The organism is Rahnella victoriana (assembly GCF_004330295.1).
Taxonomy (GTDB): Bacteria; Pseudomonadota; Gammaproteobacteria; order Enterobacterales; family Enterobacteriaceae; genus Rahnella; species Rahnella victoriana.
Map to the genome: position 1 here is coordinate 1 of NZ_SJOJ01000024.1, position 83,287 is coordinate 83,287.

General features: G+C 52.6%; 72 protein-coding genes and 1 other RNA gene. 40 read left to right on the plus strand and 33 right to left on the minus strand.

The window, feature by feature from the left end; all coding sequences use genetic code 11:
• Nucleotides 1–605 (minus strand): Mal regulon transcriptional regulator MalI (gene malI / locus EYY67_RS18505; RefSeq protein WP_131694094.1); only part of this gene is annotated, 605 nt, incomplete at its 3' end.
• A gap of 253 nt (nt 606–858) precedes the next feature.
• Here malI and malX point away from each other — a divergent pair.
• The 3 genes from malX (at nt 859) to add (ending at nt 4,913) form a co-directional block, all read left to right on the plus strand.
• A complete protein-coding gene (gene malX, locus EYY67_RS18510) occupies nt 859–2,472 on the plus strand; it encodes a maltose/glucose-specific PTS transporter subunit IIBC (RefSeq protein WP_095922077.1) in 1,614 nt (537 codons plus the stop codon).
• A 59-nt stretch (nt 2,473–2,531) separates the two neighbouring features.
• Nucleotides 2,532–3,707, plus strand: a complete 1,176-nt coding sequence (locus tag EYY67_RS18515) for a MalY/PatB family protein (RefSeq protein WP_131694095.1) — start codon at nt 2,532–2,534, stop codon at nt 3,705–3,707.
• A gap of 207 nt (nt 3,708–3,914) precedes the next feature.
• The gene (gene add / locus EYY67_RS18520) at nt 3,915–4,913 is read left to right on the plus strand and encodes an adenosine deaminase (RefSeq protein ID WP_095922079.1); all 999 of its coding nucleotides are present in this window, start codon (nt 3,915–3,917) and stop codon (nt 4,911–4,913) included.
• A 64-nt stretch (nt 4,914–4,977) separates the two neighbouring features.
• Here the strand turns inward: add and EYY67_RS18525 are convergent, their stop codons facing one another.
• The 9 genes from EYY67_RS18525 to EYY67_RS18565 all read right to left on the minus strand — a co-directional run bounded on the left by EYY67_RS18525 (nt 4,978) and on the right by EYY67_RS18565 (nt 16,845).
• Nucleotides 4,978–5,997, minus strand: a complete 1,020-nt coding sequence (locus EYY67_RS18525; protein ID WP_119826100.1) for a bile acid:sodium symporter family protein — start codon at nt 5,995–5,997, stop codon at nt 4,978–4,980.
• A 79-nt stretch (nt 5,998–6,076) separates the two neighbouring features.
• On the minus strand, nt 6,077–7,123 hold the full coding sequence (locus tag EYY67_RS18530; RefSeq protein ID WP_119826102.1) for an oxidoreductase: 1,047 nt from the start codon (nt 7,121–7,123) through the stop codon (nt 6,077–6,079).
• A 546-nt stretch (nt 7,124–7,669) separates the two neighbouring features.
• On the minus strand, nt 7,670–10,543 hold the full coding sequence (gcvP, locus tag EYY67_RS18535) for an aminomethyl-transferring glycine dehydrogenase (protein WP_095924842.1): 2,874 nt from the start codon (nt 10,541–10,543) through the stop codon (nt 7,670–7,672).
• A 109-nt stretch (nt 10,544–10,652) separates the two neighbouring features.
• Nucleotides 10,653–11,039 carry a glycine cleavage system protein GcvH gene (gcvH, locus tag EYY67_RS18540; RefSeq protein WP_119826873.1) on the minus strand — a complete coding sequence of 129 codons (387 nt, stop codon included), beginning with the start codon at nt 11,037–11,039 and terminating at the stop codon, nt 10,653–10,655.
• Between the two features lie 61 nt (nt 11,040–11,100).
• Nucleotides 11,101–12,198 carry a glycine cleavage system aminomethyltransferase GcvT gene (gene gcvT / locus EYY67_RS18545; protein WP_131694096.1) on the minus strand — a complete coding sequence of 366 codons (1,098 nt, stop codon included), beginning with the start codon at nt 12,196–12,198 and terminating at the stop codon, nt 11,101–11,103.
• A gap of 309 nt (nt 12,199–12,507) precedes the next feature.
• Nucleotides 12,508–13,734 carry an FAD-dependent 2-octaprenylphenol hydroxylase gene (gene ubiI / locus EYY67_RS18550; RefSeq protein ID WP_119826877.1) on the minus strand — a complete coding sequence of 409 codons (1,227 nt, stop codon included), beginning with the start codon at nt 13,732–13,734 and terminating at the stop codon, nt 12,508–12,510.
• A gap of 17 nt (nt 13,735–13,751) precedes the next feature.
• Nucleotides 13,752–14,930 (minus strand): 2-octaprenyl-6-methoxyphenyl hydroxylase, encoded by a 1,179-nt coding sequence (gene ubiH, locus EYY67_RS18555; protein ID WP_131694097.1) that lies wholly within the window; start codon nt 14,928–14,930, stop codon nt 13,752–13,754.
• A gap of 1 nt (nt 14,931) precedes the next feature.
• Nucleotides 14,932–16,248, minus strand: a complete 1,317-nt coding sequence (gene pepP, locus EYY67_RS18560; RefSeq protein ID WP_131694098.1) for a Xaa-Pro aminopeptidase — start codon at nt 16,246–16,248, stop codon at nt 14,932–14,934.
• Between the two features lie 24 nt (nt 16,249–16,272).
• Nucleotides 16,273–16,845, minus strand: coding sequence for a YecA/YgfB family protein (locus EYY67_RS18565; protein ID WP_095924836.1), 573 nt, complete (start codon nt 16,843–16,845; stop codon nt 16,273–16,275).
• Nucleotides 16,846–17,098: 253 nt separating this feature from the next.
• Between EYY67_RS18565 and zapA the strand changes: the two genes are divergently transcribed.
• The 3 genes from zapA (at nt 17,099) to EYY67_RS18580 (ending at nt 18,295) form a co-directional block, all read left to right on the plus strand.
• Nucleotides 17,099–17,428, plus strand: a complete 330-nt coding sequence (gene zapA, locus EYY67_RS18570; protein WP_013576788.1) for a cell division protein ZapA — start codon at nt 17,099–17,101, stop codon at nt 17,426–17,428.
• Between the two features lie 47 nt (nt 17,429–17,475).
• Nucleotides 17,476–17,659, plus strand: a non-coding RNA gene (ssrS, locus tag EYY67_RS18575) — 6S RNA.
• Nucleotides 17,660–17,698: 39 nt separating this feature from the next.
• Nucleotides 17,699–18,295 carry a 5-formyltetrahydrofolate cyclo-ligase gene (locus EYY67_RS18580; RefSeq protein ID WP_131694099.1) on the plus strand — a complete coding sequence of 199 codons (597 nt, stop codon included), beginning with the start codon at nt 17,699–17,701 and terminating at the stop codon, nt 18,293–18,295.
• 66 nt (nt 18,296–18,361) lie between these two features.
• On the opposite strand, the gene serA is transcribed toward EYY67_RS18580, so the two are convergent.
• Complete coding sequence (serA, locus tag EYY67_RS18585; protein WP_095924834.1) at nt 18,362–19,600, minus strand: phosphoglycerate dehydrogenase; 1,239 nt, start codon at nt 19,598–19,600, stop codon at nt 18,362–18,364.
• Nucleotides 19,601–19,937: 337 nt separating this feature from the next.
• On the minus strand, nt 19,938–20,600 hold the full coding sequence (rpiA, locus tag EYY67_RS18590; protein WP_095924833.1) for a ribose-5-phosphate isomerase RpiA: 663 nt from the start codon (nt 20,598–20,600) through the stop codon (nt 19,938–19,940).
• A 227-nt stretch (nt 20,601–20,827) separates the two neighbouring features.
• On the opposite strand from rpiA, the gene EYY67_RS18595 reads away from it, so the two are divergent.
• The gene (locus EYY67_RS18595; RefSeq protein ID WP_013576793.1) at nt 20,828–21,730 is read left to right on the plus strand and encodes a LysR family transcriptional regulator ArgP; all 903 of its coding nucleotides are present in this window, start codon (nt 20,828–20,830) and stop codon (nt 21,728–21,730) included.
• Nucleotides 21,731–21,758: 28 nt separating this feature from the next.
• Here the strand turns inward: EYY67_RS18595 and EYY67_RS18600 are convergent, their stop codons facing one another.
• Nucleotides 21,759–22,652, minus strand: coding sequence for a LysR family transcriptional regulator (locus EYY67_RS18600; protein WP_095924832.1), 894 nt, complete (start codon nt 22,650–22,652; stop codon nt 21,759–21,761).
• A 107-nt stretch (nt 22,653–22,759) separates the two neighbouring features.
• Between EYY67_RS18600 and EYY67_RS18605 the strand changes: the two genes are divergently transcribed.
• Nucleotides 22,760–23,590, plus strand: coding sequence for an SDR family oxidoreductase (locus EYY67_RS18605; RefSeq protein WP_131694100.1), 831 nt, complete (start codon nt 22,760–22,762; stop codon nt 23,588–23,590).
• A gap of 65 nt (nt 23,591–23,655) precedes the next feature.
• Here the strand turns inward: EYY67_RS18605 and EYY67_RS18610 are convergent, their stop codons facing one another.
• The 11 genes from EYY67_RS18610 to tkt form a co-directional block, all read right to left on the minus strand.
• A complete protein-coding gene (locus EYY67_RS18610) occupies nt 23,656–26,439 on the minus strand; it encodes a M66 family metalloprotease (protein WP_131694101.1) in 2,784 nt (927 codons plus the stop codon).
• A gap of 250 nt (nt 26,440–26,689) precedes the next feature.
• Nucleotides 26,690–27,424 carry an oxidative stress defense protein gene (locus EYY67_RS18615; RefSeq protein ID WP_095924829.1) on the minus strand — a complete coding sequence of 245 codons (735 nt, stop codon included), beginning with the start codon at nt 27,422–27,424 and terminating at the stop codon, nt 26,690–26,692.
• A 103-nt stretch (nt 27,425–27,527) separates the two neighbouring features.
• Nucleotides 27,528–28,145, minus strand: coding sequence for an arginine exporter ArgO (gene argO, locus EYY67_RS18620; RefSeq protein ID WP_131694102.1), 618 nt, complete (start codon nt 28,143–28,145; stop codon nt 27,528–27,530).
• Between the two features lie 182 nt (nt 28,146–28,327).
• A complete protein-coding gene (gene mscS / locus EYY67_RS18625) occupies nt 28,328–29,215 on the minus strand; it encodes a small-conductance mechanosensitive channel MscS (protein WP_095924827.1) in 888 nt (295 codons plus the stop codon).
• Nucleotides 29,216–29,350: 135 nt separating this feature from the next.
• On the minus strand, nt 29,351–30,619 hold the full coding sequence (locus EYY67_RS18630; protein WP_095924826.1) for an MFS transporter: 1,269 nt from the start codon (nt 30,617–30,619) through the stop codon (nt 29,351–29,353).
• A 60-nt stretch (nt 30,620–30,679) separates the two neighbouring features.
• Nucleotides 30,680–33,778, minus strand: coding sequence for a beta-galactosidase (locus EYY67_RS18635; RefSeq protein WP_131694103.1), 3,099 nt, complete (start codon nt 33,776–33,778; stop codon nt 30,680–30,682).
• Between the two features lie 134 nt (nt 33,779–33,912).
• Nucleotides 33,913–34,995, minus strand: a complete 1,083-nt coding sequence (locus EYY67_RS18640; protein ID WP_131694104.1) for a LacI family DNA-binding transcriptional regulator — start codon at nt 34,993–34,995, stop codon at nt 33,913–33,915.
• 136 nt (nt 34,996–35,131) lie between these two features.
• A complete protein-coding gene (gene fbaA / locus EYY67_RS18645) occupies nt 35,132–36,211 on the minus strand; it encodes a class II fructose-bisphosphate aldolase (protein WP_013576802.1) in 1,080 nt (359 codons plus the stop codon).
• Between the two features lie 129 nt (nt 36,212–36,340).
• Nucleotides 36,341–37,504 carry a phosphoglycerate kinase gene (pgk, locus tag EYY67_RS18650; protein WP_095924823.1) on the minus strand — a complete coding sequence of 388 codons (1,164 nt, stop codon included), beginning with the start codon at nt 37,502–37,504 and terminating at the stop codon, nt 36,341–36,343.
• 72 nt (nt 37,505–37,576) lie between these two features.
• Entirely contained in the window at nt 37,577–38,593 is a 1,017-nt protein-coding gene (gene epd, locus EYY67_RS18655; RefSeq protein ID WP_131694105.1) for an erythrose-4-phosphate dehydrogenase, read from the minus strand.
• A gap of 500 nt (nt 38,594–39,093) precedes the next feature.
• The gene (tkt, locus tag EYY67_RS18660) at nt 39,094–41,088 is read right to left on the minus strand and encodes a transketolase (protein ID WP_095924820.1); all 1,995 of its coding nucleotides are present in this window, start codon (nt 41,086–41,088) and stop codon (nt 39,094–39,096) included.
• A gap of 248 nt (nt 41,089–41,336) precedes the next feature.
• On the opposite strand from tkt, the gene loiP (EYY67_RS18665) reads away from it, so the two are divergent.
• From loiP (EYY67_RS18665) to EYY67_RS18705, 9 genes are all read left to right on the plus strand, one after another.
• Complete coding sequence (gene loiP / locus EYY67_RS18665) at nt 41,337–42,089, plus strand: metalloprotease LoiP (protein ID WP_095924819.1); 753 nt, start codon at nt 41,337–41,339, stop codon at nt 42,087–42,089.
• Nucleotides 42,090–42,284: 195 nt separating this feature from the next.
• Nucleotides 42,285–43,043, plus strand: coding sequence for a metalloprotease LoiP (gene loiP, locus EYY67_RS18670; protein WP_095924818.1), 759 nt, complete (start codon nt 42,285–42,287; stop codon nt 43,041–43,043).
• Nucleotides 43,044–43,576: 533 nt separating this feature from the next.
• Complete coding sequence (locus EYY67_RS18675; protein WP_131694106.1) at nt 43,577–44,164, plus strand: fimbrial protein; 588 nt, start codon at nt 43,577–43,579, stop codon at nt 44,162–44,164.
• An 85-nt stretch (nt 44,165–44,249) separates the two neighbouring features.
• A complete protein-coding gene (locus EYY67_RS18680) occupies nt 44,250–44,984 on the plus strand; it encodes a fimbrial chaperone (protein WP_095924816.1) in 735 nt (244 codons plus the stop codon).
• 46 nt (nt 44,985–45,030) lie between these two features.
• Complete coding sequence (locus tag EYY67_RS18685; protein ID WP_131694122.1) at nt 45,031–47,658, plus strand: outer membrane usher protein; 2,628 nt, start codon at nt 45,031–45,033, stop codon at nt 47,656–47,658.
• A 32-nt stretch (nt 47,659–47,690) separates the two neighbouring features.
• Complete coding sequence (locus tag EYY67_RS18690) at nt 47,691–48,269, plus strand: fimbrial protein (RefSeq protein ID WP_131694107.1); 579 nt, start codon at nt 47,691–47,693, stop codon at nt 48,267–48,269.
• A gap of 31 nt (nt 48,270–48,300) precedes the next feature.
• Nucleotides 48,301–48,885: a fimbrial protein gene (locus tag EYY67_RS18695; protein ID WP_131694108.1), complete on the plus strand. Its 585-nt coding sequence runs from the start codon at nt 48,301–48,303 to the stop codon at nt 48,883–48,885.
• A gap of 29 nt (nt 48,886–48,914) precedes the next feature.
• Complete coding sequence (locus EYY67_RS18700) at nt 48,915–49,517, plus strand: fimbrial-like protein (protein ID WP_131694109.1); 603 nt, start codon at nt 48,915–48,917, stop codon at nt 49,515–49,517.
• Nucleotides 49,510–50,634, plus strand: coding sequence for a fimbrial protein (locus tag EYY67_RS18705; RefSeq protein ID WP_131694110.1), 1,125 nt, complete (start codon nt 49,510–49,512; stop codon nt 50,632–50,634). The genes EYY67_RS18700 and EYY67_RS18705 overlap by 8 nt, the downstream gene beginning before the upstream one ends.
• Nucleotides 50,635–50,705: 71 nt before the next feature.
• On the opposite strand, the gene speA is transcribed toward EYY67_RS18705, so the two are convergent.
• Nucleotides 50,706–52,688 (minus strand): biosynthetic arginine decarboxylase, encoded by a 1,983-nt coding sequence (gene speA, locus EYY67_RS18710; RefSeq protein ID WP_095924812.1) that lies wholly within the window; start codon nt 52,686–52,688, stop codon nt 50,706–50,708.
• A gap of 870 nt (nt 52,689–53,558) precedes the next feature.
• Here speA and metK point away from each other — a divergent pair.
• The 14 genes from metK to ruvX all read left to right on the plus strand — a co-directional run bounded on the left by metK (nt 53,559) and on the right by ruvX (nt 68,286).
• Nucleotides 53,559–54,710, plus strand: coding sequence for a methionine adenosyltransferase (gene metK, locus EYY67_RS18715; RefSeq protein ID WP_095924811.1), 1,152 nt, complete (start codon nt 53,559–53,561; stop codon nt 54,708–54,710).
• Between the two features lie 515 nt (nt 54,711–55,225).
• Entirely contained in the window at nt 55,226–55,969 is a 744-nt protein-coding gene (locus EYY67_RS18720; RefSeq protein WP_095924810.1) for a fimbria/pilus periplasmic chaperone, read from the plus strand.
• A gap of 80 nt (nt 55,970–56,049) precedes the next feature.
• Complete coding sequence (locus EYY67_RS18725; protein ID WP_095924809.1) at nt 56,050–56,553, plus strand: CS1 type fimbrial major subunit; 504 nt, start codon at nt 56,050–56,052, stop codon at nt 56,551–56,553.
• Between the two features lie 88 nt (nt 56,554–56,641).
• Nucleotides 56,642–59,332, plus strand: coding sequence for a TcfC E-set like domain-containing protein (locus EYY67_RS18730; protein WP_131694111.1), 2,691 nt, complete (start codon nt 56,642–56,644; stop codon nt 59,330–59,332).
• Nucleotides 59,329–60,441 carry a CfaE/CblD family pilus tip adhesin gene (locus EYY67_RS18735; RefSeq protein ID WP_095924807.1) on the plus strand — a complete coding sequence of 371 codons (1,113 nt, stop codon included), beginning with the start codon at nt 59,329–59,331 and terminating at the stop codon, nt 60,439–60,441. The genes EYY67_RS18730 and EYY67_RS18735 overlap by 4 nt, the downstream gene beginning before the upstream one ends.
• Nucleotides 60,442–60,454: 13 nt before the next feature.
• Complete coding sequence (locus tag EYY67_RS18740) at nt 60,455–61,558, plus strand: CfaE/CblD family pilus tip adhesin (protein ID WP_095924806.1); 1,104 nt, start codon at nt 60,455–60,457, stop codon at nt 61,556–61,558.
• A 21-nt stretch (nt 61,559–61,579) separates the two neighbouring features.
• Nucleotides 61,580–62,323, plus strand: a complete 744-nt coding sequence (locus EYY67_RS18745; RefSeq protein WP_165497977.1) for a fimbria/pilus periplasmic chaperone — start codon at nt 61,580–61,582, stop codon at nt 62,321–62,323.
• Between the two features lie 307 nt (nt 62,324–62,630).
• Nucleotides 62,631–64,025 (plus strand): sugar porter family MFS transporter, encoded by a 1,395-nt coding sequence (locus EYY67_RS18750; RefSeq protein WP_015698489.1) that lies wholly within the window; start codon nt 62,631–62,633, stop codon nt 64,023–64,025.
• A 90-nt stretch (nt 64,026–64,115) separates the two neighbouring features.
• On the plus strand, nt 64,116–64,637 hold the full coding sequence (locus EYY67_RS18755) for a SprT family zinc-dependent metalloprotease (protein ID WP_131694112.1): 522 nt from the start codon (nt 64,116–64,118) through the stop codon (nt 64,635–64,637).
• 93 nt (nt 64,638–64,730) lie between these two features.
• Nucleotides 64,731–65,444 carry a deoxyribonuclease I gene (endA, locus tag EYY67_RS18760; RefSeq protein ID WP_131694113.1) on the plus strand — a complete coding sequence of 238 codons (714 nt, stop codon included), beginning with the start codon at nt 64,731–64,733 and terminating at the stop codon, nt 65,442–65,444.
• 87 nt (nt 65,445–65,531) lie between these two features.
• Complete coding sequence (gene rsmE / locus EYY67_RS18765; RefSeq protein ID WP_131694114.1) at nt 65,532–66,263, plus strand: 16S rRNA (uracil(1498)-N(3))-methyltransferase; 732 nt, start codon at nt 65,532–65,534, stop codon at nt 66,261–66,263.
• An 11-nt stretch (nt 66,264–66,274) separates the two neighbouring features.
• Nucleotides 66,275–67,225 (plus strand): glutathione synthase, encoded by a 951-nt coding sequence (gshB, locus tag EYY67_RS18770; RefSeq protein WP_095924800.1) that lies wholly within the window; start codon nt 66,275–66,277, stop codon nt 67,223–67,225.
• A 69-nt stretch (nt 67,226–67,294) separates the two neighbouring features.
• Nucleotides 67,295–67,858 (plus strand): YqgE/AlgH family protein, encoded by a 564-nt coding sequence (locus EYY67_RS18775; protein WP_095924799.1) that lies wholly within the window; start codon nt 67,295–67,297, stop codon nt 67,856–67,858.
• Nucleotides 67,858–68,286, plus strand: coding sequence for a Holliday junction resolvase RuvX (gene ruvX / locus EYY67_RS18780; RefSeq protein WP_095924798.1), 429 nt, complete (start codon nt 67,858–67,860; stop codon nt 68,284–68,286). Before EYY67_RS18775 ends, ruvX begins: the two co-directional genes overlap by 1 nt.
• Here ruvX and EYY67_RS18785 read toward each other — a convergent pair.
• Complete coding sequence (locus EYY67_RS18785) at nt 68,277–69,299, minus strand: type IV pilus twitching motility protein PilT (protein ID WP_131694115.1); 1,023 nt, start codon at nt 69,297–69,299, stop codon at nt 68,277–68,279. The genes ruvX and EYY67_RS18785 overlap by 10 nt on opposite strands.
• A 22-nt stretch (nt 69,300–69,321) precedes the next feature.
• On the opposite strand from EYY67_RS18785, the gene EYY67_RS18790 reads away from it, so the two are divergent.
• The 6 genes from EYY67_RS18790 (at nt 69,322) to hemW (ending at nt 73,560) form a co-directional block, all read left to right on the plus strand.
• The gene (locus EYY67_RS18790) at nt 69,322–70,041 is read left to right on the plus strand and encodes a YggS family pyridoxal phosphate-dependent enzyme (protein ID WP_095924796.1); all 720 of its coding nucleotides are present in this window, start codon (nt 69,322–69,324) and stop codon (nt 70,039–70,041) included.
• Nucleotides 70,042–70,112: 71 nt separating this feature from the next.
• Nucleotides 70,113–70,934, plus strand: coding sequence for a pyrroline-5-carboxylate reductase (proC, locus tag EYY67_RS18795; protein WP_131694116.1), 822 nt, complete (start codon nt 70,113–70,115; stop codon nt 70,932–70,934).
• A gap of 22 nt (nt 70,935–70,956) precedes the next feature.
• On the plus strand, nt 70,957–71,511 hold the full coding sequence (locus EYY67_RS18800) for a YggT family protein (protein WP_095924794.1): 555 nt from the start codon (nt 70,957–70,959) through the stop codon (nt 71,509–71,511).
• Entirely contained in the window at nt 71,496–71,801 is a 306-nt protein-coding gene (gene yggU, locus EYY67_RS18805; RefSeq protein ID WP_095924793.1) for a DUF167 family protein YggU, read from the plus strand. The genes EYY67_RS18800 and yggU overlap by 16 nt, the downstream gene beginning before the upstream one ends.
• A gap of 21 nt (nt 71,802–71,822) precedes the next feature.
• Nucleotides 71,823–72,431 carry an XTP/dITP diphosphatase gene (locus EYY67_RS18810; RefSeq protein ID WP_131694117.1) on the plus strand — a complete coding sequence of 203 codons (609 nt, stop codon included), beginning with the start codon at nt 71,823–71,825 and terminating at the stop codon, nt 72,429–72,431.
• On the plus strand, nt 72,424–73,560 hold the full coding sequence (gene hemW / locus EYY67_RS18815) for a radical SAM family heme chaperone HemW (protein ID WP_131694118.1): 1,137 nt from the start codon (nt 72,424–72,426) through the stop codon (nt 73,558–73,560). The genes EYY67_RS18810 and hemW overlap by 8 nt, the downstream gene beginning before the upstream one ends.
• A gap of 60 nt (nt 73,561–73,620) precedes the next feature.
• On the opposite strand, the gene EYY67_RS18820 is transcribed toward hemW, so the two are convergent.
• The 4 genes from EYY67_RS18820 to trmB all read right to left on the minus strand — a co-directional run bounded on the left by EYY67_RS18820 (nt 73,621) and on the right by trmB (nt 76,427).
• Nucleotides 73,621–74,355: a YggN family protein gene (locus EYY67_RS18820; RefSeq protein ID WP_095924790.1), complete on the minus strand. Its 735-nt coding sequence runs from the start codon at nt 74,353–74,355 to the stop codon at nt 73,621–73,623.
• Between the two features lie 24 nt (nt 74,356–74,379).
• A complete protein-coding gene (gene glsB, locus EYY67_RS18825) occupies nt 74,380–75,306 on the minus strand; it encodes a glutaminase B (protein ID WP_095924789.1) in 927 nt (308 codons plus the stop codon).
• 75 nt (nt 75,307–75,381) lie between these two features.
• Nucleotides 75,382–75,708, minus strand: coding sequence for a YggL family protein (locus EYY67_RS18830; RefSeq protein ID WP_095924788.1), 327 nt, complete (start codon nt 75,706–75,708; stop codon nt 75,382–75,384).
• Nucleotides 75,708–76,427, minus strand: coding sequence for a tRNA (guanosine(46)-N7)-methyltransferase TrmB (trmB, locus tag EYY67_RS18835; RefSeq protein WP_095924787.1), 720 nt, complete (start codon nt 76,425–76,427; stop codon nt 75,708–75,710). Before trmB ends, EYY67_RS18830 begins: the two co-directional genes overlap by 1 nt.
• 223 nt (nt 76,428–76,650) lie before the next feature.
• Between trmB and mutY the strand changes: the two genes are divergently transcribed.
• From mutY to mltC, 3 genes are all read left to right on the plus strand, one after another.
• Nucleotides 76,651–77,727, plus strand: coding sequence for an A/G-specific adenine glycosylase (gene mutY / locus EYY67_RS18840; RefSeq protein ID WP_131694119.1), 1,077 nt, complete (start codon nt 76,651–76,653; stop codon nt 77,725–77,727).
• Nucleotides 77,728–77,762: 35 nt separating this feature from the next.
• Nucleotides 77,763–78,035: an oxidative damage protection protein gene (locus EYY67_RS18845; protein ID WP_095924785.1), complete on the plus strand. Its 273-nt coding sequence runs from the start codon at nt 77,763–77,765 to the stop codon at nt 78,033–78,035.
• An 83-nt stretch (nt 78,036–78,118) separates the two neighbouring features.
• A complete protein-coding gene (mltC, locus tag EYY67_RS18850; RefSeq protein ID WP_095924784.1) occupies nt 78,119–79,198 on the plus strand; it encodes a membrane-bound lytic murein transglycosylase MltC in 1,080 nt (359 codons plus the stop codon).
• A gap of 66 nt (nt 79,199–79,264) precedes the next feature.
• Here the strand turns inward: mltC and EYY67_RS18855 are convergent, their stop codons facing one another.
• From EYY67_RS18855 to EYY67_RS18865, 3 genes are read right to left on the minus strand one after another with little or no spacing between them, the layout of a single operon-like run.
• Nucleotides 79,265–81,418: a polysaccharide biosynthesis tyrosine autokinase gene (locus EYY67_RS18855; RefSeq protein WP_131694120.1), complete on the minus strand. Its 2,154-nt coding sequence runs from the start codon at nt 81,416–81,418 to the stop codon at nt 79,265–79,267.
• A complete protein-coding gene (locus EYY67_RS18860) occupies nt 81,408–81,860 on the minus strand; it encodes an arsenate reductase/protein-tyrosine-phosphatase family protein (RefSeq protein WP_119826920.1) in 453 nt (150 codons plus the stop codon). Before EYY67_RS18860 ends, EYY67_RS18855 begins: the two co-directional genes overlap by 11 nt.
• An 11-nt stretch (nt 81,861–81,871) precedes the next feature.
• The gene (locus EYY67_RS18865) at nt 81,872–83,011 is read right to left on the minus strand and encodes a polysaccharide export protein (RefSeq protein WP_131694121.1); all 1,140 of its coding nucleotides are present in this window, start codon (nt 83,009–83,011) and stop codon (nt 81,872–81,874) included.
• Nucleotides 83,012–83,287: the final 276 nt, after the last annotated feature.

The following is an 83,287-nucleotide window of genomic DNA, read 5'->3' on the forward strand; positions in this document are numbered from 1 at the left end:
CCGCCGAGGCGTTCGGCGCGGGTGAGCGAGTTGCTCAGCCCGCCGAGATAGGCAATTTGTTTGTGGCCGCGTTTGATCAGATATTCCGTGGCCATTTTCGCCGCGAGCATATTATCAGGGCGGACAACGTCGACGCCTTCAATGCCGCCGGAACGGGCGGCGCAAATCAGCGGCACGCCCTGCTCCTCTGCTTTTTCCCTTAACCCGGCGATCGTATTTGCCCCCCCGGCGATCACAATGCCGTCCACGCCGTGCGTGAGTAAGGTATCAAAGCAACGCATCAGTCCTTTGCCCGCCGGACCACTTTGCAGCAGGAACAACACCTTGCCCTGCGCTTCAAACATTTCGCTGAGACCGGCGGTCATTTCGGCATAAAAGGGTTCGCAGATATCACGCACAATCAGCCCGACCACGCCGGACTCACCGCCGCGCAGCGTACTGGCCTGACGGTTACGCACAAAACCCAGTTCATCCACGGCGCGGTTAACCCGTTCAGCCGTCGTCTGGGAAATACGCCCTTTTCCGCTGAGCACCAGCGAGACGGTGGTCACCGAAACACCGGCGTGCTGTGCCACATCAATAATGGTGATTTTTTTAGGGTTCATCAGAGGTTGTCGTTCGTATCAGACTGCATAAAACGGGATCCTTTCCCGCCCGCGGTATCCGCTCGTTGGAATACTTAGCGTGGTCAAACAGTTATACCTAATTCCCGCTATTGAGTAAAACGTTTAACCTTGATTTAAGCCACGCAGGACAGGCATTGTTTAATATTGTGAGTTACAACACGTATTAATCAGGTAAAACGTTTTATCTTAGCCGCCGTTATAAGCAGCTATTAAAACAACTCAGGGAGCGGGTATGCCTGCCAACAAAAAACAACGTGTCACACTTTGGGAATTCTTCCAGAGCTTAGGGAAAACTTTCATGCTGCCGGTCGCCTTGCTGTCGTTCTGCGGCATCATGCTGGGCATCGGCAGTTCATTAAGCAGCCACGACGTCGTGACGCTGATCCCCACATTAGGTAATCCGGTTCTTCAGCTGATTTTCGTCTGGATGAGCAAGGTCGGTTCATTCGCGTTCAGTTTCCTGCCGGTGATGTTTGCTATCGCCATCCCGCTGGGTATGGCACGTGAAAACAAAGGCGTCGCGGCGTTCTCCGGCTTCGTCGGTTTCGCGGTGCTGAATCTGGCCATCAACTTCTTCCTGACCGCTAACGGCACGCTGCCGACAGTCGATCCGATGGTGCTGAAAGCCAATAACATCCAGATGATCCTCGGTATCCAGTCCATCGACACCGGTATTCTGGGCGCGGTGATTGTCGGTATCATCGTGTACATTCTGCACGAGCGTTACAACACCATCCGTCTGCCGGATGCACTGGCCTTCTTCGGCGGTACCCGTTTCGTGCCGATCGTCACCACGGTGGTGCTCGGTCTGGTCGGCCTGCTGATCCCGTTGATCTGGCCTTTCTTCGCCGCAGGGATTAACGGCCTGGGCCGTCTGATTCAGGGCGCAGGGGTATTTGGCCCGATGATTTTCGGTTCCGGCGAACGTCTGCTGTTACCGTTCGGTCTGCATCATATTCTGGTGGCGCTGATCCGCTTCACCGAAGCCGGTGGCACGCTGGATGTCTGTGGCCGCGAAGTCAGCGGTGCGCTGACTATCTTCCAGGCGCAGCTCTCCTGCCCGACCACTCACGGTTTCGCGGAAAGCGCGACGCAGTTCCTGTCTCAGGGCAAAATGCCAGCCTTCCTCGGCGGCCTGCCGGGTGCGGCACTGGCAATGTATCACTGTGCGAAACCTGAGAACCGTCATAAAATTAAAGGCCTGCTGATTTCCGGCGTGGTGGCTTGCGTGGTTGGCGGTACAACGGAACCGATCGAATTCCTGTTCCTGTTCGTTGCGCCGGTGCTGTATGTGATCCATGCATTGCTGACCGGTCTGGGCTTCACCATTATGTCCGTACTGGGCGTAACCATCGGCAATACTGACGGCAACATCATCGATTTCGTGGTCTTCGGTATCCTGCACGGTACAGCAACCAAATGGTATCTGGTGCCGTTGGTGGCAGCGATCTGGTTCGCGGCTTACTACGCGATCTTCCGCTTCTCTATCACGCGCTTTAACATTAAAACGCCGGGTCGTGAATCCGAGAATACGCCAGCCGCAGCGGCCGTACCGTCTTCCAGCAAATCAGGTTATAACGTACCGGTTATCCTGAGCGCGTTGGGCGGTGCCGGTAATATCGTTTCACTGGATAACTGCATCACCCGCCTGCGTCTCTCGGTGGCAGATATGTCGCTGGTTGACGATGCAACGCTGAAAGCCAACCGGGCGATTGGGGTCGTGCACCTGAACGAGCACAACCTGCAGGTGGTCATTGGTCCGCAGGTGCAGTCAGTAAAAGATGAACTGGATTATCTGATCCGTACCGCGGCGAGTCAGTCCGCGCCAGAACCGGTCATTGCGTAATAAGATTAACAGGGGCGACATATGTCGCCCTTTTCTGCTTTATTCAGGGAGTGAAACGAATGTCTTTTGATTTCTCCACCGTCACCGACCGTCACGGCACCTGGTGCACACAATGGGATTATGTCGCTGACCGTTTCGGCAGTGCCGACCTGTTGCCGTTCACCATCTCCGACATGGATTTCCCCGCTGCGCCGTGCATTCTCGACGCACTGCAAAAACGTCTGCAACACGGTGTGCTGGGTTACAGCCGCTGGCAGCATGATGATTTTCTCGGCGCGGTGGCGCACTGGTATCAGCAGCGTTTTAACAGCCAGATTGACCGCGACATGGTGGTGTACGGCCCGTCGGTGATTTATATGGTGGCGCAACTGATCCGCCAGTGGAGTCAGCCGGGCGATGGCGTGGTGACGTTCACCCCGGCCTATGATGCGTTCTTTAAAGTGGTAAATGGCAATCTGCGCAACATGCTGGCCTGTCCGCTGATAAAAAACGGCAACGACTGGTCGCTGGATGCGCAACAACTGGAAAGCCTGCTGGCGCAACCGACCTGCTCACTGCTGTTGCTGTGCAGTCCGCACAACCCGACCGGTAAAGTCTGGACGCGCGAAGAACTGACGCTGATCGCCACCCTGTGCGAACGTCATAATGTGCGGGTGATCAGCGATGAAATTCATATGGATATGGTCTGGGGCGACAACCGGCATACGCCATGGAATGAAGTGGCGCGCGGCGAATGGGCATTGCTGACATCCGGTTCGAAAAGCTTCAACATTCCGGCGCTGACCGGCGCTTACGGGTTGATCAGCCATAAAGCGCAGCGCGATGCGTACCTGCATCAGCTCAAAGCCTGCGACGGCTTATCCTCCCCGGCGGTAATGGCCGTTCATGCGCATGTTGCCGCCTATCACCACGGCGAACCCTGGCTGGATGCGCTGCGCGACTATTTGCAGGCCAATCTGCGTTACGTCGCAGACCAGCTAAATGCCGCTTTCCCGCAGCTGAACTGGCAACCGCCGCAATCTACCTATCTGGCATGGATTGATTTGCGTCCGCTCGGACTTGATGACAAACAGCTGCAAAAAACGCTGATCGAACATCAAAAAGTCGCCATCATGCCGGGTTATACCTACGGCGAAGAAGGCAACGGTTTCCTGCGTCTGAATGTCGGCTGCCCGAGATCGAAAGTGGAAGCCGGTGTTGAAAAATTAATCAATGGCATCAGAGAGTTGGTCTGAGCTCCTCCCCCTGCGAAGGGGGAGGTTGGGAGGGGGTTTTAAGGGCAAACACCCGGTCAATGAACACTTCAACCTCCTGATATTTCTTTAATACCCCACCCCAACCCTCCCCTTCGCAGGGGAGGGAGCAAATTCAAAACCCTTCTTGTTGCGCAACTAAATACAGTTATAATGCCCCGCACATTTCAATAATAATGAGTGCACACCATGATCGACACACGCCTTCCCCTGACCGATATTCACCGCCACCTTGATGGCAACATCCGCGCTCAAACCATTCTCGATTTAGGCCGTCAGTTTACTCTGTCCCTGCCTGCTAACGAACTTGAAGCCCTGCGCCCGCACGTGCAGGTGATGCATACCGAACCGGATCTGGTGAGTTTTCTGCAGAAACTCGACTGGGGGGTCAAGGTGCTGGGCGATCTGGATGCCTGCCGCCGTATTGCTAAAGAAAACGTCGAAGATGCGGCGAAGGCCGGTCTGCACTATACCGAACTGCGTTTCTCCCCGTATTACATGGCAATGAACCACAAACTGCCGGTGGCAGGCGTGGTGGAAGCCGTGATCGAAGGGATCCGCGAAGGTCAGCAGAATCATGATATCGATGTGCGCCTGATCGGCATTCTGAGCCGTACCTTTGGGGAAGACGCCTGCCTGCAGGAACTGGAAGGATTGCTGGCGCACCGCGACGGCATTACCGCGCTCGATCTGGCCGGCGATGAACTGGGCTTCCCGGGCAGCCTGTTCCTCAGCCACTTTAACCGTGCGCGTGACGCAGGCTGGCGGATCACCGTCCATGCCGGTGAAGCCGCAGGGCCGGAAAGCATCTGGCAGGCGATCCGTGAACTGGGCGCTGAGCGCATCGGTCATGGCGTGAAAGCCGCGCAGGATCCGGCACTGATGGATTTCCTGGCAAAGCATCAGATTGGTATCGAATCCTGCCTGACCTCCAACATTCAGACCAGCACCGTCGCGTCGTTTGAACAGCATCCGCTGGCGATTTTCCTGCGCCACGGCGTGCTGGCATCAATCAATACCGATGACCCGGCGGTTCAGGGGATTGAGATTGCTAACGAATATCTTGTTGCCGCCCCGGCAGCCGGTCTGACGCAGAACGAAATCCGCAAAGCACAGGAAAACGGCCTGACCATGGCATTCCTGACCGAAGCTGAAAAGCAGGCGATCCGCGACAAAGTGTCCGCATAACCGTTTCTCAGACCATAAAAAAGGGCGGGATAAACTCTCCGCCCTTTTCTTTTTCCGCCGTGGTTTACACGGTTTTGACTTCTTCTTTTTTCACCAGCGCCGCCGCTTCTTCACGCGCCACACGTTTGGCATAACGCGAGGCCAGCACCGCGCAGACCATCAGCTGGATCTGATGGAAAATCATCAGTGGTAACACCATCGCGCCCACAGCCGCCGCCGGGAACAGCACGTTCGCCATCGGAATACCGTTCGCCAGACTTTTCTTCGAACCGCAGAACACGATGGTGATTTCGTCTTTGGTATTAAAACCAAACAGACGCGCCACGTAGGTATTGATTACCAGCACGATGGTCAGCAAAACAATGGAACAACCGAGGATCGCCAGCAGCGACCAGCCGTTGATCTGATGCCAGATCCCCTGCACCACCGCCTCGCTGAATGCGACATACACCACCAGCAGAATCGATGAACGGTCAGTGACGTTAACGATTTTTTTATGACGTTGCACCCATGCGCCGATCAGCGGACGGCAAAGATGCCCGATAATAAATGGCACCATCAGTTGCAATACGATGGAGCCAATCGCGTGCAGGGTGTCGCTGGTGCCGCCCTGCGTGTGCATCAGCAGTCCGACCAGCACCGGCGACAGAAACACGCCCAGAATGCTGGATGCGGACGCGCTGCAAATCGCTGCCGGAATATTGCCGCCCGCCACAGAGGTATAGGCGATCGCCGACTGCACGGTAGCGGGCAGTGCGCAGAGATACAGGAAACCGTAGTACAACGTCGGCGTCAGAATGCCCACCGGCACCAGCCATTTCATGCCCAGCCCCAACAGCGGGAACAGCGCGAAGGTGCTGAGGAACACCACCACGTGCAGCCGCCAGTGGCTGATCCCCGCCATGATCGCTTCACGCGAAAGCTTCGCGCCGTGCATAAAGAACAGCAGCGCAATGGCGGCGGTGGTCAGGTAGCCGAAGAGGGTTTTATAAATCCCTTCACACGGAAAGAATGACGCAATCACCACCACACACACCAGAATCAGCAAAAACTTGTCAATTTTCAGACGTTGTAACCAGGACATGAACCTTCCTTGCAAAGTGAATAACAAACGAAAAGGAAAGATGCCACCGTGGTGACATCTTAAAAGCGTAGACGACGTGTTAGTTCTTGATGACTTTCAATGTCGCCTGTTGTTCCGAGGACTGCATCCCCAGTTCGAGCATTTCCATCACGCGGATCGCATCAGCGGCAGGGACCGGATTGTCGCCCTGTCCGTTAATCGCATCACGCACACCGGCGTAATAAGCCGGATAATCACCCGGAATGGTCAGCAGGGATTTCTCGGCCAGCACGCCGTCATGGCTCAGCGTAATCACACCGTCGCGCTTGTCGAAGCCCCAGTCCGGCTGAGGCAAACGCTCACCGGCTTTCAGACGATCTTCCTGCGGATCCAGCCCAAACTTCACGTAGCTGCCCTTTTCGCCCTGCACGATAAAACGTGCCGTTTCCGCCACCGCATACACGGTGCTGTGCAGCACCACGCGACGGCGCGGATAGGTCAGCACGGCGTTGAAATAATCCACCGCTTTGCCGCCCGGACGCAGCACCGCCAGATCTGCCTGCAACGCATCCGGCGTACCGAACAATTGCAGCGCCTGATCCAACAGATGCGAACCTAAATCGAACCAGATGCCGCTGCCCGGCGCATCACTTTCGCGCCAGCGTTGCATCACCTGCGGCTTGTAACGGTCATAATGAGATTCGAAATAAACGATATCGCCCAGCGCGCCTTCGTTGATCAGCGCCTTTACAGTAAGGAAATCCGAATCCCAGCGACGGTTATGGAAGACCGACAGCACTTTGCCTTTCTCACGCGCCAGCACATCCAGCTCGCGGGCCTCTTCCAGTGTCACGGTGAAGGGCTTATCGACGATAACGTGCTTACCGGCTTCCAGCGCCAGCTTCGCCAGCGGGAAATGGGTGGTGTTCGGGGTCGGGATCACCACCAGATCAATGGACGCATCAGCGAACAGTTTTTCCGGCGAATCAACCACTGCAACATGGGGCCAGTCGGCATGAACTTTGCCCGCATCGCTGCTGGACACGACCGCCAGTTCAAGGCCGGGGGTGCCATCAATCAGGGGAGAATGGAAGGTTTTGCTGGCAAAACCATAGCCAACAAGGCCAACGCGGAGGGTCTGGGTCATATGATTTCCTTTATTTAACGGGCTTACCCGCAGGACGCTAATCATCTGATTTGACACCAGCTTACAAAGCTGGACAAGAGAAATTTTTCGTGGGATTGCCAGCCGAACTGGCCAGATGCTTGGGCTCGCCGCCCAAACGGGCGCAAAGGGTTTTAAACGAAACCCTTTGGAATCCTGCGTTTTTTAACTGCGCGCTATCGCTTGCTGGCCATGTTTCAGGTACCACAGCGACAGGCTGGAAATCTTGCCGCTGCGCGGTTCCTTCTCTCGGTCCTGGAGCCTTAGGTCTCCAGGCCGCTCCGTTCAGCAAGATTTCTGAATCGCCCGCACGATCTTAAAATCAACGGCAGATTGTTTTTCATCTTTGCTCCTCCCCCTGCGAAGGGGGAGGTTGGGAGGGGGTTTTAAGGGCTAACACCTTGTCAAAGCATACTTCAACCTATTGATTTTACTTTAATACCCCACCCCAACCCTCCCCTTCGCAGGGGAGGGAGCAGACCGAATTTTTAACTCCTCACCCTTCTCAGCGAGGAGGAGAACGGAGTCTTACTCGTAATCTGACATCGGTACACATGAACAGAACAAATTCCTGTCCCCGTACACGTCATCCAGACGTTTTACCGTCGGCCAGTATTTGTTGTCGTAACCGGCCGGGAAGACTGCCACTTCGCGGGTGTACGGGTGGTTCCAGTCGCTGACCAGCTCGTTCTGCACGTGCGGTGCATTCACCAGCGGGTTATCTTCCAGCGGCCATTCGCCTTTCGCTACGCGATCAATTTCACTGCGGATTGCCAGCAGCGCATCGATAAAGCGATCCAGTTCCACCTTGCTTTCGGATTCGGTCGGCTCAACCATCAGCGTACCGGCCACCGGGAAGGACATGGTCGGGGCGTGGAATCCGTAATCGATCAGACGCTTGGCGATATCCATTTCACTGATACCGGTGGTTTCTTTCAGCGGACGAATATCCAGAATGCATTCGTGCGCCACGCGACCATCACGGCCGGTATACAGCACCGGATAGGCGTCTTTCAGACGGGTCGCAATGTAGTTGGCATTCAGAATTGCCACCTGGCTGGCTTGCTTCAGGCCTTCCGCGCCCATCATGCGGATATACATCCAGCTGATGGGCAGGATGGAAGCACTGCCGAACGGAGCCGCAGAAACCGCGCCGTTTTGCGTCAGTACGCCGTCAATCTGCACCACGCTGTGACCCGGAACGAATGGAGCCAGATGCGCTTTCACACCGATCGGACCCATGCCCGGGCCGCCGCCGCCGTGCGGGATACAGAAGGTTTTATGCAGGTTAAGGTGCGACACGTCCGCGCCGATGTAACCCGGCGTGGTGATGCCGACCTGGGCGTTCATGTTCGCGCCATCGAGGTAAACCTGACCGCCGTACTGATGCACAATCTGGCACACTTCGCGGATGGTCTCTTCGTAAACGCCGTGCGTTGAAGGGTAAGTCACCATGATACAAGACAGCTCATCGCCCGCTTTCGCCGCTTTCTCACGCAGGTCACTCAGATCGATGTTGCCCTGTTTGTCACACGCGACAACCACTACGGTCATGCTCGCCATCTGCGCGGAAGCTGGATTGGTGCCGTGCGCTGAGCTTGGGATCAGGCAGATGTGACGACCACTTTCGTTACGGCTTTCGTGGTAGCGGCGGATGGCCAACAGACCCGCGTACTCACCCTGCGCACCGGAGTTCGGCTGCATGCACACCGCGTCATAACCGGTGAGCTGAACCAGCCATTGTGACAACTGACCAATCATCTGCTGATAACCGCCAGCCTGTTCTGTCGGGCAGAACGGATGCAGCTCGGCAAATTCCGGCCAGGTAATCGGGATCATTTCTGCTGCGGCATTCAGTTTCATGGTGCAGGAACCCAGCGGGATCATCGCCTGATTCAGCGCCAGATCCTTTTTCTCCAGACGGTGCATATAACGCATCATCTCGGTTTCGCTGTGGTACTGATTGAATACCGGATGGGTCAGGATCGGATCCACACGCAGCATCGCCGCTGGAATGGCATTGCTGTCGGTCGATGCGGCTTTGTCCAGTTTGTCGATATCCAGACCGTTGTCGTCACCCAGCAGGGCAGCAAACAGAATCTGAACGTCTTCGCGGGACGTCGCTTCATCAAGGGTGATACCGACTGCGCCATGAATGTCAGTACGCAGGTTCAGACCGAAACTCAGCGCACGTTCCAGCACAGCGGCTTTGTCTTTCACTTCGACGGTCAGCGTATCGAACCAGGTGTTGTGACGCAGCGTCAGGCCACCCTGTTTCAGGCCAGCGGCCAGAATGTCGGTCAGACGATGAATGCGTGAGGCAATGCGTTTCAGGCCTTCAGGGCCGTGGAATACCGCATACAGGCTGGCAATGTTGGCCAGTAAAACCTGCGAGGTACAAATGTTGGAGTTGGCTTTTTCTCGGCGGATATGTTGCTCGCGGGTCTGCATCGCCATACGCAGTGCCGTTTTGCCGGCAGCATCGCGGGAAACCCCGATGATACGGCCCGGCATGGAACGTTTGAATTCGTCTACGCAGGCAAAGAAGGCCGCGTGCGGACCGCCGTAGCCCATCGGCACACCAAAGCGTTGCGCGGAACCAAAGACCACGTCAGCGCCCTGCTTGCCCGGTGCGGCCAGCAGCACCAGCGCCATAATGTCAGCGGCGACGCTGGTAATAATTTTGCGTTTTTTCAGTTCGCCCAGCAGCGCGGTGTAATCGTGCACTTCACCGGTGGTGCCAACCTGCTGCAACAGCACGCCGAACACGCCTTCCAGCTCGAGCACTTTTTCGGCTTTATCAACAATGATGTCAAAACCGAAGGTTTCCGCACGGGTACGGACCACGTCCAGCGTTTGCGGATGCACGTCGTCAGCCACGAAGAAACGGTTGGCATCTTTCAGTTTGCTGGCGCGTTTTGCCAGTGCCATGGCTTCGGCGGCGGCAGTCGCTTCATCGAGCAAAGAAGCAGACGCCAGATCCAGACCGGTCAGATCCAGGGTCAGTTGCTGGAAGTTCAGCAGCGCTTCAAGACGGCCCTGCGACACTTCCGGCTGATACGGCGTGTACGCGGTATACCAGCCCGGATTTTCCAGCATGTTGCGCAGGATAACCGGCGGCGTCAGCACCGCGCTGTAACCCATACCGATGTAGGATTTATAGCGTTGGTTCTGGCTGGCAATGGCTTTCAGCTCAGCCAGCGCCTGATGTTCCGTCACGGCATCGCCGACGGCCGGTGGCCCCGGCAACTGGATATCGACCGGAACGATCTGCTGGATCAGCGCGTTTAAGGAATCCGCACCGACCGTTTCCAGCATCTGTTGCTGTTGCTGAGAAGACGGACCGATATGGCGGCCGATAAAGGCTTCGCTGTGTTCGAGTTGGCTGAGAGTCTGAGTCATTTGCTACGCATTCCTGAAATCTGCTGGAGGTGTCTTGGGATACTGACAAAAGCTACGGGTCGGGATCTGCCCCGCAAGCGGGTTGCGGGGCGGGTAAAACAATGTGTAATTATTCGTCGATGGAAGCTGAATAGGCTTCTGCATCAAGCAGCTTAGCCAGTTCGCTTTCGTCTGACGCTTTAATCTGGAACAGGAAACCGCTGCCATATGGCTCGCTGTTGACCAGCTCCGGGGAACCTTCCAGTTCGCCGTTCACTGCAACGATTTCGCCGCTAACTGGAGAGTAAATGTCGGAAGCCGCTTTGACGGATTCAGCCACGGCGCAGTCTTCACCGGCAGCCACTTCGCGGCCGACTTCTGGCAGATCAACGAAAACCATGTCGCCCAGTAATTCCTGCGCGTGTTCGGTGATGCCTACGGTGTAAACGCCGTTGCCTTCTGAACGTACCCACTCGTGGGAAGAGGCGTATTTCAAATCTGCTGGAACATTGCTCATGTTATTTTCTCCAAAAAGTGCTTAATTCAGCGTTAACTGGATAATTTTTATCTCGAATTCGTTACTGCGCCAGAGGTTTGCCGTTACGGACAAAACCTGGCTTGGTGACTTTTACCGGCATTTCGCGGTTACGGATTTGCACAATGGCATGTTCGCCAATGCCCGCCGGAACGCGTGCCAGAGCAATACTGTAGCCCAGCGTCGGGGAGAACGAACCGCTGGTGATCACGCCTTCCAGCGTGTTACCCGCGCTGTCGGTGAATCGCACCGGCAGTTCGTTACGCAATACGCCTTTCTCGGTCATCACCAGGCCGACCAGCTGTTCGGTGCCCTGCTCGCGCTGTCTTTCCAGCGCATCACGGCCAATAAAGTCACGGTCTTCCGGTGCCCAGGCGATGGTCCAGCCCATATTGGCCGCCAGCGGCGAAACACCTTCGTCCATTTCCTGCCCGTACAGATTCATGCCTGCTTCCAGACGCAGTGTGTCGCGCGCGCCCAGACCGGCAGGTTTTACCCCTGCGGCCAGCAATTTCTGCCAGAAATCCGCCACCTGTTCTTGCGGCAGTGCGATTTCATAACCCGCTTCGCCGGTATAACCGGTTGTCGCGATAAACAGGTCGCCCGCCTGAACGCCGAAGAACGGCTTCATGCCCGCGACAGCCTGTTTTTGTTCTGCGGTAAACAAGGTTTCCGCTTTTTCTTTCGCCTGCGGCCCCTGCACGGCAACCAGCGCCAGATCATCACGCACTGTCAGTTCAACAGCGTACGGTTCTGCATGCTGCGAAATCCATGCCAGATCTTTCTCGCGGGTCGCGGAGTTAACCACCAGACGGAAATAATTTTCGTTGAGGAAATAGACGATCAGATCGTCAATCACGCCACCGGAGGCATTGAGCATGCCGGTGTACAGGGCTTTGCCGGGAACGGTGAGTTTGGCGACATCGTTCGCCAGAAGATAACGGAGGAATTCACGGGTACGGGCGCCGTGGAGGTCGACGATGGTCATGTGCGAGACGTCAAACATACCGGCATCCTGACGCACAACGTGGTGTTCATCCAGCTGAGAGCCGTAATGCAGAGGCATCATCCAGCCGTGGAAATCGACCATACGCGCGCCGCACGCAACATGTTGTTCATAAAGCTGAGTCTGCTTAACCATCTTATTCCTCATTTAATTAAGTGCATAAACAGCACACCGCGCAAACGATACCCTCGCTCGAACTTACCACTGAATAAGCTCACTAACCATAAGTTAAAATATGCAGAGCAGCGGGAATGTCAGTGATTTCACAAGGGCATTGTGCAGAGTTTTTGACTGGTAAACTGGGGTTTGCGGCGCAAAATCTACAAATAAACCGCAAAAGTATCGATGTTATATAACGACAAGGCCGGATTTCTCACCATTTGCAGAATGAAAAATCCGGACCCGGATTAGAAAATGTAATGGAAAAATTGAGCTGAAATTAGATTATTTCAATCGAAGTGAATCGTCCCGTAACCATTCGGGTAAATCGTTCAGCCCCATGGCCTGACGGACCAGTTTCGGTTTCACACCCGGCAGGGAATCCGCCAGCGTCAGGCCGATGTCGCGCAGCAGTTTTTTGGCTGGATTATCCCCGGCAAACAGTTCGCGGAAGCCCTGCATACCCGCCAGCATCAGCGCCGCGCTGTGTTTACGACGACGCTCGTAACGGCGCAGGTACATGTGCTGGCCGAAATCTTTGCCTTCTTTTTGCAGACGTTTGATTTCAGACGCCAGTTCAGCAGCATCCATAAAGCCTAAGTTCACGCCCTGTCCGGCGAGCGGATGCACGGTGTGTGCCGCATCGCCGACCAGCGCCAGGCGTTGTCCGGCAAAGCTGCGGGCATAACGGCCGGTCAGCGGGAAGGTCAGGCGCTCACTTTCTACGCGACACACGCCCAGTCGCAGGTCAAAAGTGCTGGCGAGGATTTTGTTGAACTCTTCAGGCTCCAGCGCGCTCAGGCGCTGTGCTTCATCCGGTGACACTGACCAGACGATGGAAGACAAATGCGCATCCGCCAGCGGCAGAAATGCCAGAATACCTTCACCGTGAAAGACCTGACGTGCAACAGACTGGTGCGGCTCTTCCGTGCGGATGGTCGCCACCAGTGCATGATGACGGTAATCCCAGAAAGTCAGCGGGATGTCGGCATGCTGGCGCAGCCATGACTGTGCGCCGTCCGCGCCGACCACTAAACGCGCGCTGAGCTGGCGATCATCATTAAGGGTGATAAACGCTTCGTTTTCGCCCCAGGCTACGTTCTTCAATGTGGCCGGTGCGAGCAACGTGATGTCGGAAGATTTTTCCGCACGCTGCCACAGCGCACGGTGGATCACCTGATTCTCAATGATGTGACCCAGATGGCTGAAGCCATATTCTTCGCCACGGAAGGCGATTTTGCCGAAGCTGTCACGATCCCAGACTTCCATCCCCTGATAGGCATTGGCACGCTGAGCAATGATGTTGTCCCAGACGCCGATATATTTCAGCAGACGTTCGCTGGCGGCATTGATTGCCGAAACCCGTAAACCCGGCTGTTCCGGTAACGGCGAATCGAGATCCGGTTGCTGGTTTTCCAGCACCGCAATGCGCAAACCGCTGCCCTGTAATCCGCACGCCAGCGCCAGACCGACCATTCCGCCACCGGCGATAACCACATCAAAAGATTGCATAATTTTTCCTGTAAGGCTTAACGGTCAACCCAGCCTAAAGTTCTTCGGGTAAACGCATCGCGTAATGGCGTAATGCCTTCCATCGCCAGTAAGCCGAGATTACGTCCGACCATTAACGGCAGCCAGCGGTTGGCAAAGAGGTGGATCAGGCCGTCGGTCACGCCGACGGTTGCCTGCTGATCGGGCTGACGGCGCTGCTGATAGTCACTCAGCACGCGGTAACTGCCAACATCCGCGCCTTGTGCCGCGGCATTGGCCAGCGTTTCGGCCAGTGTCATGACATCACGCAGACCGAGGTTAAAACCCTGTCCGGCAATCGGATGCAGTGTTTGCGCCGCATTCCCCACCAGCGCCAGACGGTGGCTGATATGGCTGTTGGCTCGCTGCAATTGCAGCGGATAACTGAACCGTTTACCGGCCTGTTTCATGGTACCCAGCCGCCAGCCGAAGGCTTTTTGCAGCTCACTGAGGAACTGTGCTTCACTCCAGTTATCGATCTCTTCTTTGGCTTCGCGCGGATGACACCAGACCAGCGAACTGCGGCCATCGGACATCGGCAGTAACGCCAGCGGTCCGTGCTTCGTGAAGCGTTCAAACGCCCGGTTGTGGTGTGGCTCACTGGTGGCGATATTCGCGATCACGGCAATCTGACCGTAATCTTCACGCTGCCAGCCAATGTTGCAGGCTTTGGCCAGTGAGGAGTGTGAGCCGTCCGCCGCCACCAGAAGTTGTGCGGTCAGCGTTTCACCGTTGTCGAGTGTCACGCTGGCAGACTCTTGCGAACGTGCGACATCCGTGACCTTGGCCGGACAATGCAGCGTGACGCCGGGGGCATTTTTCAGCATCGCAAACAGGCGCTTACCGACTTCATGCAACTCAACCACCTGCCCCAGCGCCTCAACGCCATAATGCGCGGCATTGAGGTTCACAAAGGCCGCGTGACCGCGATCGCTGACGTGAATATCCCGGATGGGCGTGGCGATATTCGCCAGCGCAGGCCAGATACCCACCCGCGATAATTGCTGGCAGGTGCCTTGTGCCAGCGCAATCGAACGGGCATCAAAACCCGGATGTCCGTGATGTTCAGGCGCAGTGGCTTCCACCAGATGCACCGGCAAGCGCCCCTCGGTCAGCGAGGAAATCGCCAGCGCCAGCGTTGCGCCGGTCATCCCGCCGCCAACAATGACAATGCTCATATTATTTCTGTGCCGCCGCCATCAGGGCTTCAATATCATCGGCTTCTTTCACCACATCGCCGGTCAGAATTTCAATGCCGGTGGCGGTGATCAGAATGTCGTCTTCGATACGGATACCGATGCCACGGTACGCTTCGGGGACGTCGGCGTCCGGCGCGATATACAGGCCCGGTTCAACGGTCAGCACCATGCCCGGTTCCAGCGTACGGCTGCGATCTGCCGAGCCGTAATGGCCGACGTCATGCACGTCCAGCCCCAGCCAGTGCGATAAACCGTGCATGAAGAACTGTTTGTGCGCCTGTTCAGCGTAAAGGGTTTCGACGTCGCCCTTCATCACGCCGAGTTTGATCAGGCCTTCAATCATCACGCGCACTGCGGCTTCGGTCGCGGCCTGAATGCTGCTGCCCGGTCCGAAGACTTCCAGCGCTTTGTATTCTGACGCCAGCACGATGTCGTAGATTTCACGTTGCGCTTTGCTAAATTTGCCGTTCACCGGGAACGTACGGGTAATATCACCGGCATAACCCTGATATTCACAACCGGCGTCGATCAGCACTAAATCGCCGTCACGCAGTTCGCATTCGTTTTCGGTGTAATGCAGAATGCAGCCGTTTACGCCGCCGCCCACAATGGTGTTGTAGGAAGGATAACGGGCGCCGTGACGGTTAAATTCGTGATGAATTTCGCCTTCAAGGTGGTATTCAAACATGCCCGGACGGCATTTTTCCATCGCGCGGGTATGGGCCAGCGCGGTGATCTGTCCGGCGCGGCGCATGATGGCGATTTCTTCCGCTGATTTGAACAGGCGCATATCATGCACCCACGGACGCCAGTCGGTGACCGTGGCCGGAGCAGAGAAATTCTGACGGAAACCTTTACGCAGTTTTTCCATCGCACGGTTCACGATGTCATCGGCATAGGCGTAATCGCCTTGTGCGTGGTACACCACGTCGAGGCCGTTAAGCAGAAGGTGAAGCTGGTCGTTGATATCGTCAAACGGCAACGCTTTGGTCACGCCAAGTTTGGCGGGTGCCGCGTCCTGACCCAGACGACGACCAAACCAGATTTCAGCAGTGAGATCACGAACGCGGTTGAACAGGACACTGTGGTTATGATTTTCATCACTTTTCACCAGGACCAGCACCGCTTCCGGTTCATTGAATCCGGTGAAATACCAGAAATCACTGCTCTGACGATACGGGTATTCACTGTCGGCACTGCGCGGTGCTTCCGGCGCAGAAAAAATGATTGCCGCGCTTCCCGGTGCCATCTTCGCTAACAGCGCCTGACGACGATTCTCGTACTCTTGCTGAGTCATCACCTTCTCCTGAAATCGTTTTAATTAATGCAATGTACGGTGATTTTCTGCAGCCGTCGGGCGGCTGTGACCGAATTCACCAAAGCACAGGATGGCCGCCACGCGGACGTACTCCACCACTTCTTCTAAAGACTGCGCTAATTGTTCCTGATCTTCATCTTCGTCGTAACCGAGTTGCGCGATGCTACGCAAATCGTCGATCGCTTCACCGACTTCGCCTTTCACTTTAGCGAGTTTTGGCTGCATCATGCCCAGCCCCAGCAGGAAATGGTTAACCCAGCCCGCCAGTGCATCAGCACGCTCAAAGACGTTTTTATCGTCATCCGGCATCATCATTTTAAATTCGAAGCTGTCATCTTCCAGCGTATCTGCGGTGACTTTGCGCAGTTGTTGCAGCAAATCCGCCAGCGTGTGCGGGAAGGCGATGCCTTCGTTGGTCAGATCATGAACCAGAGTCAGCCAGCTACCGTCGCGATTACCGCCGCACAGCAAGCCACTGATCAAACCGTGCATTTCTGCTGCGGTCAGAGCAACCGATTGTTGTTTCAGGTTTTGATCCAACGAATCGTAAGTAGGGTAAGTATTCTCAATAGACATGCGCATTCGCCATCGTTGGCAGGTTAAGTTCGTGTTATGCTACCACCAAGGTCTGTCGTAGTACCAGATTAGCAGCCCGCGATTGGGTGGTCTAAGGCATGAATGGCACGCCCTGAACAATCGGGCAGCAGTCAGTCGGTCATGGGGTTGTAACCTGGTATTGAGATAGTTATAGTGGCGCCCGCTTCCAACATCCTGCGCCAGGTCGTAGTGGTCACGTTGGGGCGGACGAATAAATCAGCAGGAAGGTGGCATGTCTGCACAACCGGTAGATATTCAAATTTTTGGTCGCTCTTTACGGGTGAATTGTCCGCCAGAACAACAGGAAGCACTGAATCTGGCAGCTGAAGATCTTAATCAGCGGTTGCAAGATCTGAAAGTTCGCACTAGAGTCACCAATACAGAGCAACTGGTCTTCATCGCGGCATTGAACGTATGTCACGAACTTGCTCAGGAAAGGTTGAAAACGCGCGATTATGCATCCAATATGGAACAACGTATCCGGATGTTGCAACAAACCATCGAGCAGGCATTGCTCGAACAAGGCCGGATCTCTGAACGTGAAGGGGCGCCTTTCGAATAACACACGTTGCTGACTGACTGGTCACAGGTCGTCAGAAACGGTAAAAAATTTCTCTGAGATGTTCGCCAGCGGGCCCGTCCCCTGAGCCGATAATTAGTACCAACAGAATGTGATGATCCGTAATCGGTGCGCATGCTCGGTCCGTCCGAGAAGCCTAAAGATTGCGACAGCACGTTCACCTTGAACCATGGGTTCAAGGGTTACAGCCTGCGACGGCATCTCGGAGATTCCCCTTTCTTTTCGGTACATCCCTTTCTGGTGTTTGTATCTATGCCTTACACACCTTTGTTCGCTTCAGCCCGACACCTCATCCGCAATGAAATACGCCAACGCAGAAACGCGCTGACCACTGAACAGCAAACCACTTTTGCCCTGCAGGCCGCAGAACGTGTCGCCACGCATCCTGAGATTCAATCTGCCATCACCGTTTCCCTGTTTCTGTCCTTTGATGGTGAACTCGATACCGCACCCGTCATCGCCCGTCTGTGGCGTGAAGGCAAACAACTGTGTCTGCCGGTGCTGCACCCTTTCGTCCCCGGTAACCTGCTTTTCCTGCGTTATACCCCTGACACGCCGCTGGTGCGTAATCGTCTCAATATTCTCGAACCGCAACTGGATGTCACGCAGGTCATTCCGCTGTCCCGGCTGGATGTTATTCTGACGCCGCTGGTGGCGTTCGACAGCGTCGGGCAACGTTTAGGCATGGGCGGCGGTTTTTATGACCGCACGCTGGAACGCTGGAAGAATGGCGGACCTTATCCGATTGGTCTGGCGCACGATTGTCAGCATGTCGATGCCCTGCCGGTGGAACACTGGGATGTGCCTTTGCCGCAGGTGATTACCCCCGGCAAAGTATGGACGTGGTAGAAAGAGGCGCTAAACCGCAGACAGCAAAAAGGCGCCCTCCGGCGCCTTTGTCATTTCAGGCTGAGATCAGTAAAGCAGACGGGCGCGGATGGTGCCCGGAATGGCCTTCATCAGCTGCAACGCGGTATTCAGTGTTGCGGTATCTGTTTCTGCATCGATAACCACATAACCGATTTCAGGGCTGGTTTGCAGATACTGTGCAGCAATGTTGATACCTTGCTCCGCGAAAATCTGGTTGATGCTGGTCAGCACGCCCGGACGGTTTTCGTGAATATGCAGCAGACGGCTGGCTTTCTCGGTGTGAGCGGGCAGCGATGCTTCCGGGAAGTTAACCGCTGACAGCGTAGAACCGTTGTCAGAGTATTTCGCCAGTTTGCCTGCCACTTCGAGGCCGATACCTTCCTGCGCTTCCATGGTGGAACCGCCGATGTGTGGCGTCAGCAGCACGTTATCGAATTCACACAGCGGTGAATTAAACGGATCGCTGTTGGTTGCCGGTTCTTCCGGGAAGACGTCGATGGCCGCGCCGGACAAATGTTTGCTGCGCAGTGCATTGCACAGCGCAGGAATGTCGATCACGGTGCCACGTGAGGCGTTGATCAGCAGTGCGCCCGGCTTCATCTGTGCCAGCTGCACTTCAGAAATCATGTCTTTGGTGCTCAGGGTTTCCGGCACATGTAACGTCACGACGTCGCTGGTGTTGAGCAATTCTTCCAGCGAGGCAATCGGCTGCGCATTACCCAATGGCAATTTGCTTTCGATGTCGTAATAGAAGACGCGCATCCCCAGGCTTTCCGCGAGGATCCCCAACTGCGTACCGATGTGGCCGTAACCAATGATGCCCAGACGTTTGCCGCGCGCTTCGAAGGATCCGACTGCCAGCTTGTTCCAGACACCACGGTGTGCTTTGGCGTTGGCTTCCGGAATGCCGCGCATCATCAGCAGCATTTCGCCCAGTACCATTTCCGCCACAGAACGGGTATTGGAGAACGGCGCGTTAAAGACCGGAACACCGCGACGGGTGGCGGCTTTCAGATCCACCTGATTGGTACCGATACAGAAACAGCCAACAGCCACCAGTTTTTCTGCTGCCTGGAACACTTCTTCAGTCAGCTGAGTACGCGATCGGAGTCCAACAAAGTGCGCATCACGGATCGATTCTTTCAGCGATTGCGTGTCTAAAGCACCTTTGTGAAATTCAATATTGGTGTAACCCGCTGCACGGAGTGTATCAACCGCACTTTGGTGGACGCCTTCCACTAACAAAAATTTAATCTTGTCTTTCTCAAGTGATACTTTTGCCATTTCCCGACCCTATATTTTCTGACTGAAATCTGACTGCAAGGTGACTGCTCCCCGTCAACATAACAAAAAATCCGCCATCATCAATACAAACGATTGCCTGCCCGGTAGCAGAAGGCTCACCGCGCGTGATGGTTTTTAGCATTTCATGCTGGTTAGATTTTGCGGAGCCAGACGTTCTGGAGGAGAAACACAGGAATGTGACATAAGTCACCAAATTAAGACTTCTGAAGAAAAGATGATTCAGTCAGAAAATTATCATCTTCATAACATTGCATTATGACAGGAGTGTGTCTGGCTGCTTTTGTCTGAGCAGCCAGATCTTCTGCTTATCGCTGTCTTATTTCAGCTTAACAGTTTTAACGCCTTCAGATGTCCCGACCAGCGCCACGTCCGCGCCACGGTTAGCAAACAGCCCCACCGTCACCACACCGGCAATGCTGTTGATCTTATTTTCCATCGCGACGGCATCGACGATATTCAGATTATGCACATCGAGGATCACGTTACCGTTATCGGTCAGCACATTCTGGCGGTACTCCGGCAGGCCGCCGAGTTTCACCAGTTCACGCGCCACATAAGAACGTGCCATCGGGATCACTTCCACCGGCAGCGGGAATTTGCCCAGTACATCGACCTGTTTGGAAGCATCCACAATGCAGATGAATTTTTTGGCGATCGCGGCAATGATTTTTTCGCGGGTCAGCGCCGCGCCGCCGCCTTTGATCATCTGCATTGAGCCGTTAATTTCATCGGCACCGTCAACGTACACATCCAGAGAATCCACTTCGTTGCTGTCGAAAACATGAATGCCTAAGCTTTTCAGTTTTGCGGTGGAGGCATCGGAGCTGGACACTGCGCCTTCGATCTGGCCTTTGACAGAACCCAGTGCATCAATGAAATGCGCGGCGGTAGATCCGGTGCCGACACCTACAATGGTGCCCGGAGTCACGTAATCCAGCGCGGCCCAGCCGACTGCTTTTTTCAATTCTTCCTGCGTCATAATGGCTTCTCTGTCTGATAACACGAAAGTGCTGTGAATAGTGGGATGAAACGAATTCTGCCGGTGATTATAAAGCATGTCCCGGCAAATTGGGCGACCAGGTGCGTGACCAGATCACACTTATTAAGTGCAATTGTGCTGCCATTCCTCCGATTTTCCTCACCACAAAACCTGACAATCTGTGGCATAGTGTCCGGATAAAATTAAATCCAAGGGACAGAATTCCGATGAAACGCCCGGACTATAGAACGCTACAGGCACTGGACGCGGTGATCCGTGAGCGCGGTTTTGAGCGCGCTGCGCAGAAACTTTGCATCACACAATCGGCGGTCTCTCAGCGTATTAAACAACTGGAAAATTTATTCGGCCAGCCGCTGCTGGTGCGTACCGTTCCGCCTCGCCCGACCGAGCAGGGTCAGAAACTGCTGGCGTTGTTACATCAGGTGGAATTGCTGGAAGAAGAGTGGCTGGGCAGTGACAGCAACAATGAAAGCAATGATACGCCGCTGTTGCTTTCGCTGGCGGTCAACGCCGACAGCCTGGCAACCTGGCTGTTACCGGCACTGAAATCGGTGCTGGTTGATTCCCCTATCCGCCTGAATTTACAGGTGGAAGATGAAACGCGCACTCAGGAACGTCTGCGTCGCGGCGAAGTGGTCGGGGCGGTGAGTATTCAGCCACAACCGTTGCCAAGCTGTCTGGTGGATCAATTGGGTGCGCTGGACTATCTGTTTGTCGGCTCCAAGCCTTTTGCTGACCGCTATTTCCCGAATGGCGTCACCCGTTCGGCCTTACTGAAAGCGCCTGCGGTGGCGTTCGACCATCTGGACGATATGCATCAGGCTTTCCTGCAACAGAATTTCGACTTGTCGCCGGGCAGCGTGCCGTGCCACATCGTTAACTCGTCAGAAGCGTTCGTCCAGCTCGCCCGTCAGGGCACCACCTGCTGCATGATCCCGCATCTGCAAATCGAGAAAGAACTGGAAAGCGGCGAACTGATCGACCTGACACCGGGTCTGTTCCAGCGCCGGATGTTGTACTGGCACCGTTTCGCGCCGGAAAGCCGCATGATGCGTAAAGTGACCGACGCGCTGATCGCCCACGGCCATCAGGTATTGCGTCAGGACTGACGGAATGATCCGGCGTGAAAAGTGGCGTTTAACCGCTTTTCTCCCGGACCAGATCTATCAATGCCCGCAGGCTCGCGGGCACATGCCGGTTGCCCGAGAAGTAAAGAAATAAACCGGGGATCGGCGGGCACCAGTCATCCAGCACCGTCTTTAAACGCCCTTCTTTCAGCGCAACCTGCGCATAATCCTCAGGAACATATGCGATCCCCAGCCCGTTCTGCGCAGCCTCCACCATCAGTTGCGTATTATCCAGTGTCAGACTTCCCGGCACGTCCATCGCCACTTCCTCTGCGCGTTTTTGAAATTCCCAGCGATAGCGTTTGCCACTGGGCAGGCGCTGGCGCAGACACTGATGACGGGCGAGATCATCCGGCGTTTCAGGGGCGGGATGCGCCGCAAGATAATCCGGCGAGGCCACGGCCAGAAAACGCATATCGGGACTGAGTCGTACCGCGATCATGTCCCGGGGAACCGCTTCCCCCAGCCGGATCCCTGCATCAAACCCTTCCCCGACAATATCCACCAGCTTTCCTTCCGCCACCAGATCCAGCGTAATGCCGGGATAACGCGCCATGAATTGCGGCACAATCTCTCGTAACAACAGGCGGATAGCGCCTTCGCTGCCGTTTATCCGCAATTCGCCGGTCAGCCGTCCCTGCTCGCCCGCCACATCTTCCAGCGCAGCATCAAGGCCGCTCATCAGCGGGTCAATCCGTTTAAGCAGGCGTTCCCCCGTGTCGGTCAGCGACACACTGCGCGTCGTGCGGTGTAAAAGTCGTGCACCCAGACGGTCTTCAAGCCCGCGCATAATGTGGCTGAGCGAGGATCGCGTGATGCCGAGAAGATCGGCGGCGCGGCGGAAACTGCGGTGTTCGGCTACGGCCATAAAGGCCCTGAGTTCTGCCAGTGTCGGTTTGCTCATTGGTGTGATTTTATTCACCTGTTCATGCAGTTTATGGGGTATTAACGCAACAATAGTATTGCCCTACCCTGAATGTCTGGCAACTCCTGCAACAGAGGCATTTGAGAATGGCAAAGACATGGTTTATTACAGGCACATCGACCGGCCTGGGACGGCTGCTCACTGAACAGCTACTTGAGCGCGGTGACCGCGTGATCGCCACCTTACGCAAGCCGGGTGCGCTCGACACCTTACAGGCACTCTATGGTGATCAGTTGCATATCATCACGCTTGACGTGACAGAGACGCAGCCAATCAGAACGGCCGTCGCCGGGGCATTCACTAAGATGGGGCGAATTGATGTCGTGGTCAGCAATGCGGGATATGGTTTGTTCGGTGCGGGGGAAGAAATCAGTGACGCACAAATCGACAGACAAATCGCAACCAATCTGGTCGGCTCCATTCAACTGATCCGCGCCGTTTTGCCGCACCTGCGCGCGCAAGGCGGCGGCCGGATTGTGCAGGTTTCATCAGAAGGCGGACAGATCGCCTATCCGAATTTCAGCCTTTATCATGCAACCAAATGGGGAATTGAAGGTTTTATTGAATCCGTTGCGCAGGAGGTGGCACCGTTTGGCATTGATTTCCTGATCATCGAACCCGGCCCGACCCGCACTGAATTCGGCACCGGGCTGGATCATGCAACACCCTTGCCTTGCTATGAAAAAACACCTGCCGGAGAGGTCCGCCGGGCGATAGCTTCCGGTGATTTTGCCATTAAAGGTGACGCGCTGAACACCGTCAGGGCGATGATCGCCGCTGCCGGTGAAGTGAATCCACCGCTGCGTCTGGCGCTGGGCAGTACCGCTTATGCCTCAATCAGCCACGCACTGACGGAAAGATTGCGGGCGCTGGAAGCACAGAAAGGCGTGACGTTTTCGGCGGATAAAGAGTCCTGACCGCGATGTAAATGTTCACAAATAAAAAACCCGCCGGAGCGGGTTTTTCCATTATGTGGGAAAGGTTAATAACTGCCTAAATATTCCCAGTCGTTGTTTGATGTGAGGTTAGTCGGGAAGTACCAATAGGTTGGCGTTTTCAGCATGAAGTAATCCTGGGTTCCCTTATTGGCATTTTTATATAAGTCACCGATCGTATTGTTGGTCGCATTGCTCTGCCACGGCTTGAATTCGGTTTTGCCATACCATGACAATAACTGCTGTTCCATATCAGCCTGAGAGAGTTGCTTCATCGCTTCCAGCGTTTTTTCGTCGCCAATATAATACCAGTCTGCATTCGATTTTTTATTGGTTGGGAAATAATGCCCGGACGTCCTGTTGCGCTGAAGGAAATACTCCTTATCTTTATTGTGAGGGTTCTGATAGACGAATATCTCTCTGTCTTGCGTGGTGGCCTTTCGCTGAGACCAGCTAAAAATATCCTCCCTGGAGAAATATTTTTTCAGCAAGCTTTCTGTTGAAAGAGATTTGTTGATATGTGCAAACAGCGGCGAAACGTCATTATGAACATATTGTGTCGCTGAACCTATATATCCCCAAACCTGAGTAGACTGCTGGCTGGTCGGGAAATACCAGTAGTTCTTTTGCTTAAGAATAAAGTAGTCGCGGGTTTTGGTGTACGGGTTTTCATAGACGTACAGGTCTCCCGGCATACCGCTGTCTTTACCTTTTGAGCTCCAGGTTTTAATGTCGCTTTTCCCATAAGAGGTGCGAACATCCTTTTCGAAAGCCTCAACAGTGGCATAGCTGTGAGGTTTTAGCTGAGCATTTTGTTCAAACCGGATCGTCTGTTCCAGCACCTGAGTGAAACCCTCAGATTTCCCGATGACGACAGCGGGCGCAGGTTCAACGGTGGCGGGTTCAATAGTACGCTGATCGAGTAATTCAACGCCCATACTGTCATAGCTTTGCCCGGCGAGTTCTGCCGCGAAAAGATCGTTCAACGCCTTCTCATTGGTCAGATATTCCCAATCGTTATTACTTTGTGTACCCGCAGGGTAATACCAATAACCCGGATGTTTAAGCTTGAAATAGCGGCCATCGGTGTCGAGGTAAACATCTCCCGCAACACCGTTTTTGTCGGCACTCCAGTTCTTAATTCTTTCCACGCCGAAGTAGTCATTTCTCCAGGTATCGTAAGCCGCACTCATGTCTTCTTGCGGACAATTCACGGAGACGGATTGCGGGTTGCTCGCGGTTTCAACATTGAAATGGAATTTATTCATACGCGCGGTGTTATGACGGGCACCTGCCAGCGGATAACGTTGTTTGTGATTGTCGGCAAAGGTCACTTCCGCCCAGCATTGCCCCCCTTTCACCGGCTGTGGCGCATAGACGTAGCCATAACTGCTGGTCATCGGCGGGTAAATGTAGCCTTTCACGTCCTTAGCAGGGTCGTAAAAACCGACCAGAGTCGTCACAGGAACGCCAAATTTCACCGGCTTAAGTCGGGTTGGATCATTACGTTCAACCATTTCATGCTTATCTTCATCCCAGATCAGATAACCCGAAGAAGCGGCCTCAGAAATGACACCGGTACTTTCCATTCCGGCCTGAATACGTTTTTGGGAATAGCCGGTATACAAGGTATAGGCAGAATAAGGAGAACTGGCTACCCCGCCCCCCATCGCATCGTTGTTGAAGCGATAGATACCCGCGAATGGCGGTGTGGTGTAACCTTCAGAAACTGTATTCCCGCTTTGATTCCAGAAAAAGTTCGCAATAAAACGGTTATTAAAGCTGTCCCAGCCCCAGCCCGAATTCGGATTATGCGTCGACCACATGCCGCCACCAGGGTAATGCCCTAACCCGTAAGCATGCCCCAGTTCATGGCTAAGTTCATTGCCGGTGGTCTGTGTCAGCGTTGCCATGCCGTTACCGCCGCTCATGCCATGCTGGACCACGCCATTCTGATAAAAACCACATGCCTCATGCACAGCATAAATATTAAACCACGCCGGTTGCCATTGCGTTGAACCTGCGGAATCATTAATGCCGAAGTTGGCATTATCAATGCCCATCGAAATCAGGTTCTTGGCGATATCCTCGCGCATATCACCGCTGTACACATCCCCGGTGGTATCGCTTTGATAGTCATAAACCTTGCCATCTGACAGCACAACTTTAGTCAGGTGCAGCGGGGAGTAATTTCCGACAATCAGCCGTGAGACCGGTATTTTCTGGAAATAATCCGCCGCTAAGGTGGAATTACCCTCAAGTTCATTGGTTTTCGCCGGTTCAGTCAGCATTCCGAGCCGGATATTCTGGATCATGACCTCATTTTCAGCGCCCACATCAATATCCGCCAGCAGGCCCGTGTGGCCATTTTCATCGGAAATTGAAATCACCATTCCGGGTTCGATCAGATCCCAGGAAAGTTTCGCGCTGTAGGCATTATCGGAATACACCACGTCGGGATGTGCGCTGTCAGCCGGATCTGCCTTGTCACTGGCTGGCAATGCGGAAGGCGGAGCAAGCGTAAACGGACCATGGCTGACGCCCTTTTTATCCGTCAGCTGTATTGTGTACTTTGTTCCCGTGCTGTCCGAATGCGGGATAAACATAAATAACGTGTCACGCAGACTGACCAGACGCGGCATTTCCTGCGCGCTGTTATTAGCAGGATCAATGGTATGGGTTTGAGCAAACTTCACTTGCCCTTTAAGGGAACCCGTCAGGCTGTTAATGGCGTCATCTTGTTGATGGAAAACTAACGGAGCGATGCTGGCACAGGCAGAAAAACTGCCTGCGCTTATTGCGATTGCCAGAAGTGTTTTATGAATATTCATATTCAGTCCATAGAATCAGAAAAATAATTGAGATGTTATGTCTTCATGTATCCCCATTATTCTCGCTGTTAATATCGCCTTCCCATACTGAATGTTATTTTTAAAACAGTTAATATATTAACGACAATTATCTCTCCTCAAACCATACGAAAAACTAATGAGTTGAAAAATAATAGAACTGACAACTTATTTAAAAGGAATAATAAAAAACCCGCCGGAGCGGGTTTTTCTCATTTTTACAGAATCATTATTACTGAGCAGGTGCCTGTGGCTGCAATTCAAATACCACATCGACCTGATCGTCGAAGTGAATACTCTGCTGTTCGTAGGTCTGCGCAACATCGCTCTGCCCTGCGGCTTCGGCGGTTTTATACATGCGCGCCACCGGCATTGGCTGGTAATTAGCCACGTGATAACGAATGCTGTAAACCGGCCCCAGTTTGGTATTGAAACCTTCAGCCAGTGATTTCGCCTGCTGCGTGGCGTTTTCGATGGCTTTCTGACGTGCTTCATCACGGAATTTATCCGGATTAGCCACGCCCAGTTCCACCGCACGCACTTCATTCAGACCTGATTTCAGTGCGCCATCCAGCAATTCGTTCAGTTTATCCAGCTGACGCAAGGTCACCTGCACCTGACGTACCGCACGATAGCCTTTCAGCTGTGAGGTGCCGTCTTTCAGGTAATTGTATTCCGGCTGAGTACGCAGGTTGGCCGCATTGATGTCTTTTTTCTCAATGCCGTTTTTTTGCAGGAACGCATAATATGCCGCCACGCGCTCATCAGCCTGCTTTTTGGCGCTGGCTGAATCGTTCGCTGACACGCTGACTTCGATTGCCAGCGTCGCGATATCCGGCGTGGCATCCACGCTTGCGGTGCCTGACGTCACGACGTGCGGCCCGGCAGGTAATTCTGCCGCCTGTAACGCCAGCGGTAATGTCCCTAATCCCAACATCGCTGCTACAGCCAATGCTTTCAGTTTCACAGTGCCTCCATTAATCATCAAAGATCTGGCAATAGATAGGTCAAACAATCTGCGAAACCGTAGCATAATCCGTTACAACAGAAACTAAGATTAGTGACAAAACTTAAAATAGCCCGGTCTGACGCGCCAGTTGTATTGCAATTCCCCACATAATTGCACCGACGATAAAGTTGATCACGCGCTGCACTTTACCGGTATTCAGCCAGGGCGCGAGCATGGCGGCGAGGATCGCCAGCCCGAAGAACCACATCACCGACGCACTGACCGCACCGAGTGCAAACCATGAACGCTCATCATGGCTGAGACTGCCGCCCAGACTGCCGAGTACCACGAAAGTATCGAGATATACGTGCGGATTCAGCCAGGTGACCGCCAGCATGCTGACCACGATTTTCCAGCGGCTTTGCTTCGCCACTTCGGCCTGCGCCAGTTCGGGATTTTTGCTGAAGGCAGTACGAAACGCGCCCCAGCCATACCAGAGTAAAAACGCCACGCCGCCCCAGCTCACCAGCATCAGTAAGGTCGGGGATTTGCTCAGCAGCGCGCTGCCGCCAAAGATGCCGCCACAAATGAGCGCAATGTCGCTCAGGGCGCACAACCCGGCAATCATCAGATGATACTGACGGCGGATGCCCTGATTCATCACAAACGCATTTTGCGGGCCAATCGGTAAAATCATTGCGGCGCTCATCGCCAGTCCTTGCAGGAAAATAGCCAGCATGGAGAACTCCTTCAGAGAATAAATAACAGAGATTGCGCGCAGTGTAAGGGCTTTGCTGGCATAAGAGGAAATGGATATTTCTAATCGGTCATTAGGCTGGCTTATCATCGGCGGGCGGGTGTTTCGGGTATGAAAAAGGCGCCCGCAGGCGCCTGAGAAAATCGGAATCTGGCAGGAATGTGTTATTCGAACGAGCGACGTTCTTCCTGCTGGTTGCCTGCCGCATTGGCGACCTGATAGAGATGAACATCCATTTGCGGATAAGCAATATTGATGTTGTTTTTATCCAGCGCGCGTTTGAACGATTCCAGCAGATCCCATTTCACGTTCTGCGCATCACCGTTGTTGGTCCAGGCGTAAACGATGAAATTCAGGGTTGAGGCCGCCATTTCGTTCAGGCGAACCACCACGTCTTTATCTTTCAATACGCGCTGATCGGCAGTGATGATGTCGGTCAGGATCTTCTTCACCAGATCGATATCCGAGTCATAACCCACGCCGATGGTCAGGTCGATACGGCTGGTCGGTTCGCGGGAGTTGTTGATGATGTTACCGGCGATGATTTTGCCGTTCGGCACCACAATGATTTTGTTGTCCGGCGTACGCAGGGTGGTGGAGAAAATCTGCACCTGAGTGACAGTCCCCGCCACACCGCCGAGATCGACATACTCACCGGCACGGAACGGACGGAAGATCACCAGCAAAACGCCTGCTGCAAAGTTAGACAGCGAGCCTTGCAATGCCAGACCGACGGCCAGACCGGCGGCACCGATCACCGCGATCACCGAGGTGGTTTGCACGCCTATCCGTCCCAGCACCGCAATCAGCGTGAACGCGATAATCGCATAACGCACCATGGCGGAAAGGAAGTCGGAAACCGTGACATCGATACCGCGAACTTTTAACACCCGGCTGACCGCGCCGGAAACGATGCGGGCGATGATCATCCCCACAATCAGAATGAAAATAGCGGCCACAATATTCACAGCGTAATGAAGCAGTAACGCCTGGTTTCTTACCAACCAGTTGCCAGCATTGTTAATGCTGCCCACAACGTTCAAATCATCCATTTAAAGTACCTCAAAATTACACCCTGACGGGCTGCAAGAAACCAAAGCTGCCCGACGATGCGGGCAGCAAGTGTGCTTTAAGGTTAACTAACAATGCGATGAAGTGCCAATCTGACGGTCAGGACTTCAGATAAATTAAGAATTTACAGCACTCTTATTCAGCGGCTCAGGGGTTTTGAATGCCTGAAGCGGTCCGCGTCCGGTCAGCGTAAAGGCAGAAATCACCGTGAAGGTCAGCGCGACCAAGCCGAGGATCAGATAGGTGCCGTGGAAGCCGATACGGTCATACATGTTGCCCGCAAACACCGACATAAAGATGATCGCCACCTGTTTGAAGAAGCAGAACGTCACCAGATAAATTGTTGCCGAGAAACGCACCTCAAAGACGGAGGTGATGTATTTGAAACAACCGACAATCAGGAACGGCACTTCAAACATATGCAGGGTTTTCAGTACCACCACTTCCAGCGGCGATGACGCGAAAGAGGAGCCGATGATGCGCACTGACATGATCGTCCCGGCCAGCAACAGCGCATTCTTGCCGCCAATGCGGTTAACGATCAGCGGCGCGAAGAACATGATGCAGGCGTTCAGCAGTTCGCCCATGGTGGTCACATAGCCAAAGACGCGCGTGCCTTCTGAAGAAGATGTGAAGAACGAGGTAAAGAAGTTAGCAAACTGCTGGTCGAACACGTCGTAGGTACAGGAAACGCCGATGACGTACAGCGCCAGGAACCACAGTTTTTTATCTTTCAGCAGTTCAACGGCCAGTTTCAGATTGAAGGGTTTGGTGTTCGCCCCCAGTTCATTAGCCACGCGGGCACTGGAGGTGACTTCCGGTTTGGCGATCAGCAACAGGATGGCGAGGATAACCGCACAGCCGGAGCCGAGCCAGAACACGAATTCATTATCGATGGTAAACATGATGCCAACCACCGACGCACACAGCGCCCAGCCGACACACCCGAACATCCGCGCGCGGCCAAATTCAAAGCTGCTGCGACGGCTGACTTTCTCGATATAGGCTTCAATCGCAGGCGCACCGGCGTTGTAAATCAGGCCGAGATAAATCCCGCCGACCACCGATCCCAGATAAATATTGATTTTAAGCAGCGGGCCAAATACGTAGATAAAGAACGGCGCGAACAGGATCAGCATGCCGGTAATGATCCACAACAGATGTTTTTTCAGCCCCAGTTTATCGGCCAGTAAACCAAACACCGGCTGGAACAACAGCGAGAACAGCGAAATGCTGGCAAAGATAATGCCGGTGTCACTTTTGCTGATCTGATTGATGTCATGCAGCCAGATCGGGAAGAACGGGAAGTAGGCTCCCATGATGAAAAAGTAGAAGAAGAAGAACAGCCCGAACATCCAAAAGTTAGTATTTTTCAGGTAATACATAAGCAGTTTCCTTACGTCTGAATACTGCGCTGCGGCGCGTTAACGCCACAGCGCGGGATGTCAGGCACGTTTCCAGGTGAGTGAATAACGATACTGGCCGGCGGTCAGCAGGAAATCAGGGCTGACGCTCGGACTCCACGAATCATCCCCCCCGACGCCCATATGGAAGCCGTCGATGTTCAGCCAGGTGCCCTCTTCTTCGCGCAACAGGTGGCGATGGCTGGTTTCCATCAGCTGTTGCAGGCTGTAGCGGCTCAGGCCAAAGTGGAAATTGCCGCGCAGCTTCCATCCGGCGTAATCCAGCTCGCGGGTTTCTCCACGCAGGCCGTTTTCGGTCGGGAAAACATAGGGCGTGTAGAGTTCGCCAAGTGGCAACGTCCAGCGCCCGTGTTGCGCAGCCAGACGACGATCCGGATAGTTTTCATGCGGTCCCAGCCCCAGCCAGCTGACATTCTCTGCCGTTTCCGCCAGCTGACAGGTAAGGCCGATACGTCCCGGCGAAGGCACGTTTGACGCCACGCGGACATCGGCGCTGATATGCAGCTCGCCCTGATTATCGATGCGGAAAATCTTGCGGCTCAGCAGGCGCGTTTCGTCCCCCGCCATGTACGCGTGGGTGGTGATGATCACCACGCCGTCCTGCAACTGATCGGCGGAAATGTTTAATAAACGCGATTCCAGCTGATACATCCCGGCGGCTTTCCAGCGTTCAACCCAGGCATTCGGATCGATACGGGTGACTTCGCTGACGCCGATATCGTTATCCACCGGCGCACGGACAAACTGGTCACGCAGCGCAGAAAGCAGACGCGGGTTTTTGCCATCAAACCACTGCTCCAGCAATCCGCTCTGATGGCTGAACTGCCAGCGTTGCGCGCCATGCAATACCGTGATCTGATCGCCCTGCTGATCCAGCACCGGCGCGGCGGCGGAGATTTTTTCGGGAACCGGCAACGTCAGCGGCTGCGGCAGCTGCCATTGATCCCAGGCACTGCGGTGACCGGCCTCTGACCAGGCCGTCGCCTGCGGCTGATGCACGGCGACGTTCAGCCACAGATCGCCTTCGGCCTGCGGGATATCGCCCAGGTTCAGGGTTTGCTTGCCGTTTGGCGCAATATTCAGCGCGGCTTCGCCCTGCGAAATCACCTCGCCGTCACGTTCGATACGCCAGACCAGTTGTTCGTTGTCGCTGTGACGGAACAGATATTCGCTGTGGATTTCCAGCGTCAGCGGCGCGGTGCTGATCAGCGAGAACTGGAAGAATTGCTGGGCGCGCTGCGCTTCAAACAACGACGGGTGCGGCGTGCGGTCAGCAAACACCAGACCGTTCATGCAGAACTGGCGGTCGTTTGGCGTATCGCCAAAATCACCGCCGTAGGCCATATAACGCCCGCCGTCTTCGCCGGTGCGCAGCAGACTCTGATCGACCCAGTCCCAGACAAAACCGCCCTGCAGACGCGGGAACTGGCGGAACGCTTTCCAGTATTTATCGAAGCCGCCAAAGCTGTTGCCCATCGCATGGGCGTATTCGCAGAGGATCAGCGGACGCGTTTCGTCCGGCATGCTGATCCACTTTTTGATTGACCATTTCGGCACTGCCGGGAAGGGCTGATCCTGCTCAACACGGGAATACATCGGGCAGATAATGTCAGTTGCCGCGCTGTTGGCGCCGCCGCCTTCGTACTGCACCGGACGGGTCGGATCGACAGATTTGATCCAGCGGTAAAGCGCATCGTGATTCGCGCCGTGGCCGGATTCGTTGCCCAGTGACCAGATGATGATGCACGGATGGTTGCGGTCGCGCTGAACCATACGGGTAACGCGTTCGCTGAAAGCATTGAACCATACCGGATCATCCGACAGACGGTTCATCGGCTGCATGCCGTGGGTTTCGATATTGGCTTCATCCACGACGTACAGGCCGTATTGGTCACACAGCTTGTACCACAGCGGATGGTTCGGATAATGCGAGCAGCGCACGGCGTTAAAGTTGTGCTGTTTCATCAGCACGATGTCGCGGCGCATCGTTGCTTCGTCCATCACCTGACCGTTTTCAGGATGATGCTCGTGACGGTTGGTGCCGCGGATCAGTACCGGCTGACCGTTCACTTTCAGCAGCCCGTTGCTGATTTCCACCTGACGGAAACCGACGTCGCAGGCTTCGGCTTCAAGAAGCTGCCCCTGCGGCGAAATCAGGGAAACCACCGCGCGGTATAATGCGGGCTGTTCTGCACTCCACAAGGCGGGCTGACTGACCGGCAGACGCAGCGTGGTGCGGTCAAAGGCCGCCCCGCGTTCATCAATGATGTCGCTGCCGAGCGGTTGCTGATGTTCCGCCACCGGTTTATCGCCCTGCCACAACTGGACGCGCACCTGATAATCCGCGGCGTTTTCCTGCGGCACGGCGGCGCTGACCTGCACTTCCAGTTCGGCCTGGGTGAAACCGTGGAACAGATGCGTGCGCACCTGCATGTCAGTAATTTGTTCCGCCGGTTTATGCAGCAAGGTGACATCGCGAAAAATCCCGCTCATGCGCCACATATCCTGATCTTCCAGATAGCTGCCGTCGCTCCAGCGCAGCACCATCACCGCCAGCCGGTTTTCACCCGCATGCAGTACGCCGCTGAGATCGAATTCGGCCGGTAAACGGCTGTCCTGCGAATAGCCGACCCACTGACCGTTACACCATAAGTAGAAAGCAGAATTCACGCCGTTGAACACAATGCGCGTCTGCCCGCAGGTCAGCCAGTCATTATCCACAGAAACTGTGAGCGAGTAACAACCGGTAGGGTTTTCTTCCGGCACAAACGGCGGATTGACCGGGATCGGATACTGAACGTTGGTATAAATCGGCGCGTCGTATCCCGCCAGTTGCCAGTTAGAGGGCACTTGCACAAGATCGGCACCGTCCAGATCCTGTTGCAGCCATTGCTCAGGCACGGCTTCGGGACGGGTGAAATAGCTGAATACCCACTCGCCATTCAGGCTGCGAACTTGCTCTGAAGCCTTACCCTCTCTGGCTTCCTCAGCATTTCGCCAGCTGCTGAATGGCGGATGCGCAGGTAATCTGTTGCACTGCGTCGAGGCCGGTTTTTCCCAGTCACGGCGGGCCAGAACAGTGGCCAGTGATGATAATGTATCTTCCGATGATGACGTCATAATGTTTCCCCGCTAAATTGTTATGCGCTCACAATCATATAAACATGCGTAACCGTGAGGCGTAAGTAAAGCGGAGGGATGCGGGAAAGGGACGCGGATCACAAATTCCGCGTCAGTCTGTTCTGAAAAGGGGGTTACAGCGCGCTGAGCTGGCGGGCGATGCGGATCAGTTCCTGCGACAAGGCTTCCTGTGACACATTGTCTTCGCCGGGTCTGGCGGTTGTGTGGCGTTCCACCAGGGACGTGGGCAGTAACAGCGAGGATTGCTGATGATCGCCATGCGTATGCAGATGCTCAACCAGCCGGTTAATGCTCTCGTGCCCGAGCAGGCGGAAATCCTGTTTGATGGTGGTCAGCGGCGGGAAGAAAAAGGCGCTGTCTTCGGTGTCGTCATAGCCAATCACCGAGATCTGTTCCGGCACCCGCAAACCAAACTCATGGACGGCACGCAGGACACCCAGCGCCATCTGGTCATTCGCCACCAGAATAGCCGTGGGACGTACCGGCTGACTGAGCAACAACAGGGCCTGCTGATAACCCGACGCCGCGCTCCAGTCGCCGTGCTGAACCGCACAGGGCGTAATATCGTGCGTCGCCAGCGTCTTCAGCCAGCCTTCATAGCGCAGACGCGCAGAAATGGATTCCAGCGGGCCGGTCAGCACCGCGATGTGCTGATGGCCAAGCGCCAGCAAATGTTCCACGCCCTGCTCTGCCCCGCAATGCGGATCGAACAAAATCTTGAACACATCCGCCTGCGGATCCACATCCAGAAACAGCGCCGGTAAATTGCCACAAAGCCGGGCGATCGCGTCTGCGTCGTCATTCGACAGCGGCACGTTGATCAGCACGCCATCGACCCGCTGCGACATCAGTTCATTCACCGCCGTCCGGCACGCAGCAAGGCTCAGGTTATCAATCATCGAAATCACGACGTTGAAGCCTAACTGGTTCGCGCGGGTTTTCATCGCCGAGGCAATTTGTGACGGCGCGTGCAGCGCCAGTTCGGTGGTCGCCAGACCCAGCGTGTAACTTTGTTTGCCCGCCAGTTGCTGGGCGACACGGTTCGGAACGTAATTCAGCGCCGCCATCGCCTGTTCGACTTTATTGCGCGTTCTGACCGAGACGTGCGCAGCCTGATTCAGGACGCGCGAAACAGTCTGATAAGACACACCGGCGTGGCGCGCGACATCATCGAGGGTGACAGATTTTGGCTTCATGGCTCTCTCTTCGGGGATTCTGGCGAAACACAGATAACGGGCTATTGTGGCCGGAAAGCAGGCAATAAAAAAGGGGCCGAAGCCCCTTTGACGATTATCCTCACATTCCGGTGGTCAAGCACCGGAAGCGTAAGAATTACAGTACGTCGATCGCGTTCAGTTCTTTGAATGCCAGTTCCAGGCGAGTCACCATGGAAGACTGTGCAGAACGCAGCCATACGCGCGGGTCATAGAATTTCTTGTTAGGTTTGTCCGCGCCTTCCGGGTTACCCAACTGACCTTGCAGGTAAGCTTCGTTTTTCTTGTAGAACTGCAGGATACCGTCCCAGTTAGCCCACTGGGTGTCGGTATCGATGTTCATTTTGATAACACCGTAACCTACAGATTCTTTGATTTCTGCTGCAGTAGAACCGGAACCGCCGTGGAACACGAAGTTCAGGCTGTTGTGTGGCAGGTTGTGTTTCTTGCACACGTATTCCTGAGAATCACGCAGGATCGTTGGGGTCAGTTTAACGTTACCTGGTTTGTAAACACCGTGTACGTTACCGAATGACGCAGCGATAGTGAAACGCGGGCTGATAGCGTTCAGTTTTTCGTATGCGTAATCAACGTCTTGTGGCTGAGTGTACAGTGCAGATGCGTCCATATGGCTGTTGTCCACGCCATCTTCTTCACCGCCGGTGCAACCCAGTTCGATTTCCAGAGTCATGTCGATTTTTGCCATGCGCGCTAAGTACTTGCTGCAAATTTCGATGTTTTCTTCCAGAGATTCTTCAGACAGGTCGATCATGTGTGAAGAGAACAGTGGTTTACCGGTTTTCGCGTAGTGAGCTTCACCCGCGTCCAGCAGACCGTCGATCCATGGCAGCAGTTTTTTCGCGCAGTGGTCGGTGTGCAGGATAACCGGCACGCCGTAATGTTCTGCCATCTGATGCACGTGGTGCGCGCCAGAGATTGCGCCCAGGATTGCCGCGCCTTGTGGCACGTCAGTTTTCAGACCTTTACCCGCGATGAACGCAGCGCCACCGTTGGAGAACTGAACGATAACCGGTGAACGGACTTTCGCAGCAGCTTCGAGAACGGCGTTGATGGAGTCAGTACCTACGCAGTTAACTGCTGGCAGAGCAAATTTGTTTTCTTTAGCAATAGCGAAAACTTTCTGTACATCATCACCAGTGATAACGCCTGGTTTTACGAAATCAAAAATTTTAGACATAGTTCTTTGTCCTGTATTCGTCGGCCGTAGATGGATTGAATCGGTTTGCTATGTCGCGCGGGTTCCACTGTGCAGCCCCCCGCGCGGCAAAGAAGAACGGACAGCGTTATGCTCCCCGTTCAGGGTTCATTACTTCTTAGCACGCTCTTCCAGCATCACAACCGCTGGCAGTGCTTTCCCTTCAACGAATTCCAGGAATGCGCCACCGCCAGTGGAGATATAGGAAATTTTGTCAGCGATACCGAACAGGTCGATAGCTGCCAGAGTGTCGCCGCCGCCTGCGATAGAGAATGCTTCGCTGTCAGCAATGGCCTGCGCCACAATTTCGGTCCCTTTACGGAAGTTAGGGAACTCGAACACGCCTACAGGACCATTCCACAGAATGGTTTTAGCGTTTTTAATGATCTCAGCCAGACGGTTTGCAGACTCATCGCCCATGTCGAGAATTTGTTCGTCATCTTTGATGTCTTTTACAGACTTCACGGTCGCGGTGGCCGTTTCAGAAAACTCGGTCGCCACGCGAACATCGGTAGGAACAGGAATGTCGCAGGTTTCCAGCAATTTGCTTGCGGTACCGACCAGGTCTGCTTCGTACAGAGATTTACCGACGTTGTTGCCCTGAGCCGCCACGAAGGTGTTCGCGATACCACCGCCAACGATCAGCTGGTCAGCGATTTTGGACAGGGAATCCAGAACGGTCAGTTTAGTAGAAACTTTAGAACCACCCACGATAGCGACCATCGGACGCGCCGGGTTACCCAGTGCTTTACCCAGTGCTTCCAGTTCTGCTGACAGCAGCGGACCCGCACAGGCGATTGGCGCAAATTTGCCCACGCCATGAGTAGAAGCTTGCGCGCGGTGCGCAGTACCGAATGCGTCCATCACATAGATGTCACACAGGGCAGCATATTTTTTGGACAGGGCTTCGTCGTCTTTCTTTTCGCCTTTGTTGAAGCGAACGTTTTCCAGAACAACCAGCTCGCCTTCGGCAACTTCAACGCCATCCAGATAGTCTTTAGCCAGACGTACAGGAGAAGACAGTTTGTCTTTCAGGTAGTTAACAACCGGCAGCAGAGAAAACTCTTCGTTATATTCGCCTTCAGTCGGACGACCCAGATGCGAGGTAACCATCACGCGTGCGCCTTGTTTCAGGGCAATTTCGATGGTTGGTAAAGAAGCGCGGATACGTGCATCTGACGTTACTTTGCCATCTTTAACTGGCACGTTCAGATCGGCACGGATCAGTACGCGTTTACCCGCTAAATCCAGATCGCTCATCTTAATAACAGACATGGTGAATCCTCTCGTTGATTCTCTTTAAAGTTGCTTGAAGGCAATTTCGGCCAGAAGGCCGAAACAGCCGTACTAGAAACCGCTGGCGGACATTGCCAATGTTGTATCCAACATTCGGTTGGCAAACCCCCACTCGTTATCGCACCAGACAAGTGTCTTAATCAGGTGCTGTCCACTTACCCGCGTCTGCGTTCCATCTACGATGGCGCTGTGGGGATCGTGGTTAAAATCTGTCGAGACTAATGGTAGTTCGGTATAGTCAACTATACCACGAAAAGCACCTGTTGCGGCCTTTTGCAGCAGCTGGTTCACCTCGTCTACCGTCACAGAACCCCCGACAAATACGCTCAGATCAATGGCTGTGACATTGATTGTCGGCACGCGCACCGAGATCGCTTCAAAGCGATCGCAGAATTTAGGCATGATGCGCGTGATCCCTGCGGCCAGTTTGGTATCGACCGGGATAATGGACTGGCTGGCGGCGCGCGTACGGCGTAAATCCGCATGGTACGCATCAATCACCGGCTGGTCATTCATCGAGGAATGGATGGTCGTTACCGTGCCGGACTCAATACCAAAGGCATCGTCGAGCAGCTTGATCACAGGGATAATACAGTTGGTGGTGCAGGACGCATTGGACACAATGCGGTGCTGACGTTCGAGCAACTCGTGGTTCACACCGTAAACCACCGTGGCGTCAAGATCATGACCGCCCGGATGCGCGAACAGAATTTTTTTGGCACCCGCCGCAAGCTGGGCTTCTCCGTCTTCACGGCTGCCATAAACGCCGGTGCAATCGAGCACCACGTCAATGCTCAGTTCGCCCCATGGCAACTGGCTGGCATCAGGCTGATGAAGTAAACGGATGGAGTCGTCGCCGACGTAAAGATTTTCACCTTCCTGGCGGACATCCCAGGCGAAGCGCCCGTGGCTGGAGTCGTATTTAAGCAGATGGGCCATGCCTTCTGGGCTGGCAATTTCATTGATGGCAATGACGGAGATTTCCGCCCGACGCCCGGATTCGTATAACGCGCGCAATACGCTACGGCCAATGCGACCAAAGCCATTAATTGCAATACGTATTGGCATACATCTCCCTGTTACACGGTTGTTACTCAATTTCAGTAACACCTATAGTAATGCAGCGTGCGTTTACGGTGAATCACCATCATCATCTGTTCGCACAAAGCGTGCGGCAGAAAAGTTTCAGTTTCAGGCACGATAACAACCTGGTGACGATGTTAAGCTCAAATAGCCCGACTGAAACGGTTCAGCTGAGAATAAACCAAACGATGATTAAAAGGAATAATTCCCAGAAAACAGACGCGTTAATCGCACCGATCGCTGAAAAAAACACCAGGCAATTCTGTGTATTCACAGTGATTTTACTTTTTCATCACCTTTTAGACAGTGATTTTTCGCAAAAACTGACTGAATGAAACACTTTCAGAATGCGGTCAGTGTAGCCGAGTCCGCCTTAGCGGGGTTTGACCTGCGTCATTTCGCAGGAAACTGAGAACCCGCGCAGGAAAATCCGGGCGAAAAAAAAGCACCCGAAGGTGCTTTTAAGCAGTTTTAAGAAAACGGAATTACTTCAGTAACGCCTGTGCCTGAGCAACAACGTTATCTACAGTGAAACCGAATTCTTTGAACAGCAGCTCTGCCGGAGCAGATTCGCCGAAGCTGTGCATACCGACGATAGCGCCATTCAGGCCCACGTATTTGAACCAGTAATCCGCGATACCGGCTTCCACTGCAACACGGGCAGAAACCGCTTTCGGCAGGACAGATTCACGGTAAGCCGCGTCCTGTTTGTCGAAGGCATCGGTGGATGGCATGGAAACCACACGGACTTTGGTGCCCGCAGCAGCCAGTTTGTCCGCCGCCTCTACCGTGATACCGACTTCAGAACCGGTCGCGATCAGGATCACTTCTGGTGTGCCGTCGCAATCTTTCAGCACATAACCACCGCGCGCCACGTTGGCTAATTGCTCAGCGGTACGTGGTTGCTGGGTCAGGTTCTGACGGGAGAAGATCAGGGTCACCGGGCCGTCATTACGCTCAATCGCGTATTTCCATGCCACAGCAGATTCAACCTGATCCGCAGGACGCCAGGTGCTCATGTTTGGCGTAACGCGCAGGCTGGCAATTTGCTCAACCGGCTGGTGCGTCGGGCCGTCTTCGCCCAGACCGATGGAGTCATGGGTGTAGACGAACACGTTGCGGATTTTCATCAGCGCAGCCATACGAACGGCATTACGTGCATATTCCACGAACATCAGGAAGGTTGCAGAGTACGGCAGGAAACCGCCGTGCAATGCAATACCGTTGGTGATAGCGGTCATACCGAATTCGCGCACACCATAATGGATGTAGTTACCCGCCTGATCGTCGCCGATAGACTTAGAACCGGACCACATGGTCAGGTTGCTTGGCGCCAGGTCAGCAGAGCCGCCGAGGAATTCTGGCAACACTTTACCGAACGCTTCCAGCGCATTCTGAGACGCTTTACGGCTGGCGATGTTTGCAGGGTTGGCCTGCAGCTGTTCGATGAATTTCTGTGCTTCGGTTTCCCAGTTTGCTGGCAGCTCGCCGTTCACACGACGTTTGAACTCTTTTGCCAGTTCCGGGTGCGCTTTAGCGTAAGCATCAAACTTGTCGTTCCATGCCGCTTCTTTGGCCTGACCGGCTTCTTTTGCATCCCACTGCGCATAGATGTCTTGCGGGATTTCAAACGCAGCGTATTTCCAGCCCAGTGCTTCACGGGTTGCCGCCACTTCAGCAGCACCCAGCGCCGCGCCGTGTACATCGTGAGTACCGGCTTTGTTCGGTGAACCGAAACCGATCACGGTTTTGCACATCAGCAGGGAGGGCTTATCGGTCACTTTATGCGCTTCTTCGATAGCCGCTTTAATCGCATCAGGATTGTGACCATCAACGTGACGCACAACGTGCCAGCCGTACGCTTCGAAACGTGCCGCGGTGTCATCGGTGAACCAGCCTTCTACGTGGCCGTCGATGGAGATCCCGTTGTCATCATAAAACGCGGTCAGTTTGCCGAGTTTCATGGTACCGGCCAGAGAACACACTTCGTGAGAAATGCCTTCCATCATGCAGCCGTCGCCCAGGAATGCATAAGTCTGGTGATCGACGATGTCATGACCTGGTTTGTTGAACTGTGCAGCCAGCGTACGTTCTGCGATAGCAAAACCGACGGCGTTGGCGATGCCCTGCCCCAGCGGACCGGTGGTGGTTTCAACGCCAGGGGTGTAACCGTATTCAGGGTGACCCGGGGTTTTGGAGTGCAGCTGACGGAAGTTCGCCAGTTCGCTCATCGGCAGATCATAGCCAGTGAGGTGCAGCAGGCTGTAAATCAGCATAGAACCATGACCATTGGACAGCACGAAGCGGTCGCGGTCAGCCCAGTGCGGGTTTGTCGGGTTATGGTTCAGGTAATCGCGCCACAGCACTTCGGCAATGTCTGCCATGCCCATAGGGGCACCAGGGTGGCCGGAATTCGCTTTCTGCACGGCATCCATACTAAGTGCGCGAATAGCGTTCGCAAGCTCTTTACGAGAGGACATGTTCTACTCCAGGTCGGATTAAAAAAGCAGTCAAGAAAGTCATTTTCTCAGACTCGGCATTAAAACGGCAATCTCTAATCACTCTCGTGATTAAGTTCACGAAATCCGCTTTTAAATCAGTGCGTTTTTTCGGACTTACACTATAGATCGCGCGCTGCGAAAAACCTACCTTAACGCTATCCTTACAGTAAGGGCCTTTTTCGGTCCAAATTTTCCGTTTTGTATACTCTCTTTGGGAACCTGAATTGATGAAATTTCATCCAGTTATGTTAAGTCTGTTTGCAGCCACGCTGGTCAGCGGCTGTGCCACGGTCAATACCGATACCTTAATGCAATCCGGCGCGCAGGCTTATCAGGCGTATACGCTGAGCGATGCCGACGTCAAAACGCTGAGCGTGCAGTCTTGTGAAGAAATGGATAAAAAGGCACAAATTGCGCCCGACAGCAGTGAATATGCACAACGCCTGAAAAAAATCTCGGCAGCGCTGGGCGATAATATCAACGGCACGCCGGCCAACTATAAGGTGTATCTGACTAAAGACGTCAACGCCTGGGCAATGGCGAACGGCTGTATCCGCGTTTACAGCGGTCTGATGGACATGATGAACGACAATGAAGTGGAAGGCGTGCTCGGCCACGAAATGGGCCACGTCGCACTCGGTCATACCCGCAAAGCCATGCAGGTGGCGTACAGCGCGACGGCGGCGCGATCTGCGATTTCGTCCCTCGGCGGTGTCAGTGCCACATTGTCGCAATCACAGCTGGCTGATCTGGGCGAAAAATATGTTAATGCGCAGTTCTCACAGAAACAGGAATCAGAAGCGGACGATTACTCTTTCGACCTGCTGAAAAAACGCGGTATCGATCCGACCGGTCTGGCAACCAGTTTTGATAAGCTGGCTAAACTGGATCAGGGAAGCAGCATCGGCTGGTTTGACGACCACCCTTCCTCAGAAGCCCGCGCGAAACACATCCGCGAGCGAATTGCTGCCGGGAAATAATGATAAAGGAAGAGATGCATCATCAGGTGTATCTCTTTTTTATTCAGAAAGTTATTTCTGCATGTTCCGTAAAACAGAAAGCGCCACTGCACAGAATCTGAAAATATTACGTCCCGCTGTATTTCCCTCGCTTACTTGTCCTGTTTGGTTATTCTTCCTGCGCTGTATCATTTAACTGTCAAAGGAAGATGGATTATGAATTTTCGTATTACCTCAATCGCGTTAAGCGTTGCCGTATTATTAACGGGCTGTCAGAACGGCTCACTCAATACGGATGCATTAATGAAATCCGGTTCAGATGCCTATAAAGCGGCAACGCTGACCGATCAGGACGTCATCAATATGACCGAAGGATCGTGTAAAGCACTGGACGCGGAATCTAAAATCGCCTCATCAAAAAGCAAATACACCAAACGTCTGAATAAAATTGCCAAAAATCTCGGTAATGACATCAACGGCAGACCGGCTAACTATAAAGTCTATCTCACCAGTGACGTCAACGCCTGGGCGATGGCCAACGGCTGTATCCGCGTTTACAGCGGTCTGATGGATCTGATGACGGATGACGAAGTCGAAGGCGTACTGGGGCATGAAATGGGGCACGTTGCACTCGGTCACAGCAAAAAAGCCATGCAGGTCGCCTACAGTGCTTCTGCCGCGCACAATGCAGCGGGCGCAGCCGGTGGCATTGCCGGGCAACTTTCCAGTACCCAACTGGCAGATCTGGGTGAAGAACTCATCAACGCACAATTCTCACAGAAACAGGAATCTGATGCGGATGATTATTCCTATGACTTGCTGAAAAAACGCGGGCTGCCAACACAAGGCCTGGTGACCGGTTTTGAGAAGCTGGCAAAAATGAGCGGCAGCAGCGAGAAGAGTTTATTCAGCTCGCATCCGCCCTCTCAGGAACGCGCTGACCATATCAAGGCACGCATTGCACAAGGTAAATAACGCCAGAGTTTGTCACGCATACGCCGTCACCGGCGCGTGATATCACTGCGTTAATCATTCAGGCACCTGCGGGTGCCTTTCTTTTCCCCGATGTTCCCACCTCCCGGCCGTTTACTGCGCCTTGTTTATTATTCACACAACTCATCACCCGTTGTCTTAATTCACAGCCAATAGCACAATTTGTTTATCATTCTCATAGATCGTAAAGCGTTACACATCATATATTTTGATAGGTGTTTCTGGCGGGATTTCCACTTCAATTAAATAAACTGATCCTCAAGATCTCTTAATCTGATAATTAATAACGACCGAAAGAACAAAACTCAATAGTAAAAACTTAATCATTAAATTGGGTTTACTTATTCTGAACAACCAATAAGAATTATTTAGTTACATTTATATCACATTAATTCCAATTTGATCTCAATATCAACGGGAATTACACTCCAACACCAATAAGCCGTTAAAAGCTTATTTAATTACTATCCCTTTATTTAATACCTTTGTTATTTTAATAATGAAAAGGACATTTCATGAAAAAGATTAATACGCTTCTCCCTTTATCCGTATTTTGTCTGGCGTTCGGCAGCCTATCTGCACAAGCAGCCGATATCGGGTTAATTACCTTTGATGGCGCGGTATCTGATACCACGTGCGAAATCACCACCAATAACGGTATTGCCGCCAATAACGTGACCATTTCTATGCCTGTTGTCACCAAAGCCGCGGTGGATGCCACCACGCTGGCAGCGGGCGGTGTCGGGGCGAAAGAGTTCGAACTGATGCTGAACGACTGTGGAGAATCCGTGACCAAAGCGACCGTCAGCTTCTCTTCTCAGCAGTTTGCCGAATTGTCTAATGGCACGCTGAAACCAGATTCCACGGTCGCTGGCTCGGCGCAAAACGTCAGTGTTGCGTTGTACAACAACACGACAACCAACGTGAACCAGGTACTGGTCGGTGATCCGACTGATGTGCCACAAAGCGTCACCCTGGCCGACGGACGTGGTGTGTTTGCCTATAAAGCGGCTTACGTTCCAAGCGCTGACTGGTCTGAAAGCAACTCGGTTCATGCAGGTAAAGTGAATACTAACGTCACCTTCACCATGGCTTACGAATAAACATTATCGCTGTTTAGCGAATGATTAAGCGAGCCACCGGCAGAGAGGTGGCGCGCTTTTATTATAAAATTATCCAGAGGGAACTATGAATTTTATATCTGCTAAAAAAATTATTGCATGCAGTCTGGCAATGCTGGGATTTATTGCATCTGATGCCAGTGCAGATATTGTTATCTCCGGCACCCGGGTTATCTATCCTGCTCAGGCAAAAGAGGTCACGGTAAAACTGGATAACCGTGGCGAGAAAGCGTTGCTGGTGCAGGCGTGGATGGATGACGGTCGTGAAGATATTAATCCGCAGGAGATGAAAATTCCTTTTCTGGTGACGCCACCTATTTCTCGCATGAATGCCAAACAGGGCCAGACTATTAAAATTGCCAGTCTTGGCGGAAACCTGCCACAAGATAAAGAAAGTATCTTTTGGTTTAATGTGCTTGAAATCCCCCCTAAAGCGAAAAGCACTACCGATGAGAATTTACTTCAGCTGGCTTTCCGTACGCGCATCAAAGTCTTTTATCGTCCGGAAGGACTGAAAGGATCGCCTTCAGAAGCGGCGACGGCCCTGACATGGAAAATCGTCAAAAAGGATCAGCAGGTATTTACCGAGGTTAACAATGCCTCTCCTTATTTTGTCACGGTGAATGAAGCGACCCTCAATGCCAATGGCAGTAAGTATGACATTGAAAAAAATATGGTTGCGCCAGGTTCGTCGAAGCTGATGAAAGTCAACGGATTAAGCCAGCCGGTCAGCGCAGGGAAAATAACCTATTCCGCCATCAGTGATTACGGCGGAAATATCAATCACGACTTTTCGCTTTAAACAAAACACATCCGAAGCGTCATTCCATTAGAAAGCCAGTAATATGATGAAATTAAATAAAATTATAAGTGGATTATTACTGCTTCCATTGACTCAGGGCGTGATGGCCTTGTGGTCGCCGTTATCCGTGGCGGAAACCGTGGCGGCAAAGGATGTCACTGCGGATGAAGATGAAACGGTAGAATTTGACAGCCAGTTTCTCTACAACACACTGGACAGTGACAAAATAGATACCCGGCGTTTCAGCAAAGGGAATCCCATTATTCCGGGTATTTATAGCGTCGGCATTTTTGTGAATGGCACGCTGAAACTCAATACAAAAGTCACTTTTATCGATAATGGCAGCGCCACGGCCAGCGCCTGCCTGACGCCAAAACTCCTTGAACAGCTCGATATTCTTCTGGAAAACGCCGACACGCCGGACACCGGTCCGCAAGACGCCGGGCAAAACGCCGCTTCCTGTGAGGATCTCAGTAACAAACTGAGCGGTTCACGGGTCCGGTTTGATACCGCCGAACAGCGACTGGATATCACGGTTCCGCAAATCTATCTCGCCAAACATCCCGCCGGTTATGTGAATCCGGCCCTGTGGGAAGAAGGCATCACCGCGTTCATGCTGTCGTACGATTTTAACGCCTACCGTTCTGCCGCTGACGGGGATTCCCGCGACAGTGCATACGGCGGTTTAAATTACGGTGCGAACTTTGCCGGCTGGCGTTTTCGTGCAAGAGGGTCAACCAACTGGGACCAGGAAAACGGTGTCACCTATTCCAGTCAGGATGCTTATGTTCAGCACGATATTACCGCGTTAAAAGCCCAGTTCGTGCTGGGCGATACCTACACCCAGGGCGACACCTTTGATTCGATCAGTCTGAGAGGATTTCGGATATTCAGTGACAGCCGCATGCAGCCGGGTTCAGCGAGCAACTATGCGCCGGTGATCCGTGGTACAGCAAACAGTAATGCGAAAGTGACGGTCCGCCAGAGTGGTTCGGTGATTTATGAAGTGACGGTTCCACCGGGTCCTTTTGTCATTGATGACATCAATCCGACCGGCTATGGCAACAGTATCGACGTGACTGTAGAAGAGTCTGATGGCAGCAAACGGACGTTTTCATTGCCCTACTCTTCGGTGACGCAGATGCTGCGCCCCGGTAATACCCGCTGGGATATCGGCGTCGGCAAACTCAATGACAGTTCATCCGGTAATTCCCCTGACGTGGCGGTGCTGACGGGCTATTACGGTATCAGTAATACCTTCACGGGCTATGCCGGTATTGAGGCGATGTCATCCGATTACGTGTCCGCATTAGCGGGACTGGCCATGAACACCCCTGCCGGGGCATTTGCTTTTGATATTACGCACTCACGCGCGGATATCGATAGCGATAAATCAATGGAAGGTCAGAGCTACCGTATTTCCTATAATAAGCTGTTAACCGAAACCAATACCTCGCTGAATGTGGCCGCTTACCGGTTCTCAACACAGGATTATCTGAGCCTGCAAGATGCGGCATCGCTGCAAGATGAGATGAATGATGATTCTTTGAATAAAGAAGAAACGTTTAAAAACTACGACAGAATGAAAAACCAGATTCAGATTAATATTAATCAGCCTCTGGAATATGCGGAACAAGATTATGGTTCGCTTTATCTGACAGGCAGTTGGGAGTCGTACTGGAATCAGAGTAAAAAAACCTCGCAGTTTTCTCTCGGATATAATAATGCCTGGCGCTGGATTAACTACAGCATTTCATTACAGCGTGACTATAACGAGAATGGCGATCAGGATAACCGCCTTTATATTAGCCTGAGCATTCCTTTAGAAAATCTGTTTGCGCTGGGTAAACGTCCTGGTGGATTTACCAATCTGAATACCGGCTTGAGCACTGACTTTAAGGGCACGTCGCAACTGGATATGAGCGCAGGCGGTTACAGCGAGGATAACCGTTATAACTACAGTGTTAACACCTCCTCTTCACTGGCTGATTCCCAAAGCTTAAATCAGATTGGTGGATACGGAAGTTATAACAGCGCGTATGGCCCCATGAGTCTTTCCGCCTCTTTAACCGATGACGGCGGACGGCAGGCTTCATTTGGTTCCAGCGGAGGCATGGTGGTTCATGCAGGTGGTATTACTTTTGCTCCCGGAAATATCAACGACACCGATACGCTCGCGCTGGTTAAAGCCAAAGGGGCAAAAGGCACAAAAATGAGTGTGGGTGAAGGCCGGATTGACAGTAACGGGTATGCGGTCACCCCTTATCTTTCGCCTTATCGGGAAAACAACGTCGGTCTGGACATCAGCACACTGGAGACGGACGTTAATATTGTTAACACCAGCACCATTACCTATCCACGCAGTGGTTCAGTGGTATTAGTTAATTTCGAGACTGATGAAGGTCGCTCGGTTATTATGGAACTGCAGCGTTCCGATAACGGTTTTATTCCTTTAGGCGCTGATGTCTTTAATGATAAAAATATCCTCGTCGGAAATATGGGACAAGGCGGAAGAGCTTTCATTCGTGGTATTGACGATAAAGGGACACTTCATGTTGTTTGGGGAAGTGAGTCTGACCAATCCTGTAAAATTAATTACTCTATTTCAGAAAACCCCGAAAAAGTGAACCTGACGGTCATGTTAAAAAATATCGCTTGTAAAATGACAGATTGATTTCTGAGAAAACAGAATAAACAGGAAAAAAGATGATAAAGGAATACAGAACATTATTATCGCCATGCGCTGCCTTATTTTTCGGCATGAATATGGCACCGGTTTACGCACAAAATGTCAATGTTACTTTTAGCGCCAACATAATTGAAACAACGTGTGAAATGAAGCTGGAAGGCGGCTCAGGCAATGGCATCAACAATACTATTCCTATTGGTTCCGGCGGAAAGGTAAGTTTAGATAAAATCATTGCCGGAGATAATGCCGCCACCGCGACCTTCAAGATAAAAATGGTGGAATGCCCCGCGGGAATAACCTCGATTAAAACCACCATCAGGGGTACGCCATCCAGTTATGTCAATACGTTACTCATCAATGGGACTTCAGGTGAAGGTTCCTCCTCCTTTTTGGGCGTTTCTATTGCGCGCGCCTCAGCGTCAAACCAGCCTTTTGTCATTAACTCCACAAATGACAGTCAGCGGCTTAACTGGAGCAGCGCAGAAATCAATGCAAAAGAAGTCGCCCTGATTTCAAGACTGCAAGAAACACAAGCTAATAAAGGGACAACTGGTAATTTCAGTGCTGTTGCCACTTTTAACTTTAACTATGAATAACGTAGAAAAACACAGGTTATAGAAGATCTGCATGGAGAAAAGTAACGTGAAACCTAAAAATTTTTTACTGCTGCCGGCTGCATTCCTCATGACATTTTCAGCGCACGCGGTTGAGCTCACACCAACGGAAAATCTGACGGCCACCTTTACGTCCACTATTGAAGCAGGCACCTGCGTCGCGCAGATTCAAAATGCCGCCGGCGCCCCGACATCATCCATCAACTTTAATGATGTCTATAAATCGGAACTGAAACAGAAAAGTAAAATACAGCCTTTCAAACTGGTTTTTAGTGCCTGTTCGGGCGTTAAATCGGCAGATATTACGGCCAACCCAACGTCAGGGGGATGTTCGGGGGCGGACTCAAATGGTGATTCTTTTTCCAATAACGGCGGCTCAGCCTCCGCCGCCGCGGTCGAACTCTGGCGCAATGCACCCGACAGCGGGAATCAATTTAGTTGTGCGAACAGAGCCACACCACAAACCATCGCGCTTACCCCGGCAGGCACAACGTTGAATATGAATGCCCGAATGGTGATTGCGGCAGGCCGCACGATATCAGATGTCACTACCGGGAGTTTTATTGCCCCAATCACATTTGTGATCATCTATCAATAAATGACCTGAATAAAATCAACGGAATTCTTATGACAAACCACCCGGCCAATAAAAATAAAATATTATTTCGGATATCCGCGTTATTGCTTGCGGGGTGTTCTTTTGGCGTTGGTGCGCAAGATGATCTCAGTCTGAATATTCAGGCCAATATTCTTGAGACAACCTGTCAGTTAACGGTACAGAATGGCGGTGCCATTCATTTGCCCACGGTCAGTGTCAATTATTTTTCCGACCGGGGTTCCCCGCCTTCGCCAATATTGCCGACCGATCAGTTGGGGGGTTATCCTTTTACCCTGAGCCTGAGCGAATGCAATGATCTGATCGAGAATGTTCATTTCAGTTTCGCCCCGCAGTCAGGTAATTTCGCACCGGGCTCTAAACAGGTATTTATCAGCGAAACAGACGGTGCCGCCGATGGCGCAAATAACGTGGGTCTGGTGATATTTTCTCAGGAATACAATACCAATGTGCTGGAGACGGACGGCTCTTCCGATGTGAATTTCCCGATAAATGCCGCAACGCCCATGGCTGAAAAAACGGACTATCACTTCTATACCCGTTATCAGAATACAGGTGCCGTATCAGCCGGCCGGGTTACCTCAAAAGTATTAGTGAGCGTAAGCTATGAATAATCATTTATCTTTTAATTCGGTATCTATACGTTCGTCTCGTTTCATCCGCGCATTCACTTTTATTGTTTTATTAGTACTAACGGGGTGTTTAATCGTTAAACCGGCTGATGCGGCAAAAGAATGTTATTTCAAGGATGCCCCCTACACCGCAACATTAAGCTTTTCCGGCTCTGTGGTTTCTCTGCTACCGCACGTGACCAGTACGCAAATGATTACGGACTTAAATCAAAAAGCAACCACAACGAAGAGTGCCCGTACTGATTGTCGCGCCGGAGATTCCGGTGAGATTTTATATGGCATAGCAGGCGCCGTTTCTCAGACTGGCTATTATTCAGATGTTTCCCCCACTGCGGGGTTATATGCTACCAACATCCCGGGGATCCTTTATTCAGTTCAAATCAGAGGCACTGGTGGCGCCGGCAACATTAAGGCTTTCATGCCTTATTTTTACGGTTCAAGTGAGAGGATGGCAATGAACACTGAAGACATGGAAAGTAGTATGGATTGGGGGCAATGGTATGATTACTATATTGTGCTTTTTCAGACACCCCAGTTTACCGGTATTCCCAGTGGCGTGACCTCCATTCAGCCGGCTACCCCAGGGTATATCGGCGCTTTCAGAGTAGGTAATGAGGATACTGACAATCATCGTATCAGCCTGAATATGAGTACTTTCTCCTTCCCGGTGAAAACGCCAACCTGTACTTCACTGGTCAGCAGTGTGGGCGGCGGTACCATCCCGCTGGGGGATTACAGTGCAGCAAAAGTCAATTCAGGTGCGACCAGTGTGATGAATTTCAGCCTCAATGCTTCCGGCTGTACCAATGTGAATATGTTTAAGACCCGGGTGACGACGAATATTGTCGCGCCGGGAAACAATATGTTGTTGGGTAATTCAGTGACGTCAAATGCGGCAACGGGTGTGGGGGTGAAAATCACTACAGGTTCTGGCAGCCAGTTAAAACCTAACGACACTAATTCCATTTACTCAGTGACTGATTTGAATATGCCTTCATCTAAACAATTGCAATTCAATGCGCAACTGGTCGGCGATTCCAAAAGTATTTCGGTAGGACGTTTCTCAGCTACCGGCACTTTTGTTGTTAATTATGAATAATTAAAAAAACGGCGAAGGGATCACCCTTCGCCATATGTTGTGACGGAAACACGGCGTATTATTTCGCCGCCTTATTCGTCTTCTTCCAGATACGTATAACCGTATAAACCGGATTCAAATTCTTCAACGAACTGCGCCTGCAGTTCTGCATCCAGATCGGTTTCTTTCACCTGATCGCGGAAACGGGCCAGCAACACATTCGGATCCAGTTGCACGTATTCCAGCATGTCGGCAACCGTGTCGCCTTCATCAGACTGCTGCACTTCAATGCTGCCGTCAGGGAACACAAACACATCCACCGCCGCGGTATCGCCGAACAGGTTATGCATGTTGCCGAGGATTTCCTGATAAGCGCCGACCATAAAGAAGCCCAGTACCGGCGGATCCTCCGGATCGTACGGCGGCATTGGCATGGTCGTGGCTACGCCGTCACCGTCGATGTAATGATCGATGGTGCCGTCGGAATCGCAGGTAATGTCCAGCAGCACCGCACGGCCAACCGGTGGTTTGTCCAGACCTTCCAGCGGCAGCACCGGGAACAGCTGATCGATACCCCACGCATCCGGCATCGACTGGAACAGCGAGAAGTTGACGTACAGTTTGTCCGCCATACGTTCCTGCAATTCGTCGATGATCGGACGGTGTGCGCGGTTGCTTGGATCCAGCTGATCCTGAATTTTGTTACAGATATTCAGGTAGATGTCTTCCGCCCAGGCGCGCTGGGTCAGATCCAAAATCCCGTGCGCATATTGCGAATGGACGTCGTGCAAATCCATCTGGCTGTCGTGCAGCCATTCACGCAAGGAGCGGCGGTTTTCCGGATCGTGCATCTCGTTCCAGGTATCCCACATGCTGCCTAAGGCGCGCGGCGCATCGTTTTCAGGCGCTACCGGTTCTTTGAACTCATTGCGCTCAACGCCAATCACGTTGGAGACCAGCACGGTATGGTGCGCGGTCACGGCGCGGCCAGACTCGGTGATCACCGTCGGGTGCGGCAAACCATGTTCATTACAGGCGTCGCCGATACCCCAGATGACGTTGTTGGCATATTCGTTCAGGCCATAGTTCACGGAGCAGTCAGACTGTGAACGGGTGCCTTCGTAATCCACACCCAAACCGCCGCCGACGTCGAAGCACTGAATGTTGACGCCCAGCTTGTGCAGTTCGACGTAGAAACGCGCGGACTCACGCACACCGGTGGAGATATCGCGGATATTCGCCAGCTGCGAACCCAGATGGAAATGCAGCAGTTGCAGGCTTTCCAGACGCCCTGCTTCACGCAGCATTTCGACCAGTTGCAGCACCTGAGACGCCGCCAGACCAAATTTGGATTTCTCGCCGCCGCTGGACTGCCATTTGCCGGAACCCTGCGAAGACAGACGTGCACGCACGCCCAGACGCGGGATCACGTTCAGACGTTCGGCTTCTTCCAGCACCAGTTTAATCTCAGTCATCTTCTCGATAACCAGATACACCTTGTGACCGAGTTTTTCGCCGATCAGCGCCAGACGGATATATTCGCGGTCTTTATAGCCGTTACAGACGATAACGGAACGGGTCATCCCGGCGTGTGCCAGAACGGCCATCAGCTCGGCTTTCGAGCCGGCTTCCAGACCCAACGGTTCACCGGATTCCACCAGCGATTCGATCACGCGGCGGTGCTGGTTCACCTTAATCGGGTACACCAGGAAGTAGTCACCCTCGTAACCGAACGATTCACGCGCACGTTTGAACGCGGCGTTAATCGAACGCAGACGGTGCTGCAAAATTTGTGGGAAACAGAACAGTGCCGGCAGACGCTGACCGTCCTGCTCACGCATATCCTTAACCAGTTGTGCCAGATCAACACGGGCAGAAGGCTCGTCAGGATCCGGGCAGACACTGATGTGGCCCAGTTCGTTGACGTCATAATAATTGTTACCCCAATAGGCAACGTTGTAAGTGCGCAGCATCTTGCTGGCATCACGATCGTTCACGGCAACCTCCTGCATGGAGCGCAAAGAAACAGTATCGCCCGCGAGTGACGGACGGTGGGACTGGATGTCATCAGACATAGGTAAATCCTCTTTCTATACTGACAACATGGCCAGCCACTATCGCAGTAACAACAGGTGAGAACAACCCGCAAGGCTGGCTTTCGGACAGGATAAAAACCTGCAAGCCACAGCCACGGGACTGTTTTCCACTCATATCATTGTAAAACACGTTTTTAGACTCCGTGTGACGAGTCGGAAGAAATCAGGGGTGAATGCCCCGGGAGGTTGCAGGCTACATCAGTTATATGTCGGGATGGCGATGTTCACGCAAACCGGACGTTACTGAGTAGCGTACCGATGTCGGGGACTGACCTGTCTATAGTCAGGCTGTCTGAAACATCGCAAAGAAGACAGACGCTTTTCGAAATGAGGGTCTGAAAGAAGTGCTGCAGAACGCAATAAAGGCTGCAGGGGATGCTGTTGAAATGTTACAAACGGTAAAAAGTGGGTCATTAAACTAACCACCTCCACACGTGCCACGCATCACCCGCGGGCATTCGAGCTGAGAAAACAGTAATTACTGGAATACGCTGCTTCTATAGGGCCTACAGAAATGTGCATAGCGCGCGCCGTTTATACCGGCAACCCGCTGTAATTGCAAAATGAAAATGCAGTACAAATAGTTTCAGACCGTGAATATCACTGGAATCCCGCACAATAACACTAACTCTGTCACAAAAATGACTGGCATTCAGAACGCCTGCTATCCTAAAATAGCCGTCCAGATGTTAATCCGTCTATCGGGTTAACTATGAAGCTGCTTCAGGCTTTGCCTAATGGGGACATGCAGGACGCATTGCGACAATGGCGAGCTTCGCTCCTCATCTGCCAGTCTCCCCAGTGCTATGCAGTGATATCTAACCCGTCGTATGTAAGGTAAAGAACATAATGGCTAAACACCTCTTCACGTCCGAATCCGTTTCGGAAGGACATCCAGATAAAATCGCGGACCAGATTTCTGATGCCGTACTTGACGCGATTTTAGAGCAAGACCCAAAAGCACGTGTTGCATGTGAAACTTATGTCAAAACCGGCATGGTCCTGGTTGGCGGTGAAATCACCACCAGCGCATGGGTCGACGTTGAAGAAATCACGCGTCAGACTGTTCGTGAAATTGGCTATATCCATTCTGACATGGGTTTCGATGCCAATTCCTGCGCAGTCCTGAGCGCTATCGGTAAGCAATCGCCGGACATCAATCAGGGCGTTGACCGTACTGATCCGCTGGAACAAGGCGCGGGCGACCAGGGTCTGATGTTTGGTTATGCCACCAACGAAACCGACGTGCTGATGCCTGCTCCTGTGACCTACGCACACCGTCTGGTGCAGCGTCAGGCAGAAGTGCGCAAATCAGGCACCCTGCCATGGTTGCGCCCTGATGCGAAAAGCCAGGTCACTTTCCAGTATGACGAAGGCAAAATCGTCGGTATCGATGCCGTAGTGTTGTCTACTCAGCACTCTGAAGACATCGCGCTGAAAGATCTGCAGGAAGCGGTGATGGAAGAAATCATCAAACCTGTGTTGCCGGCAGAATGGCTGAACGCCGGTACCAAATACCACATCAACCCGACTGGCCGTTTTGTTATCGGTGGCCCGATGGGTGACTGCGGTCTGACCGGTCGTAAAATCATCGTGGATACCTACGGCGGCATGGCCCGTCACGGTGGCGGTGCGTTCTCCGGTAAAGATCCGTCTAAAGTTGACCGTTCAGCCGCTTACGCCGCCCGTTATGTGGCGAAAAACATCGTGGCGGCCGGTCTGGCTGACCGTTGTGAAATCCAGGTGTCTTACGCCATCGGCGTGGCTGAACCGACTTCCATCATGGTGGAAACCTTCGGTACCGGTAAAGTCTCTAACGAACAGCTGACCCTGCTGGTGCGCGAGTTCTTCGATCTGCGTCCATACGGCCTGATCCAGATGATGGATCTGTTACACCCGATCTATAAAGAAACCGCTGCCTACGGTCACTTTGGTCGTGAGCACTTCCCATGGGAAAAAACCGACAAAGCAGCCCAGCTGCGCGAAGCCGCCGGTTTATAAGAAACCCGCGCCTCGTAAAAAACCTCAAACCCCGCCGCAAACGGGGTTTTTTATTGCCCTCACCTTTCCATTTCGTTTCTGATCGCTTCCCTTTCGCCATTTCAATACCTGAACCCCTAATAACGACAAGCCAACACGGGTTTTTATCTCAATGATTTTAATGATGAATTTTTAAATACTCTTTATATGCACTTTACTTAATGCAGCATGAAGATATACGTAATATTAGATTTAACCGCCCTCTTTTATTTAACAATTCCGATAATAAAAACAAAATTGCGCATAAAATCCTTTCATTATCAGCAGGGTGAAAATCGCCCCAATTGTTATATTTGTGTTGAATATCATTTATACCGAAACAAATAACACAAATAGCTAATTTCTATGTCATTGACCTGAACATTCATTGAATCTATTATTCACCCCATCGAAAGCATCCAGACAAATATTTACTCAAAGGGAATTAACGACATCTTCTTCAGGATAGAGACTTATTAAACATTGAGAAAATGACAATGCAATTAATGAAATTAAAATCATGGACAATGATTTTAGCGGCCACCCCATTACTTTTATCAGCAGCATCATTTGCAGGAATAAGCGTCTATCCTATTTCGGTCCCGATGCAGAAAAGCGGCGGCGCACAAATAAGCGTAACCACAAACTCCGCCGATACGGAATATGTCAAAACAACAGTAAAGAAAATTAATAACCCGGCAACGCCGCAGGAAAATGAAACCACAATCAGTCAGTCATCAGGAAACGGTATTGTAGTCACACCGGAGAAATTCGGACTGGCTCCCGGCACGACCCGAATTATACGTCTGATTAATATTCAGCCTCCGCAAACCGAAGAAGCGTATCGCGTTTATTTCGAAGGGGTGCCGGGACTGAACAGCAATAATAATAAAAGTGAAGCAAAAAGCCCGGTCAAACTCGGCGTCAGCATGATCTGGGGCGTACTGGTTACCGTACCGCCTGCCGCGCCGAGGCTGGACTTCACGCTGAACCCGTCAAGCCGCGTGGTCAGCAACACCGGCAATATTCATCTGAAAATTAACAGTATCGGTTTATGTCCTCAGCAACACACTGATGATGGATGCAAATGGAGCAAACCGGTTAAAAACAGCATTTACCCAAATCAGCACGCCACATTAGATCCTGCCTTATTTAAAGGCGCTAATTATAGCGTGGTGAAGGTGAAATATTCCAACTGGACCGATAAAACCGTTGGCGTAAAAGAATTCAGTGCAAAATAAAATTCATTATTTCGCATAAAGAATAACTCTCGTTATAAACCCAGCATAGCAATATGCATCTTCTTAATTAGGAATTTAAAATGAAATCAATTATCAAACCATTGCTGGTCACTGCAATCATGGGCTTCGCCATTAATGCTTCTGCTGTACAGAAAGATATTACTGTGACTGCAAACGTTGATGCCACTTTGGATATGACCACTGACACCGGCGAAGTATTACCTTCAACGATGGAAATGGGTTATATGCCAGGCGTGGGTCTGCAACCTGTTACCCAGATGACTAAAATCTTCTCTAACGATGCAGAGAAAGACGTAAACATCAACCTGGCAGGTACTCCGCAATTAATGGATACCGTAGGGACCAACGCAAATATCCCACTGACCGTGAAATATGGCGACCTGACCCTGACTCAGGCTCAGCAGACCATGGCCGCAACTACCCTGTTCCCGAATGGCGATACCGCAAATGGTTCCATCATTCAGCCTCTGAAAGTCAGCCAGACCACTCAGGCACCGGTTGCTTCCGGTAACTACAGCGGTGTGGTCAGCGTTGTCCTGACTCAGGCAACTGAAACGCCATAAGCGTTCATTCCTCCTAAGTCATTCCTCATCGGCCTGTTAATCAGGCCGATTCTTTTCTCCTCTCCAGATTTTTGAATAAAGGAAAATAATGAAACCCAATCTGAAAGTCTCACTTTGCTTTCTGGCAATTCATTTTGCTTTGTTCAGCAATCTTGCTTTGGCGGGCTCTGACGTTCCGCCCGGCTTTGAAGAACTGGTCTCCGGTCAGAACGTCTGGCTGAATGTTAATTTACTCGGCCAGTCTGCCGGATTATATGAAGCCAGCGTCACGCTGGAAACGGTGCAATTCAAAGATCCGCAAGGCGTACTGAAAGCCTTAAATCTTCCGCTGAAAGCCGGTACGCCTGAGTATCAACAGATGCTGACAGCATTGTCCGCGCCGCTGGCACGTCACGGCAATCTGGCCTGCGGCAGTAACGCCAATGCCAAAGGCTGTGGTTATCTGGAAACCGATTCCCTTGCCCTGATCTATGATGAAAACAACAGCGCGGCCGACGTCTTTGTCAGCAAAAAGCTGGTGCCAGATGCCGGGAAAAAAGCCCTTTATTACACCCCTACCGCACAAACTGAAAATGCCCTGATTCATCAGCAAACGCTTAACATCGCGGCGCAAGATGAGTACCAGAGCCTGTCATTACAGGGCTCCGGCGCATTAGGTGTGCTGACCAACGGTTATGTCGGTTTTGACTGGTCGCTGGATTCTTACAAAAGTGATGACAGCGACAGCCAGACGGTGTCTGTCGATGATCTCTATTTCCGCCAGAGTCTGGGCAAGCGCCATTACGTGCAGGCCGGACGCATGGATTCACGCGACCTTTCCAGCAATCTCGGCGGGAATATCAGCTTCTCGCTGCTGCCACTGAACGCCATCGACGGTGTTCGCGCGGGCAGTTCCCTGAGCTATCTGAATCTTGAAGAAGCCAGCAAAGGCTCGCCATTAGTGGTCTTGCTTTCCAGCAAATCCCGCGTCGATGCTTACCGTGGCAACCAGTTACTCGGCACTTTCTATCTGAATAGTGGCTCGAATACTCTCGATACCGGCAACTTCCCGAGCGGCAGTTATGCGGTCACCTTGCGAATTTATGAAAATAACCAGCTCGTGCGCACCGACACTCAGCCTTTTACCAAAACGGGCGGGATCGGTGACGGGCATCTGCAGTGGTTTATACAGGCAGGTGAAACGGCAGATAACAAAGTCGTCAGTTCCACCAGTGACGATGACCAAAGCAGCACATCTCGCCAGCCGGTGATGCAGGCCGGGGCGCGTCTGCCGGTTTTTGCCGAACTGACAGCGACAGCAGGTATCGCCAATACCGATAATGAAAATTACGGTGAAGCGGGCGTGCAATGGACACACGGTTTTAACGGCAAACTGATCGACGGCGTGCTGGATATGCAGGCCAATGTGTTCAGCGGCACCGACGGTTCGAAAGGTAACGTGGAGCAAATCAGTTATAACGACGGTTTCTCCATGAGCGTATATCGCAACGCGGCTTACGGCAAAAGTTGCACCAGCGCCAATGTCGATGAGAATGATTACGCCGATATTGGCTGTTACGAATCGGTGAACGCCACACTTTCCGTGCCGGTCAAAGGCTGGTCCGCCTCACTGGGCTACACTTACAATAAAAACACCAGCCTTTCGCCGGACACGTCGTCATATGATCCTTCAAAGCCCTTTGAAGACAATATGATCAACAACACCGAATCGCAGAGCACGTCCAACACGGTGCAACTGAGCCTGAACAAAAGCTTCAACTGGAAGCAGATGACCATCACCACGCGCTTTGGCGGATACCGCCGTGAAAGCAGCAGTGCCAGTGATAACGATAAAGGCGTCTACATGGGTTTCTCCCTGTCACGCAACACGCCAAAAGATACGCAGCTTCGCAGCAGCAATACCTCCTTCAGTACGGATTATCAGGGCAGCCAGAATGGCGATGCGCAGATGACCTACAACGCCAGTCAGAACTGGGACTGGGGCAGCAATAACGAGCGCGAGCTGGGGATTGATGTCGGCGGCACGGATACCGATAACGCCAACGCCGCGGTTCACGGGCGTCTTAATGGTCAGTATGGCGACGGCGAAATGACGGTTTCTGACAGCTATGACAACCAGCAACAGACCCATCAGGGTGCTGTCACCGGCAGCTACAGTTCTTCCGTCGCAGTGTCTAAATCTGGCTTCTTCTGGGGGCCGGGCGGTACGGGTTCTCCGGGCGCAGCAGTCGCAGTGAAAGTGAAAGGCAGCGAAGAAGAACCCGATGCGGCAGACGATGCACTGATCGACGTTTCGGTTCAGGGCGGCGGTGCCACCAAAATGAAACAGAACAGCAAAGCCCTGTTCCCGGTGACCGGTTTTGAAGAAGGTAAAGTCTCTGTGAACGAAAGTCGTGATGTCAGCACCGGCAGCCAGGCCAGCATTACCCAGGGTGCAGGTAGCCAGAACTTATTCCTGCTGCCGGGGAAAATGAAAGTACGCGAAGTCACGATGGAATCTCATTACACCTATGTCGGACAACTGGTTACCAGCACGGGCGAACCGCTCAGTGGCGGCAACATGCTCAATGCGAATGCCTACAGCAGCTCAGAAGATGGCGGCTTTACCGCAGAAATGACGTCTTTAGCGAAGAACCTGTATGTTCGTAATGGCAATCAGAACTATCAGTGTGCGGTTACCGTGCAATCAAACCGTGATGTGGTGCGCTATGTCGGGAAAACGCTCTGCAAAACAGTTCAGTCTTCTGATCTGCCTGAAACTCGCCGGGAAATAAAATGAAACTCTCTGCATCTATAATTTCGACACTGCTCTTAGTAAGTGCTCAGCTTTTAATAACATCTTATGCGTACGCGGCTGTGGTTGAACCCACTGGCCGCGATACAAGTGTTAGCGTTAATTATGATCTTTCATCATCACCATCAAATTTTAATATTTGGAATCATGAATCTGGGGGATTTAACCCGGATAACCCGTCATTATGGGGGAGGAATAACTGGCGTTGCTTATCTAATACATCGCCTTCTACCGGACAATGTAAAAGTGGTGAAGCAAAAAATTCTCAGGGTGACTGGGGTGCGGGAGGGACGACATCCATCCCGACCCTGTTCATAGAAAAAAGGACAGGTTTACAGGCAGTCATTAATCTCGAAGGTTATCATGCTGGTGAGAACGGCAAATTTCAGGTCACTTCTGCTGATTCAGCGGGGAGCGGGAGCGAACAGTTTTTAAGTGTTTACATTACCTCTGCTGAGTTAAAAAAACTGCCCGTCGGCGGGATCTGGGAAGGCACGCTGGCTCTGGACTTGTGGCAATGGTCGCCCGGGAAAAACCTGGCAAGATGGACAGCGCATATCACACTTAACGCGACGGATAATAATAACCAGCAAATCTACTTACCTGAATTTGGTGAAGCCGCACCACGGGTTGACCTTAATATGCGCCCGCTGCCAGGCACCGGTGGTAATCAGACGCAAATGAATGGCGCTGCTACTCTGGATATGTGTTTATACGACGGTTATGGCTCGAACAGTACCAGCTTTACGCTAAAATTTGACGATCAACAGCAGGGAACGATTCAGCGTAACAGCGGCTATTTCTCTATTTATTCCGACCACGGCGACGTCAATCTGGATTCCGGCCGTATCGACTATTACGTGAAAATGCAGGCACCCGACGGCAAATACGTCAGCGTGAAACGTGGTGAAGATCTGGTAATCCCGGATATTCAGACCGCCCATGTCCGGCCGGTGCATCTTCCGGGGATCCCGCAGGCGGTATTGTGCGTCCCGGCGCCGTTGCAATTAAGCACCAAAACATTGGATATCAATAGCAAACAAGCCGGGCATTATACCGGGCACCTGATCGTGACGTTTACTCCACAGCTTTAGGCAGGCGAATACCATGAACCTGACAAAAACGTATTTTATCGTGGCCCTGTTAATAATGGTAAGTGGGTTAACCGCGCAATCAACAAGAGCTGAACGGGTAGAGCCCACGGGACGTGATACGCCGGTTACGGCAACATTTGATAAATCCAGCTTACCTTCGCAAATTGACATCTGGAAGAATGAAAGTGGCGGCTACGACACAAGCAATCAGGCTTTATGGGGGCGTAACTCCTGGGTATGTGTATCCAACAGTTCTCCAACAAATGGCCAGTGCGCAACATCTCCGCAGTGGTATGGATACGGGCATACACAGGTGGCAACAGAATTTAAAGAACAAAAAAGCGGCTTAACCCAGGTTATCAATATCACTGCATATCATAAATCAGGGGATTATGACGATCTTTTATCTACAGCGGCTGCATTTTGGAGCGGCATCTCCGAGACAAAAGAAAGTGCTTTCATTTCCTCTTCAGAATTACAAAAACTTCCTGTTGGCGGCATCTGGAAAGCTGAGTTAAAAATGTCTCTTACACAATGGGATCCGCGCCTCAAACTGGCAGACTGGAACGCCCATATTACCCTCAATGTCACCGACAATAATAACCAGCAAATTTATTTACCGGAATTTGGCAATGCCGCGCCGCTGGTAAGCCTCAATATGCGTCCGCTTCCCGGAACAGGGAATAACAAAGTGTCTGTGACCGGCACCGCAAATATTGATGTATGTTTATATGATGGTTACAACGCTAACAGCAGCACGTTTATGTTAACCCTGGACGACGACTTCACCGGGCAGAGTAACCGTTCGGGGATCAATTTTTCCATTGTCCGTCAGGGTGGTGATGCGAACAACGAAAGAGATCGCATGGATTACACGATCAATATGCTTAATCCTGATACGAATACCCTGCAAACCGTGAGCCGTGCCCGCCAGATGAATCTGACAAAAATACAGCAGGCCCGTATCCGTCAGGTACATTTACCCGGAATCCCGGAACCCGTTATCTGTGTCCCTGCGCCCCTCGAGCTCAGTACCGGATATTTAGCAGTGAGCAGTAAAAATGCCGGGTATTACCGGGGCACACTTAAGCTTAATTTCACCACCTCCCTTTACTAACTTCACCCGAAGGCGACACATATGACACAAAGGAATTTACCCGTCTCAGCTATGAAAATACTCCCGTTGCTGATGCTGGCAATGCCTGCCCTGTGTTTTGCCAATATCACCGTTTCTCCGATGAAAGTGATGCTTAATGAGCAGCATGCTGCGGCACTGGTCATCAGTTCAAAAAGTGAAACGACGCAATATATTCAGGGAAAAATCACCGAAGTTCACAATCCGGGCACCGCAGAAGAAAACGAGACACCCGCACCGCAAGGCGCGCAAAACAGCCTGGTGGTATCACCGCTGAAATTTGGCTTGCCTGCCGGTAACAGCCAGCCGGTCAGGATCGTCGGCCTTGGTGAAAGCAACGAAGAAAAAATCTACCGCGTGCATTTTCAGTCAATGACTCCGGAAGAATTCAAAAGCACTGCCAGCGACCAAAATTTCAGCAGCGATTTGAGCCTGACCATTGTCTGGGGCGTAGTAGTCATGGTGCCGCCTGCAAAACCCATCGCCAGACTGGGCTGGGATGCCTCGCGCCAACAAATCACCAATACCGGTAACATTCATCTGCTGGTGCAGCGTATCGGCCAGTGTGACAACGATAAAAAAGAGGCCCGCTGTCAGTGGCAGGAGCTGAAGAAAAACGTCTATCCGGGCAAACCTTTCACGCTTTCATCCGCCCTACCGGCTTCAGTTTCCTCTGAAAATGTCCGAATCGAGTATTTCAACGATTACACTCAGAAGCAGGAAGTGGAAAATTTCCCTGTCAGATAACGGCCTGAATGAAAACGGTTACAGATAATAACTTGTTATAAATTAAGTGATTATTTGTATGTGTAAAAGTTTGATACACAGTATTGATTGATATAAATCAATTTTCAGGCTATTACTCTCAGGCACATCCCCTTCCTGTTACGCTATCCGTTTGAAACCCTTCAAAAACAAGACACCCAATCACACCTATTAGTGTAAACGATTACAACACTGTGACCGGGTTCACGTTAAGCTGTGTACAGGGTTAATAACATAACAGCCTAAGCATTATTACAACTCAAAACGATTGCACTATTTTGGAGACCGGATGAACAACTCAACTTCGACCAAAGGAAAACGCTCGAATAAAAGCGTCACTTTCTTTGTCTGTTTTCTCGCTGCACTTGCCGGACTGCTGTTCGGCCTGGATATCGGTGTCATCGCGGGTGCCCTGCCCTTTATCAGCCATGATTTCCAGATCACCAACCACCAGCAGGAATGGGTGGTCAGCTCGATGATGTTTGGTGCCGCCGTCGGTGCAGTGGGCAGCGGCTGGCTGAACTTCCGTCTCGGACGTAAATTCAGTCTGATGATCGGCGCGATCCTGTTCGTTGTCGGCTCCCTGTGTTCCGCCTTCGCCCCTAACGCCGAAATCCTGATTGTCGCCCGCGTGCTGCTGGGTCTGGCAGTCGGTATCGCGTCATACACGGCGCCTATTTACCTCTCCGAAATCGCACCGGAGAAAATCCGCGGCAGTATGATTTCCATGTACCAGCTGATGATCACCATCGGTATTCTGGCGGCGTATCTGTCTGATACGGCCTTCAGCTACACCGGTGCATGGCGCTGGATGCTGGGTATCATCACCATCCCGGCCTTGCTGCTGCTGGTCGGCGTGTTCTTCCTGCCGGACAGCCCGCGCTGGCTGGCCGCGCGTGGTGACGACGGTAAAGCGCGCCGCGTACTGGAAAAACTGCGTGATTCCAGCGAACAGGCTAAACGCGAGCTGGATGAAATCCGTGAAAGCCTGAAAGTAAAACAAAGCGGCTGGGGCTTGTTCACCAACAACAAGAACTTCCGTCGTGCGGTTTACCTCGGCATTCTGTTGCAGGTGATGCAGCAGTTCACCGGGATGAACGTGATCATGTATTACGCACCTAAAATCTTCGGCATTGCCGGGTTCGCCAGCACCTCTCAGCAGATGTGGGGCACGGTTATCGTCGGTCTGGTCAACGTTCTGGCGACCTTCATTGCCATCGGTCTGGTTGACCGCTGGGGCCGTAAACCGACGCTGAAACTGGGCTTTCTGGTGATGGCCGTCGGCATGGGTGTGCTGGGTACGATGCTGCATATCGGCGTGGAATCTGATGCGGCGAAATACTTCTCTATCGCCATGCTGCTGATGTTCATCGTCGGTTTTGCCATGAGTGCCGGTCCGCTGATCTGGGTACTGTGTTCTGAAATTCAGCCGCTGAAAGGCCGCGATTTTGGTATCACCGTGTCTACCGCAACCAACTGGATCGCCAACATGATTGTCGGCGCGACCTTCCTGACCATGCTCGACAGCCTCGGCAACGCCAACACCTTCTGGGTGTACGCGGCGCTGAACGTGGTGTTCATCTTCATCACCATTGCGTTGATCCCTGAGACCAAAAACGTCTCTCTGGAACACATCGAACGCAACCTGATGAAAGGCGAAGCCCTGCGCGACATCGGTAAATAAGTTAGCAATAAATAAGTCTGCCGTTCCTCCCCTGCAAAGGGGAGGAATTCCGTATTGCATCTCTCTCCCGCCAGATTTATCCTTCGCCAGATGAAAACCTCACGCCTCCCCATTGCCCTGCAACAAGCCGTTATGCGCTGCCTGCGGGAAAAACTCCAGATGGCAAACCAGTTTTTTGGCACCGATTATCTGGAGCCGGAAATCACCTACCAGCAACGCGGCACCAGCGCGGGCAGTGCGTACCTGCAACACTGGCAAATCCGCCTGAATCCTGTGTTGCTGCTGGAAAATCAACAGCCTTTTATCGATGAAGTCGTGCCGCACGAACTGGCGCATTTACTGGTCTATCGCCGCTTTGGTCGCGCACCTGCACCGCACGGCAAAGAGTGGCGCTGGATGATGGAACATGTGCTGGGGGTTTCCGCCAGCAGAACGCACAAGTTCGAAGTCGCCTCCGTGCAAAGCAAAACCTATCCCTATTTATGTGCCTGTCGCGATCATCAGCTGACCGTGCGACGCCACAATAAAGTGATGCGCAAAGAGTCGGAATACCGCTGCCGTCATTGCGGCGAACTGTTACGTTTTAACGCTAACGGCACCTCTAACGGCTGAAAAATCAATCACTCAATCGCAGCAATGTCTGATTGTCACACCGCGCGCCATCCGTTACCCTTCCGCCCTTTTACACAGGGATTATTCGGAAACATGTTTCGTAAAACGTTCTTATCTTTTCTGTTTATCGGTGCGCTGGCGCCGCTGAGCGCCTTCAGTCAGACCGGTCACGCCATCAATAACTTCAGTCAGGCCAAAGCTGCTGCCGTGAAAATCAATCAGGGCGCGCCGACATTTTACTGCGGCTGCCAGATCAGCTGGCAGGGAAAAAAAGGCACGCCGGATCTGCAATCCTGCGGCTACGCGGTGCGCAAAAGCGAACAGCGCGCCAGCCGGATTGAGTGGGAACACGTGGTCCCTGCGTGGCAGTTTGGCCATCAGATGCAATGCTGGCAGGATGGCGGACGTAAAAACTGCGCAAAAAGCGCCGACTACCGTCAGATAGAAACTGACCTGCATAACCTTGAACCGGCCATCGGTGAAGTGAACGGCGACCGCAACAACTTCATGTACAGCCAGTGGAATGGCGGCGAAGGCCAGTATGGCCGTTGCGAGATGAAAATCGACTTCAAGGCCAAAGCCGCTGAGCCACCGGCCCGCGCCCGCGGCGCTATCGCCCGCACCTACTTCTACATGCGCGACCAGTACAAACTGAACCTGTCACGCCAGCAGACACAGCTGTTCGCCGCATGGGATCGTCAGTATCCGGTGACGGCCTGGGAGTGTGAACGCGATAACCGCATCGCGAATGTGCAGGGGAATCATAACCCGTATGTTCAGCAGGCTTGCGCGCAGAGAAAAAGCTAACCTACTATAGGGCACAATAGTCAGCGACAGGGCTGGCAACAGTTGCCAAAATAGCCCACTTCAACCGTTTAAGGACAGCAGCCTCACATGCGCATTCCCCGCATTTATCATCCCGAACCCCTGACCGCGCACAGCGACATCGCGCTGAGCGAAGATGCCGCGAACCATGTCGGACGCGTTTTGCGTATGCAACCCGGTCAGACGATCCAGCTGTTTGACGGCAGCAATCAGGTTTTCGACGCCAGCATCACCCAGGTTGATAAGAAAAGCGTGCGCGTCAGCCTGAGCGAGGGCGTGCTGTCAGACAACGAATCTCCGCTGAATCTGCATCTCGGCCAGGTGATTTCACGCGGCGAGAAGATGGAATTCACTATTCAGAAATCCATCGAGCTGGGCGTGAACACCATTACACCGCTGTTCTCTGAGCGTTGCGGCGTGAAGCTGGACGGCGAACGTCTGGAGAAGAAATTGCAGCAGTGGCAGAAAATCGCCATTGCCGCCTGTGAACAATGTGGCCGTAACCGTATCCCGGACATTCGCCCGGCGATGCCCCTCGAAGCCTGGTGCGCCGAACAGGATGACAGCCTGAAGCTGAATCTGCATCCGCGCGCCAGCCACAGTATTAATACCCTGCCGTTGCCGGTGAGCCATGTTCGCCTGCTGATCGGCCCGGAAGGCGGTTTATCCGCCGATGAAATTGCAATGACCTCCGGCTACGGATTTACTGATATCCTGCTGGGACCCCGTGTTCTGCGTACAGAAACCACAGCACTCACCGCGATAACGGCCTTACAGGTCCGTTTCGGCGATCTGGGTTAAGAGGAAACTAAATGATCAAGCTTGGCATCGTGATGGACCCGATCTCTTCCATCAACATCAAAAAAGACACCAGTTTCGCTATGTTGCTGGAAGCGCAGAGTCGCGGTTATGAACTGCATTACATGGAAATGAATTCCCTGTATCTGCGTGGCGGCGAAGGCCGTGCGACCACCAAAAAACTCAGCGTGAAGCAGGATTACGACGGCTGGTATGAGTTCGGCACTGAGCAGGATATCGCCCTGCAGGAACTGGATGTGATCCTGATGCGTAAGGATCCGCCGTTCGATACCGAATTCATTTATGCCACCTATATCCTCGAACGCGCCGAAGAAAAAGGCACGCTGATCGTCAACAAACCGCAGAGCCTGCGCGACTGTAACGAAAAGCTGTTCACCGCGTGGTTCCCGGAACTGACGCCGGATACGCTGGTGACCCGCAATGCCGCGCAGCTGAAAGCGTTCCATAAAGAACATACTGACGTGATCCTCAAGCCACTTGATGGCATGGGCGGCGCGTCCATCTTCCGTCTGAAACCGGAAGATGCCAACGTCTCCGTGGTGATTGAAACCCTGACCGAACATGGCAGCCGTTTCTGCATGGCGCAAAACTACCTGCCGGCCATCAAGGACGGCGACAAGCGCGTTCTGGTGGTCGATGGCGAGCCGGTGCCTTACTGTCTGGCACGTATTCCGGCACAGGGCGAAACCCGTGGTAATCTGGCCGCCGGTGGCCGGGGCGAAGCGCGTCCGCTGAGCGAAAGCGACTGGGCGATTGCCCGCACCGTGGCACCTGTCCTCAAACAGAAAGGCCTGATTTTTGTCGGTCTGGACATCATCGGCGATCGCCTGACGGAAATTAACGTCACCAGCCCGACCTGTGCCCGTGAAATCGAAGCCGCCTTCCCGATTTCCATTACCGGCATGCTGATGGATGCCATTGAAAAGCGTCTTTCTGCCCGCTAACTGTGTTGAAATGGCGTAATATTTTTATTACGCCATGTTTATTTCCTGAGGTTAAACATCCTACATACCATGAATCTACAACATCACTTTCTTATTGCGATGCCCGGACTGGATGAACCCCAGTTCAAACGTTCAGTCGTGTACATCTGCGAACATAATGAAGACGGCGCAATGGGTCTGGTGATTAACAAGCTGGTCGACGATTTCACGGTTGAAAGCGTGCTCGACAAACTGGATATCACACCCGAACCCCGTGACCTGAACATTCGTCTCGATCGCCCGGTATTTTCCGGCGGCCCGCTGGCTGACGATCGCGGTTTTATCCTGCATACACCGCGCGAAGGTTTTGGTTCCAGCATTCGTATTTCCGACTGCACCATGATCACCACTTCCAAAGACGTGCTGGAAACACTGGGTACGCCAGACCAGCCGAAAGATGTGCTGGTGGCGCTGGGTTACGCCGCATGGGAACAGGGCCAGCTGGAAAAAGAGTTGCTGGAAAATGCCTGGCTGACCATTGAAGCCAGCAGCGACATTTTGTTCCGCACCCCGGTTGCTGACCGCTGGCGCGAAGCGGCGAAAATGATCGGCATTGACGTCGGACAGCTCGCCACCCACGCAGGGCACGCATAATGGCTAACCGCACGGTTTTCGCGTTTGATTTCGGCACCAAAAGTATCGGTCTGGCCATCGGTCAGGAAGTGACCGGCACCGCCCGCCCGCTGACCTCTTTCAAAGCGCAGGACGGCACGCCGGACTGGCAGAAGATCGAAAAATTGCTGAAAGAGTGGCAACCGGATCTGGTGGTCGTCGGCCTGCCGCTGAACATGGACGGCACCGAGCAACCACTGACCGCCCGCGCCCGCAAGTTTGCCAACCGTCTGCATGGCCGGTTCGGCGTTCAGGTTGAACTGCACGACGAGCGTCTGAGCACCGTTGAAGCGCGTGCGGATTTGTTCGATCGCGGCGGTTTCCGTGCTCTGGACAAAGGCAGCGTCGATGCCGCCTCCGCCGTCATTATTCTGGAAAGCTGGTTTGAGAAACAATGGAGTCAGTCCTGATCGGCGGCCAGTAATCCGGCGTTTTGCCGCTGCTGGCGGCTTTGGGCAAACGTCTGCATTCCAGCCTGCGTGCCGGTTTGCAGGATATCCGCCAGCTGATGTGTCTTGCCTTCGCGAATCAAATTGCACACCGCAGGCGTGGACGTCAGCACTTCAAACAGCGCCACCCTGCCCGCTTTTTTGCCCTCCTTTGTTTGCGTCACGGCCAGTTTTTGCGCCACCACCGCACGCAGGCTGCCCGCCAGTTGCGCGCGGACAAACGCCTTCTCTTCTGCCGGAAACACATCCACAAGCCGGTCAATCGCCTGCGTGGCATTGCGGGTATGCAGCGTCGCCAGCACCAGATGGCCGGTTTCCGCCGCCGTCAGCGCCAGCCGGATGCTTTCGGTATCGCGTAATTCCCCCAGCAATAAGACATCCGGATCCTCGCGCAAGGCACCGCGTACTGCCTCGCCAAACGAACGGGTATGCAGACCGAGTTCCCGCTGCTGGATCAGGCACTTGCGGCTGAGATGAATCAGCTCAATCGGATCTTCCAGCGTAATAATATGCCGCGCCGTATGCCGGTTGAGATGATCGATGAGCGCCGCCAGCGTGGTGGATTTTCCGCTGCCTGTCGCGCCGGTGACCAGAATCAGCCCGTCGTCCTGCATGATGATTTGCTGCAGGCAATCCGGTGCCAGCAGACTCTCCAGCGCCGGACAGCTGGCGGGGACCGGCCTGAGCGCCGCCGACAACCCGTGCAGTTGCTGAAAGACGTTCAGCCGCATCCGCACGCCGTCGCCGAACGTCAGGGCTTTATCGACCTGCCCGGACTGCTGTAATGCCTCCCGCTGCGCAGCATCCAGCCACAAACAACTCAGTGTTTGCATCTGCGAAGCTTTCACCACCGGCAGGTCATCGCAGCGGCAAAGTTCGCCGTCAATGCGTAACATTGGCGGATAGCCGGTACAAAGGTGCAGATCAGAGGCATTTTGCTTTACACTACGCCCCACGAATCCATCAATATCCATGTTGAAATCCTCCTGAGTCCTTATGAGCCTTAGTCAGCAAAACGCTATTGCACAGAACTTACAGAATGTCCGCGAGAAAATCGCAGCCGCTGCACAGCGTTGCGGCAGGCCTTCAGAAGAAATTACGTTGCTTGCAGTCAGCAAAACAAAACCTGCGAGCGCGATCGAAGAAGCTATCGCCGCCGGGCAACTGGCGTTTGGCGAAAACTATGTTCAGGAAGGCGTCGATAAGATTGCTCACTTTGCCGGGCATCAGCCTGCGCTGACCTGGCATTTCATCGGGCCGCTGCAATCGAATAAAAGCCGTCTGGTGGCGGAAAATTTTGACTGGTGCCATACCCTCGACCGCCTGAAAATCGCCCAGCGACTGAATGAGCAGCGCCCGGCCGGTTTAGCGCCGTTGCAGGTGCTGATTCAGGTCAATATCAGCGATGAAGCCAGCAAATCCGGTATTGCCGTGGGCGAGGTCGCCGAACTGGCTACGCACATTATGGCGATGCCAAACCTGACGCTGCGTGGTCTGATGGCGATCCCGGCCGTGGAGACAGATTACCCGCGCCAGCTCGACGTATTCAGTCAGATGCGTGATGCGCTGAAAGCATTGCAAGGTATTTGTCCGCAGGCGGATACGCTGTCGATGGGCATGACCGACGACATGCCCGCCGCCATTGCCGCAGGCAGTACCCTGGTTCGTATCGGCACCGCCATTTTCGGCGCCCGTGATTACAGCGCAAAACAGTAACCCTTTTTATCCGGTTTACTGCTTTACTCTTGAGTGGCTCAGTTCAGCCCCCATTTAAGCAAGGAGCATCCATGCAACACCGCAAAATTTGTTTTATCGGCGCCGGTAACATGGCGGGCGCTATCGTTTCCGGTCTGGTCGAAAGCGGCTATCCGGCAAATCTGATCAGCGTTTGTGCCCCTTCCACCACGCATCGTGATGCGCTGGCTGAAAAATACGGTGTACACAGCAGCAGCGATAACAGCGGCTGTGCGAAAGACGCCGATGTGGTGGTTTTATCCGTAAAACCGCAGATGATGGCGGATGTATGTAAAGCACTGCAAAAAGACGTGGATTTTGGCCGCAAGCTGGTACTGTCGATTGCCGCAGGCGTCAGCGTCGCCCGTTTCTGCGAACTGCTGGGCGATAATCTGAACATCGTCCGCATTATGCCGAACACGCCGTCCCTTGTCGGACAAGGCATGAGCGGGTTGTTTGCGCCTGCTCAGGTATCGCAGGCAGATCGCGATTACAGCGGTGAACTGATGAGCGCGGTAGGTAAAATCTGCTGGGTTGAGAGTGAAGAAGGCATTAACCATGTGATCGCCGCCGCAGGCAGCGCACCGGCGTATTTCTTCCTGTTTATGGAAGCGATGCAGGCTGAAGCGCAGCGTCTGGGTTTCAGCGCAGAAACCGCACGGATGCTGATTGAACAAGCCGCCAGCGGGGCCAGCGCCCTGGTTGCCGCCAGCCCGGACACGCCATTGTCACAACTTCGTGAGAATGTGACGTCCAAAGGCGGCACAACCTTTGAAGCACTGAAGTTTTTCACCGACCATAAATTACCGGAGATTGTCTCCGGCGCCATGCAGGCCGCCATTACCCGCGCGCAGGAAATGGAAAAACTGTTCTAATTAAAAATATTAAAGGTAACAAATGTTAACGCTGACTTTTCTGGTTAAAACCCTCATTGATCTCTACGTGATGGTTCTGCTGCTGCGCATCTGGATGCAGTGGGCACGTACAGATTTTTATAACCCGTTCTCACAATTTGTGGTGAAAATCACGCAGCCGGTGATCGGACCGCTGCGCCGGATTATTCCGCCACTGGGGCCCATTGACAGCGCGAGTTTGTTGCTGGCGTTTATCCTCTGCACGATTAAATTCCCGCTGCTGTTGCTTATCCAGAGCGGCGCACTGTTTATCGGCCTGAGCAGTCTGCTGATTGGCCTGATCGGGCTGGTGAAAGCCGCCGGTTATCTGGTGTTCTGGCTGGTGATTATCCGTTCCCTGATGAGCTGGGTGAGCCAGGGCCGCGGCCCGATGGATTACCTGCTGATGCAACTGACCGAGCCACTGATGGCGCCAATCCGCCGCATTCTTCCGGCCATGGGCGGTATTGATTTCTCGGCGATGGTGGTCATTCTTATCCTGTATATGCTGAATTATCTCGGCATGGATCTGCTGGGTGCGTTGTGGTATCAGCTTTAACCCCGGCGTTCTGGCACGGCGATACGCTGGTTTTGCGGCTGGTGATCCAGCCCAAAGCCAGCCGCGACAGCCTGGTGGGTTTGCATGGCGACGAACTGAAAGTCGCCATCACTGCCCCGCCGGTGGACGGTCAGGCGAACACGCATCTGGTGAAATTTCTCGCAAAACAGTTTAAAGTCGCCAAAAGTCAGGTCAGCATTGAAAAGGGCGAGCTGGGCCGCCATAAACAAGTCCGCATTACCCATCCGCAAAATATCCCGACTGAGGTCGCGGTACTGCTCGCTGAATAACGTTTAAGTCAGGACTCTCCCATGCAGAAAGTCGTATTAGCTACCGGCAATGCCGGTAAAGTGCGTGAGCTCGCACATCTTCTGGCCGGTTTCGGGCTGGATGTGGTCGCACAAACTGAACTCGGCGTAGAATCCGCCGAAGAAACCGGGCTGACGTTCATTGAGAACGCCATCCTGAAAGCCCGCCATGCGGCAGCCGTGACTGGTTTGCCCGCCATTGCCGATGATTCCGGTCTGGCCGTCGATTTTCTCGGGGGTGCACCGGGGATTTATTCTGCACGCTACGCCGGTGCTGACGCCTCTGATCAGGAAAATCTTGATAAGCTGCTGGTCGCACTGAAAGACGTGCCTCAGGGACAACGCGGCGCGCAATTTCATTGTGTGCTGGTGTATATGCGCCATGCGGAAGATCCGACCCCGCTGGTTTGCCACGGCACTTGGGCAGGCGAAATCACCTTTGCCGAAGCAGGTGAAGGCGGCTTCGGTTATGACCCGATTTTCTACGTCCCGCAACTGGGCAAAACCGCCGCAGAACTGACCCGCGAAGAAAAAAGCGCGGTATCTCACCGTGGACTGGCGCTGAAATTGTTGCTGGCCGCGATGAAAGAGGCTGCACAGAACAATGCGTAAGTTGCCGCCGCTGAGTCTCTACATTCATATTCCGTGGTGCGTGCAAAAATGCCCCTACTGCGATTTCAACTCGCACGCGTTAAAGGGTGAAGTGCCGCATGACGATTATGTCGCGCATCTGCTGGCCGATCTGGATGCCGATTTGCATCTGGCGGGCGGACGCAGCGTGGGGACGATTTTTATCGGCGGCGGAACCCCCAGCCTGCTGAGCAGTGAAGCGATGCAAACCCTGCTCGACGGGGTCCGTGCACGTTTGCCGCTTGATGCTGACGCTGAAATCACCATGGAAGCCAACCCCGGTACCGTCGAAGCAGACCGCTTCAGCGGCTATCAGCGTGCCGGTGTGAACCGTATCTCCATTGGCGTGCAAAGTTTCGATGCACAGAAACTGGAGCGTCTGGGACGCATTCACGGCCCGGAAGAAGCAAAGCGCGCGGCGCATCTGGCCACCGGCCTGAACCTGCGCAGCTTCAATCTGGATCTGATGCATGGTTTGCCGGATCAGACACTGGAAGAAGCACTGGACGATTTGCGTCAGGCCATCGCGCTGAATCCGCCGCACTTATCGTGGTATCAGCTGACCATCGAGCCAAATACCCTGTACGCCTCGCGTCCGCCAACCTTGCCGGACGACGACGCGCTGTGGGATATTTTCGAGCAAGGCGATCAGCTGCTGACCGCCGCCGGTTATCAGCAATACGAGACCTCGGCGTATGCCAAACCGGGTTATCAGTGTCAGCACAATCTGAACTACTGGCGCTTCGGCGATTATCTGGGCATCGGTTGTGGCGCGCACGGCAAACTGACGCAGCCCGACGGGCAAATCCTGCGCACCGTCAAAACCAAACATCCGCGCGGTTATATGCAGGGGCGCTACATGGATAAACAGCATCCGGTCGAAACCGAAGATTTGCCGTTTGAGTTCTTCATGAACCGTTTCCGCCTGCTGGAAGCAGCCCCGCGCGAAGAGTTTGGTTTGTATACCGGACTGGATGAAAGCGTGATCCGAGCGCAGCTTGACCAAGCCATCGCCAAAGACTATCTGCTGGAAACCGGGACGCACTGGCAGATCACCGGTAAAGGTAAACTGTTCCTGAATTCGCTGCTGGAGCTTTTTTTGGCAGAGTAAGGTTTAGGGGCAAAAAAAAAACCGCGTAATCGCGGTTTTTTTGTTTCTGTCATTTAGCGGTTACTGTTTCAAATCCGCCAGTAACGCTTTGTGTTGGGTATCCAGCGCGGTCACGCGCTTGCAGACGTCATCGCCAAAGGCTTTGAACTCTTTTTCCTGCCTGTTCCACTCTTCCTGAACCGCCTGTTGCAGACCGCCCAGATTGCCCATCATCGCCTGTAACGGGTTACCGCCGCTGGCAGCTTGTTTGAGGCCCATCTCGTTGATGCTGTCCTGCATCACGCCGCCCATGGTTTGTTCCATCAGCTTCTGACCGTTCTGTTTAACCTGATCCACCGCTTTATGGTGGAAGGTCAGACCGTCGGCGCGGTGCTCAATGATCAGGTTCATCTGTTGCTTCAGTTGCTTGTCGAGCGTGACCAGGCGGTTACGCACGTTGCTGTCGCTGCCGAGTTTTTCGACAATGACACGGTCAACCGCCACGCGGCCTTTTTCGAGATGCGCCGTCGCGCCCTGATCAATCCACGGCAGATCGCGGCGCAAACCGGCCTGATAATCGATCGCTTCCTGACGCTGTTTGGCGCTCAGGGTCATGTCTTTACCGTTGAGGGTGACGTTGCCGTTGGGCGTAATCAGTAAATCACCGCTGTTCCCCACCACCTGCACGGTCTGCGGTTTGATGATCACGTCATCCTTCGGGTTTACGCCGCACTGGTAATCAGCCTGCGCACTCCATGCGGTCAGCGCCAGCAGCGCGGCCAGTCCGGTTTTTACCACTCCAGTTTTCACTAACATGTACTCTCCCTTAAGACAGCAAACTTAAAAAATTGAACGGCCAATACGTTGCGCCAGCAATTCTAAGGCAGCAATACCTGCCAAAGAGTTCCCTGCCGCATCGAGTTCCGGCGACCATACCGCGATACACATCTCGCCCGGTACCACGGCAATGATACCGCCACCGACGCCAGATTTACCCGGCATCCCGACGCGGTAAGCGAATTCACCGGCGCCGTCGTACATGCCGCTGGTCACCATCATCGCATTAATCTGCCGGGCCTGACGGGCATCGATGAGCGGTGTCTCGCTGCCGAGCGGATGGCCTTTGTTGGCAAGATAAACAAACGTCCGCGCCAGTTCTTCACAACTCATCCGCAGTGCACAGTAGTGGAAATAAGTATGCAAAACGGTGATGACGTCGTTGTCGAAATTTCCGAAAGACTTCATCAGATAGGCAATCGCCGCATTGCGGTCAGAATGGTCGAACTCTGAACGGGCAACGTGCCGATCGTAGTTGAGATCTGCCGATCCGGCCAGCTGACGCACCACTTCCAGCATTCTCTGTTTCGGTGCCGAGAGCCGGGTTTGCAGCATATCGCAGACCACCAGCGCGCCCGGATTGATGAACGGGTTACGCGGTTTTCCCTGCTCAAGCTCAAGCTGAACCAGTGAATTGAACGGCTGGCCGGACGGCTCTTTGCCGACGCGCTGCCAGATTTCGCTTTCCTGATAACGGGTCAGTGCCAGCGTCAGGCTGAGCACTTTGGAGATCGACTGGATCGAGAAACGCATGTCGGCATCACCGGCACGAAAGATCTCCCCTTTCGTGGTACACACGGCAATCCCTAAATGATCGGGGCTGACTTCCGCCAGCGCAGGAATGTAATCGGCAACCTTGCCGCGGCCAATCAGCGGCCTGACCTGCGCCAGAATATCTTCCAGCAAACTGTTATCAAGTTCGGTGCCCAACGTCCTGCCTCCAGATGTAACAAAGGTGCCGGAAAGGCACCTTTAAAAGATTCAGAATTTATCTGACCGGTGAAATCAATCCCACCAGATATCGAACAACTCTGAAACTTCCACGTCTTCCATTTTCTGGTCTTCCAACCATTTTTTGACCTGCGCGCGCTGTTCATCAGTGCAGTGACCGATGTCCTGACGGCAAACCAGACCTTCCCATTGCAGATAGCCACTGCCGTCGAAGGCCAGTTTGTTTGGCTCGATCACACCGTCAATGAATTTATCCAGTGATTCGTCAATGGTTTCGACCGCGGTACCTTCCGGGAAACGCCATTTTACAGAGAAGCCCAGTTCCTGGAACTCGGCAATGTGTAACTTCTTACGTAAACGACGACTGCGATTTGTAGCCATTATTGCTTCCTCTCAAACATCAGATCCCATACGCCGTGGCCTAAACGCTGGCCACGCATTTCGAACTTGGTCACCGGGCGGGATTCAGGACGCGGAACATAATTGCCTTCCTGCGACAGATTCGCCCAGCTTTCTAAACAGGTCATCACTTCCAGCATGTGCTCTGCATACGGCTCCCAGTCGGTCGCCATGTGGAAAACACCGCCCACTTTCAGTTTTTTGCGCAGCTTCTCTACGAATTCCGGCTGCACGATGCGGCGCTTATTATGACGCGCTTTGTGCCACGGGTCAGGAAAGAATAGCTGCACCATATCGAGCGAGCCATCCGGGATCATTTTTTCCAGCACTTCGACCGCATCGTGACACATCACGCGCAGGTTGCTGACGCCCTCTTCGTGCGCCGTCGCCAGACAGGCACCGACGCCCGGCGAGTGGACTTCAATCCCGATAAAGTTTTGCTCCGGGTTCTGCTTCGCCATGGTGACCAGCGATGTGCCCATCCCGAAACCGATTTCCAGCACCACAGGCGCTGAGCGACCAAACAAGGCATCAATGTTCAGGGTTTCAGCCTGAAACTCCACGCCCATCACCGGCCAGAAGTTGTCCAGCGCAAATTGCTGACCTTTCGTCAGACGGCCCTGACGGCGGACAAAACTGCGAATACGGCGCATCGCGCGACCGTTCTCGTCGAACTCCGGTGAAATGACGTCGTTTTTCATGGTGTTTCCACTCCGATTGGCAAGACGCGGTACCCGCGCGCGGATGCCTGTGCTTTGGTCACTAAATATAAGGAAAGGCGCATTATCCAAACTTACTCCCGATTAGCAAGGCTTGCGGGCAGGAAATCGGTCAATACAGTGCGGAAAGTTCCGGTTTACAGCCAGACGGCAACTGTGATGTGATCAGCCCCGTCTCTTAACCCTGCCGGACTGTCATTTACCCATGTTGGAAGCCCCTGGTTTTATGGAAGCAAAACGTTTTTCACCGCTGGTACTCGACTGGTATCAACGCTATGGCCGTAAAACACTGCCGTGGCAAATCGCGAAAACACCTTATAAAGTCTGGCTTTCGGAAGTGATGTTGCAGCAAACGCAGGTAGCGACTGTTATCCCGTATTTTGAACGTTTTATGCAACGCTTCCCGACGGTGTCCGACCTCGCGGCGGCTCCGCTCGATGAAGTTCTTCATCTGTGGACCGGCCTCGGCTATTACGCCCGCGCGCGCAATCTGCATAAAGCGGCGCAGGTGATTGCCAGCGAGCACGGCGGCGTGTTTCCGACCACCTTTGATCAGATCCTCGCCCTGCCGGGCATTGGCCGTTCGACGGCGGGTGCGGTTTTGTCGCTGGCACTCAATCAGCACTACCCTATTTTAGACGGCAATGTGAAACGCGTGCTGGCCCGCTGTTATGCCGTTGATGGCTGGCCGGGTGAGAAGAAAACTGAAAACAGGCTGTGGGCCATCAGCGAAGAGGTGACGCCCGCAGAAGGCGTGGCACAGTTTAATCAGGCGATGATGGATCTGGGCGCGATGGTCTGTACGCGCAGCAAACCCAAATGCGAACTGTGCCCGGTAAAATCCGGCTGTGAAGCTTACGCACAGCATAGCTGGGCAAAATACCCCGGCAAAAAACCGAAGAAAACCCTGCCGGAAAAAACCGCCTTTATGCTGATGATCCAGCAGGAAGATAAAGTCTGGCTGGAGCAGCGTCCACCGGTCGGTTTGTGGGGCGGATTGTTCTGCTTCCCGCAATACACCACCGAGGAAGAGCTGTCGCTCGGGCTGCAAAAATACGGTGTTACGCAAAATGCGTTGCAGCAGCAGACCGCTTTTCGTCACACTTTCAGCCATTTCCATCTGGATATCGTCCCGATGTGGTTAAATCTGCGAACAACGGCGGGTTGCATGGATGAAGGTGCGGGTCTCTGGTATAACTTAGCGCAACCACAATCCGTCGGGCTGGCCGCGCCGGTAGAACGCCTGCTGATGCAGTTAGCAAAACAGGCACCGGGCAAATAAAACCGCCCCAAAAGAATGATCGATAAGGAATCAGTATGAGCAGAACGATTTTTTGCACTTTTCTTAAGCGCGACGCCGAAGGGCAGGATTTCCAGCTTTACCCTGGCGAGATTGGTAAACGCATTTTCAACGAAATCTCGAAAGAAGCCTGGTCACAATGGATGGCTAAACAAACCATGCTGATCAACGAAAAGAAACTCAGCATGATGAACCCGGATGACCGCAAATTGCTGGAGCAGGAAATGGTGAATTTTCTGTTTGAAGGCCAGGATGTGCATATCGAAGGCTATACCCCGCCATCCCAATAACGCTGACTCAATAAAGCTTTATCATTAATAGCTTAGGCAGATTTTTTCGGGGATCTGCTTCTTTCACCAGAAATGGTTTCAAGATGAAGAAAATTTTAGCTTTGCTGGTTATCGCACCGATGTTGATCTCCTGCTCCGGCAGCAAGAAAGACCAGTTCAACGAAGCTTATGTTAAAGACACCAATGGATTCGATATTTTGATGGGGCAGTTCGCCCATAACATCGAAAACATCTGGGGCATGAATGAAGTGCTGATCGCCGGTCCGAAAGACTATGTGAAATACAGCGATCAATATTACACCCGCAGCCACATCAACTTTGATGCGGGTACCATCACCCTTGAAACGATTTCCGGGACCGATCCGGCCGCCAGCCTGCGTCAGGCGATCATCAGTACCTTGCTGGTCGGCGATGATCCGGGCAACGTTGACCTCTATTCGGACGCCAATGATATTCAGATCAGCCGCGAGCCGATGTTATATGGTCAGGTTCTTGATAACACCGGACAGCCGATCCGCTGGGAAGGCCGCGCCGCCAGCTTTGCGGATTATCTGATCCAGAATAAGCTGATGCGCCGCCAGTCCGGTCTGCATGTGATTTATTCCGTCACCATTCAGATGGTGCCAAACCACCTGAATCAGCGTGCGCATAAATACCTGCCGATGATCCGTGAAGCGTCTGCTAAATATGGCGTCGATCAGTCGCTGATCCTGGCGATCATGCAAACGGAATCGGCCTTTAACCCGTATGCGGTGAGTAACGCCGATGCCCTGGGACTGATGCAGGTCGTGCAGCATTCCGCCGGGGCAGACGTCTTCAAATCTGAAGGGAAATGGGGCAAACCAAGCCGCAGCTATCTGTTTGATCCGCAGAATAATATCAATACCGGTACCGCCTATCTGGCGATGCTGCAAAACGTCTATCTGGGAAATATCAGCAACCCGACATCGCGTCGTTATGCCGTCATTACCGCCTATAACGGCGGCGCAGGCAGCGTGTTGCGCGTATTCTCCGGCAATAAAACGCAGGCGTTTAACATCATCAACAACATGGCGCCGGGCGATGTGTATACCACGCTGACAACCAAACACCCGTCCGCAGAATCGCGTCGCTACCTGTATAAGGTGAACAACACGCAGCGTAGCTATCGCCGCGTGGACTAGCCTTTGGCGAGGTCAGCAGCATAAAAAACGGAGGCTTTCGGGCCTCCGTTTTTATTGCATAATCAGTTAGTTACTTGCTGACTCATACTTATAATACGCGTACTTGCCATAATTATAATAATTTGATGTCCTGTTGATGACGGAGTTTAAAATCACGCCGCTGACACTGATATTATGCCGTGCGAATATCTGAATACTGGACTCCATTTCCCTGACCGTGCTCATCTCAAACTTAGCCACAAGCAGTGAGACACCGGCATATTTCCCTATAATGGCGGCATCCGTCACCGCAAGGATAGGCGGCACATCCAGAATAATGACATCATATTTTTTGGATGCCCATTCTAAAAGTCCGGCGCATTCTTCTCGGAGTAAAAGCTCAGAAGGATTCCGTGGGATTTTCCCACGCGTGATAATATCGAGACCTTCGACGGCCGTATTGTGTATTGCGGAGGAAAACTCCACGGTCCCGGCGAGAATATCGGACAATCCGAACTCATTCATTTTATTGAATAAGATATGTGAATAACCTCTTCGCATATCCGCATCAATATATAATACCTTTTTGCCAACCTGGGTTATCACTGCCGCCAGATTGGAGCTGATAAATGTTTTACCCACATCGGGGCTGGCACCGGAAATCATCAATACCTTGGAGCCGGCTTCGAGCATCGTAAAATGTAACGATGTCCGCAGGTTCCTTAATGCTTCTATCGCGCAATCCGCCGGATTTTCCAGCGCAAGTAATCCTCCTGTCGGCGATGATTTTGTCCCTGTATGATGCTTTTTATGTTGCCATAACGAAACAGGCACGCTGGAAAAAACATTTAATCCGATATCCTCAAGCATTTCTGCTGAATTTACCCCGCGTATCAGCGCAGTTTTAGCCAGTATAAATATCACTGATGAAACAGCACCCAAAAATGTGAAAACGAGAATAATGAGAAATTTACCAGGATTGACCGGCTTACGGGCGGTAGTGGCAGGATCAATGATATGTACGGTGCCGATGGTGCTTGCCTTACTGATATTAAGTTCCTGCTCTTTGTCCATAAGTTGCATATAGACAATTTGTCCTGACTGGACATCGCGGGTGAGCCGGAGTATTTCCTGTTGCGTCAGCGGTAATTTATCCACTTTTTTTGCCAGCGCATTTTTATCATTTTCCAGAACCTGGATTTTCTCGCGCAACGCAGAATAGGCCGGATGTTGTTTTGTATACAGTTTAGAGACTTCAGTTTCTTTTAATATGAGCTGATTAATTTGCCCGTCAAGTTGCACCATATTCTCAAGCATTGACTTGGCTTCCAGCGTCAGGTCAACAGAATTATTCATGCTTCGGTATAAATTAAGTTTTGTTTCCGCCTTATCAAGTTTCTCTCTGACCACGGGAAGTTGAGTTTTTAAAAAACCTAAACTTTTCTCTGCTTGTTCTGATTTTCTTTGAATGCTCTGTTCAGCATAGTTTTCGCTAACTTTTTGAACAATATTTTTGATTTGCTCGGGGTCAGAACCGGTAATATTGATGGTCAGCAGGCCGGTATCTTTTCCCTGATCCCGGATCTGAATGCGTTTCTGCAATTCACCGATAACTTCACTGACATCCCGTTTTTGTAATGAGAATGTATCCCCTGCCGATGATCGCAACTGAGTCACTTGCAGAGTCAATTCCGGTGTCGTAAGACGTTCCCCGACATTGCCTTGCGCAACGGCACCCGAAGGGGTGGTCAGGCGGTATTGATTACGCCCTAAGTTTTCAAGCGTGTAGATTTCCCCGGTCACGCGGTCCGTTGTCTCGAATCTTTCTACCTGCAATTTCGGCACTTCAGCTGACATTAAACGATGTAACTTATTCCCCAGAAAGGGGAAACCGTTGAACCCAATTTGGGTGTCTAAATTCAGCTGGGCGACAGTTTTTCCAATCAACGTTCTCGATGTGATTAACTGGATTTCTCTCGCGGACACAGGCGTTTCAGCGGGCAACAACTCAGAAAGCGTGCGCATCACGCTGTTGCCGTTCGCCGGTTCGACCTGAACCAAAGCATCCGCATGATATACGGGGGTAGAGAGAAAAGCATAAAGCAGGCCAGTGAAAGAAAACGCAGCTGTCACCATCACAATGGTGCGGATCCTGTCGATAAGAAAGCCCACTATCTTTCGTAAATCAAGTTCATCGCACGCGTTTTGTTTTCCAGATTTACTTTCGGATTTACCAATCATGTTTCACCTGACGTTCTAAAACAGACTTCCAGCCGATAACAGATTCTTTTATAAGAGAGAACGCATATTCAAATGCGACAGCGCTTTTACCATAAGGATCGGGAATGTCTATTTTCTGGTTCCAGTAGCCTAATAACATGGTTTTGCCTCTGACTTCTGGCAAAAAATAACTGACCGATGAGATATGTGCCTTTTCCATAATAAGAATCAGATCAGAATCATGGCACATCTCACGGGTTAATTGCCGTGCTTTATGGTTTTGCAACGAAAAACCATGTTGTTCAGAAATGCGGCTCGCCATCGCATCAGCACCGTCACCGGCCAGCGCGGAAATACCTGCGGAGTGTATTGCTTTGGCAGGAAGTAATTGCTGAAGCATGGCCTCGGCAATAGGCGAGCGACATACATTTCCGATACAGACAATTAATACGGAATTAAACATAGTCACCTTTATTACCAGTTACGAAAATAATGAGCAGTCTCCGTCATATCATGGACACCGGTAATAGTCGGCAATAACTGGCCTATCACGCGGTTCCATTTTGTGAGGGGTGCTGTCGTCACATAAACAATATCGTAAGGCCGAAGCTGGAATTCGGTGCCCAATACCAGGGCTGTCGCATCGCTGGCATTTAACTGGTAGATATTGGCGATCTTATTTTTATCGCTGTTTTTCAATGTCCGTATGACAAAGATACCCGTCGCATCCGATGTGAGCTGATCGACACCTTCGGCGTTAGACAGCGCTTCGGTCAGGGTCATGCCACTGCGATCCATACGCAACGTGGTGGGCTTCTTCACTTCGCCCATGACAAAAATTTTCAGCTCGTCATTTCGCGGGATATACAAAATATCGCCGTCATTAAGCAGACGGTTCTGGCGCATGTCGCCGTTTTTCATTAATGCCTGCAAGGAAATCTGCTCTTTCCCGCCAGCATGGGACAAGACAACATTATTCCAGTCTGCCTTTTCAGCTAATCCCCCTGCCAGATTGACGGCATCCATCACGGTCATCGGGACATTTGTCACAGGCAATTGGCCGGATTTAACGACTTCGCCGGTGACATAGACCTTCTGCGAGCGGAACGCAGCAACATTGACATCAACCTGAGGCGACTGAATGAACTGTGCAAGCCTGCCGGCAATGTCGCTACGAATTTGCGCTGTCGTCTTGCCTGCCACTTTTACCATGCCAATGTAGGGATAGAATATTGAACCATCCGCATTCACCCAACTCCCTGATTCTCCGGCGCTTCGATACTGGCCAGCGGGTGTAGTCAGTTCGGGATGGTCCCAGACCGTAATGGTCAATATATCTCCAACACCGATCTGGTATTGGTAATTTCTGATATGTTGATCCAGTTCATTATTTACTGTTGCAACAACCGGCCGGTAAGCCAGCGTTTCGACAAGTTTCGGTGTTATAGGATATATATCAACAGCAGAGTTAATATCAAAAGGAATACCTTTTTCTTTAATGGTATTTTTATTTGATGTTTTTAAACTTATTCCCGGAGAAAGGGTGCAACCGCTCAACGCTACGGTAGCAGTTAATAAGATCATTGCGATCTTAACTGAGACATCCTTATGCATGGATTTCCATTGTTTTATTCGAAGTGGTTAGTTTGGCAATTTATAGGAACAGAAAGTAAAAAGCAACATAAGGAAACAAAACAGAACGCTAAGTTTCACGGAAAAATAAAACACTGTGATGGATATAACAAATAGCGCGCGAAGCATATAAAAAACGAATTGATTAATTCAGCTTAAAATACCATTCAGATTAATAGCATCACTCCAGACCCAATTTATTAACACCTCATTCCTGCAACAGATTTAAAATTCATATATATCCTATAACACCGAAAC

Coding starts and splice junctions, on each gene's coding strand:
- trmB (WP_095924787.1), bottom strand. CDS start 76,427: ATGAAAAACGACGTCATTTCACCGGAGTTCGACGAGAACGGTCGCGCG.
- ruvX (WP_095924798.1), top strand. CDS start 67,858: ATGGCTAACCGCACGGTTTTCGCGTTTGATTTCGGCACCAAAAGTATC.
- EYY67_RS18610 (WP_131694101.1), bottom strand. CDS start 26,439: ATGAATATTCATAAAACACTTCTGGCAATCGCAATAAGCGCAGGCAGT.
- metK (WP_095924811.1), top strand. CDS start 53,559: ATGGCTAAACACCTCTTCACGTCCGAATCCGTTTCGGAAGGACATCCA.
- EYY67_RS18515 (WP_131694095.1), top strand. CDS start 2,532: ATGTCTTTTGATTTCTCCACCGTCACCGACCGTCACGGCACCTGGTGC.
- loiP (WP_095924818.1), top strand. CDS start 42,285: ATGAATTTTCGTATTACCTCAATCGCGTTAAGCGTTGCCGTATTATTA.
- EYY67_RS18690 (WP_131694107.1), top strand. CDS start 47,691: ATGATAAAGGAATACAGAACATTATTATCGCCATGCGCTGCCTTATTT.
- EYY67_RS18800 (WP_095924794.1), top strand. CDS start 70,957: ATGTTAACGCTGACTTTTCTGGTTAAAACCCTCATTGATCTCTACGTG.
- loiP (WP_095924819.1), top strand. CDS start 41,337: ATGAAATTTCATCCAGTTATGTTAAGTCTGTTTGCAGCCACGCTGGTC.
- EYY67_RS18595 (WP_013576793.1), top strand. CDS start 20,828: ATGAAACGCCCGGACTATAGAACGCTACAGGCACTGGACGCGGTGATC.
- gcvP (WP_095924842.1), bottom strand. CDS start 10,543: ATGACTCAGACTCTCAGCCAACTCGAACACAGCGAAGCCTTTATCGGC.
- EYY67_RS18745 (WP_165497977.1), top strand. CDS start 61,580: ATGACACAAAGGAATTTACCCGTCTCAGCTATGAAAATACTCCCGTTG.
- mltC (WP_095924784.1), top strand. CDS start 78,119: ATGAAGAAAATTTTAGCTTTGCTGGTTATCGCACCGATGTTGATCTCC.
- EYY67_RS18785 (WP_131694115.1), bottom strand. CDS start 69,299: ATGGATATTGATGGATTCGTGGGGCGTAGTGTAAAGCAAAATGCCTCT.
- EYY67_RS18865 (WP_131694121.1), bottom strand. CDS start 83,011: ATGCATAAGGATGTCTCAGTTAAGATCGCAATGATCTTATTAACTGCT.
- EYY67_RS18530 (WP_119826102.1), bottom strand. CDS start 7,123: ATGACCCAGACCCTCCGCGTTGGCCTTGTTGGCTATGGTTTTGCCAGC.
- EYY67_RS18845 (WP_095924785.1), top strand. CDS start 77,763: ATGAGCAGAACGATTTTTTGCACTTTTCTTAAGCGCGACGCCGAAGGG.
- EYY67_RS18860 (WP_119826920.1), bottom strand. CDS start 81,860: ATGTTTAATTCCGTATTAATTGTCTGTATCGGAAATGTATGTCGCTCG.
- EYY67_RS18755 (WP_131694112.1), top strand. CDS start 64,116: ATGAAAACCTCACGCCTCCCCATTGCCCTGCAACAAGCCGTTATGCGC.
- EYY67_RS18630 (WP_095924826.1), bottom strand. CDS start 30,619: ATGTATTACCTGAAAAATACTAACTTTTGGATGTTCGGGCTGTTCTTC.
- endA (WP_131694113.1), top strand. CDS start 64,731: ATGTTTCGTAAAACGTTCTTATCTTTTCTGTTTATCGGTGCGCTGGCG.
- EYY67_RS18685 (WP_131694122.1), top strand. CDS start 45,031: ATGAAATTAAATAAAATTATAAGTGGATTATTACTGCTTCCATTGACT.
- serA (WP_095924834.1), bottom strand. CDS start 19,600: ATGGCAAAAGTATCACTTGAGAAAGACAAGATTAAATTTTTGTTAGTG.
- EYY67_RS18705 (WP_131694110.1), top strand. CDS start 49,510: ATGAATAATCATTTATCTTTTAATTCGGTATCTATACGTTCGTCTCGT.
- EYY67_RS18640 (WP_131694104.1), bottom strand. CDS start 34,995: ATGAAGCCAAAATCTGTCACCCTCGATGATGTCGCGCGCCACGCCGGT.
- EYY67_RS18635 (WP_131694103.1), bottom strand. CDS start 33,778: ATGACGTCATCATCGGAAGATACATTATCATCACTGGCCACTGTTCTG.
- argO (WP_131694102.1), bottom strand. CDS start 28,145: ATGCTGGCTATTTTCCTGCAAGGACTGGCGATGAGCGCCGCAATGATT.
- EYY67_RS18790 (WP_095924796.1), top strand. CDS start 69,322: ATGAGCCTTAGTCAGCAAAACGCTATTGCACAGAACTTACAGAATGTC.
- EYY67_RS18730 (WP_131694111.1), top strand. CDS start 56,642: ATGAAACCCAATCTGAAAGTCTCACTTTGCTTTCTGGCAATTCATTTT.
- EYY67_RS18695 (WP_131694108.1), top strand. CDS start 48,301: ATGGAGAAAAGTAACGTGAAACCTAAAAATTTTTTACTGCTGCCGGCT.
- mscS (WP_095924827.1), bottom strand. CDS start 29,215: ATGGATGATTTGAACGTTGTGGGCAGCATTAACAATGCTGGCAACTGG.
- fbaA (WP_013576802.1), bottom strand. CDS start 36,211: ATGTCTAAAATTTTTGATTTCGTAAAACCAGGCGTTATCACTGGTGAT.
- rsmE (WP_131694114.1), top strand. CDS start 65,532: ATGCGCATTCCCCGCATTTATCATCCCGAACCCCTGACCGCGCACAGC.
- EYY67_RS18725 (WP_095924809.1), top strand. CDS start 56,050: ATGAAATCAATTATCAAACCATTGCTGGTCACTGCAATCATGGGCTTC.
- EYY67_RS18680 (WP_095924816.1), top strand. CDS start 44,250: ATGAATTTTATATCTGCTAAAAAAATTATTGCATGCAGTCTGGCAATG.
- EYY67_RS18740 (WP_095924806.1), top strand. CDS start 60,455: ATGAACCTGACAAAAACGTATTTTATCGTGGCCCTGTTAATAATGGTA.
- EYY67_RS18525 (WP_119826100.1), bottom strand. CDS start 5,997: ATGTCCTGGTTACAACGTCTGAAAATTGACAAGTTTTTGCTGATTCTG.
- EYY67_RS18735 (WP_095924807.1), top strand. CDS start 59,329: ATGAAACTCTCTGCATCTATAATTTCGACACTGCTCTTAGTAAGTGCT.
- EYY67_RS18750 (WP_015698489.1), top strand. CDS start 62,631: ATGAACAACTCAACTTCGACCAAAGGAAAACGCTCGAATAAAAGCGTC.
- rpiA (WP_095924833.1), bottom strand. CDS start 20,600: ATGACGCAGGAAGAATTGAAAAAAGCAGTCGGCTGGGCCGCGCTGGAT.
- ubiI (WP_119826877.1), bottom strand. CDS start 13,734: ATGCAATCTTTTGATGTGGTTATCGCCGGTGGCGGAATGGTCGGTCTG.
- gcvT (WP_131694096.1), bottom strand. CDS start 12,198: ATGGTTAAGCAGACTCAGCTTTATGAACAACATGTTGCGTGCGGCGCG.
- zapA (WP_013576788.1), top strand. CDS start 17,099: ATGTCTGCACAACCGGTAGATATTCAAATTTTTGGTCGCTCTTTACGG.
- ubiH (WP_131694097.1), bottom strand. CDS start 14,930: ATGAGCATTGTCATTGTTGGCGGCGGGATGACCGGCGCAACGCTGGCG.
- EYY67_RS18580 (WP_131694099.1), top strand. CDS start 17,699: ATGCCTTACACACCTTTGTTCGCTTCAGCCCGACACCTCATCCGCAAT.
- proC (WP_131694116.1), top strand. CDS start 70,113: ATGCAACACCGCAAAATTTGTTTTATCGGCGCCGGTAACATGGCGGGC.
- tkt (WP_095924820.1), bottom strand. CDS start 41,088: ATGTCCTCTCGTAAAGAGCTTGCGAACGCTATTCGCGCACTTAGTATG.
- EYY67_RS18810 (WP_131694117.1), top strand. CDS start 71,823: ATGCAGAAAGTCGTATTAGCTACCGGCAATGCCGGTAAAGTGCGTGAG.
- add (WP_095922079.1), top strand. CDS start 3,915: ATGATCGACACACGCCTTCCCCTGACCGATATTCACCGCCACCTTGAT.
- malX (WP_095922077.1), top strand. CDS start 859: ATGCCTGCCAACAAAAAACAACGTGTCACACTTTGGGAATTCTTCCAG.
- hemW (WP_131694118.1), top strand. CDS start 72,424: ATGCGTAAGTTGCCGCCGCTGAGTCTCTACATTCATATTCCGTGGTGC.
- EYY67_RS18700 (WP_131694109.1), top strand. CDS start 48,915: ATGACAAACCACCCGGCCAATAAAAATAAAATATTATTTCGGATATCC.
- EYY67_RS18820 (WP_095924790.1), bottom strand. CDS start 74,355: ATGTTAGTGAAAACTGGAGTGGTAAAAACCGGACTGGCCGCGCTGCTG.
- EYY67_RS18775 (WP_095924799.1), top strand. CDS start 67,295: ATGAATCTACAACATCACTTTCTTATTGCGATGCCCGGACTGGATGAA.
- epd (WP_131694105.1), bottom strand. CDS start 38,593: ATGCCAATACGTATTGCAATTAATGGCTTTGGTCGCATTGGCCGTAGC.
- pepP (WP_131694098.1), bottom strand. CDS start 16,248: ATGACTCAGCAAGAGTACGAGAATCGTCGTCAGGCGCTGTTAGCGAAG.
- EYY67_RS18605 (WP_131694100.1), top strand. CDS start 22,760: ATGGCAAAGACATGGTTTATTACAGGCACATCGACCGGCCTGGGACGG.
- EYY67_RS18600 (WP_095924832.1), bottom strand. CDS start 22,652: ATGAGCAAACCGACACTGGCAGAACTCAGGGCCTTTATGGCCGTAGCC.
- pgk (WP_095924823.1), bottom strand. CDS start 37,504: ATGTCTGTTATTAAGATGAGCGATCTGGATTTAGCGGGTAAACGCGTA.
- EYY67_RS18830 (WP_095924788.1), bottom strand. CDS start 75,708: ATGGCTACAAATCGCAGTCGTCGTTTACGTAAGAAGTTACACATTGCC.
- gshB (WP_095924800.1), top strand. CDS start 66,275: ATGATCAAGCTTGGCATCGTGATGGACCCGATCTCTTCCATCAACATC.
- EYY67_RS18720 (WP_095924810.1), top strand. CDS start 55,226: ATGCAATTAATGAAATTAAAATCATGGACAATGATTTTAGCGGCCACC.
- speA (WP_095924812.1), bottom strand. CDS start 52,688: ATGTCTGATGACATCCAGTCCCACCGTCCGTCACTCGCGGGCGATACT.
- EYY67_RS18565 (WP_095924836.1), bottom strand. CDS start 16,845: ATGTCTATTGAGAATACTTACCCTACTTACGATTCGTTGGATCAAAAC.
- EYY67_RS18675 (WP_131694106.1), top strand. CDS start 43,577: ATGAAAAAGATTAATACGCTTCTCCCTTTATCCGTATTTTGTCTGGCG.
- mutY (WP_131694119.1), top strand. CDS start 76,651: ATGTTGGAAGCCCCTGGTTTTATGGAAGCAAAACGTTTTTCACCGCTG.
- gcvH (WP_119826873.1), bottom strand. CDS start 11,039: ATGAGCAATGTTCCAGCAGATTTGAAATACGCCTCTTCCCACGAGTGG.
- EYY67_RS18855 (WP_131694120.1), bottom strand. CDS start 81,418: ATGATTGGTAAATCCGAAAGTAAATCTGGAAAACAAAACGCGTGCGAT.